Source organism: Enterobacter sp. 50793107 (genome assembly GCF_001463365.1).
Classification (GTDB): domain Bacteria; phylum Pseudomonadota; class Gammaproteobacteria; order Enterobacterales; family Enterobacteriaceae; genus Enterobacter; species Enterobacter cloacae.
The window spans coordinates 1-115,343 of record NZ_LNII01000050.1; the positions used below are offsets into that span (position 1 = coordinate 1).

The 115,343-nt window shown below is 53.0% G+C and carries 97 protein-coding genes, 1 pseudogene and 1 riboswitch (1 of these 99 running past the window's edge); of the genes and pseudogenes, 42 read left to right on the forward strand and 56 right to left on the reverse strand.

Annotation, left to right across the window (positions count from 1 at the left end; all coding sequences use genetic code 11):
- Positions 1-200, forward strand: a pseudogene (locus APU11_RS28655) (IS4 family transposase); the annotation flags it as partial.
- A gap of 108 nt (positions 201-308) precedes the next feature.
- On the opposite strand, the gene cueO reads toward APU11_RS28655, so the two are convergent.
- Positions 309-1,868, reverse strand: a complete 1,560-nt coding sequence (gene cueO / locus APU11_RS06295; protein WP_058651092.1) for a multicopper oxidase CueO — start codon at positions 1,866-1,868, stop codon at positions 309-311.
- A gap of 145 nt (positions 1,869-2,013) precedes the next feature.
- On the opposite strand from cueO, the gene APU11_RS06300 reads away from it, so the two are divergent.
- The 3 genes from APU11_RS06300 to speD all read left to right on the forward strand — a co-directional run bounded on the left by APU11_RS06300 (position 2,014) and on the right by speD (position 4,140).
- Positions 2,014-2,361 (forward strand): YacC family pilotin-like protein, encoded by a 348-nt coding sequence (locus APU11_RS06300; protein WP_014830675.1) that lies wholly within the window; start codon positions 2,014-2,016, stop codon positions 2,359-2,361.
- A gap of 114 nt (positions 2,362-2,475) precedes the next feature.
- Positions 2,476-3,345, forward strand: a complete 870-nt coding sequence (speE, locus tag APU11_RS06305; protein ID WP_013095610.1) for a polyamine aminopropyltransferase — start codon at positions 2,476-2,478, stop codon at positions 3,343-3,345.
- Positions 3,346-4,140: an adenosylmethionine decarboxylase gene (speD, locus tag APU11_RS06310; RefSeq protein ID WP_013095609.1), complete on the forward strand. Its 795-nt coding sequence runs from the start codon at positions 3,346-3,348 to the stop codon at positions 4,138-4,140.
- A 31-nt stretch (positions 4,141-4,171) separates the two neighbouring features.
- On the opposite strand, the gene yacL is transcribed toward speD, so the two are convergent.
- Together yacL and acnB are read right to left on the reverse strand one after the other, a co-directional pair.
- Complete coding sequence (yacL, locus tag APU11_RS06315) at positions 4,172-4,534, reverse strand: protein YacL (RefSeq protein ID WP_045292712.1); 363 nt, start codon at positions 4,532-4,534, stop codon at positions 4,172-4,174.
- Positions 4,535-4,724: 190 nt separating this feature from the next.
- Positions 4,725-7,322: a bifunctional aconitate hydratase 2/2-methylisocitrate dehydratase gene (acnB, locus tag APU11_RS06320; RefSeq protein ID WP_013095602.1), complete on the reverse strand. Its 2,598-nt coding sequence runs from the start codon at positions 7,320-7,322 to the stop codon at positions 4,725-4,727.
- Positions 7,323-7,741: 419 nt separating this feature from the next.
- On the opposite strand from acnB, the gene APU11_RS06325 reads away from it, so the two are divergent.
- Positions 7,742-9,286, forward strand: coding sequence for a DUF3300 domain-containing protein (locus APU11_RS06325; RefSeq protein ID WP_058651093.1), 1,545 nt, complete (start codon positions 7,742-7,744; stop codon positions 9,284-9,286).
- 10 nt (positions 9,287-9,296) lie between these two features.
- Positions 9,297-10,088, forward strand: a complete 792-nt coding sequence (locus APU11_RS06330; RefSeq protein ID WP_058651094.1) for a DUF2950 family protein — start codon at positions 9,297-9,299, stop codon at positions 10,086-10,088.
- Positions 10,089-10,140: 52 nt separating this feature from the next.
- Here APU11_RS06330 and lpdA read toward each other — a convergent pair whose 3' ends face one another.
- The 4 genes from lpdA to pdhR all read right to left on the reverse strand — a co-directional run bounded on the left by lpdA (position 10,141) and on the right by pdhR (position 17,221).
- A complete protein-coding gene (gene lpdA, locus APU11_RS06335) occupies positions 10,141-11,565 on the reverse strand; it encodes a dihydrolipoyl dehydrogenase (RefSeq protein WP_014830669.1) in 1,425 nt (474 codons plus the stop codon).
- A 197-nt stretch (positions 11,566-11,762) separates the two neighbouring features.
- Complete coding sequence (aceF, locus tag APU11_RS06340; protein ID WP_058651095.1) at positions 11,763-13,655, reverse strand: pyruvate dehydrogenase complex dihydrolipoyllysine-residue acetyltransferase; 1,893 nt, start codon at positions 13,653-13,655, stop codon at positions 11,763-11,765.
- Between the two features lie 14 nt (positions 13,656-13,669).
- Positions 13,670-16,333 (reverse strand): pyruvate dehydrogenase (acetyl-transferring), homodimeric type, encoded by a 2,664-nt coding sequence (gene aceE, locus APU11_RS06345; RefSeq protein WP_013095597.1) that lies wholly within the window; start codon positions 16,331-16,333, stop codon positions 13,670-13,672.
- A gap of 123 nt (positions 16,334-16,456) precedes the next feature.
- A complete protein-coding gene (gene pdhR / locus APU11_RS06350; protein ID WP_013095596.1) occupies positions 16,457-17,221 on the reverse strand; it encodes a pyruvate dehydrogenase complex transcriptional repressor PdhR in 765 nt (254 codons plus the stop codon).
- A 537-nt stretch (positions 17,222-17,758) separates the two neighbouring features.
- Between pdhR and aroP the strand changes: the two genes are divergently transcribed.
- The 3 genes from aroP (at position 17,759) to APU11_RS06370 (ending at position 21,651) form a co-directional block, all read left to right on the forward strand.
- Entirely contained in the window at positions 17,759-19,129 is a 1,371-nt protein-coding gene (gene aroP / locus APU11_RS06360) for an aromatic amino acid transporter AroP (protein ID WP_013095594.1), read from the forward strand.
- A gap of 166 nt (positions 19,130-19,295) precedes the next feature.
- Positions 19,296-20,708, forward strand: coding sequence for an MFS transporter (locus tag APU11_RS06365; RefSeq protein ID WP_020688510.1), 1,413 nt, complete (start codon positions 19,296-19,298; stop codon positions 20,706-20,708).
- Positions 20,701-21,651, forward strand: coding sequence for a family 43 glycosylhydrolase (locus APU11_RS06370; protein ID WP_058651096.1), 951 nt, complete (start codon positions 20,701-20,703; stop codon positions 21,649-21,651). Before APU11_RS06365 ends, APU11_RS06370 begins: the two co-directional genes overlap by 8 nt.
- 18 nt (positions 21,652-21,669) lie before the next feature.
- Here APU11_RS06370 and ampE read toward each other — a convergent pair whose 3' ends face one another.
- Positions 21,670-22,524 carry a beta-lactamase regulator AmpE gene (gene ampE / locus APU11_RS06375; protein ID WP_020688508.1) on the reverse strand — a complete coding sequence of 285 codons (855 nt, stop codon included), beginning with the start codon at positions 22,522-22,524 and terminating at the stop codon, positions 21,670-21,672.
- Positions 22,525-22,533: 9 nt separating this feature from the next.
- Positions 22,534-23,085, reverse strand: coding sequence for a 1,6-anhydro-N-acetylmuramyl-L-alanine amidase AmpD (gene ampD / locus APU11_RS06380; protein ID WP_058651097.1), 552 nt, complete (start codon positions 23,083-23,085; stop codon positions 22,534-22,536).
- 87 nt (positions 23,086-23,172) lie between these two features.
- Between ampD and nadC the strand changes: the two genes are divergently transcribed.
- The 3 genes from nadC to APU11_RS06390 all read left to right on the forward strand — a co-directional run bounded on the left by nadC (position 23,173) and on the right by APU11_RS06390 (position 26,642).
- Positions 23,173-24,066 (forward strand): carboxylating nicotinate-nucleotide diphosphorylase, encoded by an 894-nt coding sequence (nadC, locus tag APU11_RS06385; protein ID WP_013095589.1) that lies wholly within the window; start codon positions 23,173-23,175, stop codon positions 24,064-24,066.
- A 176-nt stretch (positions 24,067-24,242) separates the two neighbouring features.
- The gene (locus APU11_RS27655) at positions 24,243-24,338 is read left to right on the forward strand and encodes a prepilin-type N-terminal cleavage/methylation domain-containing protein (RefSeq protein WP_082646698.1); all 96 of its coding nucleotides are present in this window, start codon (positions 24,243-24,245) and stop codon (positions 24,336-24,338) included.
- Between the two features lie 306 nt (positions 24,339-24,644).
- Entirely contained in the window at positions 24,645-26,642 is a 1,998-nt protein-coding gene (locus APU11_RS06390; protein WP_015585147.1) for a DUF262 domain-containing protein, read from the forward strand.
- Between the two features lie 41 nt (positions 26,643-26,683).
- Here APU11_RS06390 and APU11_RS06395 read toward each other — a convergent pair whose 3' ends face one another.
- Positions 26,684-27,256, reverse strand: coding sequence for a recombinase family protein (locus tag APU11_RS06395; protein ID WP_015585148.1), 573 nt, complete (start codon positions 27,254-27,256; stop codon positions 26,684-26,686).
- 525 nt (positions 27,257-27,781) lie between these two features.
- Between APU11_RS06395 and APU11_RS06400 the strand changes: the two genes are divergently transcribed.
- Together APU11_RS06400 and APU11_RS06405 are read left to right on the forward strand one after the other, a co-directional pair.
- A complete protein-coding gene (locus APU11_RS06400) occupies positions 27,782-28,660 on the forward strand; it encodes a retron St85 family effector protein (RefSeq protein ID WP_015585149.1) in 879 nt (292 codons plus the stop codon).
- Between the two features lie 308 nt (positions 28,661-28,968).
- Positions 28,969-29,898: a retron St85 family RNA-directed DNA polymerase gene (locus APU11_RS06405; RefSeq protein WP_060578366.1), complete on the forward strand. Its 930-nt coding sequence runs from the start codon at positions 28,969-28,971 to the stop codon at positions 29,896-29,898.
- A gap of 38 nt (positions 29,899-29,936) precedes the next feature.
- On the opposite strand, the gene APU11_RS06410 is transcribed toward APU11_RS06405, so the two are convergent.
- Genes APU11_RS06410 through APU11_RS06420 form a run of 3 tightly spaced genes read right to left on the reverse strand, consistent with a single transcriptional unit; the run spans position 29,937 to position 31,158 of the window.
- On the reverse strand, positions 29,937-30,293 hold the full coding sequence (locus tag APU11_RS06410) for a hypothetical protein (RefSeq protein WP_060578367.1): 357 nt from the start codon (positions 30,291-30,293) through the stop codon (positions 29,937-29,939).
- A gap of 22 nt (positions 30,294-30,315) precedes the next feature.
- Complete coding sequence (locus tag APU11_RS06415) at positions 30,316-30,876, reverse strand: hypothetical protein (RefSeq protein WP_060578368.1); 561 nt, start codon at positions 30,874-30,876, stop codon at positions 30,316-30,318.
- Positions 30,877-30,885: 9 nt separating this feature from the next.
- The gene (locus APU11_RS06420) at positions 30,886-31,158 is read right to left on the reverse strand and encodes a helix-turn-helix domain-containing protein (protein WP_015585152.1); all 273 of its coding nucleotides are present in this window, start codon (positions 31,156-31,158) and stop codon (positions 30,886-30,888) included.
- Positions 31,159-31,260: 102 nt separating this feature from the next.
- On the opposite strand from APU11_RS06420, the gene APU11_RS06425 reads away from it, so the two are divergent.
- Entirely contained in the window at positions 31,261-31,875 is a 615-nt protein-coding gene (locus APU11_RS06425; protein ID WP_060578369.1) for a S24 family peptidase, read from the forward strand.
- A 209-nt stretch (positions 31,876-32,084) separates the two neighbouring features.
- Here APU11_RS06425 and APU11_RS06430 read toward each other — a convergent pair whose 3' ends face one another.
- On the reverse strand, positions 32,085-32,582 hold the full coding sequence (locus tag APU11_RS06430; protein ID WP_015585154.1) for a hypothetical protein: 498 nt from the start codon (positions 32,580-32,582) through the stop codon (positions 32,085-32,087).
- A gap of 931 nt (positions 32,583-33,513) precedes the next feature.
- Entirely contained in the window at positions 33,514-35,076 is a 1,563-nt protein-coding gene (locus APU11_RS06435) for a recombinase family protein (RefSeq protein ID WP_044023564.1), read from the reverse strand.
- 41 nt (positions 35,077-35,117) lie between these two features.
- Between APU11_RS06435 and ppdD the strand changes: the two genes are divergently transcribed.
- From ppdD to hofC, 3 genes are read left to right on the forward strand one after another with little or no spacing between them, the layout of a single operon-like run.
- A complete protein-coding gene (gene ppdD / locus APU11_RS06440) occupies positions 35,118-35,519 on the forward strand; it encodes a prepilin peptidase-dependent pilin (protein WP_060578370.1) in 402 nt (133 codons plus the stop codon).
- Between the two features lie 12 nt (positions 35,520-35,531).
- The gene (gene gspE, locus APU11_RS06445) at positions 35,532-36,914 is read left to right on the forward strand and encodes a type II secretion system protein GspE (RefSeq protein ID WP_058651098.1); all 1,383 of its coding nucleotides are present in this window, start codon (positions 35,532-35,534) and stop codon (positions 36,912-36,914) included.
- Positions 36,904-38,088, forward strand: coding sequence for a protein transport protein HofC (gene hofC, locus APU11_RS06450; RefSeq protein WP_058651099.1), 1,185 nt, complete (start codon positions 36,904-36,906; stop codon positions 38,086-38,088). The genes gspE and hofC overlap by 11 nt, the downstream gene beginning before the upstream one ends.
- A gap of 32 nt (positions 38,089-38,120) precedes the next feature.
- On the opposite strand, the gene APU11_RS06455 is transcribed toward hofC, so the two are convergent.
- The gene (locus APU11_RS06455) at positions 38,121-39,164 is read right to left on the reverse strand and encodes a GMP reductase (RefSeq protein ID WP_020688503.1); all 1,044 of its coding nucleotides are present in this window, start codon (positions 39,162-39,164) and stop codon (positions 38,121-38,123) included.
- Positions 39,165-39,392: 228 nt separating this feature from the next.
- On the opposite strand from APU11_RS06455, the gene coaE reads away from it, so the two are divergent.
- From coaE to yacG, 3 genes are read left to right on the forward strand one after another with little or no spacing between them, the layout of a single operon-like run.
- Positions 39,393-40,013: a dephospho-CoA kinase gene (gene coaE, locus APU11_RS06460; protein WP_014830656.1), complete on the forward strand. Its 621-nt coding sequence runs from the start codon at positions 39,393-39,395 to the stop codon at positions 40,011-40,013.
- Complete coding sequence (gene zapD / locus APU11_RS06465) at positions 40,013-40,756, forward strand: cell division protein ZapD (protein WP_047352027.1); 744 nt, start codon at positions 40,013-40,015, stop codon at positions 40,754-40,756. The genes coaE and zapD overlap by 1 nt, the downstream gene beginning before the upstream one ends.
- A gap of 9 nt (positions 40,757-40,765) precedes the next feature.
- Positions 40,766-40,960, forward strand: a complete 195-nt coding sequence (gene yacG / locus APU11_RS06470; protein ID WP_003856332.1) for a DNA gyrase inhibitor YacG — start codon at positions 40,766-40,768, stop codon at positions 40,958-40,960.
- Between the two features lie 34 nt (positions 40,961-40,994).
- Here the strand turns inward: yacG and mutT are convergent, their stop codons facing one another.
- From mutT to leuO, 23 genes are all read right to left on the reverse strand, one after another.
- Complete coding sequence (gene mutT / locus APU11_RS06475; RefSeq protein WP_047352028.1) at positions 40,995-41,387, reverse strand: 8-oxo-dGTP diphosphatase MutT; 393 nt, start codon at positions 41,385-41,387, stop codon at positions 40,995-40,997.
- 56 nt (positions 41,388-41,443) lie between these two features.
- Positions 41,444-44,149, reverse strand: a complete 2,706-nt coding sequence (gene secA, locus APU11_RS06480; protein ID WP_058651100.1) for a preprotein translocase subunit SecA — start codon at positions 44,147-44,149, stop codon at positions 41,444-41,446.
- Positions 44,150-44,208: 59 nt separating this feature from the next.
- The gene (secM, locus tag APU11_RS06485) at positions 44,209-44,712 is read right to left on the reverse strand and encodes a secA translation cis-regulator SecM (protein WP_029882703.1); all 504 of its coding nucleotides are present in this window, start codon (positions 44,710-44,712) and stop codon (positions 44,209-44,211) included.
- Positions 44,713-44,992: 280 nt separating this feature from the next.
- Positions 44,993-45,910 (reverse strand): UDP-3-O-acyl-N-acetylglucosamine deacetylase, encoded by a 918-nt coding sequence (gene lpxC / locus APU11_RS06490; RefSeq protein WP_013095578.1) that lies wholly within the window; start codon positions 45,908-45,910, stop codon positions 44,993-44,995.
- Between the two features lie 101 nt (positions 45,911-46,011).
- Positions 46,012-47,163, reverse strand: a complete 1,152-nt coding sequence (gene ftsZ / locus APU11_RS06495; RefSeq protein WP_008501978.1) for a cell division protein FtsZ — start codon at positions 47,161-47,163, stop codon at positions 46,012-46,014.
- Positions 47,164-47,226: 63 nt separating this feature from the next.
- The gene (ftsA, locus tag APU11_RS06500; RefSeq protein WP_006173845.1) at positions 47,227-48,483 is read right to left on the reverse strand and encodes a cell division protein FtsA; all 1,257 of its coding nucleotides are present in this window, start codon (positions 48,481-48,483) and stop codon (positions 47,227-47,229) included.
- Positions 48,480-49,322, reverse strand: a complete 843-nt coding sequence (ftsQ, locus tag APU11_RS06505) for a cell division protein FtsQ (protein WP_013095577.1) — start codon at positions 49,320-49,322, stop codon at positions 48,480-48,482. The genes ftsA and ftsQ overlap by 4 nt, the downstream gene beginning before the upstream one ends.
- 1 nt (position 49,323) lies before the next feature.
- Positions 49,324-50,244: a D-alanine--D-alanine ligase gene (locus APU11_RS06510; protein ID WP_058651101.1), complete on the reverse strand. Its 921-nt coding sequence runs from the start codon at positions 50,242-50,244 to the stop codon at positions 49,324-49,326.
- A complete protein-coding gene (gene murC / locus APU11_RS06515; protein WP_013095575.1) occupies positions 50,237-51,712 on the reverse strand; it encodes a UDP-N-acetylmuramate--L-alanine ligase in 1,476 nt (491 codons plus the stop codon). The genes APU11_RS06510 and murC overlap by 8 nt, the downstream gene beginning before the upstream one ends.
- A gap of 58 nt (positions 51,713-51,770) precedes the next feature.
- Positions 51,771-52,835: an undecaprenyldiphospho-muramoylpentapeptide beta-N-acetylglucosaminyltransferase gene (gene murG / locus APU11_RS06520; RefSeq protein WP_029882700.1), complete on the reverse strand. Its 1,065-nt coding sequence runs from the start codon at positions 52,833-52,835 to the stop codon at positions 51,771-51,773.
- Positions 52,832-54,076: a cell division protein FtsW gene (gene ftsW / locus APU11_RS06525; protein WP_013095573.1), complete on the reverse strand. Its 1,245-nt coding sequence runs from the start codon at positions 54,074-54,076 to the stop codon at positions 52,832-52,834. Before ftsW ends, murG begins: the two co-directional genes overlap by 4 nt.
- A complete protein-coding gene (gene murD / locus APU11_RS06530) occupies positions 54,076-55,392 on the reverse strand; it encodes a UDP-N-acetylmuramoyl-L-alanine--D-glutamate ligase (RefSeq protein ID WP_023620010.1) in 1,317 nt (438 codons plus the stop codon). The genes ftsW and murD overlap by 1 nt, the downstream gene beginning before the upstream one ends.
- A 2-nt stretch (positions 55,393-55,394) precedes the next feature.
- Positions 55,395-56,477 carry a phospho-N-acetylmuramoyl-pentapeptide-transferase gene (gene mraY / locus APU11_RS06535; RefSeq protein ID WP_008501985.1) on the reverse strand — a complete coding sequence of 361 codons (1,083 nt, stop codon included), beginning with the start codon at positions 56,475-56,477 and terminating at the stop codon, positions 55,395-55,397.
- The gene (murF, locus tag APU11_RS06540) at positions 56,471-57,829 is read right to left on the reverse strand and encodes a UDP-N-acetylmuramoyl-tripeptide--D-alanyl-D-alanine ligase (protein WP_020688495.1); all 1,359 of its coding nucleotides are present in this window, start codon (positions 57,827-57,829) and stop codon (positions 56,471-56,473) included. Before murF ends, mraY begins: the two co-directional genes overlap by 7 nt.
- Positions 57,826-59,313: a UDP-N-acetylmuramoyl-L-alanyl-D-glutamate--2,6-diaminopimelate ligase gene (murE, locus tag APU11_RS06545; protein ID WP_058651102.1), complete on the reverse strand. Its 1,488-nt coding sequence runs from the start codon at positions 59,311-59,313 to the stop codon at positions 57,826-57,828. The genes murF and murE overlap by 4 nt, the downstream gene beginning before the upstream one ends.
- Positions 59,300-61,066 (reverse strand): peptidoglycan glycosyltransferase FtsI, encoded by a 1,767-nt coding sequence (locus APU11_RS06550; protein WP_058651103.1) that lies wholly within the window; start codon positions 61,064-61,066, stop codon positions 59,300-59,302. Before APU11_RS06550 ends, murE begins: the two co-directional genes overlap by 14 nt.
- A 15-nt stretch (positions 61,067-61,081) precedes the next feature.
- Positions 61,082-61,447: a cell division protein FtsL gene (gene ftsL / locus APU11_RS06555; protein WP_008501989.1), complete on the reverse strand. Its 366-nt coding sequence runs from the start codon at positions 61,445-61,447 to the stop codon at positions 61,082-61,084.
- A complete protein-coding gene (gene rsmH, locus APU11_RS06560) occupies positions 61,444-62,385 on the reverse strand; it encodes a 16S rRNA (cytosine(1402)-N(4))-methyltransferase RsmH (RefSeq protein ID WP_013095568.1) in 942 nt (313 codons plus the stop codon). The genes ftsL and rsmH overlap by 4 nt, the downstream gene beginning before the upstream one ends.
- Positions 62,386-62,387: 2 nt before the next feature.
- Positions 62,388-62,846, reverse strand: a complete 459-nt coding sequence (mraZ, locus tag APU11_RS06565; protein ID WP_014830641.1) for a division/cell wall cluster transcriptional repressor MraZ — start codon at positions 62,844-62,846, stop codon at positions 62,388-62,390.
- A gap of 604 nt (positions 62,847-63,450) precedes the next feature.
- On the reverse strand, positions 63,451-64,455 hold the full coding sequence (cra, locus tag APU11_RS06570; protein WP_013095565.1) for a catabolite repressor/activator: 1,005 nt from the start codon (positions 64,453-64,455) through the stop codon (positions 63,451-63,453).
- Positions 64,456-64,634: 179 nt separating this feature from the next.
- Complete coding sequence (ilvN, locus tag APU11_RS06575) at positions 64,635-65,126, reverse strand: acetolactate synthase small subunit (protein WP_008501994.1); 492 nt, start codon at positions 65,124-65,126, stop codon at positions 64,635-64,637.
- Position 65,127: 1 nt separating this feature from the next.
- The gene (gene ilvI / locus APU11_RS06580) at positions 65,128-66,852 is read right to left on the reverse strand and encodes an acetolactate synthase 3 large subunit (RefSeq protein WP_038418678.1); all 1,725 of its coding nucleotides are present in this window, start codon (positions 66,850-66,852) and stop codon (positions 65,128-65,130) included.
- Positions 66,853-67,231: 379 nt separating this feature from the next.
- On the reverse strand, positions 67,232-68,176 hold the full coding sequence (gene leuO, locus APU11_RS06585) for a transcriptional regulator LeuO (RefSeq protein WP_013095563.1): 945 nt from the start codon (positions 68,174-68,176) through the stop codon (positions 67,232-67,234).
- A gap of 814 nt (positions 68,177-68,990) precedes the next feature.
- On the opposite strand from leuO, the gene leuA reads away from it, so the two are divergent.
- From leuA to leuD, 4 genes are read left to right on the forward strand one after another with little or no spacing between them, the layout of a single operon-like run.
- A complete protein-coding gene (gene leuA, locus APU11_RS06590; protein WP_013095562.1) occupies positions 68,991-70,562 on the forward strand; it encodes a 2-isopropylmalate synthase in 1,572 nt (523 codons plus the stop codon).
- Positions 70,562-71,653, forward strand: coding sequence for a 3-isopropylmalate dehydrogenase (leuB, locus tag APU11_RS06595; protein ID WP_013095561.1), 1,092 nt, complete (start codon positions 70,562-70,564; stop codon positions 71,651-71,653). The genes leuA and leuB overlap by 1 nt, the downstream gene beginning before the upstream one ends.
- Positions 71,654-71,655: 2 nt before the next feature.
- Positions 71,656-73,056 (forward strand): 3-isopropylmalate dehydratase large subunit, encoded by a 1,401-nt coding sequence (leuC, locus tag APU11_RS06600; RefSeq protein WP_045292743.1) that lies wholly within the window; start codon positions 71,656-71,658, stop codon positions 73,054-73,056.
- A 10-nt stretch (positions 73,057-73,066) separates the two neighbouring features.
- On the forward strand, positions 73,067-73,672 hold the full coding sequence (gene leuD, locus APU11_RS06605; RefSeq protein WP_058651104.1) for a 3-isopropylmalate dehydratase small subunit: 606 nt from the start codon (positions 73,067-73,069) through the stop codon (positions 73,670-73,672).
- A gap of 91 nt (positions 73,673-73,763) precedes the next feature.
- On the opposite strand, the gene APU11_RS06610 is transcribed toward leuD, so the two are convergent.
- The 3 genes from APU11_RS06610 to sgrT form a co-directional block, all read right to left on the reverse strand.
- Positions 73,764-73,916, reverse strand: coding sequence for a Hok/Gef family protein (locus APU11_RS06610; protein WP_010427008.1), 153 nt, complete (start codon positions 73,914-73,916; stop codon positions 73,764-73,766).
- 216 nt (positions 73,917-74,132) lie between these two features.
- A complete protein-coding gene (locus APU11_RS06615; protein ID WP_058651105.1) occupies positions 74,133-75,311 on the reverse strand; it encodes a sugar efflux transporter in 1,179 nt (392 codons plus the stop codon).
- 121 nt (positions 75,312-75,432) lie between these two features.
- On the reverse strand, positions 75,433-75,585 hold the full coding sequence (gene sgrT, locus APU11_RS06620; RefSeq protein WP_013095557.1) for a glucose uptake inhibitor SgrT: 153 nt from the start codon (positions 75,583-75,585) through the stop codon (positions 75,433-75,435).
- An 88-nt stretch (positions 75,586-75,673) separates the two neighbouring features.
- Between sgrT and sgrR the strand changes: the two genes are divergently transcribed.
- The 4 genes from sgrR to thiQ all read left to right on the forward strand — a co-directional run bounded on the left by sgrR (position 75,674) and on the right by thiQ (position 80,752).
- A complete protein-coding gene (gene sgrR, locus APU11_RS06625; RefSeq protein WP_058651106.1) occupies positions 75,674-77,329 on the forward strand; it encodes an HTH-type transcriptional regulator SgrR in 1,656 nt (551 codons plus the stop codon).
- A 36-nt stretch (positions 77,330-77,365) separates the two neighbouring features.
- Positions 77,366-77,466: riboswitch (TPP riboswitch) on the forward strand.
- A 31-nt stretch (positions 77,467-77,497) separates the two neighbouring features.
- A complete protein-coding gene (gene thiB, locus APU11_RS06630; protein ID WP_020688488.1) occupies positions 77,498-78,481 on the forward strand; it encodes a thiamine ABC transporter substrate binding subunit in 984 nt (327 codons plus the stop codon).
- On the forward strand, positions 78,457-80,067 hold the full coding sequence (gene thiP / locus APU11_RS06635; protein ID WP_058651107.1) for a thiamine/thiamine pyrophosphate ABC transporter permease ThiP: 1,611 nt from the start codon (positions 78,457-78,459) through the stop codon (positions 80,065-80,067). Before thiB ends, thiP begins: the two co-directional genes overlap by 25 nt.
- Positions 80,051-80,752: a thiamine ABC transporter ATP-binding protein ThiQ gene (gene thiQ / locus APU11_RS06640; RefSeq protein WP_040022060.1), complete on the forward strand. Its 702-nt coding sequence runs from the start codon at positions 80,051-80,053 to the stop codon at positions 80,750-80,752. The genes thiP and thiQ overlap by 17 nt, the downstream gene beginning before the upstream one ends.
- Here thiQ and APU11_RS06645 read toward each other — a convergent pair.
- Positions 80,742-81,509, reverse strand: a complete 768-nt coding sequence (locus APU11_RS06645; protein WP_013095552.1) for a DedA family protein — start codon at positions 81,507-81,509, stop codon at positions 80,742-80,744. The genes thiQ and APU11_RS06645 overlap by 11 nt on opposite strands.
- Positions 81,510-81,637: 128 nt before the next feature.
- The gene (gene araC, locus APU11_RS06650) at positions 81,638-82,483 is read right to left on the reverse strand and encodes an arabinose operon transcriptional regulator AraC (protein ID WP_013095551.1); all 846 of its coding nucleotides are present in this window, start codon (positions 82,481-82,483) and stop codon (positions 81,638-81,640) included.
- 336 nt (positions 82,484-82,819) lie between these two features.
- On the opposite strand from araC, the gene araB reads away from it, so the two are divergent.
- From araB to rluA, 6 genes are all read left to right on the forward strand, one after another.
- On the forward strand, positions 82,820-84,529 hold the full coding sequence (gene araB / locus APU11_RS06655) for a ribulokinase (RefSeq protein ID WP_058651109.1): 1,710 nt from the start codon (positions 82,820-82,822) through the stop codon (positions 84,527-84,529).
- 10 nt (positions 84,530-84,539) lie between these two features.
- Positions 84,540-86,042 (forward strand): L-arabinose isomerase, encoded by a 1,503-nt coding sequence (gene araA, locus APU11_RS06660; RefSeq protein WP_020688483.1) that lies wholly within the window; start codon positions 84,540-84,542, stop codon positions 86,040-86,042.
- A gap of 86 nt (positions 86,043-86,128) precedes the next feature.
- Positions 86,129-86,824, forward strand: coding sequence for an L-ribulose-5-phosphate 4-epimerase (gene araD / locus APU11_RS06665; RefSeq protein WP_013095548.1), 696 nt, complete (start codon positions 86,129-86,131; stop codon positions 86,822-86,824).
- 74 nt (positions 86,825-86,898) lie between these two features.
- The gene (gene polB, locus APU11_RS06670; protein ID WP_058651110.1) at positions 86,899-89,256 is read left to right on the forward strand and encodes a DNA polymerase II; all 2,358 of its coding nucleotides are present in this window, start codon (positions 86,899-86,901) and stop codon (positions 89,254-89,256) included.
- Between the two features lie 128 nt (positions 89,257-89,384).
- A complete protein-coding gene (gene rapA / locus APU11_RS06675) occupies positions 89,385-92,291 on the forward strand; it encodes an RNA polymerase-associated protein RapA (RefSeq protein ID WP_058651111.1) in 2,907 nt (968 codons plus the stop codon).
- Positions 92,292-92,303: 12 nt separating this feature from the next.
- Positions 92,304-92,963 (forward strand): bifunctional tRNA pseudouridine(32) synthase/23S rRNA pseudouridine(746) synthase RluA, encoded by a 660-nt coding sequence (gene rluA / locus APU11_RS06680; RefSeq protein WP_057071065.1) that lies wholly within the window; start codon positions 92,304-92,306, stop codon positions 92,961-92,963.
- Positions 92,964-92,993: 30 nt separating this feature from the next.
- Here the strand turns inward: rluA and djlA are convergent, their stop codons facing one another.
- Positions 92,994-93,812: a co-chaperone DjlA gene (gene djlA, locus APU11_RS06685; protein WP_058651112.1), complete on the reverse strand. Its 819-nt coding sequence runs from the start codon at positions 93,810-93,812 to the stop codon at positions 92,994-92,996.
- 239 nt (positions 93,813-94,051) lie between these two features.
- Between djlA and lptD the strand changes: the two genes are divergently transcribed.
- From lptD to apaH, 6 genes are read left to right on the forward strand one after another with little or no spacing between them, the layout of a single operon-like run.
- On the forward strand, positions 94,052-96,403 hold the full coding sequence (lptD, locus tag APU11_RS06690; protein ID WP_029882686.1) for an LPS assembly protein LptD: 2,352 nt from the start codon (positions 94,052-94,054) through the stop codon (positions 96,401-96,403).
- 53 nt (positions 96,404-96,456) lie between these two features.
- A complete protein-coding gene (surA, locus tag APU11_RS06695) occupies positions 96,457-97,743 on the forward strand; it encodes a peptidylprolyl isomerase SurA (protein WP_013095542.1) in 1,287 nt (428 codons plus the stop codon).
- Entirely contained in the window at positions 97,743-98,729 is a 987-nt protein-coding gene (pdxA, locus tag APU11_RS06700; RefSeq protein ID WP_013095541.1) for a 4-hydroxythreonine-4-phosphate dehydrogenase PdxA, read from the forward strand. The genes surA and pdxA overlap by 1 nt, the downstream gene beginning before the upstream one ends.
- Positions 98,726-99,547, forward strand: coding sequence for a 16S rRNA (adenine(1518)-N(6)/adenine(1519)-N(6))-dimethyltransferase RsmA (gene rsmA / locus APU11_RS06705; protein ID WP_013095540.1), 822 nt, complete (start codon positions 98,726-98,728; stop codon positions 99,545-99,547). The genes pdxA and rsmA overlap by 4 nt, the downstream gene beginning before the upstream one ends.
- 3 nt (positions 99,548-99,550) lie before the next feature.
- The gene (apaG, locus tag APU11_RS06710; RefSeq protein WP_013095539.1) at positions 99,551-99,928 is read left to right on the forward strand and encodes a Co2+/Mg2+ efflux protein ApaG; all 378 of its coding nucleotides are present in this window, start codon (positions 99,551-99,553) and stop codon (positions 99,926-99,928) included.
- Positions 99,929-99,932: 4 nt separating this feature from the next.
- A complete protein-coding gene (apaH, locus tag APU11_RS06715) occupies positions 99,933-100,781 on the forward strand; it encodes a bis(5'-nucleosyl)-tetraphosphatase (symmetrical) ApaH (protein ID WP_020688477.1) in 849 nt (282 codons plus the stop codon).
- 39 nt (positions 100,782-100,820) lie between these two features.
- Here apaH and folA read toward each other — a convergent pair whose 3' ends face one another.
- The 4 genes from folA to APU11_RS28775 all read right to left on the reverse strand — a co-directional run bounded on the left by folA (position 100,821) and on the right by APU11_RS28775 (position 104,608).
- On the reverse strand, positions 100,821-101,300 hold the full coding sequence (gene folA, locus APU11_RS06720; RefSeq protein ID WP_008502023.1) for a type 3 dihydrofolate reductase: 480 nt from the start codon (positions 101,298-101,300) through the stop codon (positions 100,821-100,823).
- Between the two features lie 114 nt (positions 101,301-101,414).
- Complete coding sequence (gene kefC, locus APU11_RS06725) at positions 101,415-103,280, reverse strand: glutathione-regulated potassium-efflux system protein KefC (protein ID WP_060578371.1); 1,866 nt, start codon at positions 103,278-103,280, stop codon at positions 101,415-101,417.
- The gene (gene kefF, locus APU11_RS06730; RefSeq protein ID WP_023620041.1) at positions 103,273-103,803 is read right to left on the reverse strand and encodes a glutathione-regulated potassium-efflux system oxidoreductase KefF; all 531 of its coding nucleotides are present in this window, start codon (positions 103,801-103,803) and stop codon (positions 103,273-103,275) included. The genes kefC and kefF overlap by 8 nt, the downstream gene beginning before the upstream one ends.
- A 364-nt stretch (positions 103,804-104,167) precedes the next feature.
- The gene (locus tag APU11_RS28775) at positions 104,168-104,608 is read right to left on the reverse strand and encodes a hypothetical protein (RefSeq protein WP_162185059.1); all 441 of its coding nucleotides are present in this window, start codon (positions 104,606-104,608) and stop codon (positions 104,168-104,170) included.
- Between the two features lie 67 nt (positions 104,609-104,675).
- Between APU11_RS28775 and APU11_RS06735 the strand changes: the two genes are divergently transcribed.
- Positions 104,676-107,075, forward strand: coding sequence for an autotransporter outer membrane beta-barrel domain-containing protein (locus APU11_RS06735; RefSeq protein ID WP_230963144.1), 2,400 nt, complete (start codon positions 104,676-104,678; stop codon positions 107,073-107,075).
- 48 nt (positions 107,076-107,123) lie between these two features.
- On the opposite strand, the gene APU11_RS06740 is transcribed toward APU11_RS06735, so the two are convergent.
- The 7 genes from APU11_RS06740 to lspA form a co-directional block, all read right to left on the reverse strand.
- Positions 107,124-107,357 (reverse strand): YgdI/YgdR family lipoprotein, encoded by a 234-nt coding sequence (locus APU11_RS06740; RefSeq protein ID WP_013095533.1) that lies wholly within the window; start codon positions 107,355-107,357, stop codon positions 107,124-107,126.
- Positions 107,358-107,496: 139 nt separating this feature from the next.
- Positions 107,497-110,721, reverse strand: coding sequence for a carbamoyl-phosphate synthase large subunit (carB, locus tag APU11_RS06745; protein WP_058651115.1), 3,225 nt, complete (start codon positions 110,719-110,721; stop codon positions 107,497-107,499).
- 18 nt (positions 110,722-110,739) lie between these two features.
- Positions 110,740-111,888: a glutamine-hydrolyzing carbamoyl-phosphate synthase small subunit gene (gene carA / locus APU11_RS06750; protein WP_023620045.1), complete on the reverse strand. Its 1,149-nt coding sequence runs from the start codon at positions 111,886-111,888 to the stop codon at positions 110,740-110,742.
- Between the two features lie 454 nt (positions 111,889-112,342).
- Complete coding sequence (gene dapB / locus APU11_RS06755; RefSeq protein ID WP_058651116.1) at positions 112,343-113,164, reverse strand: 4-hydroxy-tetrahydrodipicolinate reductase; 822 nt, start codon at positions 113,162-113,164, stop codon at positions 112,343-112,345.
- 205 nt (positions 113,165-113,369) lie between these two features.
- The gene (gene ispH, locus APU11_RS06760; RefSeq protein WP_013095529.1) at positions 113,370-114,320 is read right to left on the reverse strand and encodes a 4-hydroxy-3-methylbut-2-enyl diphosphate reductase; all 951 of its coding nucleotides are present in this window, start codon (positions 114,318-114,320) and stop codon (positions 113,370-113,372) included.
- Between the two features lies 1 nt (position 114,321).
- Positions 114,322-114,771, reverse strand: a complete 450-nt coding sequence (fkpB, locus tag APU11_RS06765) for an FKBP-type peptidyl-prolyl cis-trans isomerase (protein WP_013095528.1) — start codon at positions 114,769-114,771, stop codon at positions 114,322-114,324.
- Positions 114,772-114,888: 117 nt separating this feature from the next.
- Positions 114,889-115,343 carry the 3' portion of a signal peptidase II gene (lspA, locus tag APU11_RS06770; RefSeq protein WP_013095527.1) on the reverse strand. The gene runs 46 nt beyond the window's last position, so only the last 455 of its 501 coding nucleotides appear in the window; its start codon lies off the right edge, out of view; its stop codon occupies positions 114,889-114,891.

Consider the following 115,343-nt stretch of genomic DNA (forward strand, 5'->3'; position numbering starts at 1 on the left):
TGGCAGGTTACAGGGCAGAAAGGCAGTGTTTACACTGGCACTATCAGGCAAGCAGCATCAGGCACAGACGGGTTCTGTCATATCTGAGTCTGGCAGAAGAAGTCATCCGGCATGAGCCCGGGAAAGTAAGACGCCTGAATATAGTTAACGAGATGAAAAAGCTGGGAAAAGAGTACAGTAATATGGTCATGGTGGCATGACCATATTACTGGGGATCCCTCAGCCCACCGGGAGAGGGCCAGGGTGAGGGCATCAGGCCGCACCTGCGAAATGTAGGCCGGGTAAGGCGAAGCCGCCACCCGGCTTTTTTATACGGTAAAACCCAGCATCATCCCCGTATCTTCGTGTTCCAGCAGATGACAGTGCGCCATATAGGCAAACTCCTTTGGCGCCTCGTGGTCAAACTTCACCAGCACCTCGCTGACACCGCCTTCCACTCTCACTGTATCTTTCCAGCCCGCGCGATGCGCATCCGGCGTTTTGCCGTTCTCTGAAAGAATACGGAACTGGGTGCCGTGAATATGGAACGGATGCATCATCATGTCGCCTTCGCCTGAAATCACCCAGCGCTCAAACTGCCCTTTTGTAGCAGCAAACATTGGCGTGTTCATATCGAACGCTTTGCCGTTGATCATATTGGCATTATGGAAATCAAACCCGTGACCGCCGTGATTCATACCGCCCATCTTGCCGTGATCCATGTTCATATGGCCCATCATCTGCCCGTGGTGCATCCCCGCCATCGCCTGATCGCCATACTTTTTCATCAGCGCCTGCATGCCCATCATGTCGAGCATCGGATCCATGGAGAGCTGCAGCTTACGTTGCGTAAGCCCATCCAGCGACGGAAGCGCCGGCAGCTTGGTTAAGGTGTCCGGCAGCGTACCAGAGGCGGTGATCTGCAGCGGCTGAATACGTAAAACCGGGTGCGGCTTATCGAATGGCGCAACGGCCATCCCCATCTGGCTGACCGGGAGCGTCACCAGGTCAAATGACTTACCGTCGCTGATGTCCACCAACACCTCAAAGCGCTCGCCCATCAGCACAGGGAGTTCATTCACTTTGACCGGCTCAGGCAGCAGTCCTCCGTCACTCGCCACGACGTACAGCGGACGATTATCGCTGGTGGCAAAGTTCAGCGAGCGCGCGTTACATCCGTTAAGCAGACGTAACCGCAGCCAGCCTTTTGGTGCAGCGTGCTGGGGGTAGATCGCCCCATTAGTCAGCAGCGTATCGCCAAACCAGCCTACCGCCGCGGTCATCACATCCAGCTGATAATCAATCTGACCGTCTGCGGAGAATTTTTTGTCCTGCACAATGACCGGCACATCGTCGATACCCCACTGTTTGGGCAGACGCAGCAAGCGACTTTCGTCATCTTCAATCAGCACCAGGCCTGCCAGCCCCATGGCCACCTGATGGCCCGTTTTGCCATGCTGATGCGGGTGGAACCAGCAGGTCGCCGCCCGCTGCTCGGGGGTAAAGGTCACTGTGCGCTTCCCGCCCGCTTTTATAATCCCTTGCGGGCCGCCGTCGACCTCGCCCGGCACTTCCAGCCCGTGCCAGTGCAGCGTCGTCTCTTCTGCCAGCGTGTTGTGAATATCAACGGTGACGGCTTTTCCTCTGCGCAGTTGCAACGCCGGGCCAAGCACATTGCCGTTATAGCCCCAGGTGGTGGCGTTATATTTGCCAAAGGCCGTTTTACCGGACTGAACCACCAGCTGGATACGGCCACGGGCATCGGCGGTCAATAAATCAGGAATGGGCAAGGCAGGTCTGTCAGCCGCCAGAACCGCGCGACTCCACAGTGGTAATGCGCTGGCAACCCCCAACGCAACGGAATATTTTAGAAATTCACGACGTTGCATATTCATTTCCTTATTTCGTGCAGACGATCTTTTGAGCATAAACCCTCCCCTTACCGGAAGGTCAAGTAACGCGGCAATAATAAAGATCGTCGCACTGGCACCAAATATGCTAACGTTGATTTTCCGTGATGCAGTGGTAGAAGCAATGAAGACGTTTTTCAGGACAATTTTGTTCACCAGCCTGATGGCAATGTGTGCGAACAGCTATGCGCTCAGTGAAAATGAAGCGGAAGATATGGCCGATCTGACGGCGGTTTTTGTGTTCCTGAAAAATGATTGTGGCTACCAGAATTTACCCAACGGGCAAATTCGTCGCGCACTGGTCTTTTTTGCCCAGCAGAACCAATGGGACCTCAGCAACTACGACAGCTTCGACATGAAAGCGCTCGGTGAAGACAGTTACCGTGATTTAAGCGGTATTGGCATCCCAACGGCAAAAAAATGCAAAGCGCTTGCCCGCGATTCGCTTAGCCTGCTCGCCTACGTGAAATAACCTTCCCGACGCCTCTTGTTTCGCCTGGAACCGTGCAACCACGGTTATAGTTAGCTATCATGTTTCGCTCATTTTTCGTGAGTGTAACGGATGTTAACGAAGAGGAGTCCGCGTATGGCCGACCACACGTTGTGGCATGAAACACTGCATGACCAGTTTGGTCAGTACTTTGCCGTTGATAACGTGCTTTATCATGAGAAAACCGATCATCAGGATCTGATCATCTTCGAGAATGCCGCTTTTGGCCGCGTAATGGCGCTGGACGGCGTGGTGCAAACCACCGAGCGAGATGAGTTTATCTATCATGAGATGATGACCCACGTCCCGCTGCTGGCCCATGGCCACGCGAAGCACGTGCTGATTATCGGCGGCGGCGACGGGGCGATGCTGCGCGAAGTCTCCCGCCACCAGTCCATTGAAACCATCACCATGGTAGAGATCGACGCGGGCGTGGTCTCATTCTGTCGTCAGTACCTGCCTAACCATAATGCGGGTAGCTACGACGATCCGCGCTTTAAGCTGGTGATTGACGATGGCGTGAACTTCGTCAACCAGACAACTCAGACGTTTGACGTCATTATCTCCGACTGTACCGACCCTATCGGCCCGGGAGCCTCGCTGTTTACCTCATCGTTCTACGAGGGTTGCAAGCGTTGTCTGAACCCTGGCGGTATCTTCGTGGCGCAAAATGGCGTCTGCTTCCTGCAGCAGGATGAAGCGCTCGACAGCCACCGCAAACTGAGCACCTATTTTGGCGATGTTAGCTTCTATCAGGCTGCCATTCCGACCTACTACGGCGGGATCATGACCTTTGCCTGGGCGACGGATAACGACGTCCTGCGTCATCTCTCCACGGAGATTATCCAGGCGCGCTTCCATCAGGCAGGTCTCCAGTGCCGTTACTACAATCCGGCGGTCCATACCGCAGCCTTCGCCTTGCCACAGTACCTGCAAGATGCACTGTCCTCCCAGGGGGTGAACTAATTGAAAAAGCTTAAACTGCATGGCTTTAACAACCTGACCAAAAGCCTGAGTTTTTGTATTTACGATATCTGCTACGCCAAAACAGCGGAAGAGCGCGATGGCTACATCGCCTATATCGATGAACTCTACAATGCCAACCGACTGACCGAGATCCTGTCGGAAACCTGCTCTATTATCGGCGCAAATATTCTGAACATCGCCCGCCAGGATTATGAACCTCAGGGCGCCAGCGTGACCATTCTGGTCAGCGAAGAGCCGGTCGATCCTAAGCTTATCGACAAAACCGAGCATCCGGGCCCGCTGCCTGAAGTGGTTGTCGCCCACCTCGATAAAAGCCATATCTGCGTGCACACCTACCCGGAGAGCCACCCGGAAGGCGGCCTGTGTACGTTCCGCGCCGATATCGAAGTATCCACCTGCGGCGTGATCTCCCCGCTAAACGCGCTGAACTATTTAATTCACCAGCTGGAATCCGATATCGTCACCATTGATTATCGTGTGCGTGGTTTTACGCGCGATATCAACGGCATGAAGCACTTTATCGATCACGAGATCAACTCCATTCAGAACTTTATGTCCGAGGACATGAAATCGCTGTACGACATGATGGACGTGAACGTGTATCAGGAGAACATCTTCCACACCAAGATGCTGCTTAAGGAGTTTGACCTTAAGCACTACATGTTCCACACAAAGCCAGAAGATTTAAGCGAAGAAGAGCGTAAGGTCATTACCGACCTGCTCTGGAAAGAGATGCGCGAAATCTACTACGGCCGCAATATTCCGGCCGTGTAAGACGCGCACGGAGCAAGGACGCTCCTGTGTGCTATTTCTGTTTCATAAACTCCCGGTACGCCGCCACGACCTGCAGAAAGTCCTCCACGCCGCACAGCGACAGGCTCTCTTCGTCGTAGTAGCTCATCCCCTCTTCCATCTCGTCGCCCGAGAATTCCAGCTGATTGGCCCGCACCATCACCTCTTCGCCATCCATCCACAGCGTGTATTCATGACCCGCACGTTGCCAGGAGCGTTCACTGCCTTTTATCGCATTCGCCGCCTGTTCAACTTCATCAAGAAGCGCTAGATTTTCTTTCACTTCTTCGTTAAACCAGTGTCCAACGGCTTCGTGGCCCATCGACATACGCACTTTCACCACCCCGGTGATGTCGCGCAGAAATTCGTAATCCATAGTGTTTTCCTCTGCAAAGCCATTACGGTAATTATCGCAGCAGAGAGGAAGAAAAAAAGCGTGTGAGGTGGGAGGAATGAAAATAAAAAAGGTGAGAGCAAGGCCCTGCGGCCTGATGCCCTCACCCCGGCCCTCTCCCACGGGAGAGGGTGCAAACACTAAAAACCGTCTCGTGGAGACGGTTTTGCTTTTATACCGCCGTCTGGAAGATAACCCCGTCAGCTTTCTCGGTGTACTGAGAGAGCTGGTCAAAGTTCAGATAGCGATAGGTATCCACCGCCGTCTTATCAACCTGAGCAACGAAGGTCTGGTACTCTTCCGGCGTTGGCAGTTTGCCAATCAGCGCCGCAACCGCCGCCAGCTCAGCAGAAGCCAGGTAGACGTTCGCACCGGTACCTAAACGGTTCGGGAAGTTACGGGTAGAGGTGGAGACCACCGTCGCACCGTCTGCCACGCGCGCCTGGTTACCCATACACAGGGAACAGCCCGGGATTTCGATGCGCGCACCGCTCTTACCAAACACGCTGTAGTAACCCTCTTCAGTCAGCTGCGCCGCATCCATACGGGTTGGTGGCGCTACCCAAAGGCGGGTTGGCAGCTGGCCTTTGTGAGTATCCAGCAGTTTACCGGCAGCACGGAAGTGACCGATGTTGGTCATACAGGAACCGATGAACACTTCGTCGATCTTATCGCCCTGCACGTCAGACAGCAGACGCGCATCGTCAGGATCGTTCGGCGCACAGAGAATTGGCTCTTTAATGTCTGCCAGATCGATATCGATCACCGCCGCATATTCTGCGTCAGCATCGGCTTCCAGCAGCTGCGGATCCGCCAGCCATTTCTCCATCCCCTGAATACGACGCTCCAGCGTACGACGGTCACCGTAGCCTTCCGCAATCATCCACTTCAGCAGGACGATGTTAGAGTTCAGATACTCAATGATCGGCTCTTTGTTCAGCTTGATGGTACAACCCGCGGCGGAACGCTCTGCGGACGCATCGGTCAGTTCGAATGCCTGCTCAACTTTGAGATCCGGCAGCCCTTCAATTTCCAGGATGCGGCCAGAGAAGATGTTCTTCTTACCTTTCTTCTCAACGGTCAGCAGGCCCTGTTTGATGGCATACAGCGGGATAGCGTGAACCAGGTCGCGCAGGGTGATACCCGGCTGCATTTTACCTTTGAAGCGCACCAGTACCGATTCCGGCATATCCAGCGGCATCACGCCGGTCGCTGCGGCAAACGCCACCAGACCGGAGCCCGCAGGGAAGGAGATACCAATCGGGAAACGGGTATGGGAGTCACCGCCGGTACCGACGGTATCCGGCAGCAGCATACGGTTCAGCCAGGAGTGGATAACGCCGTCGCCCGGACGCAGGGAGACGCCGCCACGGTTCATGATGAAGTCTGGCAGCGTGTGGTGCGTGGTTACGTCAACCGGCTTCGGATACGCCGCCGTGTGACAGAAGGACTGCATGACCAGATCGGACGAGAAGCCCAGGCACGCCAGGTCTTTCAGCTCGTCACGGGTCATTGGGCCAGTGGTGTCCTGAGAGCCCACAGAGGTCATCTTCGGCTCGCAGTAAGCGCCAGGACGGATACCGGCCACGCCGCACGCACGGCCAACCATTTTCTGCGCCAGCGAGAAGCCACGATTGCTTTCTGCTACGTCTTTCGCATGACGGAACACGTCTGAGTGCGGCAGACCCAGCGCTTCACGCGCTTTGGTGGTCAGGCCACGACCGATGATCAGCGGGATACGGCCACCGGCACGCACTTCGTCGATCAGCACGTCGGTTTTCAGCTCGAAGCTCGCCAGCAGCTCGTTGGTGTCGTGGTTACGGACTTCACCTTTGTACGGGTAAACGTCAATCACGTCGCCCATGTTCAGGTTAGAGACATCCACTTCGATTGGCAGTGCGCCAGCATCTTCCATGGTGTTGAAGAAGATTGGGGCAATCTTACCGCCCAGGCACAAGCCGCCACCGCGTTTGTTCGGCACATGCGGAATATCGTCACCCATAAACCACAGGACGGAGTTAGTGGCGGATTTACGGGAAGAACCGGTACCGACTACGTCACCGACGTAAGCCAGCGGGAACCCTTTTTTCTGCAAGGCTTCGATCTGTTTGATCGGGCCGACAACGCCTGGCTGATCCGGCTCAATGCCTTCACGGGCGTTTTTCAGCATCGCCAGAGCGTGCAGCGGGATATCCGGGCGAGACCATGCATCCGGTGCCGGAGAGAGGTCATCGGTGTTGGTTTCACCGGTGACTTTGAATACGGTAACGGTAATTTTTTCAGCCAGCGCAGGACGGTTCAGGAACCATTCGGCATCGGCCCAGGACTGCATCACCTGCTTCGCATAGACGTTGCCTGCTTTGGCTTTTTCTTCCACATCGTAGAAGTTATCGAACATCAGCAGCGTTGAAGAGAGCGCTTTAGCGGCAATCGGTGCCAGCTTGTCGTTATCCAGCGCGTCAATCAGCGGATGAATGTTATAACCACCCTGCATGGTGCCGAGCAGTTCAATGGCTTTTTCAGGAGTAACCAGTGGGGAGGTGGCTTCGCCTTTGGCGATAGCAGCAAGGAATCCGGCTTTTACGTAGGCAGCTTCATCTACGCCAGGCGGTACGCGGTTGATCAGCAGATCTAACAGGAATTCTTCTTCGCCCTTAGGCGGGTTCTTCAGCAGCTCGACGAGCGCGGCCATTTGGGTTGCATCTAACGGTTTGGGTACAATTCCCTCGGCGGCACGTTCTGCTACGTGCTTACGGTATTCTTCTAGCACGACGGTTCTCCTCGCTCTCATTGTCATATGCGGCGGGCGTTCTCTTCACGCTCCTGTGAGACAGCAGTTTGTAGGGTAAATGCCCGATACCGCGTCGGGCAGCATAGCAGGATTTCTGCACAGTGTTAATCCGTTTACAAAAAAGCAACATTAAAAAATTTGCTGAATCGTTAAGCATGGTGTAGCGGGCGGACGGGGGGAATTTTGGCAACTAGTTGCGGTCCGCTCGCAAGAGCGGCCTTCTGAAATCCAGCGGCTTTTCAGCTATCACATATAATTGTGTAATAAATACTCACACTCTTTATCCGGACGTACCGGCAGTTCCCCAACAAAAGTCAAAACAGTAAAAGGCGAGTGAATAATACTCACGCCAACCGTAACGCCTCACGGCACAGCGCTTGTCTCGTTGGAGTCATTTTATGAAGTTGCCCTTTAAACCACATCTGCTTGTTCTTCTGTGCAGTGCCGGGCTGTTTGCCGCCTCAGGCGTCATGTTTGTCAAAAGTCGGGCGACAGAGCCTGTCGTCCCCGCTCCCGTCGCACAACAACCGGTAACCCCCGCAGCAGCGCAACCCGCCCCCGTCGTCGCCCCAGCCTATACGGCCGCGCAAATCGATCAGTGGGTTGCTCCCATCGCGCTCTATCCGGATGCCCTGCTGTCACAAATTTTAATGGCCTCGACCTACCCGGCCAACGTCATCCAGGCGGCGCAGTGGTCCAAAGACAACCCTAAAATGGAAGGAGACGCCGCTATCCAGGCCGTTGCCAGCCAGCCCTGGGATCCCAGCGTAAAATCGCTGGTCGCGTTTCCTCAACTGATGTCGCTGATGGGTGAAAACCCGCCGTGGGTACAAAATCTGGGGGATGCATTTCTCGCACAACCGAAAGATGTCATGGATTCCGTCCAACGCCTGCGCGCGCTGGCTCAAAAGACCGGCGCCTTACAATCGACGCCTCAGCAGACAGTCACCACCGTGACGAAACCTGCCCCGGCCAAATCGGCCACCAGCGAATCGACGACTTCCACCACGCCTGCCCCGACGGTGATCAAAATTGAATCCGCGGATCCGCAGGTCGTTTACGTCCCTACCTATAACCCCAATACCGTTTACGGTACCTGGCCAAACACGGCTTACCCGCCAACCTATCTTCCTCCTTCTCCGGGAGAGCAGTTTACGGACAGTCTGGTCAAAGGCTTAGGCTTCAGCCTGGGTGTGGCGACAACCTACGCCATCTTCAGCAACATCGACTGGGATGATGACGACGACTGGGACCACCATCATGACGATGACTGGAATCACGGCGGCTATAACCGCAACGGTGATAACAATATCAATATTAACGTTGAGAACTTCAACAAAATCAGTGGGCAACGCCTGACGGATGCCAACCGCACCTGGCAGCATAACCCGGCGTATCGGGAAGGTGTGCCCTACCCCACCAGCCAGCTTAATAACCGCTTCCATTCCACTAACACGGTAACGGGGCTCAGTTCTACGCAGCAAAAACCGGTTAACCGCGACAGCCAGCGTCAGGCGGCCCTAAGCCAGATGGAAAAATCGACGGGTAAAACCTTCCCGCAAACCGCGCGTCCGGGAACCAAAGATGCACAGCGCCAGATTTCAGGCGAACAGCTGAAGCAGATATCCCAGCGCAACAACTACCGTGGCTACGACACCAGACCGCAAACGGCAAAGCGAACCACCTCGCAGCAGCGTGATAATCACCCTGCCGTAACCCAGCGACAGGAGAAACGGATCGCGCAGCCAGCCCAGCAACGCCATATCCCGCAGCGAACCAGCCAGCCTCGCGCAAATGCCCTGAGCGGTAACGACAGCCGCTCTGCCAACTGGCAAGCCCAGCAGCAACGGGGGGCGCAAAGCAGACAATTGGCTGCCCGTCATCAGCAGCCGCGTCAGGCCCCTGCCGGACGTGCTGAACACCGTGAATTCCGTCATCGTTAAGGGAGCCAACATGAAAAAGAATCTTGTCTGTGGAATGGTGTTGTTCATGATGTCCGCCGCTGCGATGGCACAGCAATCCTTCAGTACACCCGCTCAGGCGACCGATGCGCTGGCACATGCCATCAGTGAACAGAATGAAACGGCAATGAACAATCTGCTTGGAGAGAACTGGCGCGATTTTCTGCCGCCAGAAGGGGTCGATCCTGAGGCCGTCGATCGTTTCCTGCGCGACTGGAAGGTGCGGCACAACACGGTTATCGATGGTAATACGGCGCATCTGGTCGTCGGAAATAACGACTGGCAGTTGCCCATCCCGGTTGTCAAATCCGCTGCCGGATGGCAATTCGATATCAAGGAGGGCGCCGAGGAGATCCTGACCCGCGAGATCGGGCGTAACGAGCTTGCTGCCATCGAAGCATTACATGCCTATGTGGATGCCCAGCAGAGCTATTTCGCCATGAATCAAAAATACGCGCAGAAAATTGTCAGCTCTGAAGGGAAAAAAGATGGTCTCTACTGGCCCGTTTCGCCGGGTGAAGCCCCCAGCCCGCTGGGACCAGCCTTCAGCCCCAAAGAGCCCGGTGCAGGCTATCACGGCTATCGGTTCCGTATCCTGCCTGATGAGAAAGGCTTTGCGATGGTGGCATGGCCCGTCAGCTATGGCCAGACAGGCGTCATGAGCTTTGTGATAAACCAGGATGACAAAGTGTACCAGGCCGATCTCGGCAATGACTCTGAGCAGAAAGCCCAGGCGTTAACTACCTATAACCCGGATAAAACCTGGCAGCCTGTGGCTCCCTGAATCCAGCACATAAAAAAAGCGGCCACAGGCCGCTTTTTTTGTCTGAAGAAACTTATTTCTTCTTCGCTTTCGCGTTTGGCAGGTCGGTGATGCTACCTTCAAACACTTCTGCCGCCAGGCCCACGGACTCGTGCAGAGTTGGGTGAGCGTGGATGGTCAGCGCGATGTCTTCCGCGTCGCAACCCATTTCGATCGCCAGACCGATTTCACCCAGCAGCTCGCCGCCGTTGGTACCGACAATCGCACCACCGATAACGCGGTGAGTCTCTTTGTCGAAGATCAGTTTGGTCATACCGTCTGCGCAGTCGGAAGCGATAGCACGGCCAGAAGCAGCCCACGGGAAGGTGGCGGTTTCGTAGCTGATGCCTTTCTCTTTCGCTTCTTTCTCGGTCAGACCGACCCATGCCACTTCTGGCTCGGTGTACGCGATAGATGGGATCACTTTCGGATCGAAGTAGTGTTTCATGCCGGCGATAACTTCAGCGGCAACGTGACCTTCGTGAACACCTTTGTGCGCCAGCATTGGCTGACCGACGATATCGCCGATAGCAAAGATGTGCGGCACGTTAGTGCGCAGCTGTTTGTCAACGCGGATGAAGCCACGGTCGTCCACTTCCACGCCAGCTTTGCCCGCGTCGAGGTTCTTACCGTTCGGCACACGGCCGATCGCCACCAGCACGGCGTCATAACGCTGTGGTTCGGATGGCGCTTTTTTACCTTCCATGGAAACGTAAATACCGTCTTCTTTCGCTTCAACGGCAGTCACTTTGGTTTCCAGCATCAGGTTGAATTTCTTGCTGATACGCTTGGTGAAGACTTTAACGATGTCTTTATCCGCAGCCGGGATAACCTGGTCGAACATTTCAACCACGTCAATGTCTGAACCCAGTGCATGGTACACGGTACCCATTTCCAGACCGATGATACCGCCGCCCATAACCAGCAGACGTTTTGGAACGGTTTTCAGTTCCAGGGCATCGGTGGAATCCCACACGCGTGGATCTTCATGTGGAATGAATGGCAGTTCGATTGGACGAGAGCCCGCCGCGATGATCGCGTTGTCGAAGTTGATTACGGTTTTGCCGTTTTCGCCTTCCACTTCAAGAGTGTTCGCGCCGGTGAATTTACCCAGACCGTTAACCACTTTTACTTTACGGCCTTTCGCCATGCCAGCCAGACCACCGGTCAGCTGAGTGATAACTTTCTCTTTCCAGGTACGGATTTTATCGATATCGGTTTTCGGCTCGCCGAAGACGATACCGTGTTCAGCCAGCGCTTTGGCTTCTTCGATAACTTTCGCTACGTGCAGCAGCGCTTTAGAAGGGATACAACCTACGTTCAGACAAACACCACCAAGGGTGTTGTAACGTTCTACGATGACGGTTTCCAGACCTAAATCAGCGCAACGGAAGGCTGCAGAGTAACCTGCGGGACCTGCCCCAAGTACCACGACCTGAGTTTTGATTTCAGTACTCATCATGACCTCTTATTGATTTCCGGCGGTCCAGGTACTTGTCGCCCTTCATCCACCGGGACGTTCTATCCGCCCGCAGTTTACAAAATTGTTAACAATTTTGAAACAACAAACGGCTCACGAATTGTCGCTTTCGCCAATAACCTCACAAACCACATGAGATTAACAGAAAAAAGCCGGCCGACTGGCCGGCTTTTCACTTACATCACCAGGCGGCGAATGTCGCTCAGCATGTTGTTTATGATGGTGATGAAACGCGCACCATCAGCACCGTCGATCACGCGGTGGTCGAAGGACAGAGAGATTGGCATCATCAGACGCGGCACGAACTCTTTGCCATTCCACACCGGCTCCATCGCGGACTTGGACACACCGAGGATAGCCACTTCCGGCGCGTTAACAATCGGTGCGAAGTGGGTAGTACCCAGGCCGCCGATGCTGGAGATAGTGAAGCAGCCGCCCTGCATTTCGCCGGCAGTCAGCTTACCATCACGCGCTTTTTTGGAGATGGTGGTCAGTTCACGGGACAGCTCAGTGATGCTCTTCTTGTTCACGTCTTTGAAGACCGGAACAACCAGACCATTTGGCGTATCAACCGCAACACCAATGTTGATGTATTTCTTCAGCGTCAGCTTCTGGCCATCTTCGGACAGGGAGCTGTTGAAGCGTGGCATCTGCTCCAGGGCAGCGGCAACGGCTTTCATGATGAAGACCACTGGGGTGAATTTCACGTCCAGTTTACGCTTCTCAGCTTCGGCGTTCTGCTGTTTACGGAACGCTTCCAGATCGGTGATATCGGTTTTGTCGAAGTGCGTAACGTGCGGGATCATGACCCAGTTACGGCTCAGGTTAGCACCAGAGATTTTCTGGATGCGGCCCAGTTCCACTTCTTCAATTTCACCGAACTTGCTGAAGTCCACTTTCGGCCATGGCAGCATGCCCGGGATACCGCCGCCTGCGGCTGCAGCTGGTGCAGCTTCAGCGCGTTTCACCGCGTCTTTCACATAAGCCTGAACGTCTTCGCGCAGGATACGACCTTTACGGCCAGTCCCTTTCACTTTCGCCAGGTTCACGCCGAATTCGCGCGCCAGGCGACGAATCAGCGGGGTCGCGTGGACGTAAGCGTCGTTTTCAGCGAACTCAGATTTGCTTTCCGCTTTTGCAGCAGGTGCCGCTGGTTTAGCAGCCTGAGCCGGTGCAGCAGCCGGTGCTGGAGCAGCTGCGGCAGCCGGAGCGGCAGCAGGCGCAGCGCCTTCCACTTCGAAGACCATGATCAGAGAGCCGGTAGAGACTTTGTCGCCGGTGCTGATTTTGATCTCTTTAACGGTACCCTCGAACGGCGCAGGCACTTCCATAGAGGCTTTGTCGCCTTCAACGGTGATCAGTGACTGTTCAGCGGCAACTTTGTCGCCCACTTTCACCATCACTTCGGTCACTTCGACTTCGTCACCGCCGATGTCAGGAACGTTAACGTCTTTCACGCCGCCTGCTGCTGGTGCAGCCGCTGGAGCCGGAGCCGCAGCCTGAGCTGGCGCAGCGGCAGGTGCAGCACCCGCCACTTCGAAGATCATGATCAGAGAGCCGGTAGACACTTTGTCACCGGTGTTGATCTTGATCTCTTTAACGGTGCCCGCGAACGGCGCCGGCACTTCCATAGACGCTTTATCGCCTTCTACGGTGATCAGAGACTGCTCAGCCGCAACGGTATCGCCCACTTTCACCAGGATTTCAGTGACTTCAACTTCGTCACCGCCGATGTCAGGCACGTTAACTTCTTTCGCTGCCGCGGCAGCTGCTGGAGCAGCGGCGGCCGGAGCTTCTTTCTTCTCTTCCTGCGCAGGTGCAGCAGCTGCTGCACCGTCGGCGGAATCGAAAATCATGATCAGTTTGCCAGTCTCGGTTTTATCGCCAACAGAGACTTTGATCTCTTTAACGATGCCAGCCTGAGGAGACGGGACTTCCATAGAGGCTTTGTCGCCTTCTACGGTGATCAGCGACTGTTCAGCTTCAACTTTGTCGCCTACTTTGACCAGGATCTCGGTGATTTCAACTTCATCAGCCCCGATGTCCGGTACATTGATTTCGATAGCCATTATTCTTTTACCTCTTACGCCAGACGCGGGTTAACTTTTTCTGCATCGATGTTGAATTTGGTAATTGCGTCCGCAACCACTTTCTTATCGATTTCGCCACGTTTAGCCAGTTCGCCCAGTGCTGCTACAACCACGTAAGAAGCATCAACTTCGAAGTGGTGACGCAGGTTTTCGCGGCTGTCAGAACGACCGAAGCCGTCAGTACCCAGTACGCGATAATCATCAGCTGGAACGTAAGTACGAACCTGCTCAGCGAACAGTTTCATATAGTCAGTAGACGCCACCGCTGGCGCGTCGTTCATCACCTGAGCGATGTACGGAACGCGTGGGGTTTCCATTGGGTGCAGCATGTTCCAGCGCTCACAATCCTGGCCATCACGCGCCAGTTCAGTGAAGGAGGTCACGCTGTACACGTCGGAACCCACACCGTAGTCTTTCGCCAGGATCTGCGCTGCTTCACGAACGTGACGCAGAATAGAACCGGAGCCCAGCAGCTGAACTTTACCTTTGCTACCTTCAATGGTTTCGAGTTTATAGATACCTTTACGGATACCTTCCTCGGCACCTGCTGGCATTGCCGGCATGTGGTAGTTTTCGTTCAGGGTGGTGATGTAGTAGTAAATGTTCTCTTGCGCTTCGCCGTACATGCGCTGCAGACCGTCATGCATGATGACTGCCACTTCGTACGCGTAAGACGGGTCGTAAGAGATACAGTTAGGGATAGTCAGAGACTGAATGTGGCTGTGGCCATCTTCGTGCTGCAGACCTTCACCGTTCAGGGTCGTACGACCGGAAGTACCACCAATCAGGAAGCCGCGAGCCTGCTGGTCGCCTGCCTGCCAGCACAGGTCACCGATACGCTGGAACCCGAACATGGAGTAGTAGATGTAGAACGGGATCATCGGCAGGTTGTTGGTGCTGTAGGAGGTCGCAGCAGCCAGCCAGGATGCGCCTGCGCCCAGCTCGTTGATACCTTCCTGCAGGATCTGACCTTTCTCGTCTTCTTTGTAGTATGCAACCTGCTCACGGTCCTGCGGGGTGTACTGCTGGCCGTTCGGGCTGTAGATACCGATCTGACGGAACAGACCTTCCATACCGAAAGTACGCGCTTCGTCAGCGATGATTGGCACCAGACGATCTTTGATCGACTTGTTCTTCAGCATCACGTTCAGGGCACGAACGAAAGCGATAGTGGTGGAGATCTCTTTGTTCTGCTCTTCCAGCAGCTGAGAGAAGTCTTCCAGCGCTGGCAGTTCCAGTTTCTCGGTGAAGTTAGGCTGACGAGCTGGCAGGTAGCCTTTCAGCGCCTGACGACGTTCGTGCAGGTACTTGTACTCTTCAGAACCTTCCGGGAAGGTGATGTAAGACAGGTTTTCTACCTGTTCATCGGTCACTGGCACGTTGAAGCGGTCGCGGATGTAGCGCACGCCGTCCATGTTCATTTTCTTAACCTGGTGAGCGATGTTTTTACCTTCTGCGGTATCACCCATGCCGTAACCTTTGATGGTGTGGGCCAGGATTACAGTCGCTTTACCTTTGGTTTCGCGCGCTTTTTTCAGTGCTGCGTAGATTTTCTTCGGATCGTGACCACCACGGTTCAGCGCCCAGATCTGCTCGTCAGTCCAGTCTGCAACCAGTGCGGCGGTTTCAGGATATTTGCCGAAGAAGTGCTCACGAACGTAGGCACCGTCTTTGGATTTGAAGGTCTGGTAGTCACCGTCAACGGTTTCGTTCATCAGTTGGATCAGTTTACCGCTGGTGTCTTTACGCAGCAGTTCGTCCCAACGTGAACCCCACATTACTTTGATAACGTTCCAGCCAGCACCTGCGAAGATGCCTTCCAGTTCGTTGATGATCTTACCGTTACCGGTTACCGGACCATCCAGACGCTGCAGGTTACAGTTGATGATGAAGCACAGGTTGTCCAGCTTCTCACGGGTAGCGATGGTGATCGCACCTTTAGATTCTGGCTCATCCATCTCACCGTCGCCCAGGAAGGCGTAAACGGTTTGCTCAGAGGTATCTTTCAGACCGCGGTGTTCCAGGTACTTCAGGAATTTCGCCTGATAGATTGCACCGATTGGGCCCAGACCCATGGATACGGTCGGGAACTGCCAGAATTCAGGCATCAGTTTAGGGTGCGGGTAAGAAGACAGACCTTTACCGTGAACTTCCTGACGGAAGTTGTTCATCTGCTCTTCAGTCAGACGACCTTCCAGGAATGCACGTGCATAGATGCCCGGAGAGATGTGGCCCTGGAAGTACACCAGGTCGCCGCCGTCTTTCTCGTTAGCAGCACGGAAGAAGTGGTTGAAGCACACTTCGTAAACGGTCGCAGAGGACTGGAAGGACGCCATGTGGCCACCCAGCTCCAGATCTTTCTTGGACGCACGCAGAACGGTCATGATGGCGTTCCAGCGGATAGCAGAACGGATACGGCGTTCCAGATCCAGATTGCCCGGGTATTCCGGTTCGTCTTCAACGGCAATCGTGTTTACGTAGTTGCTAGCCCCTGCACCTGAAGCAACCTTCACGCCGCCTTTGCGGGCTTCAGAAAGCAGCTGATCAATCAGATACTGAGCGCGCTCAACACCTTCTTCACGGATGACCGATTCGATCGCCTGTAGCCAGTCGCGAGTTTCGATCGGATCCACGTCATTTTGGAGACGTTCTGACATGGGGGTATTCCTTATCTATCTAATACGTTGATTTATCTGGAACCTGTCCCATTGTATTTTCGTCAGAAAACACAATAAGACAGGTTCTGCGTTTAGTTGCCGCGCTCTAAAAGTACCTGGCGCTTAATCCTTTCGTTGCTGTATGCGGCGTAATGAACGTTCGCGACGCGATTGTTCTCGGCTGCGGTCCAGCAAGATTTCCTCAATGAAAGCCAGATGTCGGTGCGACGCTTCGCGCGCCTGCTCCGGTTCCCCGGCCATTATCGCCTCGAATACTCGGGTGCGATGGTTGCTTACCAGCGGGAGCATGTCCCGACGGGCATACAACAATTCAAAATTTTGACGAACGTTCTGGGCCAGCATCGGCTCCATGCAGCGTAGCAGATGGAGGAGCACTACGTTGTGTGCCGCTTCGGTGACGGCAATCTGATACTGGACGACGGCATTGGACTCGGCGTCTAAATCGCCGGACTGCTGTGCCCGTTCAATGGCCTGATGCAGTTCGCGGATACGCACGCGATCTTCATCAGTGCTGCGAAGGGCGGCGTAATAGGCCGCGATACCTTCAAGCGCGTGACGGGTCTCAAGCAGATCAAACTGGGATTCTGGGTGGTCAGAGAGAAGTTCTACCAGCGGATCGCTGAAGCTCTGCCACAGGCTGTTTTGAACAAAGGTTCCGCCGCCCTGGCGACGAAGCAGCAAGCCCTTTGCTTCGAGGCGTTGAATCGCCTCACGCAGAGAGGGGCGGGATACGTCGAACTGTTTAGCCAGCTCGCGTTCTGGCGGAAGTTTCTCACCCGGGCGCAGTGTCCCCTCGAGGATTAAAAACTCCAGCTGCTGCTCAATCACATCGGATAGTTTTGGTTGGCGAATTTTGCTGTAGGCCATATTCCCTGTCTTACGCCTTTTTGCCCGGAGTCAATTGGTCTTACCAATTTCAAGTTCGTATCGCTAAAGTAACAAAGTATTCACCTTCTGTCCATATTGGTTTTGATTGAAATCAGTAAACCCTGCACATTTTAACAACCTTACAGAAATAACGTTTCAGAAATGTAACTTTGCACAAATGAGCTGATTACTACCAAAGAGGGAGTTTTAACCATAATGAAACGAGGGTTTTTGCAATCTGAAGCGATTCAACAACGCAAAAAATGAAAATTCGCCCACTTTTAAGGCATTTCTATTCTATAGGTTGGGGTAGTAAGAATTAACGGTGCGATTTACAAATGCTTTCTTTTTATTCAACTCGTCATCAGCCCTTCATAAAGCAGGTGCATTCACATGCGCTTACCACTATTCTTGCGCTTACGGAAGACATCTCCGCTTTTTTCGGTCTTATTAACCGTAAAGAAATAAATACAGAAAACGGATATTCATAATTACACACGCACAGCGTGAACATAACAACCACACACGAGGTTTCAAATGGAAGCTCAACAGCACGGCGATCAGCTAAAGCGCGGCCTTAAAAACCGCCATATACAGCTCATCGCATTGGGTGGTGCTATCGGCACTGGCCTGTTTCTGGGAAGCGCATCCGTCATCCAGTCGGCCGGTCCAGGCATTATTTTGGGTTACGCTATCGCAGGTTTTATTGCGTTTCTGATCATGCGCCAGTTAGGTGAGATGGTCGTTGAAGAGCCGGTTGCAGGCTCGTTCAGTCACTTTGCCTACAAATACTGGGGCAGTTTTGCCGGTTTCGCTTCCGGCTGGAACTACTGGGTGCTTTACGTTCTGGTGGCCATGGCAGAACTGACCGCCGTGGGGAAATACATTCAGTTCTGGTATCCCGAGATCCCAACCTGGGTTTCTGCGGCAGCGTTCTTCGTCATTATCAACGCCATCAACCTGACCAACGTAAAAGTGTTCGGTGAGATGGAGTTCTGGTTTGCCATCATCAAAGTCATTGCCGTGGTGGCGATGATTATCTTTGGCGGCTGGCTGCTGTTCAGCGGCAACGGTGGCCCACAGGCCACGGTGCGTAACCTCTGGGAGCAAGGTGGATTCCTGCCTCACGGGATGACCGGTCTGGTGATGATGATGGCCATTATTATGTTTTCCTTCGGGGGGCTGGAGCTGGTGGGGATCACCGCCGCTGAAGCCGACAACCCGGAGCAAAGCATCCCGAAAGCGACGAATCAGGTTATCTACCGAATTCTGATCTTCTATGTGGGTTCACTGGCCGTTCTGCTCTCACTGCTGCCGTGGACACGCGTCACGGCCGACACCAGCCCGTTCGTCCTTATCTTCCACGAACTGGGCGATACCTTCGTGGCGAATGCGCTCAATATCGTCGTGCTGACGGCGGCGCTTTCCGTCTACAACAGCTGCGTGTACTGCAACAGCCGCATGCTGTTCGGCCTTGCGCAGCAGGGTAACGCACCAAAAGCCCTGCTGAACGTCGATAAGCGCGGCGTGCCGGTCAATACCATCATTGTTTCGGCTATCGTGACGGCGCTTTGCGTGCTGATTAACTACATGGCCCCCGAATCGGCGTTTGGCCTGCTAATGGCCCTGGTGGTCTCGGCTCTGGTGATTAACTGGGCGATGATCAGCCTGGCGCACATCAAGTTCCGCCGCGCTAAACAGCAGCAGGGCGTAACCACCCGCTTCCCTGCCCTGCTCTATCCGCTGGGTAACTGGGTTTGCCTGCTGTTTATGGCGGGCGTGCTGGTGATTATGCTGCTCACCCCAGGCATGGCGATTTCCGTTTACCTGATACCGGTCTGGATTGCGATCCTCGGCGTGGGGTATCTGGTAAAACAGAAAAACGGTAAAACCGTAAAAGCACATTAATAACCCCTCAGCTCAGCACTCGTTTCGCGGGTGCTGAGCGTTTGTTACCTTCCTCACAAATTCACCTCGTCAGCCGCTTTATCCATATCACCGCCCTGATACTGCAACGCATATATCGATTAGCCAGCAAATAATTCTCTCCATACCGTCACCCGGAGAGCAGTCAATGGATAACAATAAACTGTCAGTAAAAGAGAAGATCGGCTATGGGATGGGCGATGCAGGATGCAATATCATCTTCGGCGCCATCATGTTGTTTGTTAATTATTTTTATACCGATATTTTTGGGCTGGCACCTGCGCTGGTCGGCGTGTTGCTGCTGTCCGTGCGCGTTATAGATGCCGTTACGGACCCGATCATGGGGGCCATCGCGGACCGTACCCGCAGTAAATATGGGCGGTTTCGTCCATGGCTTTTGTGGATTGCGTTCCCCTATGCGCTATTCAGTATCCTGATGTTCACCACGCCAGACTGGAGCTATAACAGCAAAGTTATCTATGCCTTTGTGACCTACTTCCTGCTCTCGTTAACCTATACGGCCATCAACATTCCCTACTGCTCGTTGGGCGGCGTGATCACCAATGACCCAAAAGAGCGCGTGGCTTGCCAGTCCTATCGCTTTGTGATGGTGGGTATTGCCACGCTTTTACTGTCGCTCACGCTCCTGCCGATGGCGGACTGGTTTGGTGGCGATAACAAAGCCAAAGGCTACCAGATGGCGATGACCGTGCTGGCGCTGATTGGTACCTGTATGTTCCTGTTCTGCTTCGCCACCGTGCGCGAGCGCGTACGTCCGGCGGTGCAGACCCATGATGAGCTGAAAAACGATCTGAAGGACGTGTGGAAAAACGACCAGTGGGTACGCATTCTGCTGCTGACGCTCTGCAACGTCTGCCCGGGCTTTATCCGCATGGCGGCCACCATGTATTACGTCACCTGGGTAATGGGCCAGAGCACTCACTTTGCCACCCTGTTTATCAGCCTGGGCGTGGTGGGAATGATGCTCGGCAGTATGCTGGCGAAAGTGCTGACCGACCGCTGGTGTAAACTGAAAGTGTTCTTCTGGACCAACATCGTGCTGGCGCTTTTCTCCTGTGCGTTCTATTTCTTCGACCCGAAAGCGACCGTCACCATCGTGGTGCTCTACTTCCTGCTTAACATTCTTCACCAGATCCCATCTCCGCTGCACTGGTCGCTAATGGCCGATGTGGACGACTATGGCGAGTGGAAAACCGGTAAACGCATCACCGGGATCAGCTTCTCGGGCAATATCTTCTTCCTCAAGCTGGGGCTGGCGATTGCTGGCGCGATGGTGGGCTTCCTGCTCTCCTGGTATGGCTACGACGCCGGTGCGAAAGCGCAAAGCGCAGAGGCCATTAACGGGATCGTTCTGCTGTTTACCGTGATCCCGGGCGTGGGGTATTTGATCACTGCGGGCGTAGTGCGACTGCTGAAAGTGGATCGGGAAACCATGAAACAGATCCAGCTCGACCTGGAGAAACGCCGCACCAACTACAGCGAACTGAACGCCTGGCAGGAAACGAGAGCCGAAACAAAAGAAGGAACGCCGCATGCATAACTGGCCTAACCCGTTTATAGAACAACGCGCTGACCCGTACGTTCTGCGTCATGAAGGGCAATATTATTTTATCGCCTCCGTGCCGCAATACGACAGGCTGGCGATCCGCCGGGCAGCGTCGCTGGAAGGGCTGCGCAGTGCCGACGAGGTGGTCGTATGGCGCAAACCGGAGACTGGCCCAATGAGCCAGCTTATCTGGGCACCGGAACTGCATCATATCGACGGTAAGTGGTACATCTATTTTGCCGCCGCGCACACCCAGGCGCTGGATGGTCTGGGCATGTTCCAGCACCGCATGTTTGTGCTGGAGTGTGCCGACCGCGACCCGCTAACCGGCACGTGGACTGAAAAAGGCCAGGTAAAAACGCCGTTCGACACCTTTGCGCTGGACGCGACCACGTTCGTGCATCAGGGGAAACGCTGGTATTTGTGGGCGCAAAAAGCCCCGGATATCTCCGGCAACTCCAATCTCTATTTAAGTGAAATGGAGAACCCGTGGACGCTGAAAGGCGAGCCGGTGATGCTCAGTAAACCGGAATATGACTGGGAGTGCCGCGGCTTCTGGGTCAACGAAGGCCCGGCGGTGCTGTTCCACGGCGACAAGTTGTTTATCAGCTATTCCGCCAGCGCGACCGACGAGAACTACTGCATGGGGCTGCTGTGGACAGAGATCAATGCCGATCCGCAAAATCCTGCGAACTGGCACAAGGCCTCGCGCCCGGTCTTCGTCACCAGCTACGAAAACCGCCAGTATGGGCCAGGCCATAACAGCTTTACGCAAACGCCCGAAGGAGAAGATGTGCTGGTGTATCACGCGCGAAATTACACCGAAATTGAAGGCGATCCGCTTTATGACCCCAATCGTCATACCCGCCTGAAGCTCGTCCGCTGGCACGAAAACGGGATGCCTGATTTTGGCATCCCACCTGCAGATACGCCTTAACCGCTACGGCACGCGGGTTCAGACCAGCGTGCCGTAAATGGTCAGCAACGCCACGATAACGACCACCACAAACGACGTTTTCTTCGCCATCGAGACCGCCGCTTTCGGCGTTTCTATCTTGTCGGTATGCGGCTCACGCGCCAGTGAGAACTGCGCGAGGCGTGTCAGCACCTGGTACTGCGAGGTATGACGGTCGCCAAGCGACGCGAACCACGCCGGGAGCGCTTTTTCGCCGTGGCCAATAAGCGCGTAGACCACACCCACCAGACGAACCGGAAGCCAGTCGAGCACGTGCAGGATCGCATCAATGCCGGAGAGCAAACGTTCATGCGGGGTGAGATAGCGGGCAAGCCAGGTCTGCCAGGCGCGCAGGAACGCATATCCCATCAGCAGTACCGGCCCCCACGGGCCCCCCACCACAAACCAGAACAGCGGCGCCAGGTAGTAGCGGAAGTTAATCCACAGCAGCGCGTTTTGCAGTTCACGCAGGAACTCGCGTTCATCGCAATCCGGCGGCACGCCGTGGATCATCGTCAGCTCGCTGGCCATGGCGCTACGTGCATGCGCATCATCACGGGAAGCGGCTTTCAGATAAGCGTGATAGTGCATACGCACCTTGCCTGCGCCAATACACAGCACGCCGAGCAGGATCCACACCACCAGTAGCGGCACGTTGAAAAAGAGGCCGTATAACGAGCGCAGCAGCAAGAACGTAATCACCATCACGCCCGCGGTCATCAGCAGCGTACGCAGCATGGAAAAATGGTTAATCCGGCGGAAAAGCACCTCCAGCCGGTGATCCAGATGCCAGTGCTCACCGAGTTTGAACAAGCGTTCAGCGATGATAACCAGCAGCATGGTAAACAACGTCATGTTATCTCCTTATTCTGACGACGCGGTAAGCATGGCGCGAAACCGGGGCCAGTCAAATGCAGGGCCAGGATCGGTTTTTCGCGCCGGGGCGATATCACAGTGTCCCGTAATGTTCTCTGCAATCGCAGGGTAAAGCCTGATGAGCGTTTGGGTGATATCCACCAACCGCTGGTACTGTGCATCGGTATAAGGGGTGGTGTCCGTGCCTTCCAGCTCAATCCCAATAGAGAAGTCATTGCAACGCTCGCGCCCCTTATACATCGAGACACCCGCATGCCAGGCGCGCTTATCAAAAGGAACATACTGAACCACTTCGCCATCGCGACGGATCAGGCAGTGCGCCGATACGCGCAGATGCGCAATCTCAGCAAAGAAAGGATGGGCATCGGGATCTATCGTTCCCGTGAATAACGCATCGATCCACGGACCGCCAAACTCACCTGGCGGGAGACTAATGTTATGAACCACCAGCAGTGTGGGCTTTTCATCCTCCGGGCGGCCATCGTGGTGCGGTGAGGGTACACGCCGCGCATCCACCAGCCATCCGTCTTCTAACAACATGCTGGAACTCCTTATGTATGGTGCTGTTACTCGGTTCAGAGTAGCATGTTTCAATATTATGATTCGTTACCAATTTGGAGTTTTATCATGCCGCCTCGCCGCTACAACCCCGACCACCGACGTGAAGCGCTTCTGGAACGTATTAATATGGATATTCCGGCAAGCGTTGCCCATGCTTTGAAAGAAGATCTGGGCGGTGACGTCAGCGCGGACAACGATATTACCGCACAATTATTGCCGAAAGAGACACGCTCACACGCCGTGATCATCACCCGCGAAGATGGCGTGTTTTGCGGCAAGCGCTGGGTTGAAGAGGTCTTTACTCAACTGGCTGGCGATGAGGTGCAAATCACCTGGCATGTCGAAGACGGTGACGCCATTACCGCAAACCAGCCGCTGTTTGAGCTTGAAGGCCCGTCCCGCGTGCTGCTGACCGGTGAACGTACCGCGCTTAACTTTGTGCAGACCCTTTCAGGGGTGGCAAGTGAAGTGCGTCGTTACGTTGACCTGCTGGCCGGTACCCATACGCAGCTGCTGGACACCCGTAAAACGCTGCCAGGTCTGCGCACGGCATTAAAGTACGCGGTGCTTTGTGGCGGGGGAGCCAACCACCGTCTGGGGTTGTCCGACGCCTTCCTGATTAAAGAGAACCACATTATTGCCTCTGGCTCTGTGCGTCAGGCGGTGGAGAAAGCCTTCTGGCTGCACCCGGATGTGCCGGTTGAAGTGGAAGTTGAAAACCTCGAAGAGCTGGAGCAGGCCATCAAGGCCGGTGCCGATATCATCATGCTCGATAACTTTGAAACAGCACAGATGCGCGAGGCGGTGAAGCTCACCAACGGCCAGGCACAGCTCGAAGTTTCAGGAAACGTCACCTTCGAAACGATCCGTGAATTCGCCGAAACCGGCGTGGACTACATTTCTGTCGGGGCGCTGACCAAGCACGTTCGCGCCCTCGATCTCTCCATGCGCTTCAAATAACGTCGTCTCCCCTCTCTGCCTGGAGAGGGGAAATTTCAGCCCTCCTCGCAATCTCTCTGTTCTTCTCTGCAAGTAAGTACAAATTCCCTGAACGCCGCTTCACGTTCCATTTTTTGCCCCTCGTCTGCTTTTTTCCCCGCTGTCAGAGTAGCGCCACTTAACCCTGAGGAGCAGATATGAACAGACAACAAGGCTTCACGCTCATTGAGCTGATGGTGATGATTAACAGCAAATTACTTTTTTTTCGTCAGCGAAAAAGCATAACTATCTGATTAAATTAAGAATAGATATCGAAAGGATTTAAAAGTACAAAATTGCTTTCTATATTTGCTGCCCCCTCTGCTGCTATAATTGTTACTAATTTGTTAACTTTTCCTTATGGTGAGCATATCTCGCCCTAAAAACCCGATAAAGAAAATGCTCGGCTCTGAGGATTGTATATTGGGCGTAAATGATTGTATTCTCTATACATTGGTAAGACGCGAGATAACGTTTAGCTATATCCGCGATATGGTTCGAGTTGTTTTATCAAAAAGATAGCAAACAAACCATAATCATCTGTAATATAAGGATAAAATATGGATAGCAGTTTAATTTCTGTCTCAAAAATATTCACTGAAAGACTTCTGAGAATCCCAGACTATCAGAGGGGATACGCTTGGACAGCCAAAGAGGTAAGTGACTTTTGGAATGATTTAGTTCATTTAGAAGATAATAAAAGTCACTATGTCGGAGTGTTGACACTAGAAGATGTTCCTGAAAAAAACATTAATGGTTGGGTTGAGGATCACTGGATCATAAGATCGAGGAGTTATGCACCCTACTTTATTGTCGATGGTCAGCAACGCATGACTACAATCATCATTTTAATTCAAAGCATCATAGAGGAAGTGAAGAATAGAGGGGTTGATATTCAGTTAAACTATACTGACATCGAGGAAATTCAAAAAAAATTCATATTTGAAACAAAGCAAAAAAACTCACCATCTAGATCTTATATCTTTGGATATGATAAAGACAATCCTAGTTATGAATATTTAAAGCAAGAGATCTTCAAAGAGCATTCAATAAACTCATCGAAGCTTGAAAATACTATATATACACAAAACCTATCTAATGCCAAGAAGTTCTTTTCTGAGAAGATTAACCCACTGTCTATTCCAGAAATAGAAAATTTATACAAGAAAGTCACTCAGCACTTCTTATTTAATATATATTCTCTGGATGAAGAAATTGACACGTATGTTGCCTTTGAAACAATGAACAATCGAGGGAAAATATTATCCCACTTAGAATTGTTAAAAAATAGATTGATATACCTTACAACTAAATTACCAGAACCTGATGATGAAAAAGACTCCTTGAGACATGCTATCAATGAGTGTTGGAAATCAATGTATCATTTCTTAGGTAAAGATATTAAGAAACGTCTTTCTGATGATGAGTTTCTTTACCATCATTACATTTTATACTTTAAAGAACTTCCAGCGACCACTGATGATAGTGACAAATATGTTTACGAGGAAAACTTATACTATACATTAAACCACGGAGTAATATTAAGTGGCCGGGACGAACACAAACGAGTTTTGATTGATGACATATTTTCAGCTAAACCACTTACAGATAAAACCAGAAATCACGAAGTTACAGCTGAGTTTATAAGTAACTATGTAAAAAATTTGAAGCGTTCGGTTGAAACTTGGTATAACCTACATAACCCTGATGAAAGTACATATCCACCAGAGGTTCGGGAATGGTTATCACGTTTAACAAAGATTCCGTCATGGCGTAGTTGTCGTATTTTATTACTTGAACTATTGAATAATGGAAGTAGCAAGAAAAGTATTGTCACAATACTTTCACTTGTAGAACGCCTATTATTCATTCAAACAATGTTACTTGACAGTTATCATTTTAGAAACATAAACTTAGTTGAGTTAGCTCTAAAGTTCAAGAAAGAAGGAAACACCGATAAATTAGAATCACATATCCGGATAGAGACCGATAAACTTTTGAAATATGCTCATAAAGAATTTTCTTTGAAATTCAAAGATAGTGATTTTTACAATTGGGGTGGGCTCAAATATTTCTTATACGAGTATGAATATAGTTTACAATCCACATCCAAAACCAATAGAACAAAGTTGGACTGGGATGAATTTCGAAGAAAAGAAAAAGATGTTGACTATAATACTATTGAACATATCTATCCACAAAGAGCAAGACATTCATCATGGACTGTACTCTTTGATAAGTATTCATCCAAAGACAGAAAAAAATTACGGCATACTATAGGAAACTTAGTTCCTCTTTCTCTCAAAAAAAATGCATCACTTTCAAATAGACCGTTTTTAGAGAAAGTAAGTAAAGGATTTAGATATGGTTGTTACTCAGAGAATGAAATCACCTGTTTTGACTCGTGGGGACCAAATCAAATAAAAGATAGAAGTTATCGATTACTTGCTTTTATGGATAAGCGTTGGGAGTTAGGTTTATGCCCTCCGCATATAATTAAAGATAAAGATAAAGCTAAACAATATTATTTAAATTTAATTGGCTTAAACTTCGATTAAAGACTACTGTCAGCTTGAAATATCAAGCTGACAAATTTTTTTTATGCCTTATTGTTATCTCTAGCATATAATTCCTTTTTGACGCGAAAAACTGTAGCCCTGCCGCAATCACACAACTTCGCGATCTCGTCGGGTGTATTCTTCCCAGCCCGTAACATATTGATGATTTTGCTATGAAGTTCCTTGTTCTTTTGCTTGCCCTTGTACTTCTTGGCTTCTTTAGCAAGGGCGATCCCCTCGGAGCGGCGAGATGCGATCATACCTCTTTCAAATTCTGCAACTGCTCCCATCATGGTAAGAATGAGGCGAGATTGTGGGGAGTTATCAAAGCTCATTGAATTCGCAAGAAACTTAACGGTAATCCCGCGAGCTACGAGGCTATCAATCATTTCCAATAAATCGCGGGTATTACGAGCGAGGCGATCGATAGAATGAGTTATGAGCATATCACCTTCGCGGAGGTGTGAAAGCAGGTTCAACAGTTCAGGCCGTTCGCTGGTGGACTTTCCTGATTCCTTCTCTGTAATAACTTTGTCGCATTCAGGTTCCAGTACTGCCAACTGACGCTCAAGATTCTGATCCTTTGTTGAGACTCTCGCATAACCAAAAATCATTTCCCTGCCCTCACCGCCGATAAGTATCATTTAAATTAACTAAATGATACAGTATCATTTAAACCCATTCAATATATAAATGATACTAAATGAGACGAGATAAACGCGTATCGTTAGGGGGTACCCAAAAGAGATTTTTGATCGTTCGTTTTTTGTCGATACGGGGTTAGTGAAAAATTCGGTACTGAGATCTGAGTACACGGCATTTGGTCGGCGAGGTTGAACCTAATCAGACGAACGAGATTTTAAATCTTGCAGAAAAATACTGACTGTACTTTTATCTCAGTAAACGATCCCTTTAACTTTTCCCTGAACAAAGATAAGAACAACCCTCACTTTTTCTTCCTCTAAACGAGCAGTAATTCTAACGCAAGACTCATAGTGAGAAACAATCGTATCACACTGATACATATGACATTTCAATCCATGAAGAGCAACTTACCCACAAAATTCATGATGCATTAATACTCGTTCTATAATAGGATATACAGTTACTTACGAGGAATGCCATTGTTAGGAATAAAGATGAAACTTCCCAGACAAAGCATCATTAACAGATTCCCAGATTTGCATATTCATCAAACCATCGATGAAATTAGAGAACTCTTAACAAATGGATTTGATGATTCCCAAAAAACAATTTTTTTATGTGGGAAAGATAAATCTGACAAAAAAAGCCTTCGATACAAATTCTCAACTTTTCTTTCACAAGAGAAAGGTATTACTCTTACCTATCCAGAAGATTTGTTTGAAGATCTCCTTGAAGGCCAAGGAAAAAATAGCCTACTATCTCTTGAAACGCAGCTTGCAGACTCTGTTGATCTGATAGTTCTTATACCTGAAAGCCCAGGTTCTTTCGCAGAGTTAGGTGCTTTTTCTATGGATAAGGCCTTAGCAGAAAAAATGCTAGTTATGAGGATGGGAGAGTTCAAGTCAGGTAAAAGTTTTATAAATCATGGTCCTGTAAGGCTAGTCAGAACTCATGGTGGGGAAATCTTTGACATCCCAAAAAACTTTGATGAAAAGAATCCTGAACATGTAAAAACAGTACTTGGAAAAATCAAACAAACGCTACCAAGTGGAAGAAAGAAGAAAGAACTAGATAATATATTATTATATTCAAAACATGTTCTTCTTTTAATATATCTTTTTGATGATTTGAATTTGCGTTCCGTGTACAAAACCATGGAATTGATAATGAATAGAAAATTCGAAAATCGAGACAACATTGCATGTAAAGCTGCAACACATTCACTCATAAGAGCAGGAATGATTAACCAGCAAGAAGGGTTATTCACCATAACTCAAGTCGGTTATGATGCAATAATTAATAGTTTCCATCTGAAATCATCACTCACTGAGCTAAGAACAAAAATCATGAATAAACAATATGCTAGACACTGATTAAGTTTCATCATAAAATTCACGAGTGTGCTAGTTTTTAAGCAGGTGGCTTACTAGTCAGCTAGTTAAGTCCACAGTGGATGGAGAGTCTCTCCGTTCCCGCAGTTCATCACAGAGACAGCGTGATGATCGAGTCCCCCAACTCCCGCCCGCCGTGATTTGGGGGACTCGTACATCCGCCTTACGGAAGGATAATGAACATCCATACCTTCACAGGTATGTCTGTTCATCCTCCTTCCCCGCTGTAGTCGTTAAAAACTAGCACACAATTTCAGATAGAAATTACACCTCTGCTATGATGAAATAAAATGAATACTCATCAAGGAAAGTACACCCAGCAACTGTTATCTCTCCCTATTCTTGAGAATGTGGACGACTTATCACAATCCCTCAGACTTCCTAAAGAAGTCATATCCAAGTTTAGCTTTAATAATGATAGATACTATCACCGTATTGAAATGGAAAAAAAATCTGGTGGTATTCGTCACATTGAAAGCCCACTAAAAGAATTAAAAGCAATACAAAGATGGGTATTACGATATATTTTAGATAAATTATCTCCTTCATCTTTCGCGAAAGGCTTTGTTAGGAAAAAATCCATTCTTGACAATGCTAAACCGCATGAAGGAAATCAATATGTATTGAACCTTGATCTGAAAGATTTTTTTACGACTGTACAAGCATCACATGTATATACATTATTTAAGAACATAGGATACAACAATAACATAGCCTTTATACTTACCTCTTTTTGTACCAAAAGTGGGTATTTGCCCCAAGGAGCACCAACTTCTCCTGCTTTATCGAATCTTGTTTGCTTAAGACTTGATCACCGTATATCTACTTATTGTAAAAAACGTGCTTTGACATACACACGTTACGCTGATGACCTTTGTATATCAGGAAATAAGATACTAATCTTACAGAAGGCATCTTACTTAATAAAAGATATCATTTGTGACGAAGGGTTTACTATAAACTCCAAAAAAGAAAAGTTCTTAGGTCCAAAGGTACGAAGAGAAGTTACAGGTTTAACTGTCACCCCTAAGATCACGATCAGTAAAAAGAATTATTGTCTCTATAGAAAGAGAATCTATGATCTTGTAAGGACAGAAACCCAAAACAAGCATGAAATAATAAAAGGAATATTATCATTTGTCAGAAGTATCGATAAAGATAAAGGAAAAAAACTTTCTTTATTCTATCAGAACCAAATTACTCTCATTGCAGATAGTTAAAATCAATGAGGCCAAACTGATGGCCTCATTACTTACGGTCAGTTGAGGCGATTTAGTACCATATACTCTGGCTGGCACATACTCTCCCGTTCCCTTAACCAGTAATAATCCAGATCGGCGATATGCACATTGAGTCTCGAATCTACACGATTAATCTGTAAGCGTAGACCTACAGTATCTTTGTAGGACAAACCTGATTTAACAACATACTTGTACTTAACCCCGATTTCTTCTTCAAAAGATATGAGATAAGGAGTGATTTGCTTTTGGATTTCTTTCAGACAAATAACTTCATTGCCAACAACAAAGGGCGTTTCAGTTTTACCGTCAGGAATAGTAGCCGCAATTGTGGCTGATGGGAGTAACATTAACAGTACTGATAATGCTCTTTTCATCTATTCTTTCTCTTGAATAAAATCATTGTTTAGAACAAATTTGTGTAATCGTTGCATTATGGTTAAATTCAACATCAATTACTTTTATAGTGCTATCATTCAGTACTGATACAAAATAGTTACTTGATGAATTCTCGTACTTCCGAGATCCGTCTGATGCGATTTCGTTGAATTCAGCAGTATACACACTATCTTTATCACCTGGAATTGGCATTCGACTGATCAACTTATCATCTGAGATTGTATATTCAACTAAAATACCTTTATCTGAATAGTAACCAGAATCGCGTTTAGTTCCCTGTCGAGTTTGTGTTATTGCATCGAACTTATCACATTTATAAACATTGGTTTTGGCCTTTTCAGTACTGTCAGCCGTTGAAGCCTTTGCATCAGTACTTTTATCTTGTGAAACGACCCCTGCCCCAATCCCAATAGATACCATAAAAGCAATGAAACTCATTGATAAGGATGTAATCAACGCTCTGATCTTTCCATGGCCTCTATTTCTACTACGATTTGAAACTTTCTTATAACAAAATACCGAAATTGCTATGCAGATAATGAAAACGATCAATCCAGACATACATTCTCCTCAGATTTCATTTACGTTAGGTTTCTCATATCGTTCAGGCCAGATCGTACTAACGGGTACACCGATAAAATCGGCAATAATTCGCTCACCTTTCGGCCAATGTCGCTCAAGTACGTTGTAAAGTGTTCTTTCATGTAAACCGCTATCTCTGGATAGCTGTGCCAACGTTCCTCCTCGCTTCTTGATAGCAGCCAATATATCGGCCCTATGCCAGTTCTCAGTACTAGCATTTTGCTCCTTTATCTGAGATTCTAACTTGTTGTGAATACTCATAATGACCACTCATTACTAATATTGAGAACATGATTGATCATTAAAAGGAATTCGTCAAATAAAAATGAGGAACAAAGTTCCTTTTAATGTGGTGGGTTGTGCATGGCTGGCAAGAAAGAAAGCGTTGAACAGTTCAGCGAAAGGTTAAAATCGATAGTACCTTCTGGTTCAGGGCGAGATTTCGCCAAAAAAGCAGGCATAGGGTACAGTACTGTCCACAACTATCTACAAGCTGTATCAAGCCCTACGCTTGAGAATCTTGTGCTTCTGGCTAAAGCTGGCGGGGTGTCGGTTGAATGGCTGGCTACTGGAAAAGAGTATTCAAAATCGGCAAACACAGACCAAGCCGAAGAACTGTTGAAAATTCCTTTTATTGATAGAGATGATTTCCTTTTACTGGATTCAGGTACTTTCCCTGATTTACAGGTAAAGGCCAAGTCTCTTGCTGCATTACGGGTCAGTACAGATGTAATGGAACCAACATTCTTAGTTGACAGTATTTTACTTATTGATCAGCAACATAAGCAGTTAAAAGACGGTAAAGTGGTAGTACTCCACAAAGAAGGAAGCTACCTGTATAAGCGGGTGCAGGTAGTCCCTGATGGATACAATCTGAGCAGTGATAATCCCAAATACAGTGCGATGATCGTCAATCAGGATTCACTATCTTCCTTTGACGTTCTAGGGGAAGTCTTGGTAGTACTGAATCATCTGTAGTCTGTGAGTCTGTGTTTATGAAGCCCTTTAAAGGTTCTCAGTGAACTTCTGAGGCGTTTTTCTATCGGTGTCAAGGGGTTGACACCATTTTGGGGTTAATCGCTGCTAACAGCTTCCTATGCAACTTTATGAATCACAATCAGGAAGCTGCTTCGCATGATCTCCATCAGGCGAGTACTGACAATACTTTACAATCAGAGGTAGTGATCTTACTTGGTCGCGAATTTTTCAAAGAACTTCAAACGTCCTTCACCTTTGTAGTCAAAATTGTGGGATTTAATCAGTTCTTTAAGTTCAGCACTGATGTTACCCGTTTCTTTGATCGCGTACTCTTTACCATCAACAGTAACATTAATGATTTTTCTCTGATTAGTACTTCTTTCAGTACCGGATTTTGCCTTGCCATTTTTGATACCTAAAGAGGCAAGCAGAGCAGCCTTTACTGATTCATCTAGATGTAAAATCTGCTGTTTGATATCATCAACTTTACTTGCATCAAGTTCCTTCTTGTACTCGCTTGCAACAATTGCAAGGTTCCGTGATACGCGGTTTAGCTGATCAATGAATACAAGAGGATTATCAGTGAAAAGTTTATCAACATCAGTTTTGCAGTCCGCTAGTTTGAAGTTCTCCCCAGCAGTTCTTTCAATCAGTTTCTTGTAGTCAGCATTGTTAAGATCATGCACAACATCAGTCTTTTTACTCATTATACTTTCCTTTTGAATTACTGATTTCGTGTAAACAAACCCAAAATTACTTCATTTCAAAACAAACAACAAGGACCTCTTAACAAGAACATGTTTTATCTCTCATTAAGAGTATCAAGTACTAACTGCGTTAGTACTCTCTAAAGTAGGTTAAAGCACTTCGCTTGCTATCGCCGCTAGTACTTTAACCTACTTACTCGCTAATCTTCGTTTAACACGAGCTATCCTGACGAGATTTGTTGAGAAATTTCATCCCCCCACAGGGGAATGAAAACAATAAAAAAAGTACACAAATTGTGTACTTGATTTATTCTGACGATGATAGTCATCGAAATATTGTATTGCGACTTACTCAAATTTTAGACGGATCTATACTATCCAAAGTTATGAGCATGAAAGCGGGTTGCTCTGTTTCTCTCATAATCGCAGTTCATATGCAACGGTCCGTGCTTTAAACATAACACGACTTAGTACTGAGCCTATACAATCAAGCTAGTACTTGTTTCTATAAACTTTGGATAGATCTATATTATATGAAATCTATCGCATTATTTCTTACAGAAACTCCCTTAACAAATTAAAAAGGTGCGAACCTATATGTCTATCTAGAGAGTACTACTATGCTTATGTGTACTCTTTTATTGTGCCGCATTGCCGTAGCTCCTGCGTTCCTTAGTATTTTGTATCGGATTAACGCTCGGGAAATTGGTACGGGTCTCATTTGCACATCGAACTGCTTGAACTTCTCAACTGCCATCTACATTTTCGATAGGATCAGGTTTTAACCATCAGTACATTAGTACTGTCAAACAGAGTTATATATCTATATTATACCACATTATTTTTTCATGTTTCATTTATTTCATAAAATCACAATGTATTTACTATCTAATTATACCATATAATTAAATTTTGTTTCACCAACAATAATTCAATCATTATTAATTAAGTACTCTATTGATTTTAGATCATCATTTTGCACGGCCATAAAAACAACCTCTCCCGTCTTACTATTAATTACCATAGCTTGTTTCTCATTAACGCCGACATAACTTACAACCAGCATGATAGTATCATCATAACGCTTCATTTTTATATTTTTAATAACACGTTTAACCTTTACATTAAAATCAAGCCTTAACTTTGTATTTTTTGGGTCTAGCAAATCATCAGTATATGAATCTTTTAAATCATTAAATGTTTCGTAGCCAATGTTTGACTGTTTCAGTGTAGTAATTTCAGTTCTGATCTCACTAATACGACGTTGAATGTTTTTCAGTATACGCCTATCATGAGGATCAGGTATATCTTCTTTTTCAAGATCAGCTAGAATTTCATTGCTGTAATTTTCATTTGAAACTAACTCCATTGAAAGATAGTTTATTTTAACCTGTATTTCATTATCCTCACGTCTCAGCATAGAGAAATCAAAATTCCTGAGATGTTCCAACAATGCATTCTCTACAATTTTGTACTTAAAGCCTCTCTCTTTACATTTATCTATTTTCACAAGGCTTCCACCACATCGAAAATATGTATTACCTTTTTTATCAACACTGTTAATTTGTACATATCTTCCACAGTTCATACATATGCACAAACCTGCAAATAAATTATTTGCCTTTACATTTATCTTCCCTAATGGATTTCTTTGTTTTCTTAAATCATTAACCAATTCAAACAGTTCTGGTTCAACAACTACAGGATAGATAGGCATACCATCTAAAACTTTACGCCCCGTAGAATTAAATCTACCAATAAGCCTCTTATCTTTAATTATTTTCATTAAGTGATGGATGGTCGGCTCCCTTTCATTTATCTGCATTCTTCTATTTTTTAGTTCATCACGAATTGCAGCAGGCCCAAATCCATCAGCATACATTTTAAAAATAAGGTTGTACTTTTCTGACTCACCTTTTTTTATTACATACTTGTTGTTTTTCACTTCAATCCATGACGGTACACGATGCGTTAAAACAGAGGTTCCATCAATAGTATTCTTAATTCTTTCATCCCAATTTTTAATACTTAGTCGAGCTTTACGCTTACTCTCATTGTGTGCTCTCTGTAAACCACCTGAGATTATGTTAAGATCGCTGTATTGGTGATGTATCATTTCAGTTTCTACTTCATGAATATCGCACCCTGCATTAATCAGACTCAAGAATAATCCTGCGGCCCGGTTGGGTGCCGCTCGACTAAAACGGTCAAGATTTTCAATGACTAACACTGAGTTAGTGATCTTTTTTTGTAACACATCATCTATAAAGGTTTTCAGTACAGAACCATCTTCGATATTTTTTCCGCTATATGCAGATACACCTTCGGCATACAACCAAGTTATATCCCCCAACTCATAGCCACGGCTATGTTGAGAATCATCGTATGCAGCAACGTAATCTCGCAGCATTGTTTGCTGTCTCGACATGCCATAGCCATCTTTAGCTTGTCCTCTCGAGCTGACGCGAGCATAGCAATACACTGCTTTTTTCATTTTATTTTCCCAAAGATCATAACAGTAAAAAGAAGTATATCATGGTGGTAATCGGCATTATTGCCATCCTGAGCGCCATTGGTATTCCCGCCTACCAGAACTACCTGCGAAAAGCGGCCCTGACCGACATGCTGCAAACGTTCGTGCCCTATCGCACGGCGATTGAACTTTGTGCCCTGGAACATGGCGGCGTGACGAGCTGCGACGGCGGCAGTAACGGTATCCCTTCTCCAACGACAACACGCTATGTCTCGGGAATGAGCGTGACGCAGGGCGTCGTGTCGTTAACCGGGCAGGAGAGCCTTAACGGACTTGAGGTGGTGGTGACGCCGCAATGGAGTAGTGGCAACGGTATGACGGGCTGGAAACGTAGCTGCAATATCAGCAATGACGGTGCGCTCAAAGAGGCCTGCGAAGATGTTTTCCGTTTCGACAGTAACTGACAGGAGCGGATAATGAATTCAGATCAACTCGTCACCCTGTGCCAGCGCCACCATGCTTTGCTGCTGACCAGCGACGCCGACATGATTAGCATCGCCGTCGTGGGCAATCCCGCCGCTGAAATGATGGAAGCGCTACGTTTCGCCACGCAAAAACGTATTGATATTGAATGCTGGACAGCGGAGCGCATGGAAAAACACCGGCAGTTAACCGCGCAATCACACCTCCCGGTTGTTTTAACGCCGCATAACACGGTGGATATTCTCAACCACACCCTGCAGCAGGCGATCAACCAGCGCGCATCTGACATTCATATCGAACCGATGGGGGATATCTGTCAGGTCCGCTTGCGTGTTGACGGTGTGCTTTGCCCGCTGCCCCCGATTTCTGCAGCGGTGGCAAATACCCTCACCGCTCGCTTAAAAGTGCTGGGCCAACTGGATATTGCGGAGCGCCGTTTACCGCAGGATGGTCAATTTACGATTGAACTGGCAAGCGAGCCGGTCTCTTTTCGCATCGCCACGCTTCCCTGCAGCGGCGGAGAGAAAATTGTGCTGCGCCTGCTGCATCAGGTTCATCAGGCGCTGGAACCCGAAAAACTGGGAATGAGTGCGAAACAGCTGGCCCGCTTTAACGAGATCCTTCATCAACCGCAGGGGCTGATTTTGGTCACGGGCCCCACTGGCAGCGGAAAAACGGTCACGCTCTATAGCGCATTGCAGGCGCGTAATACCCCTGACGTTAACATCTGCAGCGTGGAAGATCCGATCGAGATCCCGCTTGCGGGGCTGAACCAAACGCAGATTAATCCCCGTGCGGGCTTAACCTTTCAGAGCGTTCTGCGGGCGCTCCTGCGCCAGGATCCGGACATCATTATGGTAGGCGAAATCCGCGATAGTGAAACGGCAGAGATTGCCATTAACGCCGCACAGACCGGGCATCTGGTGCTGTCGACGCTGCACACCAACTCCACGACTGAAACCGTCATTCGCCTGCAGCAGATGGGGGTCGCACGCTGGATGATCTCCTCTGCGCTTTCGCTGGTAATTGCCCAGCGACTGGTGCGTCGTCTGTGTCCTCACTGTCGGCAGGAAGCCAACAGCCGCGCAGAATTACCGCGCACCGTATGGCCCCGGCCGCTTCCTCGCTGGCAACCAGGCGGCTGCGATCGCTGCTATCACGGCTTTTATGGCCGCGTCGCCATTTTTGAAGTCCTCGCCATCGACACCACGCTCCGGCAGGCCATCGCCAGTGGCGCCTCGATAGAGGTCATCGAAGCCAGCGCCCGTCAGGCGGGAATGACATCGTTATTTGAGCAGGGTTGTCTGGCCGTTGAGCAAGGACTGACCACGCTCGAAGAGTTGCTGCGCGTGCTGGGAATGCCCAATGAGTGTTAATCATCTCTGGCGCTGGCGGGCGCTATCCAGTGAAGGCGAATCTCTGTGTGGGGTGCTGTGGGCGCCAGATCGCGAAACGGCCTTCGTCAGGCTGATGCGTAAAGAGTTACACCCACTTTCGCTCACCCGATGCTCGCTGACGCACCGCTGGCAACCCCATCATTGCTATGAGATGTTTCGCCAGCTTGCCACGCTACTGCAGGCTGGCCTGACGTTATCGCAAAGTCTGCAAATGCTGGCCGAGCAGCATCCTGTCAAACACTGGCAGGCGCTGCTGGAAAACATGAATGATGATCTGAGCGAGGGATGCGCCTTTTCAGAGGCGCTGAAGCGATGGCCTGCGGTATTTAGCCCGCTGTATGTCTCGATGGTAAAAACAGGGGAGCTAACGGGAAAGCTGGAAACGTGCTGCCGCCAGCTCGCTCAGCAGCAACAATCCCAGCAGCAACTCACGGCAAAAGTGAAGAAGGCGTTGCGCTATCCGACGATCATTCTGGCGCTGGCCGTTCTTGTCGTTCTGGCCATGGTCACCCTGGTCTTGCCGGAGTTCGCGGCCATCTACAAAACGTTTAATACTCCCCTGCCGCTGCTGACACAGATGGTCATGGGCCTGTCGGCGTTTATCCAGACATACGCCATCGCCCTGTTCGTGCTGCTGCTTATTCCCGTGGCCATCGCCTGGGCGCTGCGACGGGATCCGCGCTGGCAACGTATCCTGATGCATATTCCCGTGACGGGAAAGCTGGCAAGAGGGCAAAAACTGGGGCAGATCTTTACCGTACTGTCACTCACGCAGCAGGCGGGCATCCCCTTTTTACAGGGATTACAGAGCGCAGAAGAAACTGTTGATAGCCGGTACTGGCAAGGCATATTGCGCAGCGTTCGTGGGGACATTGAACAAGGCTTTACCGTCTGGTCTTCATTTCAGAAAGCGGCCGTCTTTACCCCGCTGTGCATTCAACTCATACGCACCGGGGAGGTATCTGGGTCACTCGACATTATGCTGGAAAACCTTGCCCGCCATCATACGGAGCAAACCTTTCAACTGGCAGATAATCTGGCCGCGCTTCTGGAGCCAGTGCTGCTGATTGTGACAGGGGTGATTATCGGTACGCTGGTGGTGGCGATGTATCTGCCCATTTTCCATCTCGGGGATGCAATGAGCGCGGGATAACGCTGGCGTACGGACATACGCCAGCAGAAACATTACAGGCTATTGAAAACGCGGTTTTCCTGCTCCTGAACGCGGATAAACGTCGTACGTTTTGTCAGCTCTTTCAGACGGGATGCCCCAACGTAGGTACATGCGGAACGCAGGCCGCCCAGGATGTCACGAGCCGTGTTTTCGACCGGGCCACGCAGGGGCAGCTTCACGGTTTTGCCTTCCGCAGCACGGTATTTTGCCACGCCACCTACGTGACGGGTCATTGCTGATTCTGAGCTCATGCCGTAGAACAGCATGAACTTCTCGCCGTTCTCTTCAACCACGGTACCGCCGCTCTCTTCATGACCCGCCAGCATGCCGCCAAGCATCACGAAATCCGCGCCGCCGCCGAAGGCTTTCGCGACATCACCCGGCATGGTGCAACCGCCGTCGCTGATGATCTGACCACCCAGACCGTGCGCGGCATCAGCACACTCAATCACCGCAGAAAGTTGCGGGTAACCCACACCGGTCTTCACACGCGTGGTACACACGGAACCCGGGCCAATGCCCACTTTTACGATGTCTGCACCGGAAAGGATCAGCTCTTCACACATTTCACCGGTTACCACGTTGCCCGCGATAATGGTTTTGGTGGGCCAGGCCTCACGCGCCTTGCTGACAAACTGCACGAAGTGCTCGGAGTAACCATTTGCCACATCAATACAGACAAAATTGAGCGCCGGGTTAGCGTTAAGAATCTGTTTGGTCTTCTCGAAATCGGCATCGGAGGTACCGGTGGAAACCATGACATGCTTCACCACATCGTCCGATGCAGAGGCGATAAAGGCATTCCACTCTTCCGGGCTGTAGTGCTTATGCACAGCGGTAAGGATATCGAATTTCGCCAGCGCGGTCGCCATCTCGAAGGTTCCCACCGTATCCATATTGGCTGCGATGATCGGCACGCCAGACCAGGTCTGACCGGAATGTTTAAAGGTGAATTGACGTTCGAGTTCAACGTCTGAGCGACTTTTCAGTGTAGAGCGTTTAGGGCGGATAAGAACGTCTTTGAAACCTAACTTCAGATCTTCTTCGATACGCATGTGCGGATTCCTGGGGTTAGAGGCAAATATGTTAAAAGCACAACTCCAGTGACGTTATCATACGCACTAATACCTGCTCCGCAAGACTGCGAAATTCTCTTTTTTTACGCTACAATCCTATAAATTTACCTGGTAAAAAGCCGGTAAAGAGAGCCAAACAGTGGCTGGCGCACGTTTGAATTTTAACCAACTGATTTTAATAATGAATAATTCCCAGGATTTGATTTAATGGGGTATATCGTCGCATTAACCGGCGGCATCGGTAGCGGGAAAAGTACCGTTGCGGACGCATTTTCTCGTCTGGGTATCACCATAATCGATGCCGATATCATTGCCCGTCAGGTGGTAGAGCCAGATACACCCGCACTAAACGCCATTAAGGCACATTTTGGTCAGGCAATTATCAACGCGGATGGCACGCTAAATCGCCGCAAGCTTCGTGAGTGCATTTTTTCTGATTCTTCAGAAAAGGCCTGGCTTAATGCTCTGCTCCACCCCATTATCCACCAGGAAACCCAGCGTCAGATTGCCGCAGCCCGCTCGCCGTATGTTCTGTGGGTGGTTCCGCTGCTGGTAGAGAATCAACTGCACAATAAAGCGGACCGGGTACTGGTCATTGATGTCTCACCCGAAACGCAAATCCAGCGCACCGTGGCGCGCGACCATGTCTCGCGCGAACAGGCTGAACAAATTCTTGCCGCTCAGGCCACGCGCGCTCAGCGCCTTGCCGTTGCGGATGATGTTATTGATAATAACGGCGCACCAGATGCCATTGCATCGGATGTTGCCCGCCTGCACGCGCAGTATCTGACGTATGCCGCGCAGGCCGTTGCACAGGAAAAACCATAATGTCGACCCACATCCTTTTTGAGCATCCACTCAACGAAAAAATGCGTACCTGGCTGCGTATCGAATTTCTGATTCAACAACTCTCACAACATTTGCCCATCAACGATCATGCGACGGCGCTGCACTTCTTCCGCAATGTGGGCGATCTTCTGGATGTGATTGAGCGAGGCGACGTTCGCACCGAGCTACTGAAAGAGCTGGAGCGCCAGCAGCGTAAACTACAGGCCTGGGCCGAAGTACCGGGCGTTGACCAGAGCCGAATTGATTCACTCCGTCAACAGCTTAAAAACAGCAGCAGTACGCTGATGGCCGCTCCCCGCGTTGGGCAGTTTTTGCGCGAAGACCGCTTAATCGGGCTGGTGCGCCAGCGCCTGAGTATCCCGGGCGGCTGCTGCAGCTTTGACCTGCCGACACTGCATATGTGGTTGCATATGCCGCAGCTCCAGCGTGATGCACAGGTGAAAAGCTGGCTGGACAGCCTGGAGCCGATGCATCAGACGTTATCCCTGATCCTCGATCTCATCCGTAACTCGGCGCCATTCCGCAAGCAAACCAGCCTGAACGGTTTCTACCAGGACAACGGTGATGATGCGGATCTGCTGCGTCTGAACCTCTCTTTGGGTGAACAGCTTTACCCGCAAATCTCCGGGCATAAGAGTCGTTTTGCGATTCGCTTTATGCCGCTGGATAGTGAAAATGGCACCGTGCCGGAACGCCTCGATTTTGAACTGGCCTGTTGTTAAGGAGTGCCTATGTCTGATGTAACCACCGTAAACTGCCCAACCTGTGGCAAAACTGTTGTCTGGGGAGAGGTGAGTCCGTTTCGCCCATTCTGCTGTAAGCGCTGTCAGTTAATTGACCTGGGCGAATGGGCGGCGGAAGAGAAACGCATTCCAAGTGAAGGCGACCTCTCAGACAGCGATGACTGGAGCGAAAACCAGCAGTAGCGGTAGATGCCTGCTGGCGCTTCGCCTAGCAGGCCTACAGGTTGCCCGTTAGCCGGGATATGACGGGCGCATTTGCCGGAGGAAATTTTTCGGCATCACTCGCGTGAAGCGAAACCCAGCCACCCGGTTGACCCTCTTTCCCCCAGGGTTCCCCCTGCCAGCTTTCCACAAGCCAGAACCACAGCGTGATGTGACGATCCGGAAACTGGTATTCCAGCTTATCAAACAGCGTTGCGCCAATCGGAGTGATGCCGACCTCTTCCTGAAGCTCACGCACCAGCGCCTGCTCCGGCGTTTCACCGGACTCGATTTTCCCGCCAGGAAACTCCCACTTGTTTGCCATGTGGGCGTCAGCGGCACGTTGCGTGATGAAGATTTGGTTTTGCGGGTTGCGAATAATCCCGACAGCAATTTGCAGTATTTTCATATTGTCACTTCCATAAAAAAGGCGCAGATTTCTGCGCCTTTTCGTTTTTTATGAACTTAGCTCAGACGGCCGTGGCACGCCTTATATTTTTTACCGGAGCCGCATGGGCACGGATCGTTACGCCCCACTTTGCGATCGCCAGTTTGCGCGGCGATCGCCGCAGCGGCTTCGCTATCGTCAGTCTGGTGGCTGAGCTGCTGCATCTGTGCCAGACGCTCGGCTTCCTCACGACGCTGTTGCTCCATCGCTTCCACTTCTTCCGGCATACGCACCTGCACTTTGCTCAGGGTGCTGATAACTTCATATTTCAGCGACTCCAGCATGGAGGCAAACATCGAGAAGGATTCGCGCTTGTACTCCTGCTTAGGATCTTTCTGCGCATAGCCACGCAGGTGGATCCCCTGACGCAGGTAGTCCATCGCCGCCAGGTGCTCTTTCCACAGTGAGTCCAGCGTCTGCAGCATCACCCCTTTTTCGAAATGACGCATCATCTCAGCGCCAACAACCTCTTCCTTACGCTTATATACCTCCAGCGCGGTTTCGTAGATACGCTCGCGCAGGGTCTCTTCGTGCAGCTCAGGCTCTTTATCCAGCCACTCTTTGATTGGCAGGTCGAGGTCGAAGTCGTTTTTCAGGCGCTCCTGAAGGCCTTCGATATCCCACATCTCTTCCAGAGACTGAGGCGGAATGTGCGCATCGATAGTCGCTTTGAACACATCTTCACGAATGCTGTTGATGGTTTCGCTCACGTCGGATACGTCCAGCAGTTCGTTACGCTGGGTATAGATAGCACGACGCTGATCGTTGGCGACGTCGTCATATTCCAGCAGCTGCTTACGAATATCGAAGTTGCGGCTTTCCACTTTACGCTGCGCGTTGGCAATCGCTTTGGTCACCCATGGGTGCTCAATGGCTTCACCAGGTTTCATCCCCAGCTTACGCATCATGCCGGAAACACGGTCAGAGGCGAAGATACGCATCAGCGCATCTTCCATCGACAGGTAGAAGCGGGAAGAACCGGCATCACCCTGACGACCTGCACGACCACGCAGCTGGTTATCGATACGACGTGATTCGTGACGCTCGGTACCAATGATGTGCAGACCACCAGATGCCAGAACCGCGTCATGACGCACCTGCCAGTCGGCTTTGATCTGCGCAATCTGTTCCGGCGTTGGGTTTTCCAGCTCAGCCACTTCGGCCTGCCAGCTACCGCCCAGCATAATATCGGTACCACGACCCGCCATGTTGGTGGCGATGGTCACGGCCGCCGGATAACCCGCCTGCGCAACGATATCTGCTTCTTTGGCGTGGAATTTGGCGTTCAGTACGTTGTGCTTGATACCCGCTTTGGTCAGCTCATTAGACACCACCTCGGATTTCTCGATGGAGATGGTCCCCACCAGAACCGGCTGGCCTTTAGCAGTACGTTCGCGAATATCTTCGATGATTGCCTGAATTTTTTCCGCTTCGGTCATGTAGACCAGGTCCGGCATGTCCTTACGGATCATTGGACGGTTGGTTGGAACGACAACGGTATCCAGTTTGTAGATGGAGCTGAATTCAAACGCTTCAGTATCTGCTGTACCGGTCATCCCTGCCAGCTTCTCGTACAGACGGAAGTAGTTCTGGAAGGTAATAGACGCCAGCGTCTGGTTTTCGTTTTGAATATCCACGCCTTCTTTGGCTTCAACGGCCTGGTGCAGACCATCAGACCAGCGACGACCCTGCATGGTACGGCCGGTGTGCTCATCAACGATGATGACTTCGCCGTCTTTGACGATGTAGTCGACGTCGCGAGTGAACAGCGCATGGGCGCGCAGTGCGGCAGTCACGTGGTGCATCAGCATGATGTTGCTCGGGGAGTAAAGAGACTCGCCCTCTTCCATGATGCCTTCAGCCACTAACAGCTCTTCAATTTTAACCAGACCACGTTCAGTCAGGTTCACCTGGCGCGCTTTTTCATCAACGGAGAAGTGGCCTTCACCCTGGAAGGTATCGGAGTCTTCTTTCTCCTGACGCAGCAGGTGTGGAATGATTATGTCGACTTTACGGTACATATCAGAGCTGTCTTCGGCCGGACCGGAGATGATCAGCGGGGTACGCGCTTCATCGATCAGAATGGAGTCTACCTCATCCACCAGCGCATAGTGCAATTTACGCTGCACACGTTCTTCAGGGCTGAACGCCATGTTGTCACGCAGGTAGTCGAAGCCGTATTCGTTGTTGGTACCGTAGGTGATATCGGCGTTATACGCTTCGCGCTTGGCTGGCGCAGGAAGACCGGACATGTTGATGCCGACGGTCATCCCCAGGAATTCGAACAATGGACGGTTATTTTCGGCGTCACGCTGTGCCAGATAGTCGTTGACGGTCACGACGTGCACGCCTTTACCGGTCAGTGCGTTCAGATAGGCAGGCAGCGTCGCGGTCAGGGTTTTACCTTCACCGGTACGCATTTCCGCGATGCAGCGCTCGTTAAGCACCATACCGCCCAGCAGCTGCACGTCGAAGTGACGCATGCCGAATACACGTTTACTCGCTTCACGCACAACCGCGAAGGCTTCCGGGATCAGGCTTTCTAAGGTTTCGCCTTTTTCCAGGCGTGCGCGGAATTCTGCGGTTTTCGCTTTCAGCTCGTCATCAGACAGCTTCTCCATCGCCGGTTCCATACCGTTGATGACAGCGACAGCTTTGCGCATACGGCGCAGGGTACGATCGTTACGACTACCAAAAACTTTGGTTAATAATTTGATTAGCATAATAAATTCTCAAACGCCCCATAACGGGCAGATAAATTAAGGTATTGAAAACGGTTAATTTAACTGAGGCGCTGAGGCCCGGCGCGAATGCCGTGAACCTGGCTTATCCACGTCGAGACAGAGAATGTGGCGGGTGAAACAACGACAGATTGCGCTGTCTGCGGAACGCTAACAGCTGGCTGGCTGTCCTGCGTCAACAGCGCGTTGAGCGTATCCAGCAGCGCAAGGTGTTGCGCCTGAACCGGCAGCGTCTCTTCAGCAACCGGTATGGCCTGAGGCGCCATTGCAAATGACAGATGGCGGATAACCGTGCGGATGGCGTGCTGCTGCCAGTAATCTACCGAAAAGTTAGGACGGCGGCTGGCTTCAAGCCACGCAAGATTGGTGAAGTTAACGCGCGCGGTGAGATCGTGTTTGGTGGTTGACGTCTTTGCCGGTGTGGCAGCTTCAGCGCTGTTGCTGAGCGCAGGCAAGCCGAAACTCGCCGCGACCATCCCTAATAAGAGATGCGGCCAGAAGTAACGTCTGCCAAATTGTCGCCAGCGCGTCAGAATTCCGCTCACTTGCTCCACCACATAAGCCCGTCTTACACAGGCTGAGTTCAGTTATTCTTTTAAGCGCCCAGATATTACCACTAAAGCCAATACACAGCAGCAGGAATGACGTACTGCAGCGGGGAAAAACGGTCAAGAATGCAGCTAACGCACAGATTTTCTACGCCTGCTAAGCGAAAGGGGAAGCTGGGGCAAAATGAAGAAAGGTAAAAATAAAAACGACTGGTTTCCCTGGTCGGAGAGAGTACCAGGTTAACCAGTCGATTTTTTTACGGAACGGCTTGAACCGTTACGCCAGAACCAGGCCAGGGGCTTTGAAGGCCAGCGGCAGTTCAGCTTCGTCTTCGAAGGTCACATACTCCCAGGCTTCCTGTTTTGCCAGGACGGCCTGCAAGAGTTTGTTATTCAGCGCATGACCGGATTTGAACGCGGTAAATGCACCAATAATGTTGTGACCACACATGAACAGGTCGCCAATTGCATCAAGCATTTTGTGGCGAACGAATTCATCTTCGAAACGCAGACCGTCTTCGTTCAGTACGCGATAATCGTCAACAACGATGGCACAATCGAAGCTGCCGCCCAGGCACAGGCCGCGGGACTGCAGATATTCGATATCACGCATGAAGCCGAAAGTACGAGCACGGCTGATCTGGCGCATAAACGCATCAGCAGAGAAGTTCATCGCATAGCGCTGGGTACTGGCATCAATCGCCGGATGGTTAAAATCGATGGTGAAGTCCAACGAGAAACCATTGTACGGTTTGAATTCAGCCCACTTGTCGCCATCTTCGACGCGAACGGTCTCTTTGATGCGAACAAATTTCTTCGCGCAGTTCAGTTCTTCGATGCCGGCATCCAGCAACAGATAAACGAACGGAGCAGCACTACCATCCATGATCGGGATTTCTGGCGCATCGACTTCAACAATAATGTTGTCGATACCCAGACCCGCCAGGGCGGCGTTCAGGTGCTCTACGGTAGAAATCCGCACGTCATGCTCGTTCACCAGACAAGTACAGAGCATAGTATCACGCACAGATTTGGCATCGGCCGGAAAATCTACCGGTGGATTCAAGTCGGTGCGACGATAGATGACCCCGGTATTGGCCGGCGCAGGGCGTAACGTCAGGGTGACTTTCTTGCCGGTATGTAAACCGACACCCGTCGCCTGAACGATACGTTTAAGTGTCCTTTGTTTGATCATCGTATAATCTCGCCAAATTAACTATCCAACCGAGAGTGTATATCACTAACGGTGGGCCAGTTTAGCACAAAGAGCGGAAATCCCCAAATTCCAGCCAATTCTTAGTCAGCTTGCTTACGCAGGAACGCCGGGATATCCAGATAATCTGGCTCTTTCGCCGTTTGCGGCGTTGGGTCATTAACCACTTTCGCGGCCGGTTTTTGCTCCTGAGTCAGAGGAGACATACCATGCTGCTGGTAACGATCCATTACCGGTTGCTGAGTCTGCTTGTTCGTCACCAGAGTGATTTCAGGACGCTTGTCCATACCGATACCGGTAGCAACAACCGTTACACGCAGCTCGTCGTTCATTTCCGGATCAAGGGAGGTACCGATTACCACGGTCGCGTTGTCAGAGGCGAACGCACGGATGGTGTTACCCACGGTTTCGAACTCATCCAGACGCAGGTCGAAGCCAGCGGTGATGTTGACCAGCACGCCACGCGCACCCGACAGATCGATATCTTCCAGCAGCGGAGAAGAGATAGCCATTTCAGCCGCTTCTTCCGCACGGTCTTCACCGCTCGCCACGCCGGAGCCCATCATCGCGTAGCCCATTTCGGACATCACGGTGCGAACGTCAGCAAAGTCAACGTTCATCAGGCCAGGACGGGTAATCAGTTCAGCGATACCCTGAACCGCGCCTTTCAGCACGTCGTTTGCTGCGCCAAAGGCATCCAGCAGAGAGATACCGCGACCCAACACTTTCAGCAGTTTGTCGTTCGGGATGGTGATCAGCGAGTCCACATGCTTGGACAGCTCGGTGATACCCTGCTCCGCGAAGGCCATACGTTTCTTGCCTTCAAAATTGAAAGGCTTGGTCACGACAGCAACGGTCAGGATACCTAAATCTTTAGCCACTTCAGCCACAACAGGTGCTGCGCCGGTACCTGTACCGCCACCCATACCTGCTGCGATGAAGACCATGTCCGCACCTTCCAGTGCAGCGCGTAACGCTTCACGATCTTCTTCAGCCGCATTGCGACCTACTTCCGGGTTAGCTCCTGCGCCCAGACCTTTGGTGATGCCACCACCGATCTGGATAGTCTGGCCGACTGCCGTCTTACGCAGTGCCTGTGCATCAGTGTTAACCGCAAAGAATTCAACACCTTCAATGCGCTCGCGCACCATATGCTCTACGGCGTTACCGCCGCCGCCACCGACGCCGATGACTTTAATCACCGCGTCGTTGGTCAGTTCCATAGGTTCAAACATAATTTCTCTCTCCGTTGTGCCTGTCGCCCGAGACCGTTAATTCTCTCCGGTCTCTTAAAAAAATTAAAACTCTTTTCGCAGCCAGTTGTTCAGTCGTTTGACCCACGACCCCACTGAGACGCGTTTTTCCACTTCTGCTTCACCACTGAGATGGGATTCTTTCCCGTAGTGGAGCAGGCCCACAGCCGTTGAATAGTAAGGCTCCTGGGCATAATCCGTTAAACCGGTAATATTCAGCGGTGCGCCAATACGCACCTGCGTATGGAACACACGCTGCGCACAGGCCGCAAGACCTTCAATTTGCGCTGCACCGCCGGTTAATACAATCCCCGCCGCAAGATGATGTTTTACGCCCTGCTGGCGAAGCTGTTCCTGTAATTGCAAAATCTCTTCGTTGACCAGGTTGAGCAGCTCGGTATAGCGCGGCTCAATCACCTCTGCCAACGTCTGGCGCTGCAGGCTACGCGGCGGACGGCCGCCCACGCTTGGCACTTCAACGCTCTCATCTTTGCCAACGATAGACCCCAGCGCACAACCGTGGCGCACTTTAATCGCTTCTGCATCGCTTGGCGGCGTACCAAACGCGTAGGCAATATCGCTGGTCACCACGTTCCCCGCGTAAGGGATCACTTTGGTGTGGCGCAGGGCACCGCCGGTATACACGGCCATATCCATTGTACCACCACCAATATCGACCACACAGACGCCCAGTTCACGTTCATCTTCGGTCAGCACGGAATAGCTTGCCGCCAGACCGGCGAAAATAAGTTGGTCAACTTTCAGGCCACAACGTTCAACGGCTTTTACGATGTTCTTCGCCATATCGTTGTGACATGTGATCAGGTGCACTTTTGCCTGCATACGCACGCCAGACAGACCAACCGGGTTCTTGATCCCTTCCTGGTAGTCGATCGCATATTCCTGCGGGATCACGTGCAGCACGCGATGCTCATCGCGCACGCGCACGGACTTCGCCGTATGCACTACGTTTTCAACGTCTTCCTGCGTCACTTCTTCTTCAGAAATGGGCACCATGCCGATTTCATTCTGGCAGCTGATATGCTTACCAGAGAGGGCCAGATAGACAGAGGAAATCTGGCAATCTGCCATTAATTCAGCCTGATCGATGGCGCGCTGTACGCATTTCACCACCGACTCAAGATCGTTTACCCCACCTTTATCCATACCACGGGACGGGCAGCTGCCCACGCCAATGATATTGACCATACCGTCGGGCAGAACTTCCCCTACTAAAGCGGCAACCTTCGCGGTGCCAATCTCCAGTCCAACTACCAGTTTTCTGTCCGTCGCCTTGATCATTGTTGTTCTGCCTGTACCTGTGCCTGATTCTGTTGCTGATTAGGTTCCTCGACCGGAGCCGGTACCCAACCGACTGCTGCGCCTGAGTCATAGCGCAAATCAACGTAGCTTATCCGTTTGCCGTCAGTCTGTGCCTGCTGCTGTAAAACCGGGTAAAGTTCTACAAAACGCGCCAGACGCTTCATCGTGTCGCCGCGGCCAAGGTTGAGCTTAATGCCATTCGTTAAGGTGAGCTGCCACGAACGGCGCGCCGTCATCGCAGCTTCTTTTAACGTAAACCTGTCCTTCGCCAGCACTTGCCCCATCTCGCGAAAACCCTGTAACACTTCGTTTTCGCTGCCTTCAGGACCATACAACATCGGTAAATTTTGCTTGTTGACACGATCGGCCGGGACGCTGAAGGAATTTCCGTCTACGTCAACCATGTGCTGATCATTCCAACGCGCAATGGGCACATATTCAACCAGATGAATCTTCAATTCATCAGGCCATTGCTTTCTTACACTCGCCTGTTTTATCCAGGGCAGACGTTCAATCTGACTCTGGATAATGTTGACATCCTGCGTCATAAAGGTGCCAGGCGACCCCAGTGCCAGAATCGACTGGCGAATATCATCGTTACGCGTGTAGTGGCGTTCACCGGTGACCACCAGCTTCGACAGCGGCAACCGCTGCGCATCTTCCATCCAGCCCAGTACCATCCAGCCGCTGATAAACACGGTGCACAGCACCCCGAGCAGGAAAATAATCCCTGCAAGACGCGTTCCATTACTCCGGCGTGAAGAAGAATATTCTTCCTCGTCATCGCGGTTGCGCGTGTTCAATGCAGCCTGAGACATATCAGCCCGCCTGGTCCAGAATACGTACGACTAACTGCGAGAAGCTCATCCCCGCCTGACGCGCGGCCATCGGCACAAGGCTGTGGCTGGTCATGCCTGGAGAAGTATTCGCTTCCAGCAAATAAAATTGCCCATCACTGTCGAGCATCACATCAATGCGTCCCCAGCCACTGCAACCAAGAATATGCCAGGCTTTAAGCACCAGGGACTGTAAATCCGCTTCACGTTCTGCTTCAAGACCTGCTGGGCAGAAATATTGCGTCTCGTCAGAGAGATACTTCGCCTCATAATCATAGAAGACGCCAGCAGGTTGGATGCGAATCGACGGTAAAATTTCTTCACCAAGCATCGCCACGGTAAATTCCGGTCCGCTGAGCCATTTTTCAATCAGAACTTCTTCATCGTGTTGAAATGCCAGCGCTAAAGCAGACGATAAATCGTCAGCTTTATCAACTTTGGACATCCCAACGCTCGACCCTTCACGGCTGGGCTTTACAATAACCGGTAAGCCCAGCTCAGCAATGCGTGCATTAACGCTATCCTGAAGGCCCATTTCAAATTCGCGGCGCGTCAACGCAACCCACGGCGCAACCGGCAAACCCGCTCCCTGCCACAGCAGCTTACTGCGCAGTTTATCCATTGAGATGGCGGAGGCCATCACGCCGCTGCCGGTGTAGGGCATACCGATGAGATCCAGCAACCCTTGCAGGGTACCGTCTTCTCCCCCACGACCGTGCAGAGCAATAAAGGCTTTATCGAAGCCCATTGCTTTCAGCTGCGTTACATCGACCTCTTTCGGATCGACCAGATGTGCATTAACGCCAGCCTCACGCAGGCCCGCCAGTACCGCAGCGCCTGAATTCAGGGAAACCTCGCGCTCGGCGGAGGTGCCGCCAGACAGGACAGCAATCTTATCAGCCATGATGCTCATCCTCCTGAGTTTGCGGCTTCAGTTTGATTTCAGCTAAAGTACGGGCGATTTTGCCGATATTTCCCGCGCCCTGAATCAGAATCAAATCGTTACCTGTCAGTACCGGCGCCAGAATTTCGGCGACCTGAGCAGGATCCGAAACCAAAATAGGGTCTACTTTACCGCGTCCGCGAATGGTTCGACACAGAGAACGGCTGTCCGCGCCTGGGATCGGCGTTTCACCTGCAGAATAAACATCCAGCATCAGCAATGTGTCCACCTGGGACAGCACGCTGGCGAAATCGTCATACAGATCGCGCGTACGCGTAAAACGGTGTGGCTGGAAGATCATCACCAGGTTCTTCTCTGGCCATCCCGCACGTGCGGCCTTAATGGTCGCGTCCACTTCGGTTGGATGGTGGCCATAGTCGTCTACCAGCATGGCAGTACCCGGTTTACCGTTTACCGCATCCAGCGGGAATTCGCCAAGGAAGTCGAAACGACGCCCGGTTCCCTGGAAGCTTTCCAGAGCACGCAGGATCGCATCGTCATCAATGCCTTCTTCCGTCGCGACGGCCACCGCCGCGGCTGCGTTCAGAGCGTTATGACGGCCTGGTGCGTTCAGCGTCACGTGCAGCAGCTCTTTGTCCTGACGCGCCAGGGTGAAATGCCCCTGCGCACCAATCTGTTTGTACTCTTCCACGCGAACATCCGCGTCTTCACTGAAGCCATAGGTGGTGATCTGACGACCAACCCGCGGCAACAACTCGCGAATGACCGGATCGTCCACACACATTACCGCGCGTCCATAGAACGGCAGGTTATGCAGGAAGTTGATAAAGGTCTGCTTTAAATTCTCGAAGTCGCCCTGGTAGGTATCCATGTGGTCAGCTTCGATGTTAGTGACAATCGCCACCATCGGCTGCAGATGCAGAAACGACGCATCGCTCTCATCCGCTTCCGCAATCAGATAACGGCTGTGGCCCAGACGCGCATGCACACCTGCTGCTTTTACCAGACCGCCGTTGACGAACGTCGGGTCGAGCCCCGCTTCGGCATAAATACTGGAAACCATCGCCGTGGTCGTGGTTTTACCGTGCGTCCCGGCAATCGCAATCCCGTGACGAAAACGCATCAGCTCTGCCAGCATTTCCGCGCGGCGGATCACCGGAATACGCGCTTCATGCGCGGCCACGATTTCCGGGTTATCAGAGGAGATGGCGCTGGATACCACCACCACACTCGCATCGCGCACGTTTTCCGGGCGATGGTTGAAATAGATAGTCGCCCCAAGCGACGCCAGTTGCTGCGTAACAGGGTTTGGCGCCAGGTCAGACCCGCTGATCTGATACCCTTCGTTAGCTAACACTTCGGCAATACCGCCCATGCCAGCACCACCGATGCCAACAAAGTGAATGTGCCGGACGCGACGCATCTCGGGCACGATTGAACGCAGTTTTGCCAGTTGTTGTGTATTCATTCTCTAAACGCCATCGACTACTTAAAAAAATCGTGCAGCGCAACACGCGCTGCGAGGGTTAAGCCTGGGCTGCCAGGCTCACTTCTTTTGCCACCCGCTCCGTTGCATCAGGAATGGCCGCCGCACGTGCACGTTGCGCCATCTCCATTAATGTTTCCCGGTTCCAGCCCGCCAGGGTGGTGGCGACCGCATCGGCGGTAAATTGTGGCTGCTCGAATATTTTCGCGGCACCGGCTTTTTCAAGCGGCAGCGCATTCCAGTACTGCTGACGATCTTTGTGCTGGAACGGCACAAACAGAGCCGGTAAACCCGCGGCGGCAATTTCACTCACCGTTAATGCACCGGAGCGACAGACAACGACATCGGCCCAGGCGTACGCTGCCGCCATATCGTCGATAAATTCCGTCACTTTGTGCTGCGGCTGACCTTCTGCCGCATAAGCCTGCTCAACGGTCTGCTGAGCGCCTTTTCCGCTTTGATGCCAGATGGTCACGGCATCACCCAGCTTTGCGGCAACCTGCGGCATCGTCTGGTTCAGGATGCGTGCGCCCTGCGATCCGCCGACGACCAGCACGCGAACAGGGCCTTCACGGCCAGCCATGCGGGTATCCGGCAACGGCAGCGCCAGCACATCCACACGCACCGGGTTTCCGACGACGTCCGCTTTCGGGAACGCACCAGGAAATGCCTGCATCACTTTGGTGGCGATTTTCGCCAGCCACTTGTTGGTCAGTCCGGCAATACCATTCTGCTCATGCAATACAACAGGAATGCCCAACGACCACGCGGCAAGTCCGCCCGGACCGGAAACATAACCGCCCATGCCCAGCACCACATCCGGCTGAAAGCGCTTCATGATGCTGCGCGCCTGACGCCATGCGTTGAAAATGCGCACCGGCGCCAGAAGCTGGGCCTTAATGCCTTTGCCACGAAGGCCAGAAATACGAATAAAGTCGATCTCAATACCGTGCTTCGGTACCAGGTCGGCCTCCATGCGGTCTGCGGTTCCCAGCCAGCGTACCTGCCAGCCCTGAGCCATTAAATGGTGCGCAACCGCCAGCCCCGGGAACACATGTCCACCGGTACCGCCTGCCATCACCATTAACCGCTTCGGTTGATTCATCGTGAACCTCGTGTAAACGCCTGGGCTTTTTCCAGACGCGTTTCATAATCTATACGTAACAACATCATGATGGCCGTCGACATGATCAACAGACTGGAACCACCATAACTGATCAACGGCAACGTCAGGCCCTTGGTCGGCAGCATACCCGCTGCGGCCCCGACGTTAACCAATGCCTGGAAGCTAAACCAGATACCAATTGAACAGGCTAAGAAACCTGAGAAGCGGTGATCGATCTCCAGCGCTTTCCGCCCAATCGACATAGCGCGGAAAGCGACGAAGAATACCATTAATAGCGCTAATACCACACCGATATAACCCAGTTCTTCCGCAATAATGGAGAAGATGAAGTCAGTATGCGCTTCGGGTAAATACTCCAGTTTCTGAACCGAGTTGCCCAGGCCTTGTCCCCAGACTTCACCGCGGCCAAACGCCATGAGTGACTGCGTCAGCTGATAGCCACTGCCAAACGGGTCTTCCCACGGGTTCCAGAACGAGGTCACACGGCGGATACGGTATGGTTCAGCAAGGATCAGCAGGACAACCGCTGAAATACCCATCCCGATAATGGCGATGAACTGCCACAGTTTCGCCCCCGCCAGGAACAGCATCGCCAGCGTCGTCACAAACAGTACCACCACGGTACCGAGGTCAGGCTGCGCCAGCAGTAAGACCGCCAGCACCAGAATCACGCCCATCGGTTTCAGGAAGCCGCGAAGGTTGTTACGCACTTCATCTACTTTGCGCACCAGGTAGTTCGCCAGGTAGCAGAACAGGGACAGTTTGGTAAATTCTGCAGGCTGAATACGCAGCGGACCAAAGGCGATCCAGCGCGATGCCCCGTTTACGGAACTCCCCACCACCAGCACGATCAGCAGCATGATGATCGAGGCGATCAGCATCGCGGTACTGTGTCGCTGCCAGAACGCCATTGGCAGACGTAAGGTTATCAGCGCAAGACAGAACGCCAGGATGATGTACAGACCATCACGCTTGGCAAACAGGAAAGGATCGTTCGCCAGTCGCTGCCCGACGGGCATTGATGCTGACGTCACCATAATAAAGCCGACCGCCGCCAGCCCCAGGGTGAGCCAGAAGAGCGTGCGATCGTACATGATCAGGCTGTCGTTATCTTTCTGACGAGAGCCCATCACCCAGCCTTTCAGTGCCGCAAACAACCACACCAGGACACCAAATCCTGGGAAGCGCGGCATTTTCAGGCGAGGGAGAGATAAACGCATCAGCCTAACTCCTTCGCCAGGCGGGTAAAGAGATCACCACGCTGTTCGAAATTCTTGAATTGATCAAGGCTGGCGCATGCCGGAGAGAGCAGCACCATATCGCCCGGCTTCACGCGAGGAGCAATCAGGCGCATTGCCTGTTCCATGGTTTCGGTCTGCTCGGCGATCTCAGGACGCAGTTCCGCCAGTTCCCTGCCATCACGACCAAAGCAGTAGAGACGGATGTTATCGCCGGAGAGATACTGCTTCAGGGAGGTGAAATCGGCGGATTTACCGTCGCCACCCAGCAGCAGATGCAGAGTACCTTCCACCTGCAAACCATTCAGCGCGGCCTCTGTACTGCCTACGTTGGTGGCTTTGGAATCATTGATCCAGCGTACGCCGTTATGCTCCAGCGCCAGCTGGAAACGGTGCGCCAGACCGGTAAAGGTGGTTAGCGCCTGCAGGCTGGAGGAGCGTGGCAGACCGACGGCATCCGCCAGCGCCAGCGCCGCCAGCGCATTGGTGTAGTTATGCTGACCGGAAAGCTTCATCTCCTTCACGTTCAGCACTTTCTCACCTTTCACCCGCAGCCAGGTTTCACCCAGCTGACGGTTCAGATGATAATCACCCATGGTGATACCAAAGCTGATGCAGCGGTCATCGGCACCGCGTACCGGCATGGTCAGGGCATCATCGGCGTTAACGACGCAGACTTTGGCATTTTCATAAATACGCAGTTTGGCTGCGCGATACTGCTGTAGACCAAATGGATACCTGTCCATATGATCTTCGGTCACGTTCAGGATTGTGGCCGCGGCCGCATGCAGGCTGGAGGTGGTTTCCAGCTGGAAGCTGGAGAGTTCCAGTACGTACAGCTCGCAGCCTTTGTCCAGCAGCATCAGCGCCGGCAAACCAATGTTGCCGCCAACGCCGACATTTTTGCCCGCCGCTTTCGCCATCTCACCCACCAGGGTAGTGACGGTGCTTTTTCCGTTAGAGCCGGTAATGGCGATAACAGGCGCCTGCGCTTCGCGACAGAACAGCTCGATATCACCGACAATCTCAACGCCCGCATCGGCCGCGGCGCTCAGTGAAGGGTGCGCCAGCGCCATACCGGGGCTGGCCACAATCAGATCGGCTGCCAGCAGCCAGTCATCATTCAGACCACCAAGGTGGCGTTCAACCTGTTCCGGCAGTTTGTCCAGACCCGGCGGAGAAACACGCGTATCCATCACCCGCGGCGTCACGCCGCGCGCAAGGAAAAAGTCCACGCAGGACAGGCCAGTAAGGCCCAACCCGATGATAACGACTTTTTTGCCCTGGTAATCTGCCATGATTAACGTACCTTCAGCGTTGCCAGGCCAATCAGCACCAGCATCAGCGAAATAATCCAGAAGCGCACGATGACGCGCGGCTCTGGCCAGCCTTTCAGTTCATAGTGATGGTGAATCGGTGCCATACGGAAGATGCGCTGACCGCGCAGCTTAAAGGAACCGACCTGCAGGATCACCGACAGGGTCTCAACCACAAATACCCCGCCCATGATGACCAGCAGGAACTCCTGGCGCAGCAGCACGGCAATAATACCCAGCGCGCCACCCAGAGCCAGTGAACCGACGTCACCCATAAAGACCTGGGCCGGATAGGTGTTGAACCACAGGAAGCCCAGCCCTGCCCCGACAATGGCCGTACAGACGATCACCAGCTCGCCCGCGTGACGCAGATAAGGAATGTGCAGATAGTTGGCAAAGTTCATGTTGCCGGTCGCCCACGCCACCAGCGCGAAACCTGCGGCCACGAAGACCGTTGGCATAATGGCCAGGCCATCCAGACCATCGGTCAGGTTCACCGCGTTACCGGTGCCCACAATCACGAAGTACGCCAGCAGAATGTAGAACAGCCCCAGCTGCGGCATGACGTCTTTAAAGAACGGCACCACCAGCTCGGTAGCGGGAGTATCTTTTCCGGCCAGATACAGCGCGAAGGCCACGCCCAGCGCAATCACCGACATCCAGAAATATTTCCAGCGGGCGATCAGACCTTTCGTGTCTTTACGTACCACTTTGCGGTAATCATCAACAAACCCAATGATTCCGTAGCCCACCAGCACAGTCAGCACACACCAGACGTACGGGTTGGATGGATAGGCCCACAGCAGCACGGAAACCACGATCGCGGTCAGGATCATAATCCCGCCCATGGTTGGCGTACCGCGCTTGCTGAAGTGCGATTCCGGACCATCGTTACGCACAACCTGGCCGAAAGAGAGTTTTTGCAGACGGGCAATCATGCGCGGGCCCATCCACAACGAGATGAACAGCGCAGTCAGCAGGCTGACGATGGCGCGAAACGTCAGATAGGAAAAGACGTTAAAGCCTGAGTAATATTTGACCAAATGTTCGGCCAGCCAAACTAACATGTCCCGTTCTCCTGTAATGCGTGCACTACCTCTTCCATGGCGGCACTACGTGAACCTTTCACTAACACAGTCACAATTTGTTTTTCAGCAATCAACGTCTTCAGACGTTCAATCAGTGCGGCTTTATCGGCAAAATGTTCGCCAACACCGCTGGCATGGCTAATCGCCTGGCTCAGTTTTCCTGCGCTCAGTACGCAATCCAGCCCGGCCGCTTTCGCGGCTTCACCCACCTGGGTATGACAGGCTTCGCTCTCATCGCCCAGCTCGGCCATATCGCCAACCACCATCACGCGATAGCCTGGCATTTCGGACAACACCTGTACGGCTGCCGTCATCGAACCGACGTTCGCGTTGTAGGAGTCATCCAGCAGCAGTTTGTTTTCTGCAAGCTGGACTGGGAACAGACGTCCCGGTACGGCTTTTAAATTCGCAAGGCCAGTTTTGATCGCGTCATGTGTTGCGCCGACGGCCATCGACAGCGCCGCGGCAGCAAGCGCATTGGCGATGTTATGGCGACCCGGCAGCGGCAGCAGAACCTCAATGCCTCCCGTTGGGGTATTGAGCGTGAATTCCGTGCCATGCGAAGTCACATGGATATGGGTCGCGGTAAAATCACTGTCTGCCGCATTAGGCGAGAAGCGCCACGTCTTACGTGAACCGATGATGCTCTGCCAGTTCAACCAGTCGTTATTATCGGCATTCATAATGGCAATACCGTTATCCGGCAGGCCGGTATAGATCTCACCTTTGGCTTTCGCCACGCCTTCAAGTGAACCGAAACCTTCCAGATGCGCGGCGGCCAGGTTGTTCACCAGCGCAGCCTCCGGACGCGTCAGGCTGACCGTCCAGGCAATTTCACCCTGGTGGTTTGCCCCTAATTCAATCACCGCAAAGTCATGCTCTTTGGTGAGGCGAAGCAATGTCATCGGCACGCCGATGTCATTATTTAGATTGCCTGCGGTGTAAAGCGTGTTACCGCACTGACTGAGGATCGCCGCCGTCATCTCTTTTACTGACGTTTTGCCCGAAGACCCCGTCAGAGCAACAACGCGAGCTGGCACCTGCTGACGAACCCATGCGGCCAGTTCACCAAAGGCAAGGCGCGTATCCTTCACCACAATCTGCGGTAAATCGATATCGAGTTTGCGGTTCACCAGCAGCGCACCCGCACCATTCTCTTTCGCCTGTTCAGCAAAATCGTGGGCGTCAAAACGTTCGCCCTTCAGCGCCACAAACAGGCACCCGGCGGTCACTTTGCGGGTATCTGTCGTCACGGCGTCGATGGTCAGATCCTGACCATGTAACGTCCCCTGCAGGAGGGTTGCCGCCTTGCCGAGCGTTAAGCTGATCATGCCACCACTCCCAACAGACGCGCTGCCGTTACACGGTCCGAATAGTCCAGACGACGATTGCCAACAATCTGATAATCTTCATGGCCTTTACCCGCCAGGAGCACGACGTCGTTCTCCTGCGCCTGCATGATGGCGTTGGTCACGGCTTCCGCACGGCCTTCCACCACGCGGGCACGTCCTGCGTCCAGCATACCGGCCAGGATATCGTTGATAATGGCGCGCGGCTCTTCAGTACGCGGGTTGTCATCGGTCACAACCGGAATATCCGCGAACTGTTCGGCGATGGCCCCCATCAACGGACGCTTGCCCTTGTCACGATCGCCCCCACAGCCAAACACACACCAGAGCTTACCGGCGCAGTGCAGACGTGCCGCTTCAAGCGCTTTTTCCAGCGCATCCGGCGTGTGGGCATAATCGACAACAACGGTCGGTTTACCTGGTGCACTGAACACTTCCATACGGCCACAGACGGGCTGCAGACGCTCTGCGGTGTTGAGCAGTTCGGCCATCGGATAGCCCAACGCCAGCAGCGTTGCCAGCGCCAGCAGGAGGTTGCTGACGTTAAACGCCCCCATCAGGCGGCTTTCAATTTCGCCTTCACCCCAGGAAGAGGCAAAGCGAATCGTCGCGCCGCTGTCGTGATAATTAACCTCAACCGCCTTCAGCCAGCGGCCATGGCAGTTCGGATTGATATGGTCTTCCATCGACACCGCAACCGCATCCGGCAGATTCGCAAGCCAGCGGCGCCCCACTTCGTCATCAGCGTTGATGATGGCCTGTCCATAGTGATGCGTGGAGAAGAGCAGCCATTTCGCGGCCTCGTAATGCTCCATATCACCATGATAATCAAGATGATCGCGACTCAGGTTCGTAAACACGGAGGCAGCAAATTTCAACGCCGCCACACGATGCTGTACCAGACCATGAGAGGAGACTTCCATCGCGGCAAAGGTCGCACCCTGCCCTGCCAGACCAGCAATTACATGTTGTACGTCAACCGCGGAGCCGGTGGTGTTTTCCGTCGGGCTCACTTTACCCAGCAGCCCATTCCCCACGGTGCCCATTACGGCGCCGGTTTCTCCCAGCAGTTGCGCCCATTGCGCCATCAATTGGGTGGTCGTCGTTTTACCGTTAGTGCCCGTCACACCCACCAGACGCAGCTGGTCTGAAGGCTCGTTATAAAAACGTCCCGCCAGTGCGGAGAGTCGCTCATTCAACTGGCTAAGGTAGATAACCGGCACACCGTGCATTTCACGGATTTCACCGTCGGTTGCCTCATCTTTAGCCTCAGCAATAATGGCAGCTACACCTTGCGCAATCGCCTGCGGGATATATCGACGCCCGTCCGCCTGATGACCAACTACAGCCACAAAAAGATCGCCGGAAGCAGCCACACGGCTGTCCAGTACCATCTCCCGTAGCGCTCGCTCAGGTGCGTTTGGCACCCACGGAGCGAGAAGGTCGCGCAAATTACGATCTGCCACCTGTACCCTCGCCTTGATTAATTACAAATTCACTTTTTTCGCCCGTTGCCAGCGCGTCCGGTTCAACGTTCATGGTGCGTAATACGCCGCCCATAATGGCGCCGAACACAGGCGCTGAAACGGCGCCGCCGTAGTATTTACCCGCCTGTGGATCGTTAATGACGACCACCAGCGCAAAACGCGGATTGCTTGCAGGCGCAACGCCTGCGGTATAGGCAATGTATTTGTTGATGTAGCGGCCGTCTGGCCCCACTTTTTTCGCCGTACCGGTTTTAATGGCGATGCGATAGCCTTTGATCGCCGCCTTCACGCCGCCACCGCCAGGTAGCGCCACGCTTTCCATCATATGCACAACGGTACGAACGATAGATTCCGGGAAGATACGCTCGCCCGGAACCGGTGGATCAACTTTGGTAATCGACAGTGGGCGATAGATGCCATAGCTGCCAATCGTTGCGTAGACTCGCGCTAACTGTAACGGGGTTACCATTAGCCCGTAGCCGAAAGAGAAGGTGGCCCTCTCTATGTCAGACCACCGTTGTTTTTGAGGATATAAGCCACTGCGTTCTCCGACCAACCCCAAATTGGTCGCCTTTCCTAGCCCAAAACGTGAGTAAGTCTCTACTAACGCTGAGGACGGCATCGCTAACGCCAGCTTTGAAACACCGACGTTACTCGACTTCTGTAATACCCCGGTCAGGGTCAATTCGCTGTAGCGCGCCACGTCTTTAATCTCGTGGCCGTTGATTCGGTAAGGGATCGTGTTCAGAACCGTGTTCTCATTGACGATGCCGCGTTGCAGCGCCGTCATCACCACCATCGGCTTCACCGTGGAGCCAGGTTCGAACACGTCGGTAATGGCCCGGTTACGCATTGCATCTTTTGCGGTACCAGTAAAGTTGTTCGGGTTGTAGGACGGGCTGTTGGCCATCGCCAGCACTTCGCCAGTGCTGACATCCACCAGCACGGCGCTGCCCGACTCCGCTTTGTTAAAGGCCACGGCATTGTTCAGTTCGCGATACACCAGCGCCTGCAGGCGTTCATCAATGCTCAACGCCAGGTTATGCGCGGCCTGGCTATCTGTGGAAGAGATATCTTCAATCACGCGACCATAGCGGTCTTTACGCACGATTCGCTCACCCGGCTGACCGGTAAGCCACTTATCGAAGCTTTTTTCAACCCCTTCAATCCCCTGGCTGTCGACGTTAGTAAAGCCAATGAGGTGAGCGGTTACTTCGCCGGAAGGGTAGTAACGGCGAGACTCTTCTCGCAGATGGATACCCGGGAGCTTCAGTTTTCTGATGTAATCGGCCATGTCAGGGTTAACCTGACGCGCCAGATAGATAAAGCGCCCTTTCGGGTTGGCATTAACGCGGGAGGCAAGCTGATCCAGCGGCATTTTCAGGGCGTCAGACAGCGCTTTCCAGCGGTTGTCGAGCGTGATACCACCGGCATCGTGCAGCTCTTTCGGATCGGCCCAGATCGCCTTCACCGGTACGCTCACCGCCAGCGGACGACCGGAACGATCAGTGATCATCCCGCGAGATGTGGAGACTTCCTGTACGCGCAGAGAGCGCATATCGCCCTGGCGCACCAGCATGTCAGGCGCGATGATTTGTAGCCACGCCACACGTCCCAGCAGGAAGCCCAGCGCGAGTAAAATGCAGCCGCAAAGCAACGCAAAACGCCAACTGATAAAGTTGGCCTGTTCTTCCTGACGTTTTGGTTTTAGCGTTTTTGCCGCTGCTCTCATGCGTCGCGTTTTCCCTTATTTTTGTACTACGATATTTTCCTGGGAAGGATCAACATGCTGCAATTGCAGCTTTTCTGTTGCGATCCGCTCGACCCGGCTGTGATCGCCGAGGGCGTTTTCTTCAAGGATCAGGTTTCGCCATTCAATATCCAGCGCATCGCGTTCCAGTACCATCTGCTCGCGTTGCGCAGTCAATAAACGTGTGTGGTGGGCTGTCGTCACCACCGTTACTGCCGTCACAATGATGCAAATGAACAAGCAGAGTGGCAGCTTCCCAAACCGCAAAAGATCGTCGCCGATCACGCCAGGCAAGGCATGGCGCTCGTTGCTTCCTAACGAATCCTTAACTTTGCTTAGGGTCTCTGTCACTCTGCCGATCATGCGTTCGTCCTCTCTGCAATACGCAGCACTGAACTACGGGCGCGTGGATTCTCTGCCACCTCTTCTTCGCCCGGCATCAACTTGCCTAATGCTCGCAACTGACGGCCACCCAGCTTCCTGAGTTGTTCTTCCGTCATCGGCAGCCCTGCTGGCACCTGTGGACCGCGGCTTTGTTCACGCATAAAGCGTTTCACAATACGGTCCTCCAGCGAATGGAAGCTGATGATGGACAACCGCCCTCCCGGGGCCAGCACGTCGAGCGAGCTTTTTAGCGCCAGCTCTATTTCCTCCAGTTCACTGTTTACCCAGATGCGAACCGCCTGGAAGGTACGGGTCGCGGGGTGTTTGTGTTTATCCTTCACCGGTGTTGCCGCCGCAATCACCTCAGCCAGCTCTTTCGTGCGGGTCATCGGCTCAATACGATTGCGCTCAACAATGGCGCGCGCGATGCGCTTGCCAAAACGTTCTTCGCCAAAGGTTTTAATCACCCAGGCGATATCGGCTTCATCTGCGGTCTGTAACCACTCGGCGGCAGACTGACCGCGCGTGGGATCCATGCGCATGTCCAGCGGGCCGTCGCGCATAAAGGAGAAGCCGCGTTCAGCATCATCAAGTTGGGGTGAAGAGACGCCAAGATCGAGAAGAATCCCGTCGATCTTGCCCGTCAGGCCGCGCTCAGCTACGTAATCCGCCAGCGCAGAGAAAGGTCCATGCACGATGGAAAAGCGTGGGTCATCGATGGTTTGCGCAACAGCAATCGCCTGCGGATCGCGATCAATTGCCAGCAGACGTCCTTCCGCTCCAAGCTGGGAGAGGATCAAACGCGAGTGGCCACCGCGACCAAAAGTGCCATCAATGTAGATGCCGTCCGGACGAATATTCAGGCCGTTGACGGCCTCATCCAGCAACACCGTTGTATGTTTATAATTTTCCATCATATTTATAGAGACAAGTCCTGCAGCCGTTCCGACAAGGTTGCGGAATCAGACTGCTCAGCGTCGATATCTTCCTTGACCTGTTGATACCAGGTCGTTTCGTCCCACAGTTCAAACTTGTTGAACTGACCGACCAGCATCACTTCTTTGGTCAGACCGGCATGCTGCCGCAGCACAGGCGCAATCAGTAATCGCCCAGCACTATCCATCTGACACTCACTGGCATGCCCCAATAACAACCGCTGCACGCGGCGTTCCTGTGGGTTCATGCTCGACAGTCGCGACAGCTTTTGCTCAATAATTTCCCATTCAGGTAAAGGGTAAAGCAGCAGGCAGGGGGAGTTGATGTCAATGGTGCAAACCAGTTGACCCGAAGCGTTCTCGATCAGCTGGTCGCGGTATCGGGTTGGTACCGATAAACGCCCCTTACTGTCGAGATTGACTAACGTTGCTCCACGGAACATGCCAGTCTCACCCCTCCTCACCACTTTAACCCACAAATTCCCACCTAAAGGAGTTTACGGAGCGAGGGAAAAGCTTGTCAAGCCAGGACTCTCTCTATACGAACCCGAAAGGGCTCTATTTACAGAGATAAACAGTCCTGGTTAATAACTGCACAACTGGCGAGGCAAAATTAACGTTATGAATATTTGTAAGAAAAAAACCGAATATGCACACTAGCGTTAAGGCTCACTCAATATCATCGCATCGAAATATAAAGTGTCAGTTTGCGACGCGGGCAGCATTTTAAGACATATTCACAGGGGATAACAGCGCCACATTCACCACAATGCGCAATGAACGAACCGACTGGCAGGCAAGCACGCTGGAGCAGGGGAAAAACGTCTGAATATTCATCGACCGGGCAGCTTTGTAACAAAACAATACAAAGACAGGCTTTATAAATTGTATAAATGTTCTTTCAAAGGCATTTTAAAACGCCTGAAAGAATAAAAAAAATAGCAGGTTCTGATTCCTAAGGAATCGTCCTAATTTTTCTCCGGGAATTATTTGAGAAAATTATCCAGAAAAAAGAGGGGACAGTTTTCGCTGCCCCGTCTCATTTCATTAATGGCGGCTTAAAATTCCGCGACGGTAGAGATTACGTTTGATGCGCGTCAGCCCCGGCTTCGGTTTACGTGGTTCATCAAGGCTCGCGAGAACGATCTCCAGCACGCGCTCCGCCACATCACGATGGCGCTGCGCGACGGCCAGGACCGGACATTGCAGGAAGTCGAGCAGTTCGTTATCACCGAAGGTGGCGATAGCGAGATCGGAAGGCAGCTTACCATCCCGACGCAAAGTGACATCCATCACCCCCTGCAGCAACGCAAATGAAGTGGTGAACAGCGCCTGAGGCATCGGGTGCGTCTCCAGCCATTTCTCGAACAGCTGCGCAGCGGCTTCGCGTTCATAACTGTTAGCATAAAGGTAGTGAACCTCGCGCGGGTCGTCTTTCCATGCCGTTCTGAAGCCTTGCTCACGCAGGAAACTCACAGAGAGCTCAGGCAACGCCCCAAGATAGAGCACGGTTTCAGCCGGGAAGGTTCTCAGCTCCGCGGCCAGCATTTCCGCGTCATCCTGATCGGCACCGACGACACTGGTAAAATGCTCTCTGTCCAGGGCGCGATCCAGTGCAACGATTGGGAACGGATCGTTCGCCCAGCGTTGATAGAAGGGATGCTCGGGTGGCAAGGAGGTCGAAACGATGATCGCATCAACCTGACGCTGGAGCAGATGCTCAATACAGCGCATTTCGTTATCAGGCTGATCTTCAGAGCAGGCAATCAGGAGCTGATAGCCACGCTGGCGAGCCTGACGTTCAAGATAGTTAGCGATGCGGGTGTAGCTGGTGTTTTCCAGATCGGGGATCACCAGACCAATTGATCGGGTGCGCCCGGCACGTAAGCCCGCTGCGACAGCATTCGGGTGGTAGTTGTGCTCACGAACCACCGCCATGACTTTCTCAACGGTTTTGTCGCTGACACGGTACTGCTTTGCTTTACCGTTAATCACATAGCTGGCCGTAGTTCGTGACACGCCGGCTAGCCGGGCGATTTCATCCAGTTTCACAATTGCCCCTTAAAAAAAGAAAAGAGTCCATGGCCCTGTCAAGGTTATGGTTAAATCTTTTAACATCTAAACGCAGAATAGCTTTCGCGGCAACCGCTTTTATCTGTGTTATCGGCGTATTACGCAAAAAAAAGCCCGGCTTTGGTGACCGGGCTGAAAGAGGCGAACCTTATTGCCTGCTAACGCATGATTTTCTCGCCGCGCGAAAGACCGACAACGCCCGACCGCGCAACTTCAACAATTTTTGCCACATCCCTTACGGACGCCAGAAATGCATCCAGCTTGTCACTCGTTCCCACCAACTGAACCGTATATAAAGAAGGGGTAACGTCAATAATCTGCCCACGGAAGATATCCGCGTTGCGTTTAACCTCTTCACGGCCATAACCACTGGCCTGAATTTTCACCAGCATGACCTCACGTTCTACATAGGCCCCCTGCCCCAGTTCGCTTACGCGCAGAACATCGACAAGTTTGTGTAACTGTTTTTCGATCTGCTCAAGCACCTTGGCGTCGCCGACGGTCTGAATCGTCATGCGCGACAGCGTAGGATCCTCGGTAGGAGCAACGGTCAGGCTCTCAATGTTGTAGCCGCGTTGTGCAAAGAGTCCAATAACGCGTGACAGTGCGCCAGACTCGTTTTCCAGTAATACAGATAATATCCGGCGCATATCAGGTTCTCTCCGTTTTACTTAACCACATTTCGTCCATACCACCACCGCGAATATGCATCGGATAAACGTGCTCTGTGCCATCAACAATGACATCCATGAAAACAAGGCGGTTATTTTTGACGTGTTCAAGCGCTTCAGCAAGTTTCGCTTCCAGCTCTGCCGGCTCGGTCACCCGCATCCCGACATGACCATAGGCTTCGGCCAGACGAACAAAATCCGGCAGCGATTTCATGTAGGAGTGAGAATGGCGGCCAGAGTAGATCATATCCTGCCACTGCTTCACCATACCGAGATAACCGTTATTCAGGTTCAGAACCAGGACCGGCAGTTCATATTGCAACGCGGTGGAGAGTTCCTGGATATTCATCTGAATGCTGCCGTCTCCCGTCACGCAAACGACGGTTTCATTCGGTAGCGCAAGCTTCACGCCCAGCGCGGCAGGTAACCCAAAACCCATTGTCCCCAGACCGCCTGAGTTGATCCAGTGACGTGGTTTATCAAACGGATAATAAAGCGCGGCAAACATCTGATGCTGACCTACATCAGAGGTGACATAGGCTTCACCTTTCGTCAGACGCCAGAGGGTTTCGATCACCGCCTGCGGCTTAATGTTTTCGCTTTGGGTATCGTATTTCAGACACTGACGTGCTCGCCACTGCTCGATCTGTTGCCACCAGTCGCGGATCTCATCCAACGGTTGTGAAGGGGTTTCCTGCGATAGCAGATCCAGCATTTGCTCCAGAACCTGTCGCGCATCCCCAACGATCGGCACATCCGCCGGCACCGTTTTCGAAATAGACGTAGGATCGATATCAATATGCAGCACGGTGGCGTTCGGGCAGTACTTCGCCAGATTGTTGGTCGTGCGATCGTCAAAGCGCACGCCAACGGCAAAGATCACATCCGAATGATGCATCGTCATGTTAGCTTCATAGGTACCGTGCATGCCCAACATACCCAGAGCCTGGCGGTGCGTTGCCGGGAAGGCGCCCAGTCCCATCAGTGACGAGGCGACAGGAAGATTCAATTTTTCGATCAGCTCACGCAGTTGCATTTCACAGGCTGAGTTAACCGCGCCGCCGCCGACATAGACCACCGGCTTTTTCGCAGCCAGAAGCGTGTGTAACGCACGTTTGATCTGGCCTTTGTGGCCCTGTGTCGTTGGGTTGTAGGAGCGCATGCTTACCGTTTCCGGCCAGACATACGGCAGCTTGTTTGCCGGGTTAAGAATATCTTTTGGCAGATCGACCACCACAGGACCAGGCCGCCCACTGGCTGCCAGCCAGAAGGCTTTTTTCAGTACGCCGGGAATGTCTTCGGTTTGCTTCACCAGGAAACTGTGCTTCACTACGGGGCGTGAAATCCCCACCATGTCGCACTCCTGAAAAGCATCGTAGCCAATCAGTGACGTTGCGACCTGCCCGGATAGAATGACCAGCGGGATGGAGTCCATATAGGCTGTCGCAATGCCGGTAATTGCATTCGTCGCGCCGGGGCCGGAGGTGACCAATACCACGCCCACTTCACCCGTCGCACGCGCCAGCCCGTCAGCCATGTGCACCGCCGCCTGCTCGTGGCGCACCAAAACATGGTCAATGCCGCCTACCGTATGAAGCGCATCATAAATATCCAGAACTGCGCCTCCAGGGTAGCCGAACACCTGCTTCACGCCCTGATCGATTAACGATCGGACGACCATTTCCGCGCCAGACAACATCTCCATGCTTTGCCTCCAGGCATTTTGTTATAGACGGACTGCAGAATTCATTTCCACACCGTCTTACGATCGTGATGAACCAATCTTATATATTGCAGAGTGACCGTTACCTTAACCGCTCGTTTTGAGGCAGGCAATTAGCAAACAGGACGTGGCAAACGGGGTCAGAAGCACAAAAAGCAGCGTTACAGAGAGGATATGGTTAATTCCACTGTAATTCGTTCGTGAGGTGATAAATCATCGCTGAAAAGCGCAACCTTTCAGAAAATCATCTATTTTTGCGAAGCTGGCAGCAGCCAGAAAAAATAACAACAGCACAAAATACCGCAAATGAAAAAATACGCAGGATAAACCACACACGCCGATGTGATTTATCCTGACGCGCTTATCGGCGGCAAATGCTAATAAGCAGCTCTTCCATCCACTGATGACCTTTATCCCGGCCTGCGGCTTCATGCCAGGAAAGATAACAGGTACGGCTATTGAGCTTGAGCGGCAACGGCAGAATTTGCAGATTTAAGGGTTCCGAAAACTCCTCCGCCAGCCAACGCGGGGCAATAGCGACCAGATGGGTCTGGGAAACCACATTTAAGACGCTGACCATGGCCATTCCCTGATAAGCCACGCTCGCCTGTTTATCCGCAGTGTCATACCACGGCAAACTAAATGAGGCGTATCGGTCGAGGGCAACAACAGCGTGCTGCTCGTTATAAACATCACTTTCGCGCAGCGGCATATTCATTCGTGGATGTTTTTTGCTGGCGACCAGTACCATTTCATCTTTAAACAGCGGTACACAGGAAAATTCCGGACGACGGAACTCTTCGTATCCCAGAACGAATTCTGTTTCCTGATACCGAAGCTGATGTTCTGTGTTCTGATTAAGAGAAGATTTAAATACCAGTTGAATATTGGGCGCAATTTCTTCCACTTTATTGTAGATCACGGACGTCAAATAATTATCTAACGGGCTACATACACAAAGATGGAAAACACGCTCACTGCTTAAGGGCTCAAAACCCGATCCCGGCAGCTCATTTTGCACCAACTGTAACGCCTGGCGGATAGAGCCAAACAGCTGAAATGCACGCGCCGTGGGTTGAATCCCCCTGCCATAACGAACAAACAATTCGTCATTAAACATCACTTTAAGCCGGGATACCGCATTGCTGACGGCAGGCTGCGACATCCCCAGAGACTGCGCTGCCCGCGTGATATTCTGTTCCTGCATCACCGCGTCAAACACGGTCAACAGATTGAGATCCACGGTGCGTAACTGAGGTTTAACCCCATTATAACCCTGAGGTTGATTAATATTATTTTCTGGCACTCCTGGCTCCACTGTCACGCTAAACTCCCTTTGCCAAATTACAGTAATAATTTCGAAAAATATGATTTACCATGCAGATACAACCAGCGAAAGAGAATTGTTTAAAATTCGGAAAATATAAAGAGCGCATCATCAAAAGGGTGACTTCGCCCAGGTCATTGATGGTGAGATGAAATTCCGCATAAATGATATCAATGACATTATGGTTTGCATGAAACCATAATCAAGACAAATACACAATCGCCCTTCGGTTAATGATAACTTAAGTATTATTAAACTATTCACGTGAGCCATGCCAAACAATTAACAAACTCGCATCATTGCTCACGCTTTATTTACTGCATTTTTATTTGCAGCACTAATAAATCAATGAAATTAAAAACAATTCTTCTCAGGGCTCATCCATTACAGACGTATGTTGAATTGATACTAATTATATTTAAATCGTTCCGGAGATGAATCTCCAGTCCAAAAATAGACTTTTCAAAAGGCATGAAAGATAAAAACCAGCACAATTAGCTAAATAAAATTCTCTGGAACATCGTGCGATCGGGGTCGTTTTTGTTGTCAGGGGTTGACATCAACCCCCATATCCAGTACCACTAAAAGCATATTGAATTTAACGGAGCACGATTCATGATTCGCACCATTCGTTTCACCGGTCTACTACTACTAAACGCATCCTCTGTGCGCGGTAGACTGGCGGGCGAAATTCAGCGTTGAATCGTCACCAGTAAGACTAAAAACCCGCGCCACTGCGCGGGTTTTTTTATGCTCGTAGCAAGGCGCCCTAAGACTGACAAGGACCTAACCCATGAGCCAGCAAGTCATTATTTTTGATACCACTTTACGTGACGGTGAACAGGCATTACAGGCGAGCCTGAGTGTGAAAGAGAAGCTGCAGATTGCGCTGGCTCTCGAACGTATGGGTGTCGACGTGATGGAGGTGGGTTTCCCGGTCTCTTCTCCGGGTGATTTCGAATCGGTACAGACCATCGCCCGTACCATCAAAAACAGCCGCGTCTGTGGCCTGGCACGCTGCGTTGAGAAAGATATCGACGTTGCCGCCGAGTCACTGAAAGTGGCTGAAGCATTCCGTATTCATACTTTTATTGCCACCTCCCCCATGCACATTGCCACCAAGTTGCGCAGCACCCTCGACGAGGTGATTGAGCGCGCGGTCTACATGGTCAAACGCGCGCGCAACTACACGGATGATGTTGAATTCTCATGTGAAGACGCAGGCCGCACGCCAATTGAGGATCTGGCGCGCGTGGTGGAAGCCGCCATTAATGCCGGGGCCAAAACCATCAACATCCCGGACACCGTCGGCTACACCATGCCGTTTGAGTTCTCCAACATCATTACTGGCTTGTATGATCGTGTGCCAAACATTGATAAGGCAATTATCTCAGTTCATACCCACGACGATTTAGGCCTGGCCGTCGGCAACGCCATCGCCGCTGTTCACGCCGGTGCCCGTCAGGTAGAAGGTGCGATGAACGGTATCGGGGAACGCGCAGGCAACTGTTCCCTGGAAGAAGTGATCATGGCGATCAAAGTGCGCAAAGACATCATGAACGTGCACACCCGCATCAATCACAATGAAATCTGGCGTACCAGCCAGACCGTCAGCCAGATTTGCAACATGCCGATCCCCGCCAACAAGGCAATTGTCGGTACCGGCGCATTCGCGCACTCTTCTGGTATCCACCAGGATGGTGTACTGAAAAACCGCGAAAACTACGAAATCATGACCCCGGAATCGATCGGTCTGAACCAGGTTCAGTTGAATCTGACCTCCCGCTCCGGCCGTGCGGCAGTGAAACATCGTATGGAAGAGATGGGTTACAAGGACAGCGATTACAACATGGATCAGTTGTACGACGCGTTCCTGAAGCTGGCCGACAAAAAAGGTCAGGTGTTCGACTATGACCTGGAAGCACTGGCCTTCATTAATAAACAGCAGGAAGAGCCGGAGCATTTCCGTCTGGATTACTTCAGCGTGCAGTCTGGCTCCAGCGACATCGCCACGGCATCCATCAAGCTGGCCTGCGGGGATGAGATAAAAGCGGAAGCGGCAAACGGCAATGGTCCTGTCGATGCTATCTACCAGGCGATTAACCGCGTCACCGAATACGACGTGGAGCTGGTCAAATATGACCTGACGGCCAAAGGCCATGGCAAAGATGCACTCGGTCAGGTGGATATCGTGGTCAATTATAACGGCCGTCGCTTCCACGGCGTGGGTCTGGCGACCGATATCGTCGAATCCTCTGCAAAAGCGATGGTGCATGTCCTGAACAATATCTGGCGCGCCGCTGAAGTCGAAAAAGAGTTGCAACGCAAAGCTCAGAATAAAGAGAACAACAAGGAAACCGTGTAATGTCGAAGAATTACCATATTGCTGTGTTGCCGGGTGACGGTATTGGTCCGGAAGTGATGGCACAGGCGCTGAAAGTACTGGAAGCCGTTCGCTCGCGTTTTGCGATGAAAATTACCACCAGCCACTACGACGTGGGCGGTATTGCTATTGATAATCACGGTACGCCGCTGCCAAAAGCAACGGTAGAGGGTTGCGAGAACGCCGATGCCGTCCTGTTTGGTTCCGTGGGTGGCCCGAAATGGGAACACCTGCCACCCGCAGAGCAGCCAGAGCGCGGCGCGTTGCTGCCGCTGCGTAAACATTTCAAGCTGTTCAGTAACCTGCGTCCGGCTAAACTGTATCAGGGTCTGGAAGAGTTCTGCCCGCTGCGCGCGGATATCGCCGCTAACGGCTTCGACATTCTGTGCGTGCGTGAACTGACCGGCGGGATCTATTTCGGCCAGCCAAAAGGCCGTGAAGGCAGCGGTCAGCATGAAAAAGCGTTCGACACCGAGGTCTATCACCGTTTCGAAATTGAACGTATCGCCCATATCGCTTTTGAGTCTGCACGCAAACGCCGCCATAAAGTCACCTCTATCGACAAAGCGAATGTGCTGCAGTCTTCCATCTTATGGCGTGAGATCGTCAGCGAAGTTGCTAAGCATTATCCTGACGTTGAGCTGTCGCATATGTACATCGATAACGCGACAATGCAGCTGATTAAAGATCCGTCCCAGTTTGACGTGCTGCTGTGCTCCAACCTGTTCGGCGATATCCTCTCGGATGAGTGTGCGATGATCACCGGCTCCATGGGCATGCTGCCGTCAGCAAGCCTGAACGAAGAAGGCTTTGGCCTGTACGAGCCTGCTGGCGGCTCCGCGCCGGATATCGCAGGTAAAAACATTGCTAACCCGATTGCGCAGATCCTCTCCCTGGCTCTGCTGCTGCGTTACAGCCTGGATGCAGGCGATGCGGCAACCGCAATTGAAAACGCCATTAATCGCGCGTTAGAAGAAGGCGTCCGTACCGGTGATTTAGCACGCGGCACGGCGGCAGTCAGTACCGATGAAATGGGCGACATCATTGCCCGCTATGTCGCTGAAGGGGTGTAATCATGGCGAAGACGTTATATGAAAAATTGTTTGATGCACACGTTGTCTATGAGGCACCAAACGAAACCCCGCTGCTCTATATCGACAGGCATCTGGTACACGAAGTGACCTCCCCACAGGCATTTGATGGGCTGCGTGCGCACAAACGCCCGGTACGTCAGCCGGGTAAAACCTTCGCGACAATGGATCACAACGTTTCCACCCAGACCAAAGATATCAATGCGTCGGGCGAAATGGCGCGTATCCAGATGCAGGAGTTGATCAAGAACTGTAACGAGTTTGGCGTCGAGCTCTACGATCTGAACCATCCGTATCAGGGTATCGTTCACGTGATGGGACCTGAGCAAGGGATCACCCTGCCCGGCATGACCATCGTCTGCGGCGACTCCCATACCGCAACGCACGGCGCGTTTGGTGCACTGGCGTTCGGTATTGGCACCTCTGAAGTTGAGCATGTTCTGGCTACGCAGACCCTGAAACAGGGCCGAGCCAAAACCATGAAGATTGAAGTGAAAGGCAAAGCCGCGCCGGGGATCACCGCGAAGGACATCGTGCTGGCCATCATCGGTAAAACGGGCAGTGCCGGCGGCACCGGGCACGTAGTTGAGTTCTGCGGTGACGCTATTCAGGCGCTCAGCATGGAAGGTCGTATGACTCTGTGCAATATGGCCATCGAGATGGGGGCCAAAGCAGGTCTGGTGGCACCGGATGAAACCACCTTCAACTATGTAAAAGGGCGTCTGCACGCGCCAAAAGATCAGGATTACGCTGACGCCGTCGCGTACTGGAAAACCCTGAAAACCGATGATGACGCGGTTTTTGATACCGTTGTTACCCTGCAGGCGGAGGAGATTGCCCCGCAGGTGACCTGGGGAACCAATCCGGGTCAGGTCATTTCCGTGAATGACACCATTCCCGATCCGGCCTCATTTACCGATCCGGTCGAACGCGCCAGTGCCGAAAAAGCGCTGGCGTATATGGGTCTCAAACCCGGTGTGCCGTTGACCGATGTGACCATCGACAAAGTCTTTATTGGCTCCTGCACCAACTCGCGTATCGAAGATTTACGCGCTGCGGCGGAGATCGCCAAAGGCCGTAAAGTGGCACCCGGCGTGCAGGCGCTGGTTGTGCCAGGCTCCGGCCCGGTAAAAGCGCAGGCGGAAGCCGAAGGCCTGGATAAGATCTTTATCGAAGCAGGCTTCGAGTGGCGCTTGCCTGGCTGCTCCATGTGTCTGGCCATGAACAATGACCGCCTGAATCCGGGCGAACGTTGTGCCTCCACCAGTAACCGTAACTTTGAAGGTCGTCAGGGCCGCGGTGGACGCACCCACCTGGTCAGCCCGGCGATGGCCGCCGCTGCGGCAGTTACCGGCCATTTCGCCGATATTCGCAGCCTGAAATAAGGAGACAATCATGGCAGAGAAATTTACCCAACATACAGGCCGGGTTGTCCCTCTGGACGCCGCTAACGTCGATACTGATGCGATCATCCCGAAGCAATTTTTGCAGAAGGTCACCCGCACCGGATTTGGTGCTCATCTGTTTAACGACTGGCGTTTTTTGGATGATAAAGGCCAGGTACCTGACCCGGAATTTGTGCTGAATTTCCCGGAATATAAAGGCGCCTCCATTCTGCTGGCACGGGAAAACTTTGGCTGCGGCTCCTCACGTGAGCACGCACCATGGGCGCTGACCGACTACGGTTTTAAAGTGGTGATCGCCCCGAGCTTCGCGGATATCTTCTACGGCAACAGCTTCAACAACCAGCTGCTGCCAGTGACGCTGAGTGACGAGCAAGTGGATGAAATGTTCGCGCTGGTTAAGGCAAATCCGGGCATCTCGTTTGAAGTGGATGTGGAAGCGGAAGTGGTGAAAGCCGGAGATAAAACCTACAGCTTCAGCATCGATGCCTTCCGTCGCCACTGCATGCTGAACGGTCTGGACAGCATTGGCCTGACGCTTCAGCATGAAGACGCCATCTCCGCGTACGAGAAAAAACAGCCTGCGTTTATGGGCTAAAGGCAATGGCCCGCACGATGCGGGCCATTGATAAGGGTGCGTTGAGGCTCAACCACTCTGGAGGGGCGGGGAACTTTCCCCGCCCATACCGCTAACGTTTTGCTTCGTAAGCCAACACTGCTGCCAGCTCTGTTTTCTCCTGTCTGAAATGCAATTCACACAGTGAATCACGCACCATCCAGGTGAAGATCAACAGCGTTGTACAGATCAGAAACAAACCTAACAGCAGAGTACGTTTTGGCATTCCAGCCTCCTTATTGCTTTTCGGCAATGAAGAGACTAACCTCGCAATGTTGGTTGTGAAGTTGGTCTCCCCATCAGTTTTTTGATGTGGGACTCTCCACTGTTTGCCTCTTGCGAAAGCCTGAGGCAAACAGCCTCAAGCACCCGCCACGCACTCTATGTGTCTTCTTAAACTCTGTCAGAAAATCGTTTCATTTCGTGAAGGCGCCTTCCAGAATCAGACGTCTTTTACGCGCCAGGTCAGCATCAGCGTGACAATCGACGTTAGTGCAATCATCCAGTACACCGACCCATGTCCATAGCTTTGCGACAACGCCCCCTGAATCACCCCCGCCAGAATTACCCCCGTAGAGATACTGTTGGTAAAGAGTGTGGTCGCCGACCCCGCCCGCCCGGGCATTAAATCCTGGAACCAGAGCATCCCTATCCCGGCCACGATCCCAATAAACACAGCATTAAACAGCTGCAGCGCCAGCAACGCCTCACGTGTATGGAAGAAAATCAGCCCCAGATAAAAAAGCACCCCGGCCGCTACGGCTATCAGCATCATCCGGCGTTTCCCGATATGTTTGACGTAGTATCCCGCCAGAATCATCGCCGGAATTTCCAGCCCGGCGGCCGTCCCCATTAAGATCCCCGCGAGCTTATCCGGCAGCCCCAGATCGCTGCTGATCCACAGCGGCATATCGATGATATACATGGTGTTGCAGGTCCACATCAGCGTGGAGGCGATAAACAGCATACGGACGTTTTTATCCTGCCATCCGCTCACCTGAGTAATCGGTTTATCCGCTGTCTGTTCGACACGCGCCACTGACGGCAGCACGAAGGCAATCAGTGCCAGGCTAATGGCAAAAATCCCCGCAGCGATGGAAAACATGGCGGTAAATCCGTAATTCAACGCCAGCATAAAGGCCAGCGGCGGACCAATGACCCATGCAAGAGAGAGCTGCGCACGCATCACCGAGCTAAACATCACCACTTCCCGCGCCGAGTTGTCGGCATATTCCCGGGCCAGCGCGAACAGCTGCGGCATGGCGGTGTTCGCCAGTGAAGCCAGCAGCACGCCGCAGGTGATCAGCGTCAGGTAGTGACGATTAAAGGCAAACAGCAGCGCGTTACCCACAGCCATGGCGCAACAAAATAGGATCAACTTGCGGCGATCGCCCTGGCTGTCGGATCGTTTCGCCAGCCCCAGGCTCACCAGGATCCCGGCGATGGCGTTCACGGTATAAAACAGGCCGACCCAAAACGGCTGCGCCCCCACCTCCCGGCTGAGAAAAAGACTCAGCGTCGGTGCCTGCAGCGCCCCCGCCACGCCCATCATAAAGGCCACCAGCATAAAAGCGGCATACACGCCGTTCAGGCGTCGCCCCATCGTCATTAACCAGAGCATCTGCAAGTCCTTGTGAAAGCGAATCGAAATTGGGTGAAAGAATAAACGAAAAAAGCCAGCAAAAAACATTTTGCTGGCGGGTGATAAGCACCAATACTCAGTCACACATGATCGAGGCGAGTTAGCGAGAAGAGGTCGGTTTCGTAACGTCCCACTGCATCAGTTCTTCTAACATTTTCAGCCGTTGCTCAGCACACTGACGGGCCAGCCAGGACGTTCCTTTTGTCGCTGAAAAGTACTGCTGATAAAACTGACGTGCGGTAGACCTCTTCATAATGTACCTCCTCACTTCATCGGGAATCATTATTGGCTTAATATAGGGATTAATAAATTGCTGATTTTTTGTCAGGAGTTCCCCTTTTATGCCTTCTGGTCGTCTGCAACAACAATTCATCCGCCTCTGGCAGTGCTGCGAAGGGCAATCGCAGGAGACCACGCTTAACGAACTGGCTGAACTCCTTAACTGCTCCCGACGTCATATGCGCACGCTGCTTAACACCATGCAGCAACAGGGCTGGTTAAACTGGGAAGCCGAAGCGGGACGCGGCAAACGCTCACGCCTGACCTTTCTCTATACCGGGTTGGCCTTGCAGCAACAGCGAGCGGAAGACCTGCTGGAACAGGACAGAATCGATCAGCTGGTGCAACTGGTAGGCGATAAAGCCGCAGTGCGTCAGATGCTGGTCTCCCATCTTGGGCGGAGTTTTCGTCAGGGCCGCCATATTCTGCGGGTGCTCTACTATCGCCCGATGAAGAATCTGCTCCCCGGCACGGCCTTGCGCCGCTCAGAAACCCATATGGCGCGACAAATATTCAGTGGCCTGACGCGAATAAATGAGGAAAACGGGGAACTGGAAGCTGATATTGCGCACCACTGGCAGCAACTCTCCCCACGTCACTGGCGCTTTTTCTTACGTCCCGGCATCCACTTTCACCACGGCCGCGAGCTGGAAATGCGCGATGTCATCGCCTCACTGGAACGTGCCCGCAAGCTTCCGCTTTATTCGCATATTTCGCGCGTTCACTCCCCCACCGCCTGGACGCTGGATATTGAACTGTCTCAGCCGGATAAATGGCTTCCCTGGCTGCTGGGGTATGTCCCATCAATGATTTTGCCAGGAGAGTGGGAATCGCTGCACAATTTTGCCAGCCAGCCCATTGGCACCGGACCCTATGCCGTGTCGCGTAACACCAATAACCAGCTGAAAATTCGCGCGTTTGATGATTATTTTGGCTACCGGGCGCTGATCGACGAAGTGAACGTCTGGGTATTACCGGATCTCAATGAAGAGCTCAGCGCCGGGCTGACGCTTGAAGGCCCCACAACGGGCGAAAAGGCGGTGGAAAGCCGCCTTGAGGAGGGCTGCTACTACCTGCTGTTTGACAGCCGCACCCACCGCGGGGCCAATCAGGCGGTACGCAAATGGATCAGCCACGTCTTATCTCCTTCCAATCTGATTTACCATGCGGAAGAACAGTATCAGACGTACTGGTTCCCGGCGTACGGGTTGCTTCCTCGCTGGCATCATGCCCGGCCTGCCCACTGTGACAAACCGGCAGGGCTGGAGTCTGTCACCCTGACCTACTACCGCGAGCACGTGGAACACCGTTTTATTGCCAGGATCATGACCAGACTGCTGGCTGCAGAAGGCGTCCGGCTGGACATCAGGGAAGTGGACTATGACGAATGGCACCAGGGGGAACTGACCAGCGATATCTGGCTGAACAGCGCCAACTTCACCCTGCCGCTCGATTTCTCGCTCTTCTCACACCTGTATGAAGTCCCGCTGATCCAGCACTGTATCGATCGGGACTGGCAGCATGATGCGGCGCAGTGGCGCGCGGGTGAGATGAACCTGGCCACCTGGTGTCAGGCGCTGCTGGCTGAACAAGCAATCGTGCCGCTGATCCACCACTGGCTGATGATCCAGGGCCAGCGCAGTATGCGGGGGTTACGGATGAATACGCTGGGCTGGTTTGATTTTAAATCCGCCTGGTTTGCGCCACCAGAGCCATAACACTTTCGTAATATTCGCCAAATCATTACAATAGCGCCGTTCTCAACGGGGTGCTGCATCACTGATGTGCGCTGAGATAATACCCGTCGAACCTGATCCGGATAACGCCGGCGAAGGGATTTGAGGCTGTCGCTCAAAATCCTTTGCCACTCAACCTTGAGGTGCAAAGTGTTAAAAAAAGTGCTTCCCCTGCTGGCGCTGTTTGCGCTACCTGCTTTCGCAAAACCCGTCCTGACGGTCTACACCTACGACTCCTTTTCAGCCGACTGGGGCCCAGGCCCGGTCGTCAAAAAAGCCTTTGAAGCCGACTGCAACTGCGAACTGAAATTCGTGGCGCTGGAAGATGGCGTCTCGCTGCTTAACCGTCTGCGTATGGAAGGTAAAAACAGCAAGGCCGACGTGGTACTCGGCCTGGATAACAACCTGCTGGATGCGGCCTCGCAAACGAAACTGTTCGCCAAAAGCGGCGTAGCGACAGATGCGGTTAACGTGCCGGGCGGCTGGAAAAACGACACCTTTGTGCCGTTCGATTACGGATATTTTGCGTTTGTTTATGACAAAAACAAGCTGAAGAACCCGCCGAAAAGCCTGAAGGAGCTGGTGGAAAGCGACCAGAAATGGCGCGTGATTTATGAAGATCCGCGCACCAGCACACCGGGTCTGGGCCTGCTGCTGTGGATGCAGAAGGTATACGGTGATAAAACGCCGGAGGCGTGGCAGAAGCTGGCCGCCAAAACCGTGACCGTCACCAAAGGCTGGAGCGAAGCCTATGGCCTGTTCCTGAAAGGGGAGAGCGACTTGGTGCTGAGCTACACCACCTCCCCGGCTTATCACATTATCGCCGAGAAGAAAGACAACTACGCCGCCGCTGATTTCGCTGAAGGTCATTACCTGCAGGTGGAAGTGGCTGCTCGCACTGCCGCCAGCAAGCAGCCGGAACTGGCCGAGAAGTTCCTGAAATTCATGGTCTCCCCGGCGTTCCAGAATGCGATCCCAACGGGTAACTGGATGTATCCGGTGACCAACGTGACGCTACCTGCGGGCTTTGAGCAACTGACCAAACCGCAAACCTCGCTGGAGTTTACGCCGCAGCAGGTCGCCGCGCAGCGAGCAGCATGGGTAAGTGAATGGCAACGCGCCGTCAGCCGCTAATTCCCGGCTGGTTATTTCCCGGACTGCTCGCCGCCGTAGTGATGGTGGCGGTCAGTCTGGGTGCTTTTCTGGCATTGTGGTTTAACGCGCCGGAGAGTGATCTGCTCTCTCTCTGGCACGACAGCTATCTCTGGCACGTCATCCGGTTCTCTTTCTGGCAGGCGTTTCTCTCTGCCCTGCTGTCGGTGATCCCGGCCATTTTTCTCGCGCGGGCGCTCTACCGCAGACGCTTCCCCGGCAGGGAGGCGCTGTTGAGACTGTGCGCCATGACGCTGATCCTGCCCGTCCTGGTGGCGGTGTTTGGGATCCTGAGTGTGTATGGTCGTCAGGGCTGGCTGGCCGCCCTCTTTAACCTGCTTGGTCTGGAGTGGACTTTCTCCCCTTACGGACTCAAAGGTATTCTGCTGGCGCACATCTTTTTCAACATGCCCATGGCGACCCGGCTTTTTTTACAGGCGCTGGAGGCTATCCCCGGCGAGCAGCGTCAGCTTGCGGCACAGCTGGATATGCGCGGCTGGTCATTCTTCCGCTTTGTCGAATGGCCGTGGCTGCGCCGTCAAATCCCTCCGGTTGCGGCGCTGATCTTCATGCTCTGTTTTGCCAGTTTCGCCACCGTGCTTTCTCTTGGTGGTGGACCACAGGCGACCACCATCGAACTGGCGATTTACCAGGCGCTGAGTTACGACTACGACCCCGGCCGCGCTGCGCTTCTGGCTCTGGTACAGATGCTGTGCTGTCTTGTGCTGGTCCTGCTGAGTCAGCGTCTGAGCAAAGCCATTCCACCGGGCAGTCATCAGATTACAGGCTGGCGCGATCCACAGGACAGCCTGCACAGCCGAATCGCGGATGTGATGTTGATCGTACTGGCCCTGCTGTTGCTTCTGCCACCGCTGATGGCCGTCATCGTCGATGGCGTTAACCTTAACCTCGTCTCCGTGTTGCAACAGCCCGTCCTCTGGCAGGCGACCTGGACATCCTTGCGCATCGCACTGGCTGCCGGGCTATTGTGCGTCATGCTGACCATGATGCTGCTGTGGAGCAGTCGCGAACTTTATGCGCGCCAGGCGCGCAAAGCCGGACAAGCGCTGGAGCTGACGGGGATGTTAATCCTCGCAATGCCGGGCATCGTCCTGGCAACCGGCTTCTTTTTATTGTTCAACAGTACGGTTGGTCTGCCGGAAAGCGCCGACGGAATCGTGATTTTTACCAACGCCCTGATGGCCATTCCCTATGCGCTGAAGGTGCTGGAAAACCCCATGCGCGACGTCAACAGCCGTTACGCTTTGCTGTGTCAGTCGCTTGGTATACAGGGCTGGCGCCGGTTAAAGGTGGTTGAACTGCGAGCGCTGAAACGCCCGCTTGCTCAGGCGCTGGCCTTCGCTTGTGTGCTCTCCATTGGAGATTTTGGTGTGGTGGCGCTCTTCGGCAATGAAGATTTCCGCACGCTGCCATACTGGTTGTATCAGCAGATCGGCTCCTATCGCAGCCAGGAGGGGGCCGTCACGGCGCTGTTGCTGCTGTTGCTGTGCTTTGCCTTATTTACCGTTATCGAAAAACTTCCGGGGCGCAATGTTAAAACTGACTGATGTCACCTGGCTCTACCAACACCTGCCTATGCGGTTCAGCCTGTCGGTACGCCCGGGTGAGATGATTGCCGTGCTTGGCCCAAGCGGGGCAGGGAAAAGTACCTTACTCAATCTGATTGCCGGTTTTCTGCAACCGGCAAGCGGGTCGATAATGATTGAAAACAACGACCATACCTACACCCCGCCCGCCAGGCGTCCGGTCTCGATGCTGTTCCAGGAAAATAACCTGTTCACCCATCTGACGGTGCGGCAAAACATCGCGCTGGGTATGGATCCGGGGCTGAAACTGAACGACGCACAGCGCCAGAAGCTGGAGCATATTGCCGGGCAGATGGGCATCACCACGTTTATTGACCGGCTCCCCGGAGAGCTCTCTGGCGGACAACGTCAGCGCGTGGCGCTGGCTCGCTGTCTGGTTCGCGAGCAGCCGATACTGCTGCTGGATGAGCCCTTCTCTGCACTCGATCCCGCGCTGCGCCAGGAGATGCTCGCCCTGGTACAGGAGGTCTGCCAGCGTCAGCAGCTGACGATGCTGATGGTGTCACACAGTATTGAAGATGCCGCACGCATCGCCCCGCGATCGGTGGTGATCGCGGAGGGTCGGATCGTGTGGGAGGGTGAAACCGAAGAGTTGATGAGTGGTAAAGCAAGCGCGTCGCACCTGCTGGGGATCCTTAACGGCTGACCACCTTCAACAGGATCTCACCGTACACCGGCATCAGCGGATGGCGAATCAGCGCGATCAGCGCCACGACGGCAACGCCCAGCGTCAGCGGCGCCAGCCACAGCAAGCGCGAGCGAGGCAGATAGCGCGTCAGACGATCGACATTCGCTTTCGCGCTGCGCCATAGCCGCCAGCACAACCATGCAGCGAGCCATAACAGCAGCGCTGTTGCCAGCAATAACCATTTAAAGCCACCGCTCTGCACATCGTCAGGAATATCAATTGCCGCCCCCGCCAGGATCCCCGGCAGGAAGTAGAACGGCGGCCAGAAGACGCAACCGATAATGTTCGGCAAAACGAATTTTGCGACGGGCAGATCCAGCATCCCGGCGACCATCGGCACCAGCGGACGCGTTGGCCCGACAAAGCGTCCGACGAGGATCGTAAACATGCTGTGCTGATGCAACGCATGCTCGGTTTTATCCAGCAACGCCTTGTTCTTCTTCATGAAAGACCAGCGGTGCAGCGGCTTCTTGAAACGCCAGCCCAGCCAGAAGGAGATCCAGTCGCCCAGCAAGCAGCCGATCATACCGGCCAGCCATGCCTGCCAGAAATTGACCTCACCGCTGCCAATCAACGCGCCCAACGCCGCCATCATCACCGTACCAGGCAGGATCAGCCCAACCAGCGCCAGCGATTCCAGAAACGCCACCAGCGCAACGGCGATAAGCGAATACATAACGGACTGGGTAATAAAATGTTCCAGCAATGCCTGCATAACTATTCCGGTCAGAAAACGAATCAGGGATTCTGCTTAGCGCCCTGCACCGCGTCAAGACAACAATTGTCTGAATAGTTTACAGGTTGCTTCCACAGTTCACCTGCTTGTTTATCTTTTTTTACCGTTTATTCACAACCCGCCCGGAATTCACTGGGGCTGGCGCCAGTGCATTTTTTAAATACGCGGGAAAAATAGAGCTGATCTTCAAAGCCCACATTGCGCCCGACGGTGGCAATGGGCATCCGGGTGGTGCTGAGCAGCAGTTTCGCCTGGCTGATGCGCTGATCTTCGCGCCAGCTCAGCACGCTGACACCCAACTGCTGCCGGAACAGATGCGATAGCCGCGACGGCGACAGGCAGACATGCTGGGCCACGCTGGCGATATCAAACTGGCTGTCGGCCAGGTGGTCGCTGATGTACTGGCAGGCATCACGCACACGGTTATCCAGCGGCGGATTAAGCGACGCGTTAATCGCCTCCATCCGGCGCAGTAACACCTGTTCAAGCAAATTAATCGCCAGCAGCTCAGCGTAGCGCCCACCGGCCTGCCCTGCCTCTATGATCTGGGCAAACAGCTCGCGGAACTGGGCCAGATGAGCGTCGTCCGGGCGGTAAAAACCGGTGTGCGCAAAAATGGCTGGCCACGAAAGCCACTCCTGCCAGTAGGCGCGGGGGCGGAAGTAGACCCACTGGTGATACCACTCTTTGGCATCCGGATGACGCCCGTAATGGTGGATCTCACCAGGTGGAAACAGCAGCATATCGCCGGGACGACAGACGAACTGCTGATCGTTGTTTTTGATTATCCCTTCCCCACGTACGGTCAGGTTCAGAATGTACCCTTTCATCCCAAGCGGACGGTCAACGTAAAAATCGAGATATCCCTCAGCCTCGATAGGGGTCAGCCCCGCCACCAGGTGGGCGTTAAACGAATAACCCGGCAGTAAGGGATCGTTTTGCGTTTCGGCCATAGATTCAGTTCTCCCAACGGTACTGAAGGAAACCAATTGTCCATATCGTTAAAAGCCGTATAAAAATGGCCTGCGACGAGATCCAAAAAGCATCACGTCTCTTTTACGTCCGCCATGTTTCAGCCTTTCCCCCTGATTTCTCCGCCAGAGTGGGCAGATAAGCAGTAACAAAAGTGTCTATAAGTGCGGCAGAAATGTCCACATTGAATATTTGCACGGCGTCACACTTTCCATCTCAACAGCAATTTAGTCCATAAGATTAGCGGATCCTGCCTGACGATTTTCGCCCCCAGTCTCTAATGTTCTCTCATACCTGTTTTCTGATGGAGCAACACCATGGCAATTGCGATTGGCCTCGATTTTGGCAGCGACTCGGTTCGCGCCCTGGCAGTGGACTGTACGTCCGGCCAGGAGATAGCAACCAGCGTTGAGTGGTACCCACGCTGGCAAGAGGGGCGCTACTGCGATGCGCCAAACAACCAGTTCCGTCACCATCCACGCGACTACATCGAGTCGATGGAAGCGGCAATCAAAACCGTGCTGGCAGAACTGACTGACGCCCAGCGTGCAGAGGTGGTTGGGATCGGCGTAGACAGCACCGGTTCTACCCCCGCGCCAGTGGATGCGGAAGGCCGGGTGCTGGCGCTACGTCCTGAGTTCGCCGACAACCCGAACGCCATGTTTGTGCTGTGGAAAGACCATACCGCCGTCGAAGAGGCCGAAGCCATCACCCGGTTGTGCCACCAGCCGGGCAAAACCGACTATTCGCGCTACATCGGCGGAATTTATTCCAGTGAATGGTTCTGGGCCAAGATCCTGCATGTCACCCGCGCTGACGCAGCGGTTGCACAAGCAGCCGCATCGTGGATTGAACTGTGTGACTGGGTTCCTGCCCTGCTCTCGGGTACCACCCGCCCGCAGGATATTCGCCGCGGCCGCTGCAGCGCCGGGCATAAATCCCTATGGCATGAAAGCTGGGGCGGTCTGCCACCGGCAGCCTTTTTCGATGAACTCGATCCGATTATCAACAAAAGCCTGAAGTACCCGCTTTTTACCGACACCTTTACCGCCGATATTCCGGTGGGCACGCTCTCTGAAGAGTGGGCAACACGTCTGGGCCTGCCGCAAAACGTGGCAATCTCCGGCGGTGCGTTTGACTGCCATATGGGCGCGGTGGGCGCTGGCGCCCAACCCAATACGCTGGTGAAAGTGATCGGCACCTCCACCTGCGACATCCTGACGGCGGATAAGGCCAGCGTCGGTGACCGAGCAGTGAAAGGTATCTGCGGACAGGTCGACGGCAGTGTGGTGCCGGACTTTATCGGTCTGGAAGCCGGGCAGTCTGCGTTTGGCGATATTTACGCCTGGTTTGGTCGGGTACTGGGCTGGCCGCTGGACCAGCTGGCGACCGCGCACCCGGAACTGAAAACCCAGATTGCCGAGAGTAAGAAACAGCTGCTGCCCCAGCTCACCGCCGCGTGGGCGAAAAATCCGTCTCTTGAACACCTGCCGGTGGTGCTCGACTGGTTCAACGGCCGCCGTACGCCATTTGCCAACCAGCGTCTTAAAGGCGTTATCACCGATCTTAATCTGGCGACCGATGCCCCGGCCCTGTTTGGCGGCCTGATTGCAGCCACCGCCTTTGGTGCCCGCGCGATTATGGAGTGCTTCACCGAACAGGGCATCGACGTCAACAACGTCATGGCGCTGGGCGGTATCGCCCGTAAAAACCCGGTGATCATGCAGGCCTGCTGCGACGTGCTGAACCGTCCGCTGCAGATTGTCGCGTCCGATCAATGCTGCGCGCTGGGTGCGGCTATTTTCGCCGCCGTTGCCGCGGGCGTACATGCCGATATCCCGACTGCACAGCAGCATATGGCAAGCGCGGTCGAAAATACCCTTCAGCCGCGTGCTCAACAGGCGCAACGCTTTGAACAGCTTTATCAGCGCTACCAGCAATGGGCAAAAAGCGCCGAACTTCACTATCTCCCTGTCGCCGCCCCGTCAAAACACACCGCGGATACGACGGCAACCCTGACCCATTAAGGACACGACGATGACCATTTTTGATAATTATGAAGTGTGGTTTGTGATTGGCAGCCAGCATTTGTACGGACCGCAAGCGTTGCAACAGGTGACGAAACATGCGGAACACGTCGTGAACGCGCTGAATGCTGAGGCCAAACTGCCATGCAAACTGGTGCTGAAGCCGCTGGGCACGACGCCGGATGAGATCACCCATATCTGCCGTGACGCAAACTACGACGATAAATGTGCGGGTCTGGTGGTGTGGCTGCACACCTTCTCACCCGCCAAAATGTGGATCAACGGTCTGTCTATCCTCAACAAACCGCTGCTGCAATTCCATACCCAGTTCAACGCCTCCCTGCCATGGGACAGCATTGATATGGACTTTATGAACCTGAACCAGACCGCACACGGCGGCCGTGAGTTCGGCTTCATCGGCGCCCGTATGCGTCAGCAGCACGCCGTAGTGACCGGACACTGGCAGGATCAACATGCGCAGAAACGCATCGGCTCCTGGATGCGTCAGGCCGTTTCCAAACAGGATACCCGCCATCTGAAAGTGGTGCGATTTGGCGACAACATGCGTGAAGTGGCAGTCACCGACGGTGATAAAGTTGCCGCGCAGATCAAGTTCGGTTTTTCCGTGAACACCTGGGCCGTGGGTGACCTGGTGCAGGTCGTCAATGAGATCGGCGATGGCGACGTGAGCGCGCTGGTTGACGAATACGAAAGCAGCTACCGCCTCACCGCAGCGGCGCAGGTGAAGGGTGACAAACGCCAGAACGTGCTGGACGCGGCGCGCATTGAACTGGGGATGAAACGCTTCCTGGAACAGGGTGGCTTCCACGCCTTTACCACGACATTTGAAGATCTCCATGGTCTGAAACAACTGCCGGGTCTGGCAGTACAACGTCTGATGCAGCAGGGCTACGGCTTCGCGGGCGAAGGCGACTGGAAAACTGCCGCTCTGCTTCGCATCATGAAAGTGATGTCAACCGGTCTGCAGGGCGGCACCTCCTTTATGGAGGACTACACCTACCACTTCGAAAATGGCAACGACCTGGTACTCGGTTCACACATGCTGGAAGTGTGCCCGTCCATTGCCGTTGAAGAGAAACCGATCCTCGACGTGCAGCACCTCGGCATTGGCGGTAAAGCGGATCCGGCACGTTTGATCTTCAACACCCGTACCGGCCCGGCCATCAACGCCAGCCTGATCGACCTGGGCGATCGTTTCCGCCTGCTGGTGAACTGTGTGGATGCGGTTGAAACGCCACACGCGCTGCCAAAACTGCCGGTCGCCAACGCCCTGTGGAAAGCGCAGCCCGATCTGCCAACCGCCTCCGAAGCCTGGATCGTCGCCGGTGGCGCGCACCATACCGTCTTCAGTCACGCGCTGGATCTCAACGATATGCGTCAGTTCGCTGAACTGCACGACATCGAACTGACCGTGATCGATAACGATACCCGCCTGCCCGCGTTTAAAGACGCGCTGCGCTGGAATGAAGTCTATTACGGTTCGAAACGTTAAGTACGACGTGCCCGGTGGCACTGCGTTTACCGGGCCTACGATTGTGTATGCCGGATAAGCGAAACGCCATCCGGCGGGAGACAACAATGCTAGAAGATCTCAAACGCCAGGTACTCGAAGCCAACCTGGCGCTGCCTAAACATAATCTGGTGACCCTGACCTGGGGCAACGTCAGCGCCGTTGACCGCGAAAAAGGGGTGTTCGTCATCAAGCCTTCCGGCGTGGATTATACGGTGATGACCGCTGACGATATGGTTGTGGTCAGCATTGCAACCGGTGAAGTGGTGGAAGGGAAGAAAAAACCCTCCTCCGATACCCCCACCCATCGCCTGCTGTATCAGGCATTTCCGACCATCGGCGGCATTGTGCATACCCACTCGCGTCATGCGACTATCTGGGCGCAGGCAGGCCAGTCCATCCCGGCTACCGGTACCACGCACGCAGACTACTTTTACGGCACCATTCCGTGCACCCGCCTGATGACCGATGCGGAAATCAACGGCGAGTACGAGTGGGAAACCGGCAATGTGATTGTCGAAACCTTTGAAAAACAAGGAATCGACGCAGCACAGATGCCCGGGGTGCTGGTGCATTCCCACGGCCCGTTTGCGTGGGGCAAAAATGCGGAAGATGCAGTGCATAACGCGATTGTGCTGGAAGAGGTAGCCTATATGGGCATCTTCTGTCGTCAACTGGCACCACAGTTGCCGGATATGCAACAGACGCTGCTGGACAAACACTACCTGCGCAAGCACGGTGCAAAAGCCTATTACGGGCAATAAACTGTATATAAACCCAGCATAAAACCGCTAACCAGGCTATAATCAGGCCTGGTTTTGTTTTATGGGATAACGGCGTGACGCAGGCGCAAGAAGGTTTTTTACTGACCCGACACTGGCGGGATACGCCTCAGGGAACAGAGGTGGAGTTCTGGCTGGCGACGGACAACGGCCCGCTGCGCGTTACCCTGCCGCCACAGGAGTCCGTGGCATTTATTCCTGAAGCCCACGTCGACAAAGCAAAGCAGCTACTGCGCGGTGAAAACAACTGGCGCATCACGCCACTTGAGCTGAAGGATTTCCATCGCCAGCCGGTTTTTGGCCTCTATTGTCGCGCCCATCGCCAACTGATGCGCTATGAAAAACTGCTGCGCGAGGCGGGCGTCACCCTGTACGAAGCCGATATTCGTCCCCCGGAACGTTTTCTGATGGAGCGGTTTATTACCGCCCCTGTCTGGGTTGATGGCACGGCGCACAACGGCGGGCTGATTAACGCCCGTCTGAAACCCAACCCGCACTACCGTCCGCCGCTGAAATGGGTCTCACTGGACATCGAAACCACCCGTCACGGTGAACTGTACTGTATTGGTCTTGAAGGCTGCGGCGACCGGGTTGTCTATATGCTCGGACCACCGAATGGCGATGCCTCCGTGCTGGACTTCCGGCTGGAGTACGTCAACAGTCGGCCACAGCTGCTGGAAAAACTGAACCAGTGGTTTGCCGATCGCGATCCCGATGTCCTGATCGGCTGGAACGTGGTGCAATTCGATCTGCGGGTACTGCAAAAACACGCCGAGCGGTACCGTATCCCGCTCATACTTGGGCGGGGTCATAGCGAACTGGAATGGCGCGAGCACGGTTTCAAAAACGGCGTCTTCTTCGCACAGGCCAACGGTCGCCTGATTATCGACGGCATCGAGGCACTGAAATCCGCATTCTGGAATTTCTCTTCCTTCTCGCTGGAGGCAGTGGCGCAGGAGCTGCTGGGGGAAGGAAAATCCATCGATAACCCGTGGGACCGAATGGATGAGATCGACCGCCGCTTCAACGAAGACAAACCGGCACTTGCCACCTATAACCTGAAAGATTGTGAGCTGGTTACGCAGATTTTCCACAAAACCGAGATCATGCCTTTTCTGCTGGAACGCGCCACAGTGAACGGTCTTGCCGCTGATCGGCACGGCGGTTCCGTGGCGGCATTCAGCCATCTGTACTTTCCCCGCATGCACCGGGCAGGCTACGTCGCACCGAACCTGGGGGACGTGCCGCCGCAGGCAAGCCCTGGCGGCTACGTGATGGATTCCCGGCCGGGTCTGTATGACTCCGTGCTGGTACTGGACTACAAAAGCCTCTACCCCTCGATTATCCGCACCTTTCTGATTGATCCGGTGGGGCTGGTAGAGGGGATGGCGCAGCCGGACGATATGCACAGCACCGACGGGTTTCTGGGGGCGCGTTTCTCACGGGAGAAACACTGCCTGCCGGAGATCGTGGGACAGATCTGGCACGGGCGCGACGAGGCCAAGCGCCACGGCAACAAGCCGCTTTCTCAGGCGCTGAAAATTATCATGAATGCCTTTTACGGTGTGCTGGGCACCAGCGCCTGTCGCTTCTTCGACCCGCGTCTCGCCTCGTCTATCACCATGCGCGGGCATGAGATCATGCGCCAGACAAAGGCGCTGATCGAATCCCAGGGCTATGAAGTGATCTATGGCGATACCGACTCCACCTTCGTCTGGTTGAAGGGCGCGCACGCCGAAGAGGAAGCCGCGCGAATTGGCAAACAGCTGGTGGCCTTCGTGAACGACTGGTGGCAAGCGCATTTGCAAAAAGAGCGGTTAACCAGTGCGTTAGAGCTGGAGTATGAAACCCATTTCAGCCGCTTTTTAATGCCCACTATCCGTGGAACCGATCAGGGCAGCAAGAAACGCTACGCCGGACTGATTCAGGAAGGTGAAAAGCAACGCATGGTGTTTAAAGGGCTGGAGACGGTACGCACAGACTGGACTCCGCTGGCGCAGCAGTTCCAGCAAACGCTCTATTTGCGGATCTTTCGTAATGAGCCTTATCAGGACTACGTCCGCGAGACGATAGCCAGCCTGATGGCTGGCGAGCTCGACAACCAGCTGGTGTATCGCAAACGCCTGCGCCGCCCGCTGGCCGAGTATCAGCGTAACGTTCCGCCGCACGTCCGCGCCGCGCGTCTGGCGGATGAAGAGAACGTCCGTCGGGGGCGCGCCCCGCAGTATCAGAACCGGGGCACCATTAAGTATGTCTGGACGACAAACGGGCCAGAGCCCGTGGATTATCAACACTCTGCGCTGGACTACGACCACTACCTGACGCGCCAGCTTCAGCCCGTCGCGGATGGAATTTTGCCGTTCATTGACGACGATTTTGCTACACTAGTGACAGGGCAGCTTGGCCTATTTTGACACGTGACGAAATCGCTGCCATCCAGTACCATAGCGCCCTTTCCACTCCCGGACCCATTTTTCGATGACCGTCTTTTTTGACGGTGGTTGAACTATTGCCTGCAATTAAAGATTAGAGCCGAACACATATGCCTTTTACACTTGGTCAACGCTGGATCAGCGATACAGAAAGCGAACTTGGATTGGGAACCGTGGTTGCAGTCGATGCACGCATGGTCACCCTCCTTTTCCCTGCTACCGGTGAAAACCGCCTGTACGCTCGCAATGACTCCCCTGTTACCCGCGTGATGTTCAATCCAGGTGACACCGTGACCAGCCACGACGGCTGGCAGCTAAAGGTTGAAGACGTAAAAGAAGAGAATGGTCTGCTCGCCTACATTGGGACTCGCCTCGACACTGACGAGAGCAATGTCATCCTGCGTGAAGTGCTGCTCGACAGCAAACTGGTTTTCAGCAAGCCGCAGGATCGCCTGTTTGCCGGGCAAATCGACCGTATGGATCGCTTCTCCCTGCGCTATCGCGCACGTAAATTCCAGAGTGAACAGTACCGCATGCCGTGGAGCGGCCTGCGTGGTCAACGCACCAGCCTGATCCCTCATCAGTTGAATATCGCCCATGATGTTGGTCGTCGTCATGCGCCTCGCGTACTGCTGGCAGACGAAGTGGGCCTCGGTAAAACCATTGAAGCCGGTATGATCCTGCATCAACAACTGCTCTCTGGCGCCGCCGAGCGCGTGCTGATCGTGGTACCGGAAACGCTGCAACACCAGTGGCTGGTTGAGATGCTGCGCCGCTTTAACCTTCGTTTCTCGCTGTTTGACGACGAGCGCTACGCCGAAGCCCAGCATGACGCAGACAACCCGTTTGAAACCGAACAACTGGTCATCTGCTCCCTGGACTTCGTGCGCCGCAGCAAGCAGCGTCTTGAGCATCTGTGCGACGCAGAGTGGGATCTGCTGGTGGTCGACGAAGCGCACCACCTGGTCTGGAGCGAAGAGGCACCGAGCCGTGAATACATGGCGATTGAACAGCTTGCCGAGCGCGTGCCGGGCGTCCTGCTGCTGACCGCAACGCCGGAGCAGCTGGGGCTGGAGAGCCACTTCGCCCGTCTGCGCCTGCTCGATCCAAACCGCTTCCATGACTTTGAGCAGTTTGTCGAAGAACAGAATAATTACCGCCCGGTTGCCGATGCTGTCGCCATGCTGCTGGCGGGCAAACGCCTCTCGAATGACGAACTCAACACCCTGAGCGATCTGATTGGCGAACAGGATATTGAGCCGCTGCTGCAGGCAGCCAACAGTGACAGCGACAACGCGGGTTCCGCGCGTAAAGAGCTGATCGATATGCTGATGGACCGCCACGGCACCAGCCGCGTGCTGTTCCGTAACACCCGTAACGGCGTGAAGGGCTTCCCGAAACGCGAACTGCATACCATCAAGCTGCCGCTGCCGACGCAGTATCAGACGGCGATAAAAGTCTCCGGCATTATGGGGGCGCGCAAAAGCCAGGAAGAACGTGCGCGCAACATGCTCTACCCGGAGCAAATTTATCAGGAATTTGAAGGGGATACCGGAACCTGGTGGAACTTCGACCCGCGTGTTGAATGGCTGATGGGTTACTTAACGGCTCATCGTTCACAGAAAGTGCTGGTGATCTGCGCCAAGGCGGCCACCGCGCTGCAGCTGGAGCAGGTTCTGCGCGAGCGCGAAGGTATTCGAGCCGCCGTGTTCCACGAGGGCATGTCCATTGTCGAGCGTGACCGCGCCGCGGCCTGGTTCAGTGAAGAAGACAGCGGCGCACAGGTTCTGCTGTGCTCTGAAATCGGTTCTGAAGGGCGTAACTTCCAGTTCGCCAGCAACCTGGTGATGTTCGATCTGCCGTTCAACCCCGACCTGCTGGAACAGCGTATCGGCCGTCTGGACCGTATCGGTCAGGCGCATGATATTCAGATCCACGTCCCTTACCTGGAAAAAACCGCTCAGTCGGTGCTGGTACGCTGGTTCCACGAAGGTCTGGACGCGTTCGAACATACCTGTCCGACGGGACGCACCATTTACGATCAGGTGCATACGGATCTGATCGGTTACCTGGCAGCGCCGGAAAATACGGACGGTTTTGATGAGCTGATCAAATCCTGTCGCGAAAAGCATGAGGCCCTGAAAGCGCAGCTGGAGCAGGGACGTGACCGCCTGCTGGAAATCCACTCCAACGGTGGTGAAAAAGCGCAGGCGCTTGCCGAAAGCATTGAAGAGCAGGATGACGACACCAGCCTGATCAGCTTCGCCATGAACCTGTTCGACATCGTCGGGATTAACCAGGACGATCGCGGCGAGAACATGATCGTGCTGACCCCATCCGATCATATGCTGGTTCCGGATTTCCCGGGCCTGCCGGAGGATGGTTGCACCATCACATTTGAGCGTGACGTGGCGCTGTCTCGCGAAGACGCGCAGTTCATCACCTGGGAACACCCGTTGATCCGCAACGGCCTCGACCTGATCCTTTCCGGCGACACGGGTAGCAGCACGATTTCCCTGTTGAAAAACAAAGCATTACCCGTTGGTACGCTGCTGGTTGAGCTGATCTATGTTGTGGAAGCGCAAGCGCCGAAACAGCTGCAGCTCACCCGCTTCCTGCCGCCAACGCCAGTGCGTCTGCTGCTGGATAAAAACGGCACCAACCTGGCTGCACAGGTTGAATTCGAGAGTTTCAACCGCCAGCTGAGCGCAGTAAACCGCCACACGGGCAGCAAACTGGTCAACGCCGTACAACAGGACGTGCACGCCATTCTGCAGTTGGGTGAAACGCAGATCGAAAAAGCGGCCAGGACGCTGATTGATGCCGCACGCGAGGAAGCCGATGAGAAACTGTCTGCAGAGCTGTCTCGTCTGGAAGCGTTAAAAGCGGTGAACCCAAACATCCGTGATGACGAACTGACCGCGATTGAGAGCAACCGTCAGCAGGTGCTGGAAAGCCTGAATCAGGCAAGCTGGCGTCTGGATGCCCTGCGTCTTATTGTTGTGACGCATCAGTAAACGGAGCACAAGATGGTGATGGAGCCTTACAATCCGCCGCAAGACCCGTGGCTGGTTATCCTTTATCAGGATGAGCACATTATGGTGGTCAACAAGCCAAGCGGCCTGTTGTCCGTGCCGGGGCGTCTGGATGAGCACAAAGACAGCGTGATGACACGTATTCAGCGTGATTATCCCCAGGCGGAGTCCGTTCATCGCCTGGACATGGCAACCAGCGGCGTGATTGTGGTGGCGCTGAACAAAGCGGCTGAACGTGAACTCAAACGCCAGTTCCGCGAGCGTGAACCGAAAAAGCAGTATGTCGCACGCGTCTGGGGCCATCCCGCGCAGGCGGAAGGGCTGGTGGATCTGCCGCTGATTTGCGACTGGCCAAATCGACCAAAGCAGAAGGTATGCTATGAGACGGGCAAGGCCGCGCAAACCGAGTATGAAGTGCTGGAGTACGCGTCGGATAACACCGCGCGCGTGCTGCTTAAGCCCATTACCGGGCGTTCACATCAGCTGCGTGTGCATATGCTCGCGCTGGGGCACCCGATTCTGGGAGACCGTTTTTACGCCCCCCCGGAGGCGCTGGCTTCAGCGCCGCGTCTGCAGCTTCATGCCCAGACGCTCACCATCACCCACCCGGCGTTTGGCAACGCAATGACGTTTAAAGCCCCGGTGGACTTCTAAAAAAATGGCCCGACTGTGTCGGGCCATTTTTTATTTGAAATTTTTCTGCTCTTTTATCAGTTCGTACGCTTTCTGGATTTCCTGCGCTTTTTGCTTCGCCATCTCCATCATCTCTGGTGGTAAGCCCTTCGCGACCAGTTTATCCGGGTGATGTTCACTCATCAGCTTACGATAGGCGCGCTTGATGGTTGTCGCATCATCCGAAGGTTTCACGCCAAGCACGTTACAGGCGTCTTCCAGCGTCGGGCCTCGCTGCGCCTGCTGCCAGCCGCCGCCAGAGGATTGATGCTGTTGATAGCCGCCACTAAAGTGTGCGCCGCCCTGCATCATGCGCAGGAACTGGTCGAACTGCATGCGGGAGATCCCCAGCTCTTCGGCAATCACGTATAACACATCGCGTTCATTCGGATGAAGAGACCCGTCGGCAAACGCCGCCTGAATCTGGATCTCCAGAAACATCCGAATTAAATCAAAACGGCCGAAACAGATACTGCGGAACTGACGCATTTTTTCGCGCAGCGGATAGTTATCCGATTTACCGATGCGAAATGCATTTTGCGCCGCCACACGAGATTCCCCGTGCAGATTCATGCGGTCCATAAATACGCTGGCAATCTGGATATCGGCTTCCGTCACCCGCCCTTTTGATTTGGTTAAGTGCCCCATCACCTCAAAGGTGGTGGAGAAAAAGAGGGACTGACGCTCGCGCTGGTTGGCGAACCACGCCATTTTGCGGCTGCGTGCCTTATCGAACATATGGCCAATAATCAGGCCAAGTACGATGCCCCAAAACCCGGCACCCATGATGATGGCGAACGCAACGCCGATGATTTTACCCCAATACTGCATATACTCCCCGGATAGTCATGTCCCTTGTCGACGCAACGCCATCATTACAGTGGTCGAGCCACGGTCAATTGAGGGACATCGCCTATAATTTGCATTATCATACTCGTCATTCGATAGCGAGCCTAACACTCTGGCACGCAAACGGGCAGGATTAACGCTGGTACTGCGCTGATGAGTAAGATAGTCTCTGAGCGTTTGTAAGCCGTAGCCACTGATGACGGAACACTAAAATATAACGTATGAAAAAACGTATCCCCACCCTCCTGGCCACAATGATTGGCACCGCCCTGTACAGTCAACAGGGGCTGGCGGCCGATCTTGCCTCGCAGTGTATGCTTGGCGTCCCAAGTTATAATCGCCCACTGGTGAGTGGCGATACAAATAGCTTGCCGGTAACCATTACTGCCGACAGTTCAAAAGGAACTTATCCTGACAATGCCACGTTTACGGGCAGTGTGGATATTAATCAGGGCAATAGCCGCCTGCAGGCAGATGAAGTGCAGTTGCACCAGAAGCAGCCGGAAGGTGCGGCCGAACCGGTACGAACGGTGGATGCGCTGGGTAATGTGCACTATGACGACAATCAGGTCATCCTGAAAGGTCCGAAAGCATGGTCAAACCTGAACACTAAAGATACTAACGTCTGGGAAGGTGATTACCAGATGGTAGGTCGTCAGGGGCGTGGTAAAGCAGATCTGATGAAACAGCGCGGTGAAAACCGCTATACGATTCTGGAAAACGGTTCCTTCACCTCCTGTCTGCCGGGTTCGAATACCTGGAGCGTGGTTGGAAGTGAGGTAATTCACGACCGTGAAGAACAGGTCGCAGAAATCTGGAACGCCCGGTTTAAACTCGGCCCGGTGCCGGTTTTCTATAGCCCGTACCTGCAACTTCCCGTGGGCGACAAACGTCGTTCAGGCTTCCTGATCCCAAATGCCAAATACAGCACCTCGAACTATTTTGAGTTCTATCTGCCGTATTACTGGAACATCGCGCCCAACATGGACGCCACGATCACGCCGCACTATATCCATAAGCGCGGCAACGTCATGTGGGAAAACGAGTTCCGCTATCTGACCCAGGCGGGTACCGGTTTGATGGAACTGGATTATCTGCCATCAGATAAGGTCTTCCAGGATGAGCACCCAACAGAAGGTGATAAACACCGTTGGATGTACTTCTGGCGTCACGCTGGCGTCATGGACCAGGTCTGGCGTTTTAACGTCGACTACACCAAAGTCAGCGATCCTTACTATTTCAACGACTTCGATTCCAAGTACGGTTCCAGTACCGATGGTTACGCCACGCAGAAATTTAGCGTTGGCTATGCTATTCAGAACTTCAACGCTACGGTGTCGACGAAGCAGTTCCAGGTGTTTGATAGCCAGACGCGAAGCACTTACGGTGCAGAGCCGCAGCTGGATGTGAACTGGTATCAGAACGATGTTGGTCCATTCGATACCCGCGTCTACGCTCAGGCAGTGCATTTCGTCAATACCAACTCGGACATGCCGGAAGCCACGCGTGTTCATTTAGAACCAACGATCAATTTACCGCTGTCGAACAACTGGTCGAGTCTGAATACCGAAGCCAAGCTGATGGCGACCCATTATCAGCAGAAAAATGTGGACTGGTATAACAACCGCTATGGCACCGACCTTGACGAATCCGTGAACCGCGTTCTTCCGCAATTTAAAATGGACGGTAAGCTGATCTTCGAGCGCGATATGGGTCTGCTGGCGGATGGATATACCCAGACGCTTGAGCCACGTATGCAGTATTTGTACGTGCCTTATCGCGATCAGAGCAAAATCCAAAACTATGATTCCGCTTTCCTGCAGTCTGACTACAGCGGCCTGTTCCGTGACCGTACCTATGGCGGTCTCGACCGTATTGCTTCCGCGAACCAGTTAACGACCGGCGTCACAACGCGCGTTTATGATGAATCTGCCGTTGAACGTTTTAACGTTTCTGTTGGTCAAATCTACTATTTCACCGAGTCTCGTACCGGTGATGACAATATCAACTGGGAGAAAGACAACAAAACAGGTTCGCTGGTGTGGGCGGGCGATACCTACTGGCGCATGACCGATCGCTGGGGCTTACGCGGGGGTCTGCAGTACGACACGCGTCTCGACAATATTGCGACCAGCAGTGCAGCCGTCGAGTACCGTCGCGATGAAGATCGTATGGTGCAGTTGACCTATCGTTACGCCAGCCCGGAATATATTCAGGCAACATTGCCGAACTATGCCACCAGTGAACAGTATAAAGACGGGATTTCGCAGGTGGGTGGTGCAGCCAGTTGGCCAATCGCTGACCGCTGGTCAATTGTGGGCGCATACTACTTTGACACTAACGCCAACAAGCCTGCTGACCAGATGGTTGGTCTGCAATATAACTCCTGCTGTTATGCGCTGCGTGTCGGCTACGAACGCAAGCTTAACGGCTGGGATACTCAAAACAATCAGAGCAAATACGATAACGTGATTGGCTTTAATGTCGAATTGCGCGGCCTGAGCTCCAACTACGGCCTGGGCACGCAGCAGATGCTGCGCTCGAACATTCTGCCGTACCGCAGTTCCTTGTAATGTGCTTGTTTTGCAACGTAATCCGCTTTGCGGTTAATTGAAATGGAAAAAGTATGAAGAACTGGAAAACGCTGCTGCTCGGTGTCGCTATGGTTGCGAATACCAGCTTCGCGGCCCCCCAGGTTGTTGATAAGGTCGCCGCTGTGGTTAACAACGGTGTCGTGCTCGAAAGTGACGTTGACGGTTTGATGAAATCTGTGAAGCTCAATTCGGGCCAGGCGGGTCAGCAACTTCCGGATGACGCAACGCTGCGCCATCAGATCCTGGAACGTCTGATCATGGATCAGATTGTCCTGCAAATGGGTCAGAAAATGGGCGTGAAGATCACTGACGAGCAGCTCGATCAGGCGATCGCTAACATCGCTAAGCAGAACAATATGACCCTGGATCAGATGCGTAGTCGTCTGGCCTATGATGGCATCAGCTATTCAACCTACCGTAATCAGATCCGTAAAGAGATGCTGATCTCAGAAGTGCGTAACAATGAAGTTCGTCGCCGCGTCACCATCCTGCCGCAGGAAGTCGACGCGCTGGCAAAACAGGTGGGCAACCAGAACGATGCCAGCACCGAGCTGAACCTGAGCCACATTCTGATCCCGCTGCCTGAGAACCCAACGTCTGACCAGGCCGCAGAAGCGGAAAGCCAGGCGCGCGCTATCGTTGAGCAGGCACGTAACGGCAGTGACTTTGGCAAGCTGGCCATTACCTACTCTGCAGACCAACAGGCGCTGAAAGGCGGCCAGATGGGCTGGGGACGTATTCAGGAACTGCCATCCATCTTTGCCCAGGCGCTGAGCACGGCGAAGAAAGGCGACATCGTGGGTCCAATCCGTTCAGGTGTTGGCTTCCACATCCTGAAAGTCAACGACCTGCGTGGTCAGAGCCAGAACATTTCCGTCACCGAAGTTCATGCTCGCCACATTCTGCTGAAACCGTCACCGATCATGACGGACGATCAGGCGCGTGCGAAGCTGCAACAGATTGCTGCAGACATTAAGAGCGGAAAAACGTCGTTTGCGAATGCCGCAAAAGAGTTCTCTCAGGATCCTGGCTCTGCTAACCAGGGCGGCGACCTGGGCTGGGCGGCTGCGGATATCTACGATCCGGCATTCCGCGATGCGCTGATGAAGCTGAACAAAGGCCAGATGAGTGCGCCGGTACACTCCTCCTTTGGCTGGCATCTGATCGAACTGCTGGATACCCGCAACGTTGATAAAACCGACGCAGCGCAGAAAGACAGAGCCTATCGTATGCTGTTCAACCGTAAGTTCTCTGAAGAAGCGGCAACCTGGATGCAGGAACAACGCGCCAGCGCTTACGTGAAAGTTCTGAGCAACTAATGAAACAGCATCGTGTTGTGATCACCCCCGGCGAACCCGCCGGGATTGGGCCTGACCTCGTGGTCCAGCTTGCCCAACGTAGCTGGCCGGTGGAACTGGTCGTCTGTGCTGATGCAACACTGTTACAAGACCGGGCTTCACTGCTCGGTCTGCCTTTAACGCTTATCCCCTACGTTGAAGGCCAGCAGCCTGCACCGCAGCAAGCCGGAACGCTCACGCTTCTTCCCGTCCCTCTTCGTACTCCTGTTATTCCGGGTCAGCTCAGCACTGAAAACGGCCACTATGTTGTCGAAACCCTGGCGCGCGCCTGCGATGGTTGCATAAAGGGTGAATTTGCTGCCCTGATTACAGGCCCCGTGCACAAAGGGGTGATTAACGAAGCCGGTATTCCGTTCACCGGACATACCGAGTTTTTTGAAGAGCGATCGCACAGCCCGAAAGTGGTGATGATGCTGGCGACGGAAGCGATGCGGGTGGCTCTGGTAACAACCCATCTGCCGATTAAGGCCATTCCTGACGCCATCACCCCTGAACTGCTGCGGGAGATCATCGGGATACTGCATCACGATCTGCAGACCAAATTCGGCATTAAACAGCCGCACGTTCTGGTCTGTGGCCTGAACCCACACGCCGGGGAAGGCGGGCATATGGGGACTGAAGAGATCGACACCATCATTCCGGTGCTGAATGAAATGCGGGCGAAAGGGATGAACCTGAGCGGGCCATTGCCTGCCGATACCCTTTTCCAGCCCAAATACCTGGATAATGCCGATGCCGTGCTCGCGATGTACCACGATCAGGGCCTGCCCGTGCTAAAATACCAGGGCTTTGGCCGCGGTGTGAATATCACCCTCGGTTTACCTTTTATTCGAACGTCCGTTGACCACGGTACTGCGCTGGATCTGGCAGGCCAGGGAAAAGCGGATGTCGGCAGTTTTATTACGGCGCTTAATCTCGCCATCAAAATGATTGTTAATACTCAATGACTAATCGAGTCCATCAGGGCCACTTAGCCCGTAAACGCTTCGGGCAAAACTTCCTCAACGATCAGTTCGTGATCGACAGTATTGTTTCGGCCATTAATCCGCAAAAAGGCCAGGCGATGGTTGAAATCGGCCCCGGTCTGGCAGCACTGACTGAACCCGTCGGCGAACGTCTGGACGAACTGACCGTTATCGAACTCGACCGCGATCTCGCTGCTCGTCTGCAAACGCACCCGTTCCTTGGGCCGAAGCTGACGATTTATCAGCAAGATGCCATGACCATGAATTTTGGCGAGCTGTCGGAAAAAATGGGTCAGCCGCTGCGCGTATTCGGTAACCTGCCCTATAACATCTCCACGCCGCTGATGTTCCATCTCTTTAGCTATACTGATGCCATTGCTGACATGCACTTCATGTTGCAAAAAGAGGTGGTAAACCGTCTGGTTGCAGGGCCGAACAGTAAAGCGTATGGTCGTTTAAGCGTGATGGCACAATATTTCTGCAATGTGATCCCGGTACTCGAAGTGCCGCCGTCTGCCTTCACGCCGCCGCCAAAAGTCGACTCTGCGGTTGTGCGCCTTGTGCCGCATAAAACGATGCCATACCCGGTCAAAGACCTGCGCGTACTGAGCCGCATCACCACAGAAGCCTTTAACCAGCGCCGTAAAACGATCCGTAATAGCCTCGGCAATCTGTTCACCGTTGACGTGCTGGCCGAGCTAGGCATTGACCCGGCAATGCGAGCAGAAAACATCTCTGTTGAGCAGTACTGTAAACTGGCTAATTACATTAGCGAAAATGCGCCGCCGAAGGAGAGTTAAGCCATGATTGATTCGCCCCGCGTCTGTGTCCAGGTACAAAGCGTTTACGTTGAGTCGCAGTCCTCACCCGATGAAGAACGTTTTGTTTTCGCCTACACCGTGACCATTCGCAACCTGGGGCGGATGCCTGTGCAACTGCTCGGGCGTTACTGGCTTATCACTAACGGCAATGGCCGTGAAATCGAAGTTCAGGGTGAAGGTGTGGTTGGTGAACAGCCCCACATCGCCCCTGGCGAAGAGTATCAGTACACCAGCGGTGCAGTAATTGAAACACCGCTGGGTACCATGCAAGGCCATTATGAAATGGTCGACGTCGATGGCAATGTGTTCCGCGTTGCTATTCCTGTGTTCCGTCTCGCCGTTACAACACTCATTCATTAATCTAATGTCTACATATCTGATTGGCGACGTTCACGGTTGCTACGATGAACTGATCGCATTATTAAAACAGGTCGACTTTACGCCAGGACGGGATATTCTCTGGCTGACGGGCGATTTAGTGGCGCGTGGGCCAGGCTCCCTGGAGGTTTTACGCTTCGTAAAATCGCTGGGCGACAGCGTTCGCATGGTGCTGGGCAACCATGATTTGCATCTGCTCGCCGTCTTTGCCGGCATCAGCCGCAATAAGCCGAAAGATCGCCTCACCCCGCTGCTGGAGGCGCCAGACGCCGACGAACTGATCAACTGGCTGCGTCGTCAGCCCCTGTTGCAGATCGATGAAGAGAAAAAACTGGTCATGGCACACGCCGGGATCACCCCACAGTGGGATCTTGAGACGGCCAAAACCTGCGCGCGTGACGTAGAAGCCGTGCTGGCGAGCGATTCCTATCCCTTCTTCCTTGATGCCATGTACGGCGACATGCCAAATCACTGGAGTGAAGATCTGAGCGGTCTGGCGCGTCTGCGTTTTATCACGAACGCGTTCACACGGATGCGTTTCTGCTTCCCGAACGGGCAACTGGATATGTACTCAAAAGAGACGCCGGAAAGCGCACCTGCACCACTTAAACCGTGGTTTGCGATTCCCGGACCGGTCACCAGTGAGTACAGCGTGGTGTTTGGCCACTGGGCCGCGCTAGAAGGGAAAGGCACGCCAGACGGGATCTACGGTCTTGATACCGGTTGTTGCTGGGGCGGGGATTTAACCTGCTTACGCTGGGAAGATAAAACATACTTCGTGCAGCCGTCCAACCGACAGCTGGACCTGGGGGAAGGCGAGGCAGTCGCCTCCTGAGAGTGAATTCCCTCTCCCGGCCGGGAGAGGGTCTATCAACTAGCGACGTTCCAGAATCTCGAAGCAGTAGCTGTGTGAGTTCTGCGCATCCGCGTCGTGAAATTCGCTGAATACCGATTCCCACTCGTCCGGATCGTAGTCCGGGAAATGGGTATCGCCTTCCACTTCCGCATCAATATGCGTCAGATAGAGCTTTTGCGCTTTTGGCAGGAACTGCTCATATACACGCCCACCACCAATCACCATGATCTCTTCGGCGTTACCGCACGCGGCAATCGCCTCGTCCACGGATTTCACCCATTCGACGCGATCGTCAGTGCCTGGCTGGCTACTGATCACGATATTCTTACGGCCCGGCAATGGGCGACCAATCGACTCCCAGGTCAGGCGGCCCATCACTACCGGCTTGTTTAACGTCGTACGTTTAAACCATGCGAGATCGGCAGGCAGGTTCCACGGCATGGCATTTTCCATACCGATAACACGGTCCACCGCCAGCGCTGCAATCAGACTGATCATTGAAAATTTCCCGGATGCAAAAAATTGCCGCCACTATACGGAAAGCTTAATCTTTCGTCGACTGGCGGCATGGTAAAGAGCGAGAAATTTTTTAATATTGCTGGCAACTCCACTTCACGGGGAAGGTTTACTCTCCGGTTCGTCCGCCGGATCGCCGGTATGCTTGCCCTCCTCCGTTCCCTGCCAGCCATGACGCTGCACCAGCGACAGATGATTACGATCCTCGTTAATGATCTCTGTCAGCATCGCACTGGTGCGTTTAAACACCGCCGCACGCTCTGTGGCCGTACTGCCCGCCATCGCCACCATCTCTTCCACCATATCGGTATTGAAGCGACGGAACAGATCCGCACGCTCGCGCGCTTCATACGCGCCCAGGCCCAGACTTTCCAGCGCCATGCGGCCAGACTTAAGCGCCCCTTCGAAGGTTTCACGCTCGGGTGCGTCCACCCCCGCCTGTCGCAGCTGGATATAATGATCCACATCGCGCGCGCGGGAGATAATGGTCAGGTTCGGGAAATGCTCCTTCACCAGCTCAACCAGCTGCATACTGGTCTGGGGATCGTCAATCGCGTTGATGAGGACTTCCGCTTTCGCTGCCCCGGCTGATTCCAGCAGATCGACACGCGTTGCATCGCCGTAAAAGACTTTCATATCGAACTTACGCAGGGTATCCACATGGTCCGGATCGTGATCGAGGATGACCATTTTTACCCCGCTTGAGAGCAGTAAACGACCGGTGATCTGCCCAAAGCGACCGAATCCGGCGATGATGACCCGCGGCTGTTCCTCGTCGATCTCATCGGCTTCGCGTTCCTGTTCGCTGCCGGTTTTTTCCAGACGCGTCAGCAGCACCAGCAGGATCGGCGTTGCCGCCATCGACAGCGCGACCGCCAGCGTCAGCGCTTTCGCCCACTCGGGATCGAGCACATTGGCCATTTGCGCCGCGCCGAAGACCACAAACGCGAATTCGCTTCCTTGTCCGAGCAGCACGGCGAACCAGCGACGCTGTCTACCAGGCACGTTCAGCGGACGGGCGATCAGCCACAGCATCACCATTTTGATGACCAGGAAACCGACCAGCAGGATGAGGATCCGCAGTGGATGCGTGACCAGCGTGCCAAAGTCGATAGACATCCCGACCCCGATGAAAAACAGCCCCAGCAGCAGTCCTTTAAATGGCTCGATATCACTTTCAAGCGCGTGTCGGTACTCTGAGCTGGCCAGCAGAACGCCCGCGAGGAAGGCTCCCATCGCCATCGACAGCCCGGCTTCCTCCAGCAGCAGACCAAAACCAAACACCAGGAACAGCGCCACGGCACTGAACACTTCCCGCAACCCCGAGCGGGCGACAAATCGAAGCAGCGGACGTGTTACATACCGGCCAAGCAGGACAACCAGTGCCAGCGCACCGACCACCTTTAATGCAGAGAGGGCAAAAGCGCCGAGCGTGGTGGAGGCCCCACTTGCGGCCAGCAGCGGGATCATCGCCACCAGCGGAATCGCCGCGATATCCTGAAACAGCAGAACCGAAAACGCACTGCGTCCCATCTGTGAAACGGTCAGGTTTCGCTCGTTCATTGCCTGCATGGCAATCGCCGTCGAAGAGAGTGCCAGCGTCATGCCAATAAGCTCTGCCACTTTCCAGTCCATTCCCAGCAGAATACAGAAGCCGCCCAACAGCAGACCACAGGCTGCCATTTGTAGCGCCCCGCCGCCAAATACTGAAACGCGCAGCTTCCACAACCGCTGCGGGTCAAGTTCCAGACCAATGACAAACAGCATCAGCACGACACCAATTTCGGCGAAATGCAGGATCGCCTCCGCGTCGGTGACCAGGCGGAATCCCCAGGGTCCGATAACACACCCGGCGATCAGGTAGCCCAGCACAGAGCCCAACCCCAGGCGAACCGCCACGGGCACAATCAGCGCCGCCGCGCCAAGGTAAATCAGCGCCTGTATCAGCGTATGGCTATCCATTGTGCGTCTCCTGCCACTCAAGTAAGCGTTGTTTATAATGACGAGCCTGCGCCTGCAACGTCTCATCGTCACAAACAAATGTGCAGTGCATAGCAAAAGGAGGAAGCCAGGTAAGACCACAGTAGAGTGCTGTCGCCTGAAGCGGTTGTGCCAGCACCTCAAAACCCGGGAAAGAGCCAATATCGAAGTGGCTTTCTCCTCCACCGGTGGTCACAGCCCACATCAGGCTTTTTCCCTTCAGCGCATGCCCGTTGTGACCATACGCCCAGCCGTGGGAAAAGACTTTGTCGATCCACAATTTGAGGAGCGGAGGTGTGCTGTACCACTGCATCGGGTGTTGCCAGATAATCAGATCGGCGCGAGTGAGCGCCTCCTGTTCGGCGGCGATGTCGATGTTAAAATCAGGATAAAGTTGATAGAGGGAACGTATCTCTACGTTGTCAAGTGTCCTTACCTGTTCAAGCATGCGCTTATTCGCATGGGAGTGATGCGGATAGGGATGCGCATAAATTATCAGAATCATCAGTTAGCCTGTCTTTACGGTTCCGTTCTCTCTGGTAGCAGTGAGTGTAGACATTTAACTCGCTCACTGAAAGTCTCCCATTGCCTGGTGTCGGCAAATCGCAAGTAGCGTAACTGCTTCTTTAACCATCAATGTTGTTCATATATGTGCGTCTTTGAACAAACAGGAATCCATAGTCGCCAGAAATATCTAACCAATTTTACATTTACCACACTGAAATATTAAGCATTCTTAAAACGACTTTTTAATAAAACAAAGTATACATAACCTATTGAAAAAATAATAATTTTAGATGGTTTTGCGATAACCGCTCTTCAGAAATGTATACGCAATTATTAACCTGAATATTTCACGAACTTTTCATTCAAATGGATGTGTGCATGAGTAATATACGCATTGAACTTAACAGAACAACCAGAATGCTCGGAAGACTGTTCCCCGCCATATTGGCATTCACACCAGCAATAACCTCAGCAGGAATTATTGAACAGTCTACTTCCGTCCCACAAGATTTTTCCGCTGATACCGAATATGTTATCAATAAAGATGTAACGATTTCTTCCTCAAGCAATAAAGCAGCCGTATCCGTATCAGGTATTGATGTCACATCAGTAACAAATAAAGGTAATATATCTGGAGCGGCCAACGGTCTTGATATTAACACCGGCGCCCAGCGTGTTGTTGTTGAAAATGAAGTCGGTGCAACAATTTCTTCTACCAGCGCAAACGCAGTAAATGTGGAGTCTTTACTGGGTGACTTCAATAATAGTGGAAATATAACGGGTGCTGAAAAAGGTATTTTCATTAGTGAGTCATCATCTGCTATCAATATCACTAATACCGAATCAGGATTGATTAAAGGCAAAACGGGTTTGAGCGCCGAGACAGGGTTAGGCATCAACAATGATGGCAAAATCACGGGTATTGACGGTGATGGTATTGCTTTAAGTAGTGGCAATACAAAAGTCTTAAATAGTGGTGTTATTGAAGGCACGCAGAACGGTATTTATGTCTCAGGTAACGCTAAAGTTGATATTACGAATAGCGGTTCGCTCGGGGGTGGAAATGCGGCAGTATTTTTTGCCAGCGATAAAAATAACACCCTGGTGCTTAATACTGGCTCATCATTATCAGGTGACGTTATTTCGACAGTCTCGAAAGGTAACACCCTGACCCTGGTAGGCACCGGTACAGAAGACAGCAATTTTATCGGACTGAACGAAGGCGATGGTTTCGCCTCTGTCAAAATGAACGGTGAAGACTGGACGCTGACGGGTAACGTCGACATCATTGGCGCCGGTGATTCACTGCAGGTGAATAGCGGCAACCTGACCCTGGCGGGTACCGTTTCCAATGCTGGCAATACGCTGGTGGCGAATGAAGCTACGCTCCAGCTGGGCAATGGCGAAGGTATGGCAAGTCTCAGCGGTGGCCTAACCAACAATGGTACGGTTATTTTTAACCAGGGAGGCAATTTCACGTTTTCTACCGACATGACCGGCAGCGGAAACGTAGAGAAAGTTGATGCGAATACGCTGACGCTGACCGGCAACAACAGCTATACCGGCGATACGACCCTGCGAAACGGCACAACGCTGGTAGCGGCAGGCGCAACGTTAGGTGTTGAAAACAGCAATGCCACTCTCACCGTGCAGAACGGGGCAAAGTTTGCCACCGCAGGAACCGTCTACAACAACATCACTATTCTCAGCGGCGGTACGCTGGCAGCGTGGAATGCAATTGAGGGTAATGCAACCCTCAGAGACGCCGGCATTGATACCATTAACGGCAACGTGACCAATAGCGGCACGCTTTTGCTCAGTGCAGCCGACCACGGCGTGGGTAATGACTTTACCATTAATGGTGACTATACCGGCGCAGAAGGTAGCCAGATTGTGTTAAACAGCGAGCTGGGTACTGACACGGCGCCTACCGATCATCTCACAATAGCCGGCAGCAGTTTCGGCCAGTCCGGCGTGACCGTCAGCAACATGGGTGGTCTTGGCGCACAGACTGTGAACGGCATGGAGATTGTCAGCGTCGCCGGCAGCTCTGAAGCACAGCTGACGCTGGCCAAGCCGGTTGTGGCAGGCGCATACGAATACTCTCTTTACCAGCATAGTGACGGGAACTGGTACCTGGAATCGAAGGCCACACCACCTGTCGATCCAACAGATGATACCGATGACGGTGATAATACCGACAACGGTGGCAATACCGACGATGGCGGTAACAGTGACAATGGCAGCAATACCGACGATGGCGGCAACAGCGGCGGCAATGATAACGGCGACGGTGGTGATAATAGCGATAACGGCGGCGGCAATACCCCAGCACCAGAAGTGATGGCACCTGAAGTGGGCGCGTATTTAGGTAACTATCTGGCTGCTCAGAGTATGTTCCTGCACAAACGTGACGATCGCGATCAGCTCACTTTCCGTAACGAAGACGATCTGAATACCTGGATGTATGTAAAAGGTCGTTACCATGAAAATGATGCAGGCGGCGATAAAGTCAGCTACGACACCACGACCACCGTTCTGCAAGTCGGCAGCGATTTCCTCAGCAAGCCAATGGACAGCGGTATCCTGCGTGCCGGTGGCATGTTCGGTGCAGGCCAGGCGAAGACCCACTCAGATGCGAAACACAACGTGCGTGACGCACAGGGTAAAGTCGATGGCTTCAACGTTGGGCTCTACGCCACCTGGCAGGAAGATCAGAAATTACGCCTGGGAAGCTATATTGATACCTGGGCCGCCTACAGCTGGTACAACAACAAAGTGACCAGCAACCGCAACGATGAGGATTACAACAGCGAAGGTTTTGCCGCATCTGTTGAAGTCGGCCATGCGTGGGTTATCCCATCTGAAAACGAACGTACCTGGAAGATCGAGCCTCAGGCGCAGGTGATCTACAGCTATCTTGATCAGGAAAATCATACGGACCGCGATGGCGTCCGGGTGACGACTCTGGATAACGACAGCGTCTTCGGTCGTCTGGGTGTGAAATCCAGCTATTTCCAGCAAAAGGACGTCACGGCCTGGCAGCCATACGTTGCGGTGAACTGGCTGAAGGGTGCAGGTCAAAACGATCTGGCCTTCAACGACGAAACCGTAAGTAATGATACGCCGGAGGATCGTGGTCAGGTAGAGCTGGGTATTACCGGCAATCTTAACGAGACCACGACAATTTCACTTCGCGCCAGCGGCGAATGGGGTGAAAACAACTATGCCGCTTACGGCGGTCATATTTTGTTAAACCACCGCTGGTAATCCATCCGCATCAAGCAAAAAAAGCAGTGGCGGATGCCACTGCTTTTTTTAATTATCCAGTTCACCCATGGATTTAACCTGGTCACGGTTAATCTGCTCGGTTTGACCCGTTTCCGCGTTTTTATACGACACCAGACCGGTATCGTCATCCACCTGCGGTTTGCCGTCCGTAATGATGGTGCGGCCATCGGTGGTTTTTACCGCCTGATTAGACGAACACCCCGCTACGGTGAACATTGCAGTGGCAGCCAGAACGGAAGCGATCAGTAGTTTATTTTGCATGGTGTTTTCCCCTGCTCTCAGTTGAATTTCATTATCGACCTAACCATTTTAGGCTAACTGACTGAATGCGGATGGAAAACCAGAAGGTTCTGAAGAGGGGAAGAATGCCCGGTAACCGAACGGTACCGGGCAATTTGTCTTACTTGTTAATCTGGGCGTGCATTTCCTGGACCGAAATCACCTTCTCGGTGGCATCCGCGTTCAGCGCCATGGCTGTTGCGAAACCGCCGTTCAGGGTGGTGTCGTAATGCACTTTGTACTGCAGCGCGCTGCGGCGAATCAGCTTGGAGTCTTCAATCGCCTGGCGGCCCGCAGTGGTGTTGATGATATAGGTGTATTCGCCATTCTTAATGCGATCCTGAATGTGCGGACGACCTTCATGCACCTTGTTCACCAGGCGCGGGTTGATTCCCGCTTCACCCAGCACAATCGCCGTACCGTGGGTTGCATCCAGCTCGAAGCCCTGTTTCAGTAGCTTGGCAGCAAGGTCAACCACGCGCTCTTTATCACCTTCGCGAACAGAGAGCAGCGCACGGCCAGATTTCTTCATGGTGGAGTTGCTACCCAGTTGCGCTTTAGCAAACGCTTCTGCAAAGGTGCGGCCCACGCCCATCACTTCCCCGGTAGAGCGCATCTCTGGCCCTAACAGCGGGTCAACGCCCGGGAATTTGTTGAACGGCAGCACCACCTCTTTCACCGAGTAGTACGGCGGGATAATCTCTTTTGTGACGCCCTGCTGAGCCAGCGTCTGGCCGGCCATCACGCGCGCCGCCACTTTTGCCAGCGGAATACCGGTCGCTTTAGAGACGAACGGTACGGTACGTGCCGCACGCGGGTTCACTTCAATCAGGTAGACTTCGTTGTCTTTCACGGCGAACTGGACGTTCATCAGGCCGCGAACCTGCAGTTCGAAGGCCAGTTTCTGCACCTGCTGACGCATCACGTCCTGAATTTCCTGGCTCAGGGTGTACGCTGGCAGAGAACAGGCGGAGTCGCCTGAGTGCACGCCCGCCTGCTCGATGTGCTCCATGATGCCGCCAATCAGCACCATTTCGCCGTCGCAGATAGCATCCACATCCACTTCAACCGCATCGTCGAGGAAGCGATCCAGCAGCACCGGCGCATCGTTGGACACGCTAACTGCCGTCTGGAAGTAACGACGCAGGTCAGCTTCGTCGTAGACGATTTCCATCGCGCGGCCGCCCAGCACGTAAGAAGGACGCACCACCAGCGGGTAGCCAATCTCTTTCGCCTTCTCAACCGCTTGTTCAATCGCAGTCACGGTGGCGTTTGCCGGCTGTTTCAGCTTCAGACGGTCAACCGCCTGCTGGAAACGCTCGCGGTCTTCTGCACGGTCAATGGCATCCGGGCTGGTACCGATAACCGGCACACCTGCGGCTTCGAGCGCGCGCGCCAGTTTCAGCGGCGTCTGGCCGCCGTACTGCACGATCACGCCTTTTGGCTTCTCGATGCGCACGATTTCCAGCACGTCTTCCAGAGTTACCGGTTCGAAGTAGAGACGGTCAGAGGTGTCATAGTCGGTAGAGACCGTTTCCGGGTTACAGTTGACCATGATGGTCTCGTAACCGTCTTCGCGCAGCGCCAGAGAGGCGTGTACGCAGCAGTAGTCAAACTCGATGCCCTGGCCGATACGGTTTGGGCCACCGCCCAGTACCATGATTTTGTCGCGGTCAACAGACGGATTCGCTTCACACTCGTCTTCATACGTGGAGTACATGTAAGCCGTATCGGTCGCGAACTCTGCCGCACAGGTATCAACACGCTTGTAGACCGGGTGCAGGTCATACTGGTCGCGCAGCTTGCGGATTTCCGCTTCACGCACGCCGGCCAGTTTTGCCAGACGCGCGTCGGCAAAGCCTTTGCGTTTCAGCATGCGCAGGAAGTCAGCATCCAGGCCATTGATGCCCAGCTCCGCCACTTTCTCTTCCAGACGCACCAGCTCTTCAATTTGCACCAGGAACCAGCGGTCGATGTTGGTCAGGTTGAACACGCCGTCCACGGACAAGCCTGCGCGGAAGGCGTCGGCGATATACCAGATACGCTCTGCGCCCGCGTCTTTCAGCTCGCGGCGGATTTTGGTCAGTGCTTCCGGGTCGTCCAGGCTCACTTTAGGATCGAAGCCGGTCGCGCCCACTTCGAGGCCGCGCAGCGCTTTCTGCAGGGATTCCTGCTGCGTGCGGCCAATCGCCATCACTTCACCCACAGATTTCATCTGGGTGGTCAGACGGTCGTTCGCGCCAGCGAATTTCTCGAAGTTGAAGCGTGGAATTTTGGTCACAACGTAGTCGATAGACGGTTCGAAGGACGCAGGCGTGCGGCCCCCGGTGATATCGTTCATCAGCTCGTCAAGGGTGTAACCGACCGCCAGTTTCGCCGCCACCTTCGCAATCGGGAAGCCGGTCGCTTTAGAAGCCAGCGCGGAGGAGCGGGACACGCGCGGGTTCATTTCGATAACAATCAGACGGCCGGTTTTCGGGTTCATCGAGAACTGCACGTTAGAACCACCGGTTTCGACGCCGATTTCACGCAGTACCGCCATCGATGCGTTACGCATGATTTGGTACTCTTTGTCGGTCAGCGTTTGCGCTGGCGCAACGGTAATGGAGTCGCCGGTGTGGATACCCATCGCATCGAAGTTTTCGATGGAGCAGACGATGATGCAGTTGTCGTTTTTATCACGCACCACTTCCATCTCGTACTCTTTCCAGCCAATCAGCGATTCATCAATCAGCAGCTCTTTGGTTGGGGAGAGATCCAGGCCGCGCTCGCAAATCTCTTCAAACTCTTCGCGGTTGTAGGCGATACCGCCGCCGGTGCCGCCCATGGTGAAGGAAGGACGGATGATGCACGGATAACCCACTTCAGCCGCAACGGCCAGCGCCTCTTCCATGTTGTGAGCGATACCGGAACGCGCGGTGTCGAGGCCGATTTTTTTCATCGCCACGTCGAAGCGACGACGGTCTTCTGCTTTATCAATCGCGTCGGCGGTCGCACCAATCATGGTCACGCCGAACTCTTCCAGCACGCCCTGACGCTCCAGCTCCAGCGCACAGTTCAGCGCAGTCTGGCCACCCATGGTCGGCAGAACCGCATCCGGACGCTCTTTCTCGATGATTTTACGTACCACTTCCCAGTGAATTGGCTCGATGTAGGTTGCATCCGCCATTTCCGGGTCGGTCATGATGGTCGCCGGGTTAGAGTTCACCAGGATAACGCGGTAACCCTCTTCGCGCAGGGCCTTACACGCCTGTGCACCGGAGTAGTCAAATTCACAGGCCTGACCGATAACAATCGGGCCAGCGCCAAGGATCAGGATGCTTTTTATGTCTGTACGTTTTGGCATGGTCTTCTCGGCTCCTGATTATTTAGCAGTCTTACGGTATTGCTCGATAAGTTCGATGAAGTGATCGAACAGCGGTGCGGCATCGTGCGGCCCCGGGCTGGCTTCCGGGTGTCCCTGGAAGCTGAACGCTGGCTTATCGGTACGATGGATACCCTGCAGGGTGCCATCGAACAGGGATTTGTGCGTCACGCGCAGATTAGCCGGCATTGACGCTTCGTCTACTGCGAAGCCGTGGTTCTGTGCCGTAATCATCACCGTGTTGTTGTCAATGTCTTTCACCGGGTGGTTACCACCGTGGTGACCGAACTTCATCTTAATGGTGTTCGCCCCGCTCGCCAGCGCCAGCAGCTGATGGCCGAGGCAGATGCCGAATACCGGAATATCGGTTTCGAGGAAGGACTTGATGGCATCGATAGCGTAATCGCACGGTGCCGGGTCGCCAGGTCCGTTAGAGAGGAAGATGCCATCCGGGTTCATCTTCAGTACGTCTTCGGCAGAGGTTTTCGCCGGCACCACCGTCAGACGGCAGCCGCGATCAACCAGCATGCGCAGGATATTGCGCTTGGCGCCGAAATCGTAGGCGACCACGTGGAACGGCAGCTCGCTCTCTTTTTTCGCTTCCGGCAGGTCATCTGAAAGCGTCCAGCTACCTTGCGTCCAGCTGTATGCTTCAGTGGTCGTCACTTCTTTCGCCAGGTCCATGCCATTCAGGCCCGGGAAGGCTTTCGCTTTTTCCAGCGCCAGCGCCGCATCGAGGTTGTCCCCTGCGATGATGCAGCCGTTCTGTGCACCCTTCTCGCGCAGCAGACGCGTTAACTTACGGGTATCGATATCGGCAATCGCCACAATGTTATGGCGCTTCAGATAGGAAGAGAGGTCTTCGGTATTGCGGAAGTTGCTGGCAATCAGCGGCAGGTCGCGAATGACCAGGCCTTGCGCATGTACCTGAGAAGATTCTTCGTCAGCAGCATTGGTGCCGACATTGCCGATATGAGGATAAGTAAGAGTAACGATTTGGCGAGAATAGGAAGGATCAGTGAGGATTTCTTGATAACCGGTCATTGAAGTATTGAAAACGACTTCCCCAACCGCCGAACCCGTTGCCCCTATGGCCCGACCGATAAACTGGGTTCCGTCTTCCAGAACCAATAGCGCTGACTTAATCAAAACACCCTCCAGAGAATATTCACTCACTTTATTTGCATATTAATTCACAACCATGTCATAAATCAATGCAAATGTGTTGCCAGCGGATTTTTGGCAAACGGCGGCATTCTGGAGATTTGCCAGGTAAAAGTCAACTCAAAACGGATATTTTAATTATCCTTTTGCAAGCCTGGCGGCCTGAAAAGATGTTAAGCGGCAAAAAGATCAGGTAAATCACGACAGAAAACGCTTGCGTGGCAAGTTTATTGGAATTTCTGGTGCGCAGATAATAAAAAGTGGACCAAACAGTCAAAATTTACATACCAGCAACACAAAATGGATAGATAAAATATACTTTTAGCCAAAAAAGACAAAAATGAACATGGAATGGATAAAATAAAAGGGCAATAAATTATTGCCCTATGCAATCAAAAAGTTACGACTGCAATAACCACATCACGATGGGTAATATCTCTTACAAATTGTTGAGATCGAGCACATCACGCATATCAAAAAGACCATTTTCTTTACCTTTCAGCCACAAAGCGGAGCGAACGGCACCATTCGCAAATGTCATGCGGCTGGATGCTTTATGCGTGATCTCTACACGTTCTCCAATATCGGCGAACATCGCAGTATGTTCCCCGACGATGTCACCCGCACGCACGGTTGCGAAACCAATCGTTCCCGGGACGCGTTCGCCCGTATGGCCTTCGCGGGTATATACCGCGCAGTCTTTTAAATCTTTATCCAGTGCATGCGCAATCGCTTCGCCCATTGCCAGCGCCGTGCCGGAGGGAGCATCGACTTTGTAACGGTGGTGAGCTTCGACAATCTCAATGTCGGTATAATCGCCCATCACTTTTGCGGCCTTCTCCAGCAGCTTAAGCATAACGTTGACGCCCACGCTAAAGTTAGCAGCGAAGACAATAGCAATCTCACGGGACGCATCCTGAATGGCTTGTTTACCGGCTTCATCAAACCCGGTGGTGCCAATCACCATGCCTTTGCCGTGCTGACGGCAAAATGCCAGATGGGTCAGCGTGCCTTCTGGCCGGGTGAAATCGATAAATACATCAAAATCATCTTTCACCGCATCAAGGCTACTCTGAACGGTAACGCCCGTCTTGCCCGCGCCTGCCAGTTCACCGGCATCGGCCCCAACAAGCGATGAACCTTCACGCTCCAGTGCTGCGCCCAGCGCTACGCCATCCATCTGAAGTGCCGCCTGAATGAGCTGGCGACCCATACGTCCACCCGCGCCCGCAATAGCGACACGGATCTGTGCATCATGCATAGTTATTCTCTTACGTTAAAATGATGTAAACCGTTTTCAGATTAACCAGCCTTTGTCAGGCCTGCCAACTGAAAACACCGATAATTAGAATTTAACGTGAAACGGACTCAAATATCAGTAAAAGACATGATTTTGTCGTCACGATAAAGTAGCAGATAAAAAAAAGGCCAGCACAGGAGGTGCTGGCCTTTACTCAGAAGAAGGATTATTCCACTTCGCGTGCATCAATACGCAGCTCTTTCGGAACTTCGAAGACGATGTTTTCTTCGCGGCCTTCCAGCGGAACGGCTTCACCACCACCCAGCTCCTGCAGACGGGTGATCACGTTCTGCACCAGGATATCCGGCGCGGAAGCCCCTGCGGTGACACCGACACAGGCCGCGTTTTTCACCCACGCTTCCTGAATGTCCGTCGCGTCGTCAATCAGAAACGCCGCCTTGCCCATGCGCTGCGCCAGTTCGGCCAGACGGTTGGAGTTAGAGGAGTTTTTCGAGCCGACCACCAGCACCACGTCCGCCTGTTCAGCCAGCGCACGCACCGCTTCCTGGCGGTTAGTGGTTGCGTAGCAGATATCATCTTTACGCGGCCCGACGATTTTCGGGAAACGCTGGCGCAATGCGTCAATCACATCCGACGTATCATCAACTGAAAGCGTGGTCTGCGTCATGAACGACAGACGGGCTTCGTTTTTCACGTTCAGCGTCAGGACATCTTCCGGCGACTCCACCAGATACATCCCCCCTTCCGGGTTGCTGTACTGGCCCATAGTGCCTTCGACTTCCGGATGACCCGCATGACCAATCAGGATCGACTCTTCACCGCGACGGCTGGCGCGCGCCACTTCCATATGCACTTTGGTTACCAACGGACAGGTGGCGTCGAACACCGTCAAATCACGGCTTTTCGCTTCGTTACGTACCGCCTGGGAGACACCGTGTGCGGAGAAAATCAGGATCGCGCCGTCCGGCACTTCGCTGATCTGCTCAATGAAGATTGCACCGCGTTCACGCAGGCTGTCGACCACGTAACGGTTATGTACAACTTCGTGACGCACGTAAATCGGCGCGCCGTAAATCTCCAGCGCGTTTTCAACAATGCTGATAGCGCGGTCTACACCGGCGCAGAAGCCGCGCGGGTTAGCCAACAGGATCTGCATTTCAGGCCTCCAGTACCGGATCGATCTCCAGCACTTCAATATCAAAATGGACGGTGCGCCCGGCAAGCGGATGGTTGAAATCTACGGTGATGGAGTCGCCGTTGATTTCGCGGATCACGCCAGGCATTTCGCTGCCATCCATAGCGGTAAAGAGCATAATCGCCCCGATTTCCGGTTCGCCCGCATCCATAAACTCACGACGAGAGAAGTACTGGATAAGATCCGGGCTTGGCACGCCAAACGCCGCATCCGGCTCCAGCGAAAACGCCTTCTTCTCCCCCTCTTTCAGACCCAGAAGCTGCTGCTCAAGACCTTCAGATAACGACGTATCGCCAAGACGAAACAGGGCTGGTTTGCCGTTATTGCGGGTGGATTCGGCCGTTGAGCCGTCATCCAGTTTCAGCGTGAAGTGAACGAGAACCGCGCTATTGCTTTGTACGGATTTAGACATGCAAATTGCTCGCTTGTTTTGGGTCACCTGTTGCCCGGTGGCGCTGCGCTTACCGGGCCTACGGGAGGCCACAAATTCTGTAGGCCGGGTAAGCGCAGCGCCACCCGGCATTTACAATTAAGCCTGCTCTTTCGCGGCGGGTTTCGGCAAGAAACCTTCCAGCACGATTAACGCCGCACCGATACAAATTGCGCTATCGGCGAGGTTAAAGGTCGCAAAGTGCCAGTCGCCGACGTAGAAGTCGATCATATCGACCACAAAGCCATGCCACAGGCGATCGAACAGGTTACCTAACGCGCCGCCAATGATCAGCGCATAGGCGATGTTATTCAGCTTTTGCGTCGCTTTCGAACGGTACATCAGCACCGCCAGCACCACACAGATACCGATAGCAATACCCGCAAAGAACCAGCGCTGCCAGCCACCGCTGTCAGCAAGGAAGCTAAACGCTGCGCCATAGTTACGCGCATAGTGCAGATTAAGCGACGGGAACAGCGGAACCGTATCCCCCAGAGCAAAGTTCTGGAGGATCAGGAACTTGCTGCCCAGATCAATAATCAGCACCACCACAA

Coding starts and splice junctions, on each gene's coding strand:
- cueO (WP_058651092.1), bottom strand. CDS start 1,868: ATGCAACGTCGTGAATTTCTAAAATATTCCGTTGCGTTGGGGGTTGCC.
- APU11_RS06300 (WP_014830675.1), top strand. CDS start 2,014: ATGAAGACGTTTTTCAGGACAATTTTGTTCACCAGCCTGATGGCAATG.
- speE (WP_013095610.1), top strand. CDS start 2,476: ATGGCCGACCACACGTTGTGGCATGAAACACTGCATGACCAGTTTGGT.
- yacL (WP_045292712.1), bottom strand. CDS start 4,534: ATGGATTACGAATTTCTGCGCGACATCACCGGGGTGGTGAAAGTGCGT.
- APU11_RS06325 (WP_058651093.1), top strand. CDS start 7,742: ATGAAGTTGCCCTTTAAACCACATCTGCTTGTTCTTCTGTGCAGTGCC.
- APU11_RS06330 (WP_058651094.1), top strand. CDS start 9,297: ATGAAAAAGAATCTTGTCTGTGGAATGGTGTTGTTCATGATGTCCGCC.
- lpdA (WP_014830669.1), bottom strand. CDS start 11,565: ATGAGTACTGAAATCAAAACTCAGGTCGTGGTACTTGGGGCAGGTCCC.
- aceF (WP_058651095.1), bottom strand. CDS start 13,655: ATGGCTATCGAAATCAATGTACCGGACATCGGGGCTGATGAAGTTGAA.
- aceE (WP_013095597.1), bottom strand. CDS start 16,333: ATGTCAGAACGTCTCCAAAATGACGTGGATCCGATCGAAACTCGCGAC.
- pdhR (WP_013095596.1), bottom strand. CDS start 17,221: ATGGCCTACAGCAAAATTCGCCAACCAAAACTATCCGATGTGATTGAG.
- aroP (WP_013095594.1), top strand. CDS start 17,759: ATGGAAGCTCAACAGCACGGCGATCAGCTAAAGCGCGGCCTTAAAAAC.
- APU11_RS06365 (WP_020688510.1), top strand. CDS start 19,296: ATGGATAACAATAAACTGTCAGTAAAAGAGAAGATCGGCTATGGGATG.
- APU11_RS06370 (WP_058651096.1), top strand. CDS start 20,701: ATGCATAACTGGCCTAACCCGTTTATAGAACAACGCGCTGACCCGTAC.
- ampE (WP_020688508.1), bottom strand. CDS start 22,524: ATGACGTTGTTTACCATGCTGCTGGTTATCATCGCTGAACGCTTGTTC.
- ampD (WP_058651097.1), bottom strand. CDS start 23,085: ATGTTGTTAGAAGACGGATGGCTGGTGGATGCGCGGCGTGTACCCTCA.
- nadC (WP_013095589.1), top strand. CDS start 23,173: ATGCCGCCTCGCCGCTACAACCCCGACCACCGACGTGAAGCGCTTCTG.
- APU11_RS27655 (WP_082646698.1), top strand. CDS start 24,243: ATGAACAGACAACAAGGCTTCACGCTCATTGAGCTGATGGTGATGATT.
- APU11_RS06390 (WP_015585147.1), top strand. CDS start 24,645: ATGGATAGCAGTTTAATTTCTGTCTCAAAAATATTCACTGAAAGACTT.
- APU11_RS06395 (WP_015585148.1), bottom strand. CDS start 27,256: ATGATTTTTGGTTATGCGAGAGTCTCAACAAAGGATCAGAATCTTGAG.
- APU11_RS06400 (WP_015585149.1), top strand. CDS start 27,782: ATGAAACTTCCCAGACAAAGCATCATTAACAGATTCCCAGATTTGCAT.
- APU11_RS06405 (WP_060578366.1), top strand. CDS start 28,969: ATGAATACTCATCAAGGAAAGTACACCCAGCAACTGTTATCTCTCCCT.
- APU11_RS06410 (WP_060578367.1), bottom strand. CDS start 30,293: ATGAAAAGAGCATTATCAGTACTGTTAATGTTACTCCCATCAGCCACA.
- APU11_RS06415 (WP_060578368.1), bottom strand. CDS start 30,876: ATGTCTGGATTGATCGTTTTCATTATCTGCATAGCAATTTCGGTATTT.
- APU11_RS06420 (WP_015585152.1), bottom strand. CDS start 31,158: ATGAGTATTCACAACAAGTTAGAATCTCAGATAAAGGAGCAAAATGCT.
- APU11_RS06425 (WP_060578369.1), top strand. CDS start 31,261: ATGGCTGGCAAGAAAGAAAGCGTTGAACAGTTCAGCGAAAGGTTAAAA.
- APU11_RS06430 (WP_015585154.1), bottom strand. CDS start 32,582: ATGAGTAAAAAGACTGATGTTGTGCATGATCTTAACAATGCTGACTAC.
- APU11_RS06435 (WP_044023564.1), bottom strand. CDS start 35,076: ATGAAAAAAGCAGTGTATTGCTATGCTCGCGTCAGCTCGAGAGGACAA.
- ppdD (WP_060578370.1), top strand. CDS start 35,118: ATGGTGGTAATCGGCATTATTGCCATCCTGAGCGCCATTGGTATTCCC.
- gspE (WP_058651098.1), top strand. CDS start 35,532: ATGAATTCAGATCAACTCGTCACCCTGTGCCAGCGCCACCATGCTTTG.
- hofC (WP_058651099.1), top strand. CDS start 36,904: ATGAGTGTTAATCATCTCTGGCGCTGGCGGGCGCTATCCAGTGAAGGC.
- APU11_RS06455 (WP_020688503.1), bottom strand. CDS start 39,164: ATGCGTATCGAAGAAGATCTGAAGTTAGGTTTCAAAGACGTTCTTATC.
- coaE (WP_014830656.1), top strand. CDS start 39,393: ATGGGGTATATCGTCGCATTAACCGGCGGCATCGGTAGCGGGAAAAGT.
- zapD (WP_047352027.1), top strand. CDS start 40,013: ATGTCGACCCACATCCTTTTTGAGCATCCACTCAACGAAAAAATGCGT.
- yacG (WP_003856332.1), top strand. CDS start 40,766: ATGTCTGATGTAACCACCGTAAACTGCCCAACCTGTGGCAAAACTGTT.
- mutT (WP_047352028.1), bottom strand. CDS start 41,387: ATGAAAATACTGCAAATTGCTGTCGGGATTATTCGCAACCCGCAAAAC.
- secA (WP_058651100.1), bottom strand. CDS start 44,149: ATGCTAATCAAATTATTAACCAAAGTTTTTGGTAGTCGTAACGATCGT.
- lpxC (WP_013095578.1), bottom strand. CDS start 45,910: ATGATCAAACAAAGGACACTTAAACGTATCGTTCAGGCGACGGGTGTC.
- ftsZ (WP_008501978.1), bottom strand. CDS start 47,163: ATGTTTGAACCTATGGAACTGACCAACGACGCGGTGATTAAAGTCATC.
- ftsA (WP_006173845.1), bottom strand. CDS start 48,483: ATGATCAAGGCGACGGACAGAAAACTGGTAGTTGGACTGGAGATTGGC.
- ftsQ (WP_013095577.1), bottom strand. CDS start 49,322: ATGTCTCAGGCTGCATTGAACACGCGCAACCGCGATGACGAGGAAGAA.
- APU11_RS06510 (WP_058651101.1), bottom strand. CDS start 50,244: ATGGCTGATAAGATTGCTGTCCTGTCTGGCGGCACCTCCGCCGAGCGC.
- murC (WP_013095575.1), bottom strand. CDS start 51,712: ATGAATACACAACAACTGGCAAAACTGCGTTCAATCGTGCCCGAGATG.
- murG (WP_029882700.1), bottom strand. CDS start 52,835: ATGAATCAACCGAAGCGGTTAATGGTGATGGCAGGCGGTACCGGTGGA.
- ftsW (WP_013095573.1), bottom strand. CDS start 54,076: ATGCGTTTATCTCTCCCTCGCCTGAAAATGCCGCGCTTCCCAGGATTT.
- murD (WP_023620010.1), bottom strand. CDS start 55,392: ATGGCAGATTACCAGGGCAAAAAAGTCGTTATCATCGGGTTGGGCCTT.
- mraY (WP_008501985.1), bottom strand. CDS start 56,477: ATGTTAGTTTGGCTGGCCGAACATTTGGTCAAATATTACTCAGGCTTT.
- murF (WP_020688495.1), bottom strand. CDS start 57,829: ATGATCAGCTTAACGCTCGGCAAGGCGGCAACCCTCCTGCAGGGGACG.
- APU11_RS06550 (WP_058651103.1), bottom strand. CDS start 61,066: ATGAGAGCAGCGGCAAAAACGCTAAAACCAAAACGTCAGGAAGAACAG.
- ftsL (WP_008501989.1), bottom strand. CDS start 61,447: ATGATCGGCAGAGTGACAGAGACCCTAAGCAAAGTTAAGGATTCGTTA.
- rsmH (WP_013095568.1), bottom strand. CDS start 62,385: ATGATGGAAAATTATAAACATACAACGGTGTTGCTGGATGAGGCCGTC.
- mraZ (WP_014830641.1), bottom strand. CDS start 62,846: ATGTTCCGTGGAGCAACGTTAGTCAATCTCGACAGTAAGGGGCGTTTA.
- ilvN (WP_008501994.1), bottom strand. CDS start 65,126: ATGCGCCGGATATTATCTGTATTACTGGAAAACGAGTCTGGCGCACTG.
- ilvI (WP_038418678.1), bottom strand. CDS start 66,852: ATGGAGATGTTGTCTGGCGCGGAAATGGTCGTCCGATCGTTAATCGAT.
- leuA (WP_013095562.1), top strand. CDS start 68,991: ATGAGCCAGCAAGTCATTATTTTTGATACCACTTTACGTGACGGTGAA.
- leuB (WP_013095561.1), top strand. CDS start 70,562: ATGTCGAAGAATTACCATATTGCTGTGTTGCCGGGTGACGGTATTGGT.
- leuC (WP_045292743.1), top strand. CDS start 71,656: ATGGCGAAGACGTTATATGAAAAATTGTTTGATGCACACGTTGTCTAT.
- leuD (WP_058651104.1), top strand. CDS start 73,067: ATGGCAGAGAAATTTACCCAACATACAGGCCGGGTTGTCCCTCTGGAC.
- APU11_RS06610 (WP_010427008.1), bottom strand. CDS start 73,916: ATGCCAAAACGTACTCTGCTGTTAGGTTTGTTTCTGATCTGTACAACG.
- APU11_RS06615 (WP_058651105.1), bottom strand. CDS start 75,311: ATGCTCTGGTTAATGACGATGGGGCGACGCCTGAACGGCGTGTATGCC.
- sgrT (WP_013095557.1), bottom strand. CDS start 75,585: ATGAAGAGGTCTACCGCACGTCAGTTTTATCAGCAGTACTTTTCAGCG.
- sgrR (WP_058651106.1), top strand. CDS start 75,674: ATGCCTTCTGGTCGTCTGCAACAACAATTCATCCGCCTCTGGCAGTGC.
- thiP (WP_058651107.1), top strand. CDS start 78,457: ATGGCAACGCGCCGTCAGCCGCTAATTCCCGGCTGGTTATTTCCCGGA.
- thiQ (WP_040022060.1), top strand. CDS start 80,051: ATGTTAAAACTGACTGATGTCACCTGGCTCTACCAACACCTGCCTATG.
- APU11_RS06645 (WP_013095552.1), bottom strand. CDS start 81,509: ATGCAGGCATTGCTGGAACATTTTATTACCCAGTCCGTTATGTATTCG.
- araC (WP_013095551.1), bottom strand. CDS start 82,483: ATGGCCGAAACGCAAAACGATCCCTTACTGCCGGGTTATTCGTTTAAC.
- araB (WP_058651109.1), top strand. CDS start 82,820: ATGGCAATTGCGATTGGCCTCGATTTTGGCAGCGACTCGGTTCGCGCC.
- araA (WP_020688483.1), top strand. CDS start 84,540: ATGACCATTTTTGATAATTATGAAGTGTGGTTTGTGATTGGCAGCCAG.
- araD (WP_013095548.1), top strand. CDS start 86,129: ATGCTAGAAGATCTCAAACGCCAGGTACTCGAAGCCAACCTGGCGCTG.
- rapA (WP_058651111.1), top strand. CDS start 89,385: ATGCCTTTTACACTTGGTCAACGCTGGATCAGCGATACAGAAAGCGAA.
- rluA (WP_057071065.1), top strand. CDS start 92,304: ATGGTGATGGAGCCTTACAATCCGCCGCAAGACCCGTGGCTGGTTATC.
- djlA (WP_058651112.1), bottom strand. CDS start 93,812: ATGCAGTATTGGGGTAAAATCATCGGCGTTGCGTTCGCCATCATCATG.
- lptD (WP_029882686.1), top strand. CDS start 94,052: ATGAAAAAACGTATCCCCACCCTCCTGGCCACAATGATTGGCACCGCC.
- surA (WP_013095542.1), top strand. CDS start 96,457: ATGAAGAACTGGAAAACGCTGCTGCTCGGTGTCGCTATGGTTGCGAAT.
- pdxA (WP_013095541.1), top strand. CDS start 97,743: ATGAAACAGCATCGTGTTGTGATCACCCCCGGCGAACCCGCCGGGATT.
- rsmA (WP_013095540.1), top strand. CDS start 98,726: ATGACTAATCGAGTCCATCAGGGCCACTTAGCCCGTAAACGCTTCGGG.
- apaG (WP_013095539.1), top strand. CDS start 99,551: ATGATTGATTCGCCCCGCGTCTGTGTCCAGGTACAAAGCGTTTACGTT.
- apaH (WP_020688477.1), top strand. CDS start 99,933: ATGTCTACATATCTGATTGGCGACGTTCACGGTTGCTACGATGAACTG.
- folA (WP_008502023.1), bottom strand. CDS start 101,300: ATGATCAGTCTGATTGCAGCGCTGGCGGTGGACCGTGTTATCGGTATG.
- kefC (WP_060578371.1), bottom strand. CDS start 103,280: ATGGATAGCCATACGCTGATACAGGCGCTGATTTACCTTGGCGCGGCG.
- kefF (WP_023620041.1), bottom strand. CDS start 103,803: ATGATTCTGATAATTTATGCGCATCCCTATCCGCATCACTCCCATGCG.
- APU11_RS28775 (WP_162185059.1), bottom strand. CDS start 104,608: ATGAAAATACCTTTTTCAGCACCCGTTATATTTCCACTATTATTGAAG.
- APU11_RS06740 (WP_013095533.1), bottom strand. CDS start 107,357: ATGCAAAATAAACTACTGATCGCTTCCGTTCTGGCTGCCACTGCAATG.
- carB (WP_058651115.1), bottom strand. CDS start 110,721: ATGCCAAAACGTACAGACATAAAAAGCATCCTGATCCTTGGCGCTGGC.
- dapB (WP_058651116.1), bottom strand. CDS start 113,164: ATGCATGATGCACAGATCCGTGTCGCTATTGCGGGCGCGGGTGGACGT.
- ispH (WP_013095529.1), bottom strand. CDS start 114,320: ATGCAGATCCTGTTGGCTAACCCGCGCGGCTTCTGCGCCGGTGTAGAC.
- fkpB (WP_013095528.1), bottom strand. CDS start 114,771: ATGTCTAAATCCGTACAAAGCAATAGCGCGGTTCTCGTTCACTTCACG.